We start from the raw sequence: 114874 nt of genomic DNA on the forward strand, positions 1-114874 counted from the left end.
GATCCTGTTGATCCTGTTGATCCTGTTGATCCTGTTGATCCTGTTGATCCTGTTGATCCTGTTGATCCTGTTGATCCTGTTGATCCTGTTGATCCTGTTGATCCTGTTGATCCTGTTGATCCTGTTGATCCTGTTGATCCTGTTGATCCTGTTGACCCGGTCGATCCTGTAGATCCTGTAGATCCTGTAGATCCTGTAGATCCTGTTGATCCGGTCGATCCAGTAGATCCGGTTGATCCAGTTAACCCGGTCGATCCTATTGACCCGGTTGATCCAATTGATCCTGTTGATCCTGTTGATCCTGTTGATCCTGTTGATCCTGTTGATCCTGTTGATCCTGTAGATCCTGTAGATCCTGTTGATCCCGTTGATCCGATTGATCTAAGTTTAGAGATTTGCCTTTCATTAGAAAGTGGGTATCAACAGCGTCCAGTTATTACTGGTCAAACCAATGCCCAAGATGGAAGTGAAATTGTTATTGTTATCAGGGATTCAGCAGATTCAGTACAAATTTTAATAACCACAGCTCAAAACGGTGTGTTTGAAGCACAAGTGCCAGATATTCTTGCAGATGGCCAGTATTGTGTTGAAGCCAGCGTGACAGAAATTGAAAGTGTACGTACTGCCAGTACAAAATCAGCAGCCGAAGTTTATGCTGTAAGTGTAAAGTTGAATCCCTTAGAGGATGACTTTGATCAATATCCGGCTATCAGTGGTACTACTTCATTAGCTGATGGCACCCCAATTACAGTTGTAGTGACAGATGCTGATAAAAATGTGCAAACACTTGAAGCGATAGCAAATAATGGTTGTTTTGCAGTAGTGGTACCGGTTGCATTGGCAGATGGGCAATATAGCGTACAAGTCAGCGTGACTGAACCTAGTAGTAACCGTACTAGTTGCTCATATACAGAAGCCATTGTAGATAACTTAAATGTATGCCTTGAAGAGCCGGAAAAAAGCGCTGAGCAATACCCGATTTTAAGTGGCTATTCAAATGCGTTAGCCGGTAGTGTAGTTACACTTAAAATAAGTGATGGATCTGGAAATATTCAGAGTCTCACCACGTGTGTGGATGAAGCTGGTCATTTCTGTATTCAGGTTCCGCAAGCACTTAATATTGGTCAATATATAGTACTCGCTACAGTGGTAGATCACAAAACTCAGCGTCAGGCGGATACCCTAACATCGGCAACCATTTGGGTATTACCGTTAGCAGAAGTTTCAATTGAGCCTATTGCTTTGCTGAAAGATCCAGAAATTACGACTTCAGTAAAAATTAAAGGAAGTATTTCGGGTTCCGCAGGTAGTGAACCTGTCAAAGTTGAAGTGAAAGTCGCTGGGAAAATCTATGAAGCTGTTATTGATGAGGCAGATAATTCATGGAGTGTGGATGTTACAGCAGGACATTTGCGTATGGATACACAGGTGGAAGTGATTGGTATCGTTAAAGATATTCAGTCTCAATTAGAAAGCCTGCCGTCTTATCCTGTAATTGGAACCATTCCTGTTGAAATTACCTCGGCACAGATTGTGGTTGGTGGTGATGGAGATGATGATATTGTCGGAGGAAGTTCTGAAGATATCCTGGTGGGTGATTTAGGTGGGGTACAAACTTATACTGAAGCCGGTAAAAACTACAATATCGCCATGTTAATTGACCTGTCTGGCAGTATGGCAGATACCATTAGATATAATGGAAAATACATTACCTATGCACAAATGGTGCAAGAAGTGCTCAAACATTTTAGTTCCATTTTAGCCAAGCATGATGGTCTGATTAATTTCAAGATCATGACTTTTAGTTCTACAGATTCTAGGGGGAATAACTATTCAGGCAATCGAAAATCTATCGAAATTTCTGCTCAGAATTTAAAAGATCCGAGCTTATTGCCTAATTTAGAGCTTTGGATAAAGAATCAAATTGTTGCAACGTCAGGGACATTCTTCACTCCATCATCAGGTGGTACAGACTATAATGAAGCGTTCAAGCAGGCAACGGACTGGTTTAATAGCGCAAATATCAAAAATTCAGGCTATGAAAACCAGACTTATTTTATTACGGATGGTGATCCAACAGACAACGTACAAAATAATAAAGCAAACTTTGCAAAGTTAGATCAACTCTCAAAAGTGTTTGCAGCAGGTATTCTTCATCCGAAAGAAGAAACACTTAAGCTATATGACAATACCAATGAACAAGGGGAGAAAGTTGCTATCGGTGAAGGCTCGGTTGCTGTACTGAAAACTCCGCAAGAATTGATGGCTTATATTATTGGAGAGCAACTGGTTACTCAGCTCAATCCGATGGGTCATGACAATATTCATGCAGGTGCCGGTGCTGATGTCATCTTTGCGGACACGATCAATACGGATCACCTAACTTGGGATGAACGTATTTCTCCGCAAGGTTCTGGTTATATTGTGATTGAAGAATACCTGAAATCACAAAAACCTGTAGGTGAGGTATTAACCCAGCAAGAAGTCTATACCTACCTCAAAAAACACTTTAGAGACTTTATCAAGGAAAATGATACCCATGGCGGTAATGATATTATCAAGGCGGGCAGTGGTGATGACATTATTATCGCGGGTGCGGGGAATGACACCATTTATGCTGATCAGGGTAATGACCTGATTTCTTCAGGCTTAGGTGTGGATACTCTGGTCTACGAAGTACTAGATGCAGCGGATGCAACTGCCGGTCATGGTGTAGATACCTGGATCGATTTTAATTTAGCAGGTTCAGGGCAAGACTCTAACTTGCTGGATGTTGATGTTATCCAGTTTGATAAAGAGTTCTTTGATGGTTTGCTGTCTGACCTAAGTAATATCAATGATTATATTACAGTTGAGGATATAGACGGTCATGCAGTGATTCGTGTTGACCGAGATGGATCAGAATCAGAATTTCAGTGCACAGATTTACTGATTCTGGAAAATCAGCAAGGACTCACTTTGCAGCAGCTTTTGTCTGAAAATCAGCTAATTATTGGTTAAGTATTATCATGATTTAAAAAAGCAGTCTTGGGACTGCTTTTTTATTACTTCTTTAAAGGATTAAGGAACTAAAATTTTTAGCTCACGCAGAATATTGCATAGCTGAATCATCGGCATACCCATCAGGGTAGTTTGATCCTGCCCGATCATGGTTTCAAACAGGCTAATCCCAAGACTTTCGCATTTAAAACTACCGGCACAATGCAAGGGCTGTTCGATTTCTACATAACGCTCAATTTCCGCTTGAGACAGTTTGCGAAATTTGACTTTATAATGTTCTACCAGCGTACGTTCAAAACCGGTAGATTTCTGCTGAACGCTGAGCGCCGTACTGAAATACACAATCTTGTCCGAATTGGCCTGCAGCTGGCGAATGGCCTTTTCTATTGTTAAAGGCTTACCCATAAAGATATCTGGTGCGCCTTCACGCCAGGCTACCTGATCAGAACCGATCACAATTGCATCAGGATGTTGCTCAGCGACATGACGAGATTTTTCAAAAGCCAGGCGTTTGGCTAATTCATCCGCATGATTTTCACCTTGGGGTGATTCATCTATGTCCGGGACGACCGATACGTAATCAAGACGTAGACGGTTCATCAGTTCTTTACGGGTCTGGCTTGAAGAAGCCAAGATGATTTTTGCGGTATTCATTAGACAGCGTATTCTTCTAAAATATGGAGAGGAACGTAAGCAAGGACAGCTTTGTGACAGGCTTGCAGCTTGATCGGTGGCGCTTGTCCAGCTTCATAAGCTTCTACCCAGCGTGTAACGCAGATACACCAGAAATCACCAGGTTGCAGTCCAGGAAATCCCAGTTCTGGTAACGGTGTAATCAGGTCATTGCCCACTTTCTGGGAAAAATTCAGAAATTCAGAAGTCATCTGTGCACAGACAGTGTGCTGTCCCAGATCGGTAGGTGCGGTATGGCAAAAGCCATTACGGAAATACCCAGTAATGGGATCAAAACAACAGCTTGCCAAAGGCTCGCCCAGAACATTAAGACGGTTAAGATTAGGATCAGGATGTATCGACATAGGTACTGAATCTGGAAGAAGCTTTTTTCTATCATAACAAAACTTTGGCATTCATAATGTTTTCTGCAAAAGATGCTAACCTTTTTCTGCATAATCATTTAAAATCGCCTCGTTTTTAATATCTATAAAGAGAGCTCTACAATGAACTTTCAGCGTATGACTGACCTTGACCTGACGGGTAAACGTGTTCTGATCCGTGAAGATTTAAATGTACCGGTTAAAAATGGTGTAATCACTAGCGATGCGCGTCTACGTGCTGCATTACCAACAATTAAAGCTGCAGTAGAAAAGGGCGCGGCTGTCATGGTGTATTCACACCTTGGTCGTCCAGTTGAAGGTGAGCCGAAGGCTGAACAGTCTCTTGCGCCTGTAGCAGCTTATCTGACTGAAGCATTGGGTCAGGAAGTAAAACTTTTCACAGACTATCTGGATGGTGTTGAAGTTCAGCCGGGTCAAGTGGTTTTACTGGAAAACTGCCGTTTCAACGTAGGTGAAAAGAAAAACAATCCTGAACTTGCAGCAAAATATGCAGCGCTTTGTGACGTATTCGTGATGGATGCATTTGGTACTGCACACCGTGCAGAAGCATCAACTGAAGGTGTCGCTCGTTTAGCTAAAGTAGCAGCAGCAGGTCCTTTATTGGCAGCTGAGCTAGATGCTCTTGGCCGTGCATTGAAAACGCCTGAAAAACCAATGGTTGCGATCGTTGCGGGTTCTAAAGTTTCTACCAAGCTTGATGTTTTGACTTCATTGTCTGATATCTGTGATCAATTGATCGTCGGTGGTGGTATCGCAAATACGTTCCTTGCAGCTGCTGGTTACAATGTAGGTAAATCACTGTGTGAAAATGACCTGATCGATACAGCGAAAGCAATTGCAGCAAAAGTTTCAGTTCCGCTTCCAACTGATGTTGTGGTTGCTGATGCATCTGAAATCAATTTTGATGACTTCCTGGGTTCATTAGCTGCAGCGAAAGCGACTGTGAAGAAAGTTGAAGATGTTGCAGACAATGACATGATCCTTGACGTGGGTCCAGAAACTGCAAAAGCATTTGCTGAAATCCTGAAAACGTCTAAAACAATCCTTTGGAATGGTCCAGTCGGCGTATTCGAAGTAGATCAGTTCGGTGAAGGTACTAAAGCACTGTCTTTAGCAATTGCTGAATCTGAAGGCTTCTCGATTGCTGGTGGTGGCGATACTTTAGCTGCAATCGACAAATACGAAGTTGCTGACAAAATTGGCTACATCTCGACTGGTGGCGGTGCATTCCTTGAATTCGTTGAAGGCAAAACACTTCCTGCAGTTGCGGTATTGTTAGAACGTGCTTAATCGCATGTCCTAATGTAAAAAGCTGGCTTGATGCCAGCTTTTTTATTTTTATCGCTTATTTATTCCAGATCTGTTCATCACTGATTCATTAAAGTGCAATAAAGCTGTCATAAGATGCAGACAATAGAGTATGAAGATGAGATCTTTTGATGAAACAGCACCTCACTTTAGCTGCATTGCTGGCAGCATCTTTTATTTTTACTGCCTGTACCCAGCAGGAAAATACACCGGCAGAGAACGTAGAAAATACAACAGCTGTAAATGAAGAGAGCATTAGTCCGGAACAGCAAGGCGCAATTGATGCGATTGATAAACCGGTTCTGGATGAAAAAAATACAGATGTTCCGGCTGAAATTGCCAATGCACCTGCAGATGCCGCAACTGTAGATCAATCTGTATCAGGTGCTTCTGAGCCTATGACACCTTAACTCAGACTATGCAAGTAAAAATCCCTGCTTTTGCAGGGATTTTTTATAAAATATTGTATTTTTTGGCTGTATTGCAATAGTTGAACATGTAGAATATGGCCCATTACCTGGGAGGATATTATGGCTCTTATTTCGATGCGCCAGCTCTTGGATCACGCCGGCGAACATGCTTACGGCGTACCAGCGTTTAACGTAAACAACTTAGAACAAATGCGCGCAATCATGCTCGCAGCAGATGCAACGAATTCACCTGTGATCGTGCAGGCATCTGCAGGTGCTCGCAAATATGCAGGTGCACCATTCTTACGTCACCTTATCTTGGCTGCAGTTGAAGAATGGCCACATATTCCAGTGGTAATGCACCAGGATCATGGTACTAGCCCTGACGTATGTCAACGTTCAATCCAGTTAGGCTTTACTTCAGTTATGATGGACGGTTCACTGGGTGAAGATGGTAAAACACCAACTTCATACGAATACAACGTTGATGTGACTCGCCGTACTGTACAAATGGCACATGCATGTGGCGTTTCAGTAGAAGGTGAAATCGGCTGTCTGGGTAGCCTTGAAACAGGTATGGCAGGCGAAGAAGATGGTGTAGGCGCTGAAGGCGTACTTGACCATTCTCAACTGCTAACTTCAGTTGAAGAAGCTCGTCAATTCGTTGCAGATACCAATGTTGACGCATTAGCCATTGCTGTGGGTACTTCTCACGGTGCATACAAGTTTACTCGTCCACCTACAGGCGATATTCTTGCAATTGACCGCATTAAAGAAATTCATGAAGCACTGCCAAATACTCACCTTGTAATGCACGGTTCAAGCTCTGTGCCACAAGAATGGCTGGCTGTGATTAATCAGTATGGCGGCGACATCAAAGAAACTTATGGTGTTCCTGTTGAGCAACTGGTTGAAGCGATCAAACACGGTGTTCGTAAAATCAACATCGATACTGACTTGCGTTTAGCGTCTACAGGTGCAATGCGCCGTATGATGGCTGAAAAACCAAGCGAATTCGATCCGCGTAAATTCTTCAGCGCAACTGTAGATGCAATGAAGCAAATCTGTATCGACCGTTATGAAGCATTTGGTACTGCAGGTAATGCAGACAAGATTCGCCCAATCTCTTTAGAGAAAATGGTTGAGCGTTATAAATAATTCCTTGTGAATAATTTATAAGAAGAGCCCACAGCGAATGTGGGCTTTTTTATATTTAAATAAAGATGAAGAATAAGAGCAGCATATGGAACTGATTTTTATTGCAGCATTATGTAGTGTTGCAGTCTCGATACTCTTAAAAATTGCTAAAAATAGAGGCTTGAGCCCCATCCACATGATTAGCTGGAATTATGTTACAGCCAGCGTATTGTGTTTTTTCTGGTTCAAGCCAGACATCCAGCATATTTCCATGAGTCAGACTCCATGGCTACTGATTCTGGCGCTTGGCGTTTTATTGCCGAGCGTATTTCTATTTCTGGCCAAGTCATTACAGACAGCAGGAATCTTAAAAACTGAAATTGCCCAGCGATTATCGGTTGTACTATCACTGGCCGCTGCTTATTTCATTTTTCAGGAACAATTTAACCAGCTCAAGATGCTGGGTATTGTCTTAGGCATAAGTTCCGTACTGTGCATTCTATTCTCACACCGTCAGGCATCAGAAAGCTCCAGGCAGGGAATGTTTTTTCTGGGTCTGGTGTGGTTTGGTTATGCACTGATTGATGTCTTGTTGAAATATACCACCAGCCTTGGTCTACAATTTGCTGTGGCACTGAACTTGATGTTTATCTGCGCCATGATTCTGTCGATGATCTATCTGCTGCTGCAATATCGTCATCTGGGTTCTGGCAAGGATATTGGTTTCGGTCTGTTATTGGGTGCGTTGAACTTTGCCAATATTGCTTTTTACGTCAAAGCACACATGATGCTCAAAGATACGCCAGCGATTGTATTTGCGGGCATGAATATTCTGGTGGTGATTTTTGGTGTGATTGCAGGATTGTTCATCTTTAAAGAACGACTCAAACCTGCAAGTGTGATCGGGTTGATTCTAGGTGTGATTAGTGTTGTTTGCCTAGCATATGCAATGTCTGTTTAACATAGGAAGATGCAAATTCAAGCGGATAACGTAACAGGTCTTCTTTTTCAGCCCGTCCAAGCAATAAGCCTGCCTGTTTGCAGTCTGGACAATGCGGATAACGATGCTGGGCATTAGCATAGTGATGTAAATAGATCTTATCGCAGTGTTTGCATTCGAATTTTAAAGAGCTGGATGGTAAAACAGACATGGGTACCTCTAATTGTTATTCTAGTTGGATGTTTGGAGAATAAAGCAAAAATTAGGCCCGAATTGACAAGAAAAGGGGCACTAGACCCCTTTTATACCATAAAATGCTTACAGTTTGGTGAAAATATCTTCAGCTTGCAGACGAGATTTAGGCAATTTGGCATTGAAATCATTTTCACTGCGATAACCTAAAGTAAGCAGTACTGATGGAATCAGGCCTTGTTCAGCTAACTGTAATTCCTCACTCAGAATGTCTTCATCAAAACCACCGATCGGTGTGGCATCAATACCTTCACTTCCTGCAGCCAGTAAGATCTGTCCCAATGCAATAAAGGTCTGGTTTTCTGCCCAGCGCTGAATATCGCCTTTTTCATTACGATAATAATGTACATAGCCGGTACGGGTATTCTTTTGACCTTCTTTGGCGCTCTCATCTTTAAAACGACCACTGAGATCATCACGATTTAACAGATTGTCCAGATGTAACTCGTCAATATCGGCTTTGGTACAAAATAAAATGGTATGTGAAGAGTCCAGCACTTTGGGAGCATTGTAGGCATAAGTTCCAACTAGTGCTTTGGCAATACGCTGTTTAGCGGCATCATTGTCGGCAATAAAAAAATGCCAGGGCTGGATATTAATCGAAGATGGCGTCAGGCGTAAGATTTCTAATAAACGTTCAAATTGTTCTGCTGGAACCTTCTTGTTAGGGTCATAAGCTTTAGTGGTATAACGGGTTTGAGCGATCTTGAGTAAATCCATTGATGGACTCCAATCTTTTGATAAGGCGTTTAGAAATATGCTTTAGGCATCTAGATTTTTCTGATCAAAAGATTATTACAATAAAAACATCATCGGCAAAGTTTATATTTATATAATCTTGAGTGAAATTTTATGAAAAACTAAGAGTTAAATCAGATAAAAAGCAAGCTTTTGTATATTGGCAGTTTCTGGTAACAGGAGTTTAATAAGGACTTCAGGCAATAGCATGCAAGATAGGTGGGCCGATGCAATATACCAATTACTTTAAACGTAAATTAAAGACGCAGCAGCAAATTGGCTTGTGGGTCGGACTGGCTGACGCGTATGGAACAGAAATTGCGGCAAATGCAGGCTATGACTGGCTCTTGATTGATGGCGAGCATGCCCCAAGCGATTTAAGAACAACGCTCTCTCAATTACAGAGTATCGCTGCTTATCCATCTCAAGCTGTAGTACGCCCACCAATCGGCAGTGTACAACTGATCAAGCAGTTACTGGATATTGGCGCACAGACCTTATTGATTCCTATGGTAGAAACTGTGGAGCAGGCCGAATTAATGGTCAAAGCAGTCCGTTATCCACCGGAAGGAATTCGTGGTGTGGGTGCTGCGCTGGCACGTGCGACACGCTGGAACAGTATCCCGAATTATTATCAGACTGCTCATGAAAATATCTGTTTGTTAATTCAGATTGAATCGGTGACAGGTCTGGAAAATCTGGATGAAATCCTCAAGATTGAGGGGATTGATGGTGTATTTATTGGGGCGGTAGATCTTTCAGCGACTATGGGTTATCAGGGGAATCCGAACCATCCTGAAGTACAAAAAGCAGTAGTAGACGCTATTCAGCGGATTCGTGCATCAGGTAAGGCTGCTGGGATTTTATCGACGCAGCATGAAGCTACCCAGAAATATTTGGACATTGGAACTGAGTTCGTTGCAGTAGGGGTTGATACCAGTGTTCTGATGAATTCGCTTCGTGAACTTTTGGCGAAATATAAACCTGATGCTGAAGTCATCAAGTCAGAAGGCGGTTATTGATTATAAAAATATCAGAGAGTCGTAAATTGTGGTTTCTCAATATTGATTACTTACATAGAAGATATTTTATAAAAGCTCTGATTTGTCAGAGCTTTTTTATTTACTTTAGCTATAGTAGTTTAAAAAATAAGATGGGTGGGATTGTAAAATGAAACCAGAAGAAATTGATATATTTTTTGAGCAGCAAAAACAGATCCATGAGCAAAAAAACAACAACGTTATCATTTAGGGCAACGTATCTTATTCGTCTTTAATGCTGACTTATACATTGCTTAGTGGATATCTGGCAGTTTTAAACTTTCTTGATTCAGGTGATTTGATCTCTGGCTTTAGTATCATGATGTTGATCGGTTTGTTTTATATGTTGAAATACTTCTTTACTGGACATTCAGATAGGCGAAAAAGCATCTGAAAAATACTACTCTTGACATATGTCATTACAATGTAATTTTGCTATTTGGTCAAAAAAGAGTTATAAGATAATTACTTTAAAGCGAATACTGTTTTCGCTGGTTTATTTTTAGCTGATTGTGATACACGAAAGACAGGTTTTCCTGTTAAAAAAACTCTAGCAAACCCAGAAATAAGATTTATTTTTAGTCTATAGCTCTCCTTGTTTAATCACAAAAAGCTCATATTATGAGTGAATATTTTGAAAAATTTAAATACATGGTCTATCGCGACCGCCATTAATGGTTGTGAAATTCAAGTCAAAGTTGTACCAATGCAACGTCAGCAAAATACCATCAATGGTATGATTATGGTCAATGTGGGCAAGATGATTGAACTTGAAAATGGTGAACAATATCCATTTAATCTGGATGGTAAAAGTTTCTATACTGGTTTTAACCAGTTATACCGTTTAAGTTAAATAAAATATAAAAAGCAACTGCTCGCAGTTGCTTTTTTTATGGGTAATACCAGATTTTTAGCTGAATGTTATGAATATCAATATCCGAGCTGCCCAGCTCTAAAATCTCAGCATAATCAGCTTTCCAATCTCCTAAAACAACTCTTTTTTTACCATTTACATCATGGATTGCAGCGCGGTGAGTATGTCCATGAATCAGCACATCTGCTTCTTTGAGTGCTGCTTCTACCGCAGATGGGTTTACATCCATAACCTCATAGCTTTTCAATTGCTGTGCTTCATGGCTTTTCTTGCGGAAACCGTTGGCGAGTCTGGCTCGAAAGCTAAGAGGCATTTTTCTTAAAAAACCTAACATCCAGGGATGACGGATGATTTTTCTGAAACGTTGATAGGACACATCATCGGTACAGAGTGCATCGCCATGTTCGATCCGGTATCGGATCGAACCGATATTTAAACTGGTCATTTCAGGTAAAAGCTGTCCGGAAAATTGATCCAGAAAATCTTGGCCTAAGGCAAAGTCACGGTTACCGATGAGAAAATAGATCTGATTGCCGGCCTGGTTAAACTGTTTTAAAGCACTGACGATTTCATCCAGCCAGGGAGCAGTGTAGTCATCTCCAATCCAGGCATTGAACCAGTCGCCCAAAATATACAGTTGGGTATTTTTATGCTGATAAGCTGCTAATAAATCTAAAAACCCCCGAACGAGTCGAGGGTGATCAGGTGACAAATGTAAATCTGAGATAAACAGATAGGTCACGAATCTTTTCCTTATTTTTTAATCCCTCCCGACCTCCCTTTCTTGCGTTTCGTTTTAAAAGCAGTGCTTTAAAACTTACTCAGGGAGGAGAAAAACCATCTTTAAAAATGGTGGTTCCCTCCTTTATTAAAGGAGGATTAGGGAGGATTTAAAATTACTCAGAAATGATTTTTGCAGATTCGATCACAACGTTCTCTAGAGGAACGTCAGCGTGGTAGCCACGGTTGCCAGTGCGAACACCTTTGATTGCATCAACAACATCCATGCCTTCAACTACTTTACCAAATACGGCATAACCCCAACCTTGTGCAGTTTTGCCAGTATGGTTAAGGAAAGAGTTGTTTTTCACGTTAATGAAGAATTGAGCAGAAGCAGAGTGAGGTGCTTGAGTACGTGCCATTGCAATGGTGCCTACATCGTTGCTTAAACCGTTGTCAGCTTCGTTTTCAATCGCATCACGTGTTGCTTTTTCTTTGAAGTTTTCATCCATGCCGCCGCCCTGGATCATGAAACCATCAATAACGCGGTGGAAAATTACGCCGTCATAAAAACCGTCACGTACATATTGCAAGAAGTTAGCTACTGTTTTAGGTGCTTTTTCAGCGTTTAATTCAAGAACAATACGACCTTTATTGGTGTTTAATTCGACTTGAGGAAAACTCATTGTGTAATCTCCTAATCATGGACTAATGCCATGGTTTTTTCTGAATGAAGGAAGCATAAGCAAACTACAATCGACAAGGCAAGCAAAAACATAATTTTCTTTGTTAAAAACATAAAAATCGTATCTTATTTATGCATTGATTTACAAAGTCATTTCTTCGAGATCATGCGTCTTCATAAAGCTTGTCTGACCCTAAGAGCATGCACTGATCTGCTGGCTCAGTCAAAAGCGGATATTTTACGATTTGGTAAGCTATTGTATTTTCCAATTTGAAAATGAACGAATTGAAATCAAATACCTAAGTTAACGGTTGAGAGATCATTCACCTATAGTTAAACTAAAGAACCTTTATTTAGTGAATACAGTTAGACCGCGTGAGCTACTGCATATTCATTAATCCCTTTTTAACTTTAGAAGTGAATGATTAATCATGAAGCCAAATGATGTTGTGACGTCTCTGCCCGACAACCCGACCCAAAATAAGAATGCAGTCGATTCAGTGCAGCAGCAGGAACAACAACCAGGCTTAGACTTTGTACGTCAGGTGATTACTGACGATCTAGCAGCTGGTCGTACCCAGCAAGTGGTCACCCGTTTCCCGCCTGAACCAAATGGTTATTTGCATATTGGTCATGTAAAAGCGATCTGCCTGAACTTTGGTATTGCTGAAGAATTTGGTGGCCTGTGCAACCTGCGTTTTGATGATACCAACCCCGATGCAGAAGAGCAGGAATATGTGGATGGTATTGCCAATGATGTGAAATGGCTGGGCTTCCAGTGGAATGGTGAACCACGCTATGCATCAAGCTATTTTGATCAGTTATATGCATGGGCAATTCAACTGATTGAACAGGGCGATGCCTATGTGGATCTGCAAACTCCGGAAGAGATCAAGCTAAACCGCGGTAACTTTGTAGAGCCAGGTAAAAACTCGCCACAACGCGATGCGACTGTGGAAGAAAACCTTGAGCGTTTCGAGAAAATGCGTACTGGTGAATATGCTGAAGGCGAAGCGGTATTGCGTGCCAAGATAGATATGAACTCACCAAATGTGCATATGCGTGATCCAATCCTGTATCGTATTCTGCATTCTGCGCATCACCAAACTGGCGATAAATGGAAAATTTATCCAATGTACGACTATGCGCATCCATTATCAGATGCGATTGAAGGCATTACGCATTCACTTTGTACACTGGAATTCCAGGATCACCGTCCATTCTACGACTGGGTGGTGGAAAAAGTTAAATCGCCATCAGTTCCACGTCAATACGAATCTAGCCGTCTGAATGTTGATTACACCATCACTTCTAAACGTAAGCTGCGTAAGCTGGTTGAAGGCGGTTATGTCAATGGGTGGGATGATCCACGTATGCCGACAGTTGTCGGTATGCGCCGTCGCGGTTTCACGCCTGAAGGTCTACGTGATTTCTGTAAGCGTGTAGGTGTGTCTAAAGTCGATGGCAGTATCGTTGATGTAGCAATGCTTGAATATTGCATCCGTCAATCTTTAGAAAATACTGCAGCTCGCGGTATGGCAGTATTGAATCCACTGAAAGTGACTTTAACCAATTTGCCAGCGGATATGGATCTGACTCATTCACGTCATCCAAACGTAGATATGGGCGAACGTATTATTCCGCTCACTTCAGAAATCTATATCGACCATAAAGACTTTGAAGAAGAGCCACCTAAAGGCTTCAAACGCCTAATCCCGGGTGGTGAAGTGCGTCTTCGTCATGCTTATGTCATCAAATGTGATGAAGTGATTAAAGATGCGAACGGTGAAGTGGTTGAATTGAAATGCTCAATCGATCCTGAAACTTTAGGTAAAAATCCTGAAGGCCGTAAAGTAAAAGGTGTAGTTCACTGGGTATCTGCAACCAAAGGTATTCCTGCCGAAGTTCGCATTTACGATCGTCTGTTCACTGAATCTGATCCAGAAACTGGGGATGACTTCCTGGCGAATCTGAACCCTGAATCATTGAAAGTGGTTCAAGCAGTTATTGAGCCTGCGCTGGCTGAGGCAAAACCGGAAGATCGTTTCCAGTTTGAACGTGAAGGCTATTTCGTAGCGGATCAATATGATCATACCAGCGACAAACCAGTGTTCAACCGTATTCTAGATTTGAAAGACAGCTTTAAACCTGGCAAATAATTTAAGCGAAATCCCTAAAAAGCCCAACTCCGGTTGGGCTTTTTCAATCGTGGCAGGAAAGAATGAATGATTGTTCGTGATAAAAGTAATAGCTTTAGTCTGCTGTTTGCATGGCATGGCACAATTTTGCCTAAAGTTCTGCCTGCCTTGGGGCTGGTAATTTTTCTTTCAGGCTTGCTGGTCTATCTGCGTCAGGCGCATTTTTTTAGCTTTCCTGCAGTGCCGGCCATAGGCTTTACCATCTTCGGGGTGATTCTGTCGATTTTTCTCAGCTTTCGTAACACCGCCTGTTATGACCGTTGGTGGGAAGGGCGCAAGCTGTGGGGAGCGCTGATTGCTACGACACGTCATTTATGCCGTGATAGCTATGTCCTTGATGATCAGTCACGTGAAATCCTGTTGTATCGAATGATGCTGTTTACTCATTTATTACGTGACCGTTTGAGACAGAAGCAGCAAAGTATTCAGCATTACCAGGCCCACACTAATTTTGAAGTTGCTGCATTTGATCAATTGCCCACGCATATCAATGCATCACAATGGGTACTGGAACAAATCCAGAAAGATTTGGTTCTGCTCTATAAACAAGGCAAGATTACAGACATTATTTATAACAATCTGAATCAGCATACAGTGGCTTTAGGCGATATACAGGCGGGTTGTGACCGGATCCTGTCGACGCCATTACCATTTTCCTATTCGGTGCTGTTGCATCGTGCTGTTTATTCTTTCTGTTTTATCCTGCCATTTAGTCTGGAAGCCAGTCTTGGTTTATGGACTCCGATTCTAGTCGGCCTGATTGCCTATATGCTGTTAGGGTTAGATGAACTGAGTGCGGAACTGGAAGAGCCTTTTGGATTTCAGGATAATGATCTGCCTTTAGACTCAATTGTAAGATTGATCGAACGTGAAACCCTGAGTTCTTTAGGACAAGAATTACCTGAAGCGATTAAAGCTAAAAAAGCTTATTTAACTTAGGTTTAAACTGATTTTATTGAAAAGCTAATCATTAAATAAATTAAATGAAAATCATCTTATTTTTAAATTATTTTTGAGTGGCTGGCTTAAAAATTTTAAAAGCAAGAAACTATGACCCTAGCGATGTTTTAAATGATTGCCAAGATCTGGGCTATTGTTTTTAACCTGCTCATGTAGCTCACGATATTGCTCTAAACGTTGTTTGGCCTTGTCACGTAGCTTTTTCTTGATATAGAGAGCTAGAGCGAAACAGGTGGTCGTCAAGGTCAGGAAAAGGCTATTCATAAAGCTCATCATGGAGCTGATATAACCGATCGTCGTCAGGCGATTCATCATCTGAATGACTTGTGGGCTGCTTTCTACACCAGTGATTGCCCAGGTACAGAGATGCTCACAATTATTAATAATCAGGTGATAGTTATTTTCATGCATTCTGGAACGCATACGGCGAACCACTTTACGGCCTTTATATTTTGCTGAAGCATAATACTGGATCTGAATCGGTTTGCCATTGCTGAATTTCTCAATTGAGGTGATTTCAATTGGATGCTTCTTAAATAAATGTGCAAAACCAGAATAGTGGATGACACGACCACGCCCGGCATAAATCCCGTGATGAGTATAACCGAAATGTTTAACCATAAGATGCGCACCTATGGGAAACCGTTTAGTTCGCTGCATGTAAAGATTAAGCCATTTAATAACAAGTGTATTTTAAACAGCAAGTGTACTGTTTTTTTGTGAATTAATCGATGTTTTAGGGTTCAATTCTATCCAGAATTCGTTGTCTAGACAGTCATCTTTAAATTTTTCGAACTTTATAAATGCTGTATGTGAACTGATTGGATAGATCTAAAATTATAATGTTTAAATAGCCTAAGTAAATATGAAAAGTCATTTATCTGCATATTTGAAAAGAAATAAAGATATAGACACTTAGGTTTAGATAGAAGGAGTAGGTTCCACCTGATTAAAAGCAAAGAAGGGTAGGCAAAAATCCAAATGATAGATATAAAAAAAGCATTTGCGTATGCAAATGCTTTTTATCAAGACCTAAGCTGCTTATTGCAGCGGCAGGTGCTGAAGTTCATTGAGTTCTTTACGGCTGTAACCGCGAGAAGCTAGAACTTTTTTGATTCCGATAATGATATCTTCATCAGTTGCTTTAGACAGTGCTTCAAGGAGCTGTTCATTTGTCTTGCAAGAGCAATCATTTTCAACACAAGCAATCTGGTTCTTGTGTTCATTTTGTTGTTCATCTGAAAACAACTTCTGCCAGAAACTCATAGAGCCTTCATACACAACCTAACATAGGGTGAAATATATCCAATTTAATAAATAAAGCAATAGGACCTATGTGATAAAAGCAGCAGTCAGTATTTCAAATTTTCGATTGGAGATAAGATTTTGAACGATATTATTTGATTGAAACAAGATAATTCATGCATAAGTTACTAATTTTATGTATAAAAATGGAGCTAACAAAAGCTCCATTTATGTAACAAAAAAATAAATTGAAACAATATTTTTAGCGTTTTTCCAGCAGTACGCCTGACTCTACATGGTGGGTATAAGGAAACTGATCGAACAAGGCAAACTTGGTAATTTTATGGGTTTGGGACAATTGTTTCAGATTGTCGTGTAATGTGTCCGGATTGCAAGAAATGTAGATGATTCGTTCAAAGCGCTGTAGCAGTTTCAGTGTTTCATCATCGATCCCTGCACGTGGGGGATCGACGAATACCGTATCGAAGTCATAAGTTGACAGGTCAATATTGGCTTCTTGCAGACGGCGGAAAGTACGTTCACCATTAAAAGCTTGCGTAAATTCTTCAGCAGATAGACGTGCTACCTGAATATTGTCGATACCGTTCTGCTCGATATTCCATTCAGCCGCATACACAGATGACTTGGCCAATTCAGTTGCCAATGCACGACGGAAACGGGTAGACAATGGCAGGGTAAAGTTACCATTGCCACAATACAGCTCTAACAGATCTTTGTCAGATTGCTGCGCGGCATTACATGCCCATTCCAGCATTTTCTGGCAGACTTGCGCATTCGGCTGGGTGAAGCTGCTTTCGATCTGTTTGTACTGATATTTACGGTCAAATACAGTGAGTTCTTCTACGACAAACTCATCGCTCAAGACAAATTTCTGGCCACGGCTACGACCAATCAGCTTGATCTTCAATTTTTCAGCCAGTGCTTTAGCTGCAGGTTCCCAGCTTTCATCCAGTTTACGGTGATAGATCAGGGAAACCAGTACTTCACCTTTTAGTGTTGCTAGAAAGTGGACTTCAAATAGGCGGTGGCCTAGAGTTGCATCGGCTTTGAAGGCTTCTAGCAATTGCGGCATTAAGTCATTAATACTGCGGTCAGCCACAGGGAATTCATCAATACGGATCACTTTCTTGTTATTGTTCTGATCACGTTCAAACATGGCATAGAACAGGTCATCTTCAGTATGCCAGATCCGGAATTCAGCACGCATGCGATAGTACTGTTCAGGCGACTCAAATACTTCAAGGGCAGGTGGTTGATATTCGGCAAATTGCACGCTAATGCGTTCAACTTTGACATCCAGTTGTTGCTGATAAGATGAGGTCATATGCAGTAAAAAATCGCAAATATTTTGAAAGCCAAGATGGTAGCAAAAATTTGCTGTTCTGCCTAAGGCTATTCAGGGAAACAGGCTGGAAAAGCTGTTAAAAAAAGGCCAAATCTTCAAAGGGGAGAGATTTGACCATAAGAGGAAAGGGATTAAAATAATTTAAGTACTAAAGCTGTTTATAGGCCTGACATGGTCATGAGACTAGCATTACCACCTGCAGCTGCGGTATTGATACTGATTGCATGTTCAATCACGAAACGCTCCACTGGAATCTCATAATTTCCAGAGCTTAAATGCGTGATACCTACAATAGCTCCTTGTCGTCTTGTAATACGTTGCTGCAAATCCATCAATGCAGTGGTCTCGCCATGATGCAGTACAGCCTCAAAATCACCTGATTCAATATCTTTGATAACTTTAATAGCTTTCACCACACTCGCGGGCATGCTTTGCAGATACTTGAGTATAAAAGTATTGTCTGCGAGTACGGCCGGGCGGCTACCAACCGATAAGATCGCCAAGATTTGCTGAATCTGATCCATATCATTTTCTGCTAGAGAGAGCACACTCTCACGCGGCAAGATCATGTACTGGTTTTCTTCACCCGTTGGACCTTGCAGGCTAAAGCTATGTCCCGTTGCAATCTGAGCAGGAGCTTGCAAAGAAACCCGTGGAAAAGTCTTGCTTACCCAATCCTTAAAATCTTGCGACACCGGATTTTTAAGTAGTGCCTGAGCAGACTGCATCGCATAAGGCTGAGCCAGTTTCTTCTCAGACACCTGATGCATTAAACGGTAGATATAAAGTGGACCACCGGCTTTCGGACCAGTCCCAGACAGACCTTCACCACCAAAGGGCTGTACACCCACCACAGCACCGACAATATTTCGGTTGATATACAAGTTCCCGACATGTGCTTTTGAAATTACAGTCTGCATGGTTTCATCGATCCGGGTATGTAGGCCCATAGTCAGGCCATATCCTTTGCTGTTGATCTGATCTAGTAGTTGTGGCAGCTCGCCGGCTTTATAGCTAATCAGATGTAGTACTGGACCAAAGATTTCACGCTCAAGATCATTTAAATTCGGCAGTTCAATCAAGGTCGGTGGAATAAAAGTCCCTTGAGCCAGATCAGAAGCATCTTGATTAAACATCAGCTGATGAACTTGATGACCTTTACTGCGCATCTGATCAATATGTTTCTGGATATTCTGCTGTGCTTCGGCATCAATCACTGGACCAATATCGGTTTTGAGTAGAACCGGATTGCCGACACGTAGCTGTTGCATGGCTCCTTGTAGCATCTTACGCACAGTATCCAGATTGTCTTCCTGCACACAGAGTACACGCAGGGCAGAACAGCGCTGACCAGCACTATCAAAAGCTGAGTTAACTACATCCAGCACAACCTGTTCGGTGAGCGCTGATGAATCTACGATCATGGCATTCTGACCACCAGTTTCGGCAATTAAAGTGACGCTTTCGCCAAACTGATTCAGTCGTTCTGCTACGGTCTTCTGTAGAATTTTTGCTACTTCAGTAGAACCGGTAAACATGATGCCTTGGATGCGTGAATCTTGGCTGAGTTGAGCTCCAATGGTTTCACCACGACCCGGTAATAATTGCAGTACATCTTGTGGAATACCCGCTTCCCAGAGAATCTGCACAGCTTGAGCGGCAATCAACGGAGTCTGTTCAGCAGGTTTTGCGATGACTGTATTGCCAGCAACCAATGCCGCCGAAATCTGTCCGGTAAAGATCGCTAACGGGAAGTTCCAAGGACTAATGCAGAGTACAGTTCCTAAAGGCTGAATATGTACATCATTAGACAGGTCCAGCATCTGGCCAGCATAATAGCGCAGGAAATCAATTGCTTCACGGACTTCAGAAATTGCATTGGTATAAGTTTTACCGGCTTCACGAGATAGTAGAACCATCAGTGGTAACAGACGTTCCTGCATCAGGTCAGCGGCTTTATTGAGACAGGCAGCACGTTCATTCTTTGGCAAGTTGCTCCAGAAACTTTGTGCATTTACGGCCTGAGTCAGGGCTATTTCAGCCTGTTCAGTCGTTGCTTCATATACAGTACCCACCACATCTTGATGCTGGGCTGGGTTGATAATCTGTACAGGATGACTGTTAATTTCTGAGAAAGCAGTACCCATTGCAGCAGCCTGGAATTGGCTATTCGCCAAGTCAGTTGCAACTTCATTTAAGGCTTGCAGGTCTGCGTCATTGGCCAGATCCAAACCGGACGAATTTGATCGTAAAGTACCATATAAATCTTTTGGGTAAGGGATTTGCGGATGTTTAGCACCTAAGGCATTTTCCTGTTGAGCTGCTTTTAAAATGGTTTGACGCGGATTCTCAATCAGGTCTTCGACTTTTAAATTCTTGTCGGCAATGCGATTCACGAAAGAGGTATTCGCGCCATTTTCCAGTAGTCGACGCACTAGATAAGCTAACAGGGTTTCATGGTTACCGACCGGCGCATAGATCCGGCATGGAACACCGAGTTTTCCAGCAGCTTTGTCACCCACCACATTTTCGTATAGTGGTTCACCCATGCCATGCAGACACTGGAATTCATATTGACCAGCATAATAACGTTCTGGATTAGCGAGCTGATAAATCGTGGCAACGGTCTGCGCATTATGTGTCGCAAATTGCGGGTAAATATAGTCCGGCTCTGCCAGTAGTTTACGTGCGCAGGCAATATAGGATAGGTCAGTATGCACTTTACGGGTAAATACCGGATAATCAGACATACCTTCGATCTGGGCTTTCTTGATCTCGCTATCCCAATACGCACCTTTCACCAGACGAATCATCAGGCGTTTCTGGCTGCGTTTAGCCAGATCAATGATGTAATCCACGACATAGAAGCAGCGTTTCTGGTAGGCCTGAATCACAAAACCAATGCCTTTCCAGTTATTGAGTTCAGGTTCAAAACAAAGACGTTCTAAAAGCTCTAAGGAAATTTCCAGACGCTCAGTTTCTTCGGCATCAATATTCAGGCCGATATTATAGTTTTTCGCCAGAACTGCCAGATTCAGTACCTTGCTATACAGTTCATCATTGACGCGGTCCATTTGCGAGCGCTGATAACGTGGATGCAGTGCAGACAGTTTGATGGAAATACCGGGACCGTTATAAACATCCTTATCTGTTGATGCCTTGCCGATAGCATGAATGGCGTCTTGATAGTCCTGATAATAACGCTCCGCATCTGGATCGGTCAGCGCTGCTTCACCAAGCATGTCATAAGAATATTGGAAACCTTTATCTTCTAGTCGTTCTGCATTTTTCAGGGCTTCATCAATGGTTTCGCCAGTGACAAACTGCTCACCCATCATGCGCATTGCGACGTCCACCGCTTTACGGATGATGCCACGGCCACTACGTGCTAAAAGACCGGTTAATAAACTCGACAGGCTTTTCTGCTGTGGAGTTTCCATCAGCTTTCCAGTGAGCATTAACCCCCAAGCCGCAGCATTCACAAACATCAGCTGGCTTTGACCAAGGTGTTCTTTCCAGTTGCCCTGATTGATTTTGTCGCGGATCAGTAAGTCACGGGTTGCTGTATCTGGAATACGTAGTAAGGCTTCTGCCAGACACATCAAGGCAATCCCTTCCTGAGAAGAGAGCGAAAATTCCTGAAGCAGTCCTTGTACGATACCGGCTTTACCGCCTGAGCCTTTACGCTCGCGCAGGGAATGTGCCAGATCAAAAGCCAGGCACTGAATTTTATCTGTCAGTTCTGAAGAAATTTCACTATGTTCCAGCAGCGTTTCCATGCACTCGGACTCGGCACGTCGCCATGCGGTATTGATGCGCTGTTCATATTGGTTTTTATCCTTAAATTCAGCAATGTAATTCGATTGCTTCACTGCATTCGAGTGCGAATTCGGGCGTATTGTGGTGGACATAGTGACTTCCTGTACTGCGTCAATCGGTTCTTTGAGTTGAATGAGTTTTAATCTATAATCCCAAAATAATTGACGAATATCTCACTATAGTTTGTATCATTTTTAGAGAATAATTCTAATGAATAGCCCATATTTAAGCCTTGACCGAATAGATATTCGCATCCTTGATTTGCTGCAGTCTGAATCGAAAATTTCCAATATTAAACTGGCAGAGATGGTGAATCTTTCACCAACTGCGGTACTGGCGCGTGTACAAAAACTGACTAAGGAGGGATTTATTCTCGGTTATGAAGCGCGACTTAATCCAATTATGCTGAATAACGGTTTTGTGGTCTTTGTCGAAATTCTGCTGGATAAAACCACACCGAATGTGTTGGAAGAATTTTCCGAGGCGGTACAGCATATTCCCGATATCGTGGAATGTCATATGATTAGTGGCGGTTTTGATTTTGTGGTGAAAATCCGCTGTGCCAATATGGATGAATTCCGAAAAATCTCCGGTGATATTTTGTGGCAATTACCGGGGGTAAAAGAAACCCGTAGTTATCCAGTAATGGAAGTGATCAAGGAAACCCAGCAGATCAAGCTGAAAATGCCGGCTAAAGCTAAGGTATAAATTCAGACAAAACAAAAGGGACACGAAGTCCCTTTTTAATTTGAAATAGAAAGATTATTTATTCATTTCAGCCATTTCTTTCTGATATTCGGCTTTTGCCAGTTCAAAACGATTGACGACATCGTGGTTTGGCGCTTTATCCAATAGGCTCACAATCACGATACTTAGCGCTGCCAGAATAAAGCCCGGGATGATCTCGTACAGACTAGTATCACCCATATAATTTTTCCAGGCAATTACAGTCACGGCGCCCATCACCATTCCGACAATCGCGCCGTTGAGGGTCATACGTTTCCAGAACAGTGAGAAAATGATCAAAGGACCAAAGGCAGCGCCAAAGCCAGCCCAGGCATAAGCCACCAGACCCAGAACTTTACTGTTTGGATTGATGGCCAATGAAATTGCAATCAAGGCAATCACAATCACCATGCCACGACCGACCCAGATCAGTTCTTTTTGCGAAGCATTTTTACGTAGGAAACCCTTATATAAATCTTCAGTCAGGGTAGTCGAGCAGACCAGTAACTGGCAGCTCAATGTACTCATAATCGCAGCCAGAATTGCCGCTAATATGATGCCTGCAATCCAAGGGTTAAACAGGATTTTGGTCAATTCCATAAACACGGTTTCAGGATTCTGGTTGACGATTGCAGCAGCAGGAAGGTCAGGATTTGCTGCAAAATAAGCAATCCCGATATAGCCCGCCGACATTGCACCCACCAGACACAGAATCATCCAGGTCATGCCGATCCGGCGTGCAGTAGGAATAGTTTTGACCGAATCTGCCGCCATAAAGCGCACCAGAATATGTGGCTGACCAAAATAGCCTAAGCCCCAAGCCAAGCTAGAAATAATCGCGACAAAACTTAGGCCTTCCAGCATATTGGATGCATGTGGACGGGCAGTTTCCAGTAGGGTGCCCACCTGTTGAGCGTTATCACCCAATGCCAGATAGGTAATGATGGGTGTAATAAGCAACGCAAAGATCATTAAGCCAGCCTGAAAGGTATCGGTCCAACTGATTGCCAGGAAGCCGCCAATACACACATACAGAATCGTGGCCACTGCACCGAGCCAAAGTGCTGTCGTGTAATCCCAGCCAAACAGGCTTTCGAACAGACGCGCACCTGCGACCATACCGGAAGCACAGTAAATTGCAAAGAACACCAGAATCACAATGGCTGATAGTAAGCGTAAGATTCGTTTCTTATCCGCAAAACGGCTGGTGAAATAATCAGGCAGGGTCAGAGCATTGTTCTGAAATTCAGTATGGGCACGCAGACGGCCAGCTACCAGTAACCAGTTCAGCCAGGCGCCAATAATCAGGCCAATCGCAATCCAGACTTCTGACAGACCGGAAAAATAGATGGCTCCGGGTAAGCCCATCAGCAGCCAGCCACTCATGTCGGATGCACCTGCGGAAAGCGCAGTCACTATACTGCCCAGACTTCGCCCACCCAGAATATATTCATCAAAATTGGACGTCGCACGATAGGCATATAAACCGATCCCAATCATGGCGACGATATAAAACATAAAAGTAATCAGTGTTGGGTTAAGCGAGCTCATAGGCAGAGTATCCTTAAATTTTAAACATCATCATCCGGGATGATTTTTGAACTGCATTCACAGGGCAGTGATTCAAACATGGTTTAAAAATTACACTCTGTAACAGTTGAGCAGCTTTTGTGTATATTTTATGTAAATTAAGAATTTTCTCATATAAATGAAGAATTAGTAGAGGGTTATAAAATACAAAGTTACACATGGTTTTGAAGAAAAATAAATAATTTTAATAAACAGTTAAATTCATTGAACTTTTGTATTTTAATTACACAATTTTACAAAAATAACAACAATCTCGAATTAGACATATTTTGTTTCAAATCCTGCTTAAATCACTTCTATTTGTTTTTAGGGCCTCTCTTCATAGTGAATGAATGCCATTCTGAATGGTGCATCATTGCTAAGAGTAATATGACATGGACAATATGTTGCAAATAGAATCAAGTCGAATTGAACAGGATTTATTGGGGAAAAAACAAATTCCCCAGCACAGCTATTATGGTATTCATACTTTGCGTGCGATTGAGAATTTTCAGATCTCAGGTCTGGCAGTAGGTCAGCAAGCACACTTTATTCGCGCATTGGCGCAAGTTAAAAAAGCAGCAGCACAAACGAATTTACATTTTCAGAAAATATCAGAACAACAAAGTAGTGCTATTCAACAAGCCTGTGATGAATTAATTCATCAACCTCAGGACTGGCAGGAGGCATTTCCGCTTGATCCTTATCAGGGTGGAGCTGGTACTTCTATCAATATGAATGCGAATGAGGTTATTGCAAATCGGGCGCTAGAATTGCTCGGGCATCGTAAAGGCGATTACCATATCCTGCATCCAAATGATCATGTGAATACTTCACAATCAACCAATGATGTCTATCCCACGGCACTACGTCTAGCGACTTATACACGTCTGGATGAACTGCTTCATGTACAAAAATCGTTGATTGATACTTTATATAGCAAGTCATCAGAGTTTCAATATGTGATCAAGATGGGGCGTACCCAGTTACAGGATGCAGTCCCAATGACTCTGGAACAGGAATTCCGTGCTTTCGCAACCTTATTAAAAGAAGACCTGAAGCTGATTGAGCAAATGCGTCAGTTATTGCTGGAAGTAAATTTGGGTGCAACCGCCATTGGAACCGGCGTGAATACTCCAGATGGTTATGCCAAACATGCAGTACAAACTTTAACGAAAATTACTGGCCTACCTTTAAAAGGCGCGGAAGATTATGTCGAAGCGACCAGCGATTGTGGCGTGTTTATTATTCTGTCCAGTAGTCTGAAACGTCTGGCTGTTAAGTTGTCCAAAATCTGTAATGACTTGCGTCTTTTAAGTTCTGGCCCGCGTACCGGTCTAGCGGAAATCCGTTTGCCAGAATTACAGGCGGGTTCTTCTATCATGCCAGCTAAGGTCAATCCGGTTATTCCAGAAGTAGTCAATCAGATTGCGTTTCGTGTGATTGGTAATGACCTGACTGTGACAATGGCAGCAGAAGCAGGGCAATTACAGCTCAATGTCATGGAGCCGGTCATTGCAGTATCTCTGAATGAATCCATCCAATTATTAACTCAAGGTATGCAGACCCTACAACAAAAATGTATCGCTGGAATTCAGGCCAATGAACAGAACTGTTTAAATGCAGTGATGCGCAGTATCGGGATTATCACCTTACTGGAACCACTTTTAGGTCATGCCACTTGTGATGAAATTGGCAAGCAATGTATTCGTGAAAATAAAACTGTACCCGAAGTGGTGTTGGAGCTGGGTTTATTGAGTGAAATTCAGCTGGATGAAATCTTTGCCTTTGAAAATCTGGTTTCAGAAGTCCCAATGATGAACCAATGGGAACAGGTATCCTGAAAGTTTAAGGATGAGTCCAATATAGACTCGTACTGATTTTAACCATTTGCCTCAAATCCCGTCTGTGGGTTTGGGGTATTTTCATCTAGACTATATCGATGACACAATGAATTGAGTGCATAGCATGTTTGATAAAATCAGCAACTTATTTAAATCAAATAAACCTGATCCGGCTCAGATTTTTCTGGAAGAGAATCATATCCAATATGTAGAAGGGATCGGCTATATTGTGGATGGGATTAATTTAAATGAGGAGCTGGGCGAGCGGCTGGAATATTTGTCTAACCGACGCATGAAAACTTTTGATGATTTAAAAGCGCTATATTCAACTGCAATGATCATTAATGAAAAAATTGATCTGGAAATTGCCAATCAGCGTTTTAATGCAAAATTAGGAAATACTGAAGAAAACCTGCTGCAATTTAAAATGATTGTGAAAAAGTTAAATGACTATTATCGTAACTTTTTACGCGACAAAAAATAACGGAATCATAGGCTGATTTTATCCTGTGCAGTCAATCTGTAACGACTGCATAAAAATAACGAAATAGCACCAGATCATCGTGATAGTATAAGCTTCATGTTGTTTAGACTTTAAAGCTATATACATGTTCCAACAAGAAATTTCCCAACTTAATTTAACAAAGCTCAAGGCAGGCGAGAAACGCTGGTTAGGCAATCTGCAAGGCTCGTCTACTGCATTATTGCTGAAAGAAATTATCAAGCAGCAACGATCGCGTCTATTTGTTATTGTTGCGCGTAATAACCAGCATTTGGGTCAACTGGAAAGTGAACTGGAATTTTATGGGATTAAACCGACCATATTTCCAGACTGGGAAATTTTGCCTTATGACCGTCTGTCACCGCATCAGGATATCGTCTCTGAACGTCTGGCAATTTTATCTAATATGCCCCAAAGCGGCGTATTGTTGCTGGCAGCTTCTACATTGGCACAGCGTGTTGCACCTACTTCATGGGTGCTGGGTGAACACTTCGATATTCGAGTCGGGCAAAAGCTGGATCTGGAACAGCAAAAGAAAAAACTGATTCAGGCTGGTTATCATCTGGTCGACACCGTTTATGACCATGGTGAATTTGCAGTTCGCGGTAGCATTATCGATATATATGCTTCAGGTCAGGATGCACCAATCCGGATTGACCTGTTCGATGATGAAATTGAAACCCTGAAATTTTTTGATCCGGAAACGCAACGTACTACGCAAACTCTAGAACAATTTACCGTATTACCTGCACAAGAATTTCCACTGAAGGAGGGTCGTGCTACTTTCCGTGACCGTTATGCAGAATTTTTCCCCACAGCTAATCCAAAGAAAAATCCAATTTATCAGGATGTAATGGATGGCATTGCTTCACCGGGAATTGAGTTCTACCTGCCTTTATTCTTTAGTCATGAAGCGATGCAAGGGCAAAGTACCTTAATTTCATACTTACCAAAGAATGGCATTGTCATTACAGATAAGGCGTTGGAGCAGAGTTTAGAACAGTTCTGGCAGGACGTAACTCGCCGTTATGAAGATCGCCGCCATAATATTGATCAGCCGATTCTGCCGCCTGAAGCACTGTTCTGTCCGACCAATCAGCTTTTAGAACAGCTAAATCAGTTTAGTCGCATCATTGCGGCACAAGAAGCTTTTGATGAGAAAGCCGGCGTGATTAATCTGGATACCCAGTTACCACCACGCTTGCCTGTTGATCCAAAACGTGAAAAGCCCTTTACCGAAGTCAAAAAATATATTGATGCGGCCGATCATCCGGTTTTACTGGTTGCTGAAAGTGCCGGTCGTCGTGAAACCTTAAAAGATGCGCTGCGCCCAAGTCTGGGCGATATTCCGACCGTAGAAAACTTTGATGCTTTTGTCGATTCTCTGCATGCGATTGCGATTACCAGTGCACCATTGGAACGTGGTCTTGTTCTGACAAATCGGATCAGTGTGATCTCGGAAAATCAGCTTTACGAACATCGTGTGGTCCAACGTCGTCGCAAGCGTCAGCAGGAAGTATCAGAAGAATTCCTGATCCGCAGTCTGACCGAGCTAAGCATTGGTGCACCAGTGGTACACATTGATTATGGTGTAGGACGTTATGCAGGCTTAATTACTTTAAGTATCGATGATCAGGACCATGAATTTCTGCAACTGGACTATGCTGAAGGCGCTAAAGTCTATGTGCCGGTGACTAACCTGCATCTGATCAGCCGCTATAGTGGTGGCGATCCAGATCTGGCACCTTTACATAAACTGGGTACAGATGCTTGGAATAAAGCCAAACGTAAGGCTTTGGAACAGATTCATGATGTCGCAGCCGAGTTATTACATATTCAGGCACGTCGTTCTTCTAAGCCGGGCATCAGTTTTGAGGTTGATCAAAGTCTGTATATGCAGTTTGCTAGCGGCTTTGCCTATGAAGAAACACCAGATCAGGCCAATGCGATTGAAGCCACGCTATATGATATGCAACTGGCCAAACCAATGGACCGACTGGTCTGTGGTGATGTTGGCTTTGGTAAGACTGAAGTCGCCATGCGTGCAGCCTTTGTCGCGGTACAAAATAATCGCCAGGTTGCGGTATTAGTACCCACTACTTTGCTGGCACAGCAGCATTATGAATCTTTTAAAGACCGTTTTGCGGATTGGCCAGTACGCATTGAAGTGCTTTCCCGTTTCGGTTCTTCTAAAGCGCATACCAAAACGATTGAAGACCTAGCAGATGGCAAAGTCGATATTGTCATCGGCACCCATAAGCTTTTACAGGAAAATGTCCAGTTCCATAATCTGGGGCTGATGATTGTTGATGAAGAACATCGTTTCGGGGTGCGTGATAAAGAACGTATTAAGGCCTTGCGTGCCGATGTGGATATGCTGACTCTTACCGCAACACCAATTCCACGTACCTTGAATATGGCCTTTAGCGGAATGCGTGATCTGTCGATTATCGCGACTCCACCAGCACGCCGTCTGGCTGTAAAAACTTTTGTGCAGGAACATACCAGCGACACCATTCGAGAGGCGATTCTGCGTGAATTACTGCGTGGTGGTCAGGTCTATTTCCTGCATAATGAAGTCGATACCATTGACCGTGCTGCAGAAAATATCCGGAATCTGGTGCCTGAAGCGCGTGTCATTGTGGCACATGGTCAGATGCGAGAACGTGAGCTTGAGCAGGTGATGCAGCAGTTCTATCACAAGGAATACAATGTTTTGGTGTGCTCGACTATTATCGAGACCGGGATTGATGTGCCGAATGCCAATACCATTATTATTGAGCGTGCAGACAAGCTCGGTCTTGCACAGTTACACCAGTTGCGTGGCCGGGTTGGGCGTTCGCATCACCAGGCCTATGCCTATCTGTTAGTGCCATCCTTAAAAGCCTTGAAAGGCGATGCAGAAAAACGGCTGGAAGCGATTCAGCGTGCCTCTACGCTGGGCGCAGGCTTTATGCTCGCCACTGAAGATCTGGAAATTCGCGGTGCAGGTGAACTTTTAGGCGAGCAGCAAAGTGGTTCGATGCAGGCGATCGGTTATAGCCTGTATATGGAAATGCTGGAAAAGGCGACTAAAGCGATTCAAAAAGGTAAAACGCCGAATTTTGATGCGCCATTGTCTTTAACTGCGGAAATCAACCTGCATATGCCAGCCTTGATTCCGGACGATTATCTGGGTGATGTACATCAGCGCTTGCTGTTCTATAAACGCATCAGTAATACCGATACTCAGGAAAAACTCGATAATATCCGTATGGAACTGATTGACCGTTTTGGCATTCCGCCGCAACCGGTGAAACAGTTATTTGCTGTGCATCAGCTACGTCTTAAAGCTGAGCAGCTGGGCATTACCAAAATTGACATTGGTGGGCAGGGTGGCCATATCGAATTTGCACCAGATACGCCAGTTCAGGCTATGAGTATTATCCAGATGATGCAGAAACATCCGACATATTTCAGGATGGAAGGCGGCCAGCGATTAAAAGTGATGGTGATGCTGGAAGATTATCAAAAACGAATCCAGTTCATCAGCGATTTACTGGATAGCCTATTAAAAGAGCTAAATTAATATTTTTAGATTTCATGGAATATGAATATTCACGCTATATTTCATTTTTATAAATATAGTGTGAATATCAGCTTGTTTTCATATGAAATTATTTAAGCTAATAGTTTGCCGTTTTGTCCTTCACAATTCATACAAAATTGCCCTAAAGCGCCCGCTTACAATACTCAGTCGCAATTGTATATGGTAGTATTAGCCATCATTCTAATTTTGCATCATTTATAAAGATATGTTTAGTTTGCATCCACAACTTGCTCAAGATACGTTTTTTGTAGGCGACTTTCCTTTATCAACATGTCGTTTGATGAATGATATGCAATTTCCGTGGTTGATTCTGGTTCCGCGTGTACCAGGCATTACCGAATTATATGAATTGAGCCAAGCTGACCAAGAGCAGTTCTTACGTGAATCAAGCTGGTTATCGAGCCAGTTAGCGCGTGTATTCCGTGCCGACAAAATGAATGTCGCAGCTTTGGGCAATATGGTGCCGCAACTGCATTTTCATCATGTGGTTCGTTATCAAAATGATGTGGCATGGCCTAAGCCGGTATGGGGCACTCCAGCAGTTCCTTATAGCAGTGAAGTATTGGCACATATGCGTCAAACCTTGATGCTGGCTTTACGCGGTCAAGGGGATATGCCATTTGACTGGCGTATGGACTAAGCGTTGACATACATTTTATGGTCCATTCAGGATTTTGGACTTTAAGAGAGTAATTGAGTGCAATTAGACGACTGGATTCATCAGGAACCAAAACAGTTTGAATATTTCCATCGGATGATGGGATATATCATGCTGTCTCTGGTTCTGATCGTCTATCACTACACGGAACCGGACACCAATTACCAGATTTTTGTTCCGTTATTTCTGGCACTGGTTTTGGTGATCACACCGAAATTATCCCGGTGGATGATTTATAAATACGACTATAATTTAAAACGTAATTTCTTCTTTGTTCTAGATGTGATTATCGTATCGGTTGTACTTGCAGCTGTGCATCTGGATCTGGTGTTGTCTCTACTGGCAGTGGTCACATTGCTATATACCGCCATTAATAACAAGATTTCGTTCATGATGGTGTCACTGGCTGGCCTGATTGGCACCATGATCTTTTATCTGTCTACCATTGGCATTTTTGGGTTTACCAGCTATTTCAGTCCCACCAGTACGGAACTCACCGTACTAGGTTTCATCTGTTTGATTACTTATTTTGGTGTCGGAAATTTCTATCAAAGCGGTCGTATGCAATATATGACCCAAAAGAAAAATCATTATTTTGACCAGATGAACCGTTATATGGAATTTGCTAACCAGCTCAGCCGTTATGCGCCAGTGCAGTTATGGCAATCCATCATGAAAGGCGAGTCTGAAGCTAAGATCGAATACAAACGTAAAAAACTCACGATTTTCTTTTCGGATATTCAGGGATTTACAGAGCTTTCTGAAACTCTGATTCCGGATGATTTGGCTTTCCTGTTGAATGACTATTTAAGCCATATGACTGAAATCGCCAAGAAATATGAAGCAACGGTCGATAAGTTCATGGGGGATGCCATCCTGATCTTCTTTGGTGATCCGCATTCAGATGGTGTAGAGCAGGATGCTAAAAATTGTCTGGAAATGGCGATTTCAATGCGTCAGCAAATGAAATTACTACGCGAACGCTGGATTAAAATGGGTTATCCGCCATTACATATCCGTATGGGGATTTCGACCGGTTATTGTCACGTGGGGAACTATGGTGCCAATCACCGTATGGCCTATACCATTGTTGGTCGTGATGCTAATTTGGCTGCACGCTTACAAAGTGCTGCGGAAGTTGATGAAATCCTGATTTCTGAAGATACCCATAACCTGATCAAAAATGACTATCTATGTGCACCTAAAAAGCCAATTTTCCTGAAAGGGATTAAGGCACCGGTTCGCACTTGGCAAGTGATGGAAAAATATGCCTTCCAGAAAGTTGAATATCAGCGCTGGTTTGATTATGAGTATAAAGGCTTTCATTTACTGCTAAATCTGGATGAAGTACAAAACTATGATTATCCAGAGTTGTTGCATGTGCTAGAAAAAATGATTAAACGCATTCAAACCCAGCAGCAACTGACCAACTCTCAAGGAATTGTGAAATTAAAACTTGAAGATGAAGTCATTGAACCTTTATCTGCTGAAGAAGCATTTCGAGCAGCTGAACGATCAAAAGTCATCTAATTTTTATGATTTAAATAAATGATAAAGACCATAAAAAACCACGCTTAAGCGTGGTTTTTTGATTTCAGAATCTTAGTGATTTTCTGAAGCATGATTAATGGTATATTTTGGAATTTCAACTTCCAGATCTTCATCCACAATCTTCACTTGGCAAGACAGACGGGAATCAGGCTCTAAACCCCAAGCACGATCGAGCAGATCAGCTTCGACATCATTCATTTCTTCAAGGCTGTCGAAACCGCGACGAACAATTACGTGGCAAGTGGTACATGCACATGACATATCACACGCATGTTCAATCTTGATTCCGTTTTTCAGCATGCTTTCACATAGATTGGCATCTTGTTCAACTTCAAACTCAGCGCCTTCAGGGCAAATTTGCGCATGTGGAAGAACTTTAATACGTGGCATAGTCTTTACCTTAAATTAGTTTGAGTTTGACCAATCGTCGAGTTTAGTGCCTTTAAGGGCAGCATCAATATGTTGATTCATACGCAGAGCAGCAAATGCATCACTATGTATTTTAAGCTGTTCTACTGCATATTCAATGGCTTTGATATCTGTACCTTGTAGCTCGGACTCAAGTCGTGCTTGCGCAGCAGTCAGTTCTGCCAATTGCTGTTCATTCATCAATTGAGCATCTACTTTCAGTGCCTGAATCAGTGCTTCAAGTTCACGTTGTGCTTCCACCTTGGTTTCCTGCAGATGACGAAGATTTTTATCTTCTTCAGCAAACTGATAACCTTCTAACAGCAGACGCTCAGTATCTTCACTCGACAAGCCATAAGATGGTTTGATATCGATTTGTGCAGTCACACCTGAAGTCATTTCTTTGGCAGAAACGGTTAATAAGCCATCCGCATCCACTTGGAAAGTCACTTCAATACGTGCCTGACCTGCGGTCATTGGTGGAATACCATGCAGGACAAAACGGCCTAAGCTACGGCAATGTTCTACCAGATCACGTTCACCTTGTACCACATGAATCAGCATAGCGGTTTGGCCATCCTGATACGTTGTAAATTCCTGGCGACGTGCAACTGGAATTGCGGTATTGCGTGAAATCAGACGTTCAACCAGACCGCCCATGGTTTCCAGACCAAGAGAAAGTGGAGTCACATCTAATAATAATGATCCATCTTTGCTGTTACCAATGAGCTGATTCGCTGTAATTGAAGCACCAATCGCAACCACTTCATCCGGGTTAATGGTGCATAGAGGCTCTTGGTTAAACACATCACGTACTGCTTTTTGCACGGCGTACGAGCGGGTAGAACCACCTACAAGCACCACATTCTGAATATCATCAAGTTCCAGCTTGGCATCACGCATGACACGCTTACAAACGCTGATGGTTTTATCCAAAGCAACCTTGATGATTTCTTCAAAAGTCGGGCGATCTAAAGTCAGGCTTTGATCAAGCAGCTTTAATTCAACTGAGTCTGCATCAGATAATGCTTCTTTAGCTTTACGCGCAGCAGTAATGAAATGCGCATATTCAGCATCATCTAGGGTTTCGATATTAAGCTGTTTTTTAGCCCATTTTAAAATCAGACGATCCAGATCGTCACCACCTAGAGCAGTATGGCCACCAGTCGCTAATACTTCGAACACACCTTGAGAGAAACGCAGAATGGATACGTCAAAGGTACCGCCGCCCAAGTCATAAATCACATAGTTGCGATCTGTGCTCAAGTTGGTTTCCTGATCCAATCCATAAGCCACCGCAGCAGCTGTTGGTTCATTCAATAAACGCAGAACGTTTAAACCGGCCAGTTGCGCGGCATCACGTGTTGCCTGGCGTTGTGCTTCATCAAAGTATGCAGGAACCGTAATCACGGCACCATTAATCTCATTTTTTAAGCTGGCTTCAGCACGTTCTTTAAGCTGCTTTAAAATTTCCGCAGAAATCTCAACTGGCGTTTTACGTCCTTGCGCAGTTTCAAATGCCGGCATTTCATTCGCTTCGCCCACCAAGGCATAAGGATGCTGGAATTTAATATCTGCTTGGGAGCGACCCATAAAACGTTTTACGGATACAATCGTATTTTTAGGATCGGTGGTAATAAAAGGTTTGGCATCATCGCCATATTCAGTGCTTTGTGCTGCATAATGAACGATAGAAGGAAGTAACACACGACCTTGTTCATCTTTGAGTACTTTGGCTTGACCTGAAAGAACCGTGGCAACCAAAGAGTGGGTGGTGCCTAAATCGATACCAATCGCAATGCGGTGTTCATGTGGTGCACTTGATTGACCTGGTTCTGCAATCTGCAAGAGAGCCATAGTGTTACATCCTTTGCACGTTAAAATTAAATAGAAAAATTAAAATTCATCATCAAGATCAAAGCTGTCATCATCCAGGAAACGGTCTTCCGCTTTGTCGATGTCTGCCATGACTTTAACAAAGAAACGCAGTTTACGCACGGTATCGCGAGCTTCACTCCAGTCTTCATCTTCATAGTCGATTTTGAACTCACGAACCAGACCATCAATCCATTGCTGAACTTCAACTTTCAGAGAAGAAAGATCTTCAGCCGATGAGGCTTCATCTAATTGTTCGCGAATTTCCAGCGCATCCTGAAGAAATTCAAAATCGCTAATAGACTGATCCAGATGATAGTCTTGTTTTTTTAAAGACAGTAAATAAGCTGCACGGCTATCAACCGCTGACAAAGCCTTGAATGCCTGGTTGATCTCGCTTGATTTAATCAAAGCCTGATCTTTATCTTCAGCTTTATCGGGGTGATATTGTTGCTGCAACTTTAAAAACTCTGCTTTTAAAGTGGCTAAATCAATATCGAGTGCTACAGGAAGATTGAACAACTCAAAATGATTCATGGGAGATAGAGTCCGCGATTAATATGCAAAAATGATTAAACTTGATGACAATTAAAATAACTGCCTAAATGCAATTAAAACAGTGTATTTCACACTGTTTTAATGCTGAAAAAAGAGAATTATTGCTGCAATCAGACAGTGAATGACTCACCACAACCACATTCGCCTTTTTTATTTGGATTATTAAATTCGAAGCCTTCGTTCAAGCCGTTTTTCACGTAGTCCATTTCTAGACCTTCGAGATACACCAGACTTTTTGGGTCTACGAAAACTTTAACACCAAACTGTTCAAAGACCTGGTCATGAGTATCGACTTCGTCGACAAACTCAAGAACATAAGCAAGACCAGAACAGCCTGAAGTTTTCACACCAACACGAATGCCTTCACCCTTACCGCGACTTTTGAGGTAATTGCTGATATGAGTTGCTGCATTTTCAGTTAAGTGGATCATGAAAACTCCGTGAATCTTTCTTCAAAAAACGAATGATTAAACTTTAGACTTCTTGTTACGGTAGTCTTCAACAGCCGCTTTAATTGCATCTTCAGCCAGTACAGAGCAGTGTACTTTTACTGGTGGAAGAGCTAATTCATTTGCGATATCAATGTTTTTGATCGCTTGTGCTTGGTCTAAAGTTTTACCTTTTAACCATTCAGTCACTAATGAACTTGATGCAATTGCAGAACCGCAACCATAAGTTTTAAAACGTGCTTCTTCAATCACACCTTCATCATTTACCTGGATCTGTAAACGCATTACGTCACCACAAGCAGGCGCACCGACCATACCAGTACCAACGTTTTCTGCATTTTTGTCTAAAACACCAACGTTACGTGGGTTTTCGTAATGATCAATTACTTTTTCGCTATAAGCCATGTTGCTTCTCCAAAACTCGGGGTCAGCCTTAATATAAATATGGGGATTAAAAATTTTTTATCAATGAGATAGCGGTATAAATACAGCTATCTCAGAGTCAAAAATTAGTGCTCAGCCCATTCAACTGTAGAAAGGTCGATACCTTCTTTGTACATATCCCAAAGCGGAGAAAGTTCACGTAATTTCTCAACAGCAGCTTTAGTGATATTTAAAACGTGATCGATATCTTCTTCAGTGGTGTACTTACCAAAGCTGAAGCGGATCGAACTGTGTGCAAGCTCATCAGAAAGACCTAATGCACGAAGTACATAAGATGGTTCAAGTGTTGCAGATGTACATGCTGAACCTGAAGATACGGCTGCATCTTTCAGTGCCATCATCAATGATTCACCTTCAACAAAGTTGAAACTTACGTTTAGGTAGTTTGCAACGTTTTGAGTTGGGTGACCGTTCAGGAATACTTGTTCAAGACCTTGTAAGCCATTCCAAAGCTTGTCACGAAGAACACGTAAACGAGCTTGTTCAGACTGTAAATTTTTACCTGCAAGTTCAAATGCTTCACCCATACCAACGATCTGATGAGTCGCAAGAGTACCAGAACGCATACCACGTTCATGACCGCCACCATGCATTTGTGCTTTTAGACGGACACGTGGTGAACGACGTACGAACAGGGCACCAATACCTTTAGGACCATAGATTTTATGTGCAGAGAAGCTCATCAAATCGACTTTTAATTGAGAAAGATCGATTTCAACTTTACCCGCAGCCTGTGCAGCATCAACGTGGAAGAAAATCTTTTTCGCACGGGTGATTTCACCAATCGCAGCAACATCAGTTGTCGTACCGATTTCGTTGTTTACCATCATCAGGGAAACAAGAATGGTATCTGGACGGATTGCTGCTTCAACCATTTCTGGAGTAATTAAGCCAGTTTTTGGTTGCGGCTCAAGATAAGTAATCTCAAAACCTTCAGACTCAAGCTCACGACATGTATCCAAAATTGCTTTATGTTCAATTTTAGAAGTAATGATGTGTTTGCCTTTAGATGCATAGAATTGAGCTACACCTTTTAATGCAAGGTTGTCAGATTCTGTTGCACCCGAAGTCCATACGATTTCACGCGGATCAGCTTTTACTAAATTCGCCACTTGTTCACGGGCGTATTCAACTTTTTCTTCCGCTTGCCAGCCATAAGCATGTGAACGAGATGCTGCATTACCGAAGGTGCCTTCGAAAGTTAAGCATTCTATCATACGTTCTGCAACTTGAGGATCTACCGGAGTTGTTGCTGCATAGTCAAGATAAATCGGACGTTTCATGTCAAATACCTGTAACCGATAAAAGGGCTGAATCAATGTTTGCTGAATTTTGGCGTAATGACACGGTTTGAACGTTGTCACGGGCTACAAGGTCAGCAAGGGTGATTTTTGCGAGATAATCGGCAATGTGGTGGGAGAGTTCTTGCCATAAATCATGAGTCAAGCACATCGCGCCATTTTGGCAGTTGCCTTTATGGTCACAGCGAGTCGCATCAACTGTTTCGTTTACAGCTTCAATAATTGCTAACACAGTAATTTCATCTGCGCTGCGTGCTAAATGATATCCACCATTGGCACCGCGAACACTCGAAACTAGACCATAACGTTTTAGTTTCGCAAATAACTGCTCGAGATAGGCAACAGAAATAGTTTGACGTGCTGCAATTTCAGCAAGCGTGATCGTTTGTTCAGATGGCTGCAAAGCTAAATCAAGTAGAGCAGTCACTGCGTAGCGACCGCGAGTGGTTAGGCGCATGATTCGATACACATGGTTAGACTAGATGTGTAGATTTTATGAATCCCGACTAAATTAGTCAAGTTATTTTTGTGAATGGCGAGCGTATTTAATTTTCTGAAAATGAAAGAATTACGCGCTGATCCAATTATACACTAATAACGCAATCAAAAGTACTGTGATTATACTAAAGACCATATTGATCCGCTTTTGACGGCGTTCCATACGTTTAATGCGGTTGCGATACTGTTTAACTTCAACTTGCAGGCTATTAATTTTAGAACGCTGATCTTCAATTTTCTTTAATAAAGGCGCAATACGTTTTCTTGATGAAACAATATCGGTCTCATCTGCCGGTGGTTCAGATAACCAGTGTTTCCAGTCGGACAATACTTTAGGTAAGGCAAATAAAGTCAGTAAATCACGGAACTCGTCTTTTAAAACCTGATTCCCATCAATACGCATCGCACGAATGCTTCTGCGATTGCCAAAGATAAAGATCTTAATCAGATCCATTAAAGTAGTGCGAACATCCAGATCAATAACTCTGCCTGGTGCTTTATAGTCAAATAACAGCCCATCTTTGGTAAACTGAACATAGAAATCAAAATATGGAATATAACTATTGATTTTTATTGTAATATTCTCATCTACAAACTTCTTCGCCTGAAGAGCAACAACACGGTCATGTTTGAGAATGAACGTGAATATTGTTTCTAAAACGATTAAAGTCATCGTAAGCAACAAATGTGGTTGATTTTGACTTTGTTGCGATTCACTCATATATAAAACCAATCCTTACCTGAAAATTAAAATGAAAAAGCATCCTGCTGAGTAAAAGATTTCAGGGTTAAATCAAATTAGACTTGAAATAAAGTGCTTTGTAGAACAGTTTAGCAAATCTATCAAGCCCTTAATTTGCTATTATGCGGTGATTTTGTAGATAATTTTATGATATTTGCATAGAAAATAAGCAGGAGTCGTGTACATGGATAAAACAAAAACGACACAAGATACAGATCAGGAATTGATTGAAAAACCAGTGAAGAGTAAGTCAAAGTCTGCTTCAGAGCGACGTTCAATGCTGGACTTTCGTAAATATACCAAGCAGATCTGGTTGGCTGGCCTTGGGGCATTTTCCCGGGCAGAGGAAGAAGGCAATAAACTGTTTGACTCGCTGGTCAAGGTCGGAGAAGAGCTAGAATCCAAAACAGTCGATATTGCAGATCAAACTGTGGAAAAAGTCTCCGAAAAAGCACGCGAATCTGTGACAGATACCAAAGATAAGGTTGAAAAACTGATCGACAACTCTGTTCATCATTCCTTGAATCGTATAGGATTAGTCACACTGAAGGATGTACAACATCTGGAGCGTTTAATTCTTCAGTTGCATGCCAAGGTTGATGAATTGACCTTGCAGCAAGAAAAAATACAGAAAGAATTATCGAAAAAAATACACACAAAATGATTTTCTTCATAATTCAATGTTTTTTTCGCATATATTTTGAAAAAAAAGAGGTTTATAAGTATTGCGTTTATACCTAAAGCATTGCTATAAAGGCGTTATGGTAGTTTAAACAAATTCTTGGACCTTAAATAAACGATATTAAGAGGACGTAGTTTTCATGAATAAATCAGAATTAATTGATGCAATTGCAGAGAAAGGGGGATTATCTAAGGCTGACGCAGGTAAAGCTTTAGATGCTACAATTGCTTCTGTTACTGAAGCTTTAAAAGCGGGTGATACAGTAACTCTAGTTGGTTTCGGTACTTTCGGCGTTAAAGAGCGTGCTGCACGTACTGGCCGTAATCCACAAACTGGTGCTACTCTTGAAATTAAAGCAAGCAAAGTACCTAGCTTCAAAGCAGGTAAAGGCTTAAAAGACGCTGTTGCTTAAGCTGCTTCAATCCTAAAACGCGCCTTCTTTGGCGCGTTTTTTATTGATAGATTTAATTGTTTTGATTAACACATTCATTCAATGGGTTTTTTCGGTTAAAATCCTCTGCAAATAAAATATTGGAATACTTATGGAATCTTTTCGTAAAGTTATTAAGGGTTGGTTGGGCAAGGTCTTGCTCGTTCTGTTTTTAACCCCTTTAGCACTTGTAGGTATTGAAGGATATTTTAGCGGCGGGAATTCTGATGCAGCAAAATCAGTCAATGGAACTGATATCTCTAAACAAGAATTAGAGTCACTGACAAAATCATTCAAACAACAATACTTAAGTTATGCCAATGGTGATGAAACCTTATTAAATCAAAGCTTCATCGATCAAAAAGCGATGGATACCCTGGTTGCGCGTACCTTGCTTTTGCAACAGGCTGAAAAACTGGGGATTAGCCTGAGTGACCAGCAAATTGCACAAATGATTTCTCAGCAGCCTTCTTTCCAGGAGAATGGCAAATTTTCTAATGCTTTATATGAAAATTACCTGAAATCAATTGGCATGACCAACAATGCTTTAGTAGAAAGTTTACGTAAAGACCATGCACTGAAAATGCTGTCTTCTACTTTTATGGATTATCCACTGGTCAGTCCGGTTGAGATGCAGCAAATTGCAGATCTGCAAACTGAACAGCGTCATATTCATATCGCTAGCGTGAATCTGGACAGCTATAAAAAAGCAGTAAAAGTATCAGAAGCTGATATTGCAGCATATTATGAAAAGCACAAATCCCAGTTCAAGCAACCGACTAGCGTTGATGTGGATTATGTGGTGATCAAGCCGAGCAATATTGATACTGCCAATGTAGCGGTCACTGATGCAGAATTGCAGGAAGCTTATAATAAATTTGTGGCTGACCAGAAGCAGAATGTGGAACCAGAGGTTAAACATATTCTGGTAACTGCAGATAGCCGTAGCGATGCTGAAGCCAAAAAACTGGCAAACGAAATTGCAGCTAAAATCAAAGCTGGTACCACTTTTGCACAAGCAGCAGCTCAATACTCTGAAGATCCTGAATCTAAATCTAAAGGTGGTGCTATCGCTGTCTATGAAAAAGGCGTGTTCGGTACTACCTTTGATCAGACTGTTGCATCTTTAAAATCTGGTCAAGTTTCAGCGCCTGTTAAAACGGATTATGGCTACCATATTATTTCAGTCCAATTGCCTGATGTAGCAGTTCCATCGTTTGAATCTCAAAAAGCACGTTTATCTGAAGAAGTATTGGCAGCGAAAAAATCTAATACATTCTCTGATACGGTAAACAGTCTGAATGACATGGTCGTAAGTGTGGACTCGCTGGATGTTGTTGCTCAGGAAGTGAAGGGTGTTCAGGTTCAGAAAGCAAATGGTGTGACCCTTGCGACACGTGATCCATTGCTAAGTAATGCAGCTGTCAAAGTTAAACTTTTTAATGATGACGTGAAAAATGGCGACCGTAATGCATCTTCAAGCATTCAGTTAGCCAATGGTGATGTGGCTTGGGTAAAAGTTCGCAATTATCATGCAGCGGGTGAGCAGACACTGGCAGAAGCTAAACCAGCAGTAAAAGCTAAACTGATTCAAGATAAGGCATTTGCTGCGGCTAAAGCTGAAGTTCAAACTGCATTGAATGAGTTTAAAACCAAGCCTGCAGCATCAGTTACGAAAGGTAAACTGGTATTTGAAGATGCAGGCATCTATACACGCGCAGAAGGTCTGCTTAAGCGTGATGTACAACGTGCAGCATTTAGCGTACCAGCGCCTAAAGCAGGTCACTGGTCAGTAACGACAGCAAATATGCCAAATGAATTGGTGGTTGTGGCAGTTTCTGAAGTGAAGAAAAATCCGATCGATGTTTTAAGTGCAGAGCAACGTAGTGAACTAGTGAAATTGTATCAACAGCTTCGTGGTCAACAAGAATTTGATGACTATACGCGTTACTTAAAATCTCACGCAAAAATCAAATAAGATTTGATTGTAAAAAAACCAGCCTGAGGGCTGGTTTTTTATTTTCTTAAGTAAGAAATAATATCCAAAATAAGAAGAGAGCATATAACTCTCTTCTGAAATCCGGTCATTTTATTCCGCTCTAAAAATTAGCTCATAACCTGTATATTTACGGATATTAATCACACCAGTATCCAGAATCAGATATTGGCCTTTAATCCCTTGTAGTTTGCCTCGGATCACTGGAGTTTTATCTAAATTGTGAGATTTGATTTTTTCTGGATATTGCTCTATCGGATAGATGAACTCACGTGGTAATTCCTTATCCAAAACTTCAATATTCTCATTAAACTGCAAATTCTGATTAAACTCTTCACGGATAGTTTGGATTTTCGGTGCAAATTCTTCAATCAGCTGATCGCGAACCTCAATCAGATTTAAAGGTTCCGCTTCACCTTTGAGTAATTTACGCCAGTCGGTTTTATCTGCGACCTGAGTACCAAACATCACTTCCAGTTTACCGGAAAGACGGCGAGAACCCACTTTCATGATAGGAAGGGCTTGAGTTGCACCTTGATCCAGCCAACGAGTCGGCATTTGATTAATACGGGTGATTCCGACTTTCAATGCACTAGAATTGGCCAGATAAACAATATGTGGCTGGAAGCAGACATTCTGTGCAAACTCATCTTCCCGGCAAGTACCTAAATGATAATGGCAGGTTTCTGGTTTCATGATGCACATATCACATGACGCTTTAGTTTTAAAACATTTAAAACAGTGGCCTTGTGAGAATGATTTAGAAGTTTTTTTGCCGCAAGAAACACAATAGATATTTCCAGTCCATTCAATCTCGATTTCCTGACCTAACTGGAATGGAAGGTTAATTTCTGATCCATCTAATATTAATTTATATTCAACATTTGCCCGCTGGGTATTTTGATCAGTTACACTAAGGTCTGTAAGACCGACGTGCATTTTATGGCAAATGCCCTGAAGTTCCATAAAAAATTACTCAATTAAATCATAAGGATGTAGTCATGGCTGAACAAAATGTCATCACTTCAATGCTAGACGATTTCGCCAAGGAACAGCCAATTCATACTGCTATTTGTATCGGGCAGGATTTGACCCAATCTCAGTTTCAGCAATCTATTCAATGGCACTATTTTAACGTATCTGAGGTTTTAAATCTGCCTTTTCAACAGCGTTATGACCTGGCAGTAGTGATGCTGGATACTCCTGAAACCTTAGCATTACCAGAACAGCAGAAGAGTCAAATTCTGGTTAAAATGCGTGATTTATTTGCAAAACGTCTGGTGGTGGTGAGTCGCTTGCAGGATGAAAAACTGCTCAGGTCTTTAGGTCTGACCCAGTTGATTGACAAGACAGTTCATGAGGCAGATTTTGCACTCTGGCAATTCAATATTTTGACTTATAAACATGTGCCAGACTGGTTTAACTCTAAATTCTGGGCTAACCCTGAAAACTGGGATAAATATCGCTGGTAAAATTGGAAAGCTAGGAAGGACTTATATCAGTATTGCAAATATTAACAAAATCCTGCATGGAAAATATAAGCCCAGACTCTATTCTGTAGAGAAGGCGTATACAGGAATGAGTTATGACCAATCTTAGTAGTATTGTGGAAATGCTGGCCAAGCAAGCTTTAGGAAATAACCAAGCCCAATCCCAGCAGCGTTCATCCCAGCAAGGGGGATTGGCAGATATTCTTGGATCAGTATTGGGTCATATCAATAATGCCAATCAGCAAAACCAGAACCCAAATCAGCAGCATCAAAACTCACAACAGCAAAACAAGCAAAATGGCCTAGGTGCAATTTTAGGTTCTGTACTCAGCCAGCTCGGCGGTGGGAGCCAATCTTCCGCTCGACCAAGTTCTGGACTGGGTGGCAGTTCAACAACAAAGACTTTATTGATTGCTGTCTTGCCTCTGGTCTTGGCCTGGATTCAGAAACAGGGCGGTTTGCAAGGAGCATTGGATAAACTCAAAGGACAAGGTTTAAATAGCCAGGTTGATGACTGGGTCTCTACTGGCCCGGGTGAAAATGCCAATGTCGATCCGCAGCAGGTACAAAACCTGTTTGATGACCAGGAAGTAGAACAGGTCGCAGAACAGACCCATGTGCCTAAACAGGATGTCTATAGCGCCATTTCTCAGGTCTTGCCGCAGATTATTGATTCACTGACACCACAAGGTGAGCAAACCAGCAAGCAGGAAGCCAATAATGATATTCAGAATGTATTGAATATGGTCTCAGGCTTGTTTAAAAAATAAATCTATCTATCCAATAAAAAATCCCGACTTTTAGCCGGGATTTTTTCTATTGAATTCTTTAAGCTTCTTCCAGATTCAAGCTAAAGAGTCGGTTGGATTTACAGATCTTCTTGGCCACATAATGCGATTTTCTAAGACGGATTAAAATAATCTGAGACTGAAATTCCAGTTCGCCAAATTCAGGTTCAACCTGAACATAGTGTAACTGACCATACTCATCCCGAACTCGCGCTTGGGCAGAAAAGCCAGGACGGGCATTACCGCTTGAAATTGTAGCTAAACGGCCTAATAGGTTTACATCATTCTTTTTATATTTAGGTGGAATAACCTGATCCAGACAATGAATCATAAATACGGTAAAGAAAATCGCAATGATCAATGCCGGTAGAATGATGTAATAGGCAGGTAAGAAATGATATTCCTGTGAATAGATCAGAAACTGAAGAAAATAGCCGGAAAAGCTAAAATTCATCAGGAAGAAAAAAACAATCAGGGTTTTGGAAAATTTGACATTTAGCCATTCAACATTCTGAAAGTCATATGGAGAAATGCGTTCCAGGAGTTGACTGGGTTTAAGCTTAAAATAGAAGGCAACTGTTTTTGCCACGCCAAGCAGAATGATGAACAATAAACTGAGATGAAATGGCATCAGGTTATAGTCAAGTAAAAACTCAGGCATGGCAAAATCCGTTTTAGCTATTATTCTGAAAGATAAATTCCGCCATCAGAATGCACGGTAATATCAACTTTTTCAAGTGATTGGCCTTGACAAGGTCCAGAAATACATTCACCGCTTTCGACTACGAACAGCGCGCCATGAGTAGAGCATTCAATAAACTCCTGATCACGGTCTAGAAACTGGTTTTCCAAAAATTCCAGTTCTACCTGTAAATGTGGACAAATATTCTGGTAAGCATAAAACGAACCATCACGCTGGGTGATAAAAATTGTATCCCCATTCGGAAGTTCAAAAGAGCGCGCTTCACGCTCTGGAATATCGTCAGTCATGCAAATTTTAAACATTAAGCACATTCCTTAAGAACATCTTTTAATAATGCTGCGTATTCTGAAACCGCCAGACGTGGACCAAATTGCGCTACCACTTGGCTAGACACTAAAATTGCCAGTTCTGCTGCTGTTTTTAAACCAAGACCCGCATTAAGTGCATATAAAAAAGCACCCGCGAAAGCATCGCCAGCACCATTCGCATCCAAGGCAGTTACAGCACGACCCGGTACAGTGAAGGTTTCACCATTATTGGAAATAAGCGCACCCTCAGCTGACATTGTAATGACAACGTATTGACTTAATTCTTTAAGTTTAGCCAGAGCTGCTTCGATTGTATCTGTTCCGGTATACATTAATGCTTCTTGCTGGTTGCAGAACAAGAGATCTACACCATCTGCAATCATTTCATCCAGACCGGCACGGGCATATTGCACCATCGCAGGGTCAGAAAGAGTGAATGCGATTTTAACCCTATTGGCTCTGGCAATTTCACGCGCCTGTTTTACGGCCTGACGTGCTGTTTCGGAAGTGGATAGATAACCTTCGATATAGAGCCATTTAGCAGTTGTTAAAGGCTGGAAGTCAATCTGTTCATCTGTGAGTTCAGCAGTAATACCTAAATAGGTATGCATGGTACGTTCAGAATCTGGGCTGACCAGAACCATACAGGTACCTGTTACGCCTTCACTAATCGATTGGGTTGTAGTTTTAATGCCAGCTTCATTTAAGCCATGCAGATAGATATGACCCAAATCATCATTACCGACACGACAGGCATAGAATGCAGAGCCGCCCAAAGCTGCAAATGCAACTGTAGTATTGGCTGCTGAACCGCCTGAAGCCTGACCTTTATAAGTTTGAGTTGCTTTTAAGTTTTGATACAGAGTAGCCTGAGCTTCACCATCCGCAAGTTGCATGGTGCCTTTTTGCAAGTGATGTGCAGTTAAAAACTCATCAGAAACTTTAAATTCCTGGTCAATCAGCGCATTGCCAATCGCAAAAAGGTCAACAGTAGACATATCCAAATATCACATTAAAAATGAAAGTGCTAAGTTTACACGATTGCTCGGGTTTGCTGTAGTTCACTGAAAAATTTTCAGAATACTTTAAAAAATACTGTAACTTATTCAGCTTGAATCTTTGGTCTAAGAATTGATTTATTTTTAAACGGTAGCGAGTGCAGCCATTGATTTAAAGGTTGGATTTTATTTATAAGATTAGAGTACCAAGCAGTTATACTGGTGCGACATTTGAACAATCATCTAAAACAGTGTGGGTATATGGATATTAAGATTGTAACAGCCGAGCAGCTCCCTGATCAGATTGACACTTTAGCGACACTGGCGCGTAAAGAAGGTTATGACCTGATTGATAAGTTAATTGAAGAATACCGCACTGGAAAAAACTGTTTCAGTCAAAATAATGAATTTCTGGCCTGTGCCTATGATGGCAATAAACTGATTGCCTGTGGCGGCTTAAACCAGCAATGGGGCGATAACGGCATTGAAGAAAGAATTGGCCGGGTACGTCGCTTCTATGTGCATCCAAAATATCGTCAACATGGTGTAGGTAAGCAGCTTCTAGCTTATCTGGAGCAGTTGGCACGACCATTTTATTCAGCACTTTGTTTACAGACCGATACTAAACTGGCCGCCAGTTTCTATCAAAAACAGAACTATGTCTTTGTTGAAAACCACCCGAGTTATAACTATTTCAAGTATATGATCTAGAGATCATTGCCAAACCTGATCATTTAAAAATCAGATGATCAGGTTTACTTAATTCGATCAAAATCCTCGGTTTTCTGCGTGAATAATTCAAACAACTACAGCTATAATGCGAATAATAATTTTTTAATTTAAGCATTAGGAGATCGCATGACTGTAGATGTCACTGAAACCATTTCTCAAACTGTACATCCTGCGTTTCAGTTGGTACGTCAACAACATGTTGAAGCTTTAGACATTTTAGTGTCTGAATATAAGCATAAAGTGACTGGCGCCACCCATTATCATCTGGCGACCAATCATGATGAAAATGTTTTTCTTGTTGCGTTTCGCACTCAGCCAATGGATTCGAAAGGTGAAGCGCACATTCTGGAACATACTGCACTGTGCGGCTCAGAAAAATTCCCGGTACGTGATCCGTTCTTCCTGATGATTCGCCGTTCGCTTAATACTTTTATGAATGCCTTTACAGCGGCAGACTGGACGGCTTATCCATTCGCAACTCAAAATGATAAAGACTTCCAGAACTTATTAGAAGTGTATATGGATGCGGCTTTCGCTGCGAACCTGAATCCGTTGGATTTTGCTCAGGAAGGCATCCGTATTGAACTGGAAAATGGCGAACCGGTATATAAAGGTGTGGTATTTAATGAAATGAAAGGGGCAATGAGCTCACCTTCAGATCAGCTTTATCATACTTTGGCGCATCACTTATTCCCGGACACTACCTATCACTACAACTCAGGCGGCGATCCTAAAGATATTCCAGACCTGACTTATGAAGAGTTGGTGAATTTCTATAAAACGCATTATCACCCAAGTAATGCAGTATTTATGACCTTTGGTAATAAATCTGCTGCTGAGTTACAGGAACAGTTTGAAAATCTGGCGCTGTCTAAATTTGGAAAAGGTGAAACACTTTATTCAACGCCAGAAACCCGTTTAACTGCGCCACTCAATGTAACAGAAACCTATGCAGTTGATGGGGAAGATCTGAAGGACAAGACTTATCACGTATTGTCATGGTTATTGCCAGAAGCGAGTGATATCAAGTTACGTTTAGGCTTGCGTCTGGTAGAAGGGATTTTGCTGGAAGATTCAGCATCTCCCTTACGTCATTACTTGGAAACCTGTGGTTATGCACAGTCAACTGGCCCATTCATGGGCGTAGATGATTCCAACTTTGAAATGACCTTCTACTGCGCGGTTCAAGGTTCAAACCCGGAACATGCTGAAGAATTCAAAAACGGAGTTTTCAAAGTTCTGGAAGATGTTGCCTCTAAACCTGTTGATCAACAGGCAGTAGATGCGATCCTGCATCAGATCGAATTGCATCAGCGTGAAATCAATGGTGATGGTACACCTTATGGCCTAAGCCTGATCTTGAGCGGTTTAAGCAGTGCAATTCACCATCGTGATCCGGTTGAAGTCTGGGATGTGGATTCTGCGATTGCTTCAGTAAAAGAAGAGTTGCAAGATCCAATGTGGCTGTCGAATCTGATTAAAGAGCATCTACTGGATAATCCGCACCGTGTTCAACTGACTTTAGTTCCAGATGCAACTAAATCTGCCAAAGAAGCGGAAGAAGAAAAAGCACGTCTGGCTGAAATTGGTAAAGCTTTAACTGAAGAGCAAAAAGCAGAGATCAATGCTCAAACTGAAGCGTTAAATATCCGCCAAGATACTCCAGATGATTTGAATCTGTTACCTAAGGTGGGTCTGGAAGATGTGCCTGCGGAATTGCAGATTGTTCAAGGCCAGTTGCGTGAGATTATCTGTAACCGCGTAGATACGCCGTTGAATCTTTATCATGCAGGTACCAATGGGATTTATTACCAACAGGTGTTGGTGAAAATTCCAGATGAAGTGGTGCAATCACCGTATTTCAACCTGTTGTCTATTTTAATGGGTGAAGTTGGTGCGGGTGAATATGATTACCTGCAATTCCAGCAACTGCAAACAGCAGTCAGTGGTGGTCTGGGCATGGGCGCTTCATTGCGTTCTAAAGTGGATGACAAAAACAAGATCAGTGCGTGGTTAACTTTAACGACTAAATCTTTGGCTAGCCATCTGGATGCGATCCGTCTGTTAAAGATCGGTTTTGAGCAGCTACGCTTTGATGAAAAAGGCCGTATTATTGAGTTATTACAACAGCGTAAAACTCGCTGGCAATCACGTATTTCCGGTTCGGGTCATAGCTATGCGATGCAAGTGGCATCACGTCAGCATAGCGCTCTAGCCTTGCGTGATTATCATAATACCGGTCTGGGTGCTTTGAACTGGCTGATTAACTTGGTCAATCAGGCTGAAAAAGATACAGCAGCTTATGATGCTATGATTGATGAATTAAAACGCATTCATACAGTCTTGCTACAAGCGCCAAAACAATTCCTGTTAGTGTGTGAAGAACAGCAGTCTGAGCGTTTGATTGAAGAAATTCAAAACGTGTGGGACAAACTGGAAGTGAATATTGCACCTGCAGAATTGACTCAGGTTGAAAAAGTTAATCATAGCAATGATGAAGCCTGGTTGATTCAGACTAATGTGCAGTTCTGTGCAGCGGCTTATCCTGCGGTAGAAGTTTCACATCCTGATGCTGCTGCCTTGATGGTATTGGCAGGCTACTTGCGTAATGGTTATCTGCATAGCGCAATCCGTGAAAAAGGCGGTGCTTATGGTGGTGGCGCAAGCTATGACGGAAATGCATGTTCTTTCCGCTTCTATAGTTATCGCGATCCACGCTTAGCAGAGACTTTCCAGGACTTTGATGCAAGTATCCAATGGTTGCTTAACGCACCTCAACAACCGCATCAGCTGGAAGAAGCCATCTTGGGTTTAATTGCCAGTATGGACAAACCGGGGTCACCAGCAGGTGAAGCGATTACTGCCTGTTATGCCTACCTGCATCAACGTACGCCAGCATTCCGTAAACAGCTTCGGGAACGTTTGTTGCATGTCACTTTAGATGATTTGAAACGTGTCGCACAGACTTATCTGGTTGAACAGCAAGCTTCAAAAGCGGTGGTTGCGCCATTTGCCAAACGAGAAACTTTAGAACAACTCGGCTTTACAATTCAGCAAGTTCAATAAATAAAAACAATGAGGATAGAGGATGGCGCTTAATTCTATTAAGCGCTCAACTTTGCAGCTGGGCGTTTTGCTTGGCTGTGTAGTTGGGACGCAAGTTAATGCGGAAGATAAAACTGTAGCAAGTAGTCCGATGCCGGCAACGGCGGAGGCTTGCTCTGCGGTTGAAACCAATTCAGAACGCTTGGCCTGTTATGATGCGGTATTTAAAATACCGGCCGATAGTAAGCCAGATATTGTTTCTGAACGGCGTGCAGCCATAGAAATTGCGCCCGAACCTGATAACCTCAAAGCAAAAATTGAACAGACCGTTTCCAATATCTATGCTTCAGAAGGATCAAAGCTGACTCCGACTTTATCCTTGCTGGATAGTCGTTGGGAATTGTCGCCGGAAAGTAAACTGGGTACCTGGAATATCCGTTCCTATCAGCCGATTTATCTGATGCCAGGATTCTGGACTTCCAAGAAAAACGAGTTTCCGCAAAGCGAAAACCCAAATAACACGGTTGAAGAAGACCAGAATTTGACCTCGATTGAGGGGAAATTCCAGTTATCTTTAAAAACCAAGGCGGTTGAAAATATTCTGGGTGATAACGGGGATCTTTGGCTGGGTTATACCCAGTCTTCACGCTGGCAGGTATATAACTCGGAAGAGTCCAGACCATTTCGTGAAACCAATTATGAGCCTGAAGCCAGCCTGATCTTCCGTACCAATTATGATCTGTTTGGTTTGAACTGGCGTATGCTGGGACTAACCCTGAATCATCAATCTAATGGCCGTTCCGATCCATTATCTCGTAGCTGGAACCGGGTAATGCTGAATCTCGGTTTTGAAAAAGACAACTTCGCCATGATGCTGCGCCCTTGGTATCGTATTGAAGAAGACCGGGCTGATGACAATAATCCCGAGATTAAAAACTATATCGGGCGTGGGGATTTAACTGCGTTTTATCGTCATAATGCCCACGATTTTTCCCTGATGTTGCGTCATACGCTAAAAGGTGGTGATGATAACCGTGGTGCAGTACAGTTTGACTGGTCATTTCCGATCAGTGGGCGTCTACGCGGTCAATTCCAGCTCTTTGATGGTTATGGTGAAAGTCTGATTGATTATAATCACCGTGCGACTTATGTGGGCTTGGGTGTATCCTTAATGAATTGGTACTAATCTGTTTCATGTAAAAAACCACGCTTAGGCGTGGTTTTTTGCTTATACCTATTCATTTAAATCTTAACCAATCTGAATTTCTGAAGGCGGATGTTTAAGACGGCTTTTCTTCGGTGTTGCAATTAAATAGGCAAGGGTCAAAGGTCCTAGACGACCCGCATACATCATCAGCATCAGAATGATTAAACTCGCTGGTTGTAATTCTCCAGTGACACCACGTGTTAATCCAACTGTACAGGCGGCAGAAACTGCTTCAAACAGCAAATCTAAAAAATCATGATCGGGTTCTAGAATGAGTAAACTCATAAAACCGGTCATGACCAGACCTGCAGTAATACACACAACCGCTAAGGCTTTAAAAGTAGTTTTCTCAGAAATAGAATGGTTGAACAAGCGAATTTCATCTTCACGGCGTAAAAAACTGATTACGCTAATGACCACAATAATAAACGTGCCAACTTTAATTCCACCCGCCGTACTTAAGGAACCGCCACCAATAAACATTAAAAAAATGGTGACTAGACTTGAGGCATCGCTCATCTGGTCCATGGGCAGACTATAAAAACCCGAAGAGCGGGGAACAGTGGCATGGAACCAGGCATTGAGTGCCTGATCACCTACACTCATCAGCGCTAAAGTCTGTGGATTAGAGGCTTCGAGTAACCAGAGCACAATAAAAGCACTCAGGTTCAGGCCCATAATCGTCGTTAGAATCAGCTTGCTATTCGGACTGAGCTTGCGCCAGCTTTTATTCTGTTTTACATCCATCAGAACCAGAAATCCGATCCCGCCAATGATATATAGCATGCTGATCGTGAAGGTCACGAAATACTGGCCGGAAAAGCTCATCAAGCTATTCGGGAAAAGAGAAAACCCGCCATTATTAAACGCAGAAACACTATAGAAAGCCGCATAAAACAGCGCTTCACCAAAAGGATAATCTTCCAGCCACGCCAAGGTTAAAATCAGGGTGCCAATTGCTTCAAAAAACAGGGAATATAGGAATACCGCTTTAATGGTAAAACTGACTTTCTTCAAACTGGTCTGGCCAATAGATTCCTGTGCCATCACTTGCTGTCTTAAACCAAGTTTAGGTGACAGGCTCATGAAGGCGAGTATGGCAAAGGTCATAAAGCCGAGGCCACCACATTGCAGCAGGAACATAATCACGACCTGCCCAAAGGGTGTATAAGCTTCACCAACATTGACCACAGATAGCCCGGTAATCGTCACTGCAGAAGTAGCTGTAAAAATCGCCTCTAACCAGCTAATTTCAGTTTGATGGGCAAAGGGCAGCATCAGTAATAAAGAACCAATAAAAATCAGCCCGAGAAAACCTAAGGCCAGCAGACTCGGTGGACTGAGATTGACAATCCTGTTCTGGTTTAAATTTGAGCTTTTCATATGGCCTTAAAATGCTTGGACAAACGGCGTAGAGGGTCCAGCAATCCTTCGACCACCAGAATGTCACCTTCCTTAAGTAATAGTTCAAGATCTACGATATGTTGTATTTCAGTGCCACGTTTATGCAAAAGAACTTTAATTTCGGGAACCTGACTCATTAACTGGTGTAAAGGAGTATCATGATGATCGGCATGAATCTCGATTTTGACAATATAATGATCATCTTCAAGTGACATATAACGGCTAACCATCGGGTAGCTGAGTGATTGTGCCACACGGACGCCCATATCTTCTTCAGGGTGAATAATTTTTTCGACGTTCAGATGAGTCAAAATCATATGGTGGGCTTTAGATTTGGCTTTGGCCCAGATTTTCTTTACACCCATATTTTTTAGATGCAGTACACACAGAATGCTGGCTTCAATATCTTCACCAATCGCGACTACGACTGCTTCACAGCGCTGGATATCCAGTTCATCCAGGACATGCTCATCGGTTGCATCGGCAATCACCGCATGGGTAAGCTGATCGGAAATATTTTCCACATATTTTTTGTCGAGATCGATTCCAATCACATCATGTTTCAGGCTGATCAGTTGAGTCGCCACTGTTGCACCGAAGCTGCCCAGCCCAATGACTGCAAATAATGCCATGCATATTTCCCTAAATCTTTTTTATTTCAAATCAGTTCATGTCTAAGTACGTATCTTAAAGATTTTTATAGTTTTCAGCTATCTGGCCTTACATAAATACTTCATACATTTTTTTAGCTGGACATAAAAAAACCGCCTCGAAAGGCGGTTTATATCAAACTGATTATTTCAAGAAACGCTGATAACCCAGGTTGTTGGTGATTTCTTCATATGGATAAGTAATGCTTTCCAATGTCTCAATCAAACCATCTGGATTTTGCTGTGCATCTTCTGCTTCCAGGCCGACCAGTACGCGACCTTCTGCAGCGCCGTGGTTACGGTAATGGAACAGGGTGATGTTATGCGTTGGGCCAAGACGTTCCAGGAACATTAGCAGGGCACCTGGACGTTCCGGGAATTCCACACGGAACAGACGCTCATTTTCAATATCAGCATGACCGCCAATCAGGTAACGGATATGTAGTTTTGCGACTTCGTCATCAGACAGATCATCAACATCGTAGTCGAATTTCAGGTTTTCATAGATTTCCTGACGTTCTTTTTCACCATTTTTCAGGCTGATACCGACAAAGACCTGAGCTGCAGAAGCATCACTTGAACGGTAGTTAAACTCTGTGATATTACGGCCTTGTAGTGCACGGCAGAATTTCAGGAATGAACCTTTTTCTTCTGGAATAGTTACGGCAAAGATAGCTTCTTTGCGTTCGCCGAGTTCTGTACGTTCGGCAATATAGCGCAGACGGTCGAAGTTCATGTTCGCACCGCAAACAATCGATACGATGTTTTTGCCTTGAATGCCGTGTTCAGCGACATATTTTTTAATCCCTGCCAACGCCATTGCACCTGACGGTTCTACGATGCTACGGCATTCATCATAAGTATCTTTAATTGCTGCACAGACTTCATCGGTATTGACCAGTACCACATCAGGTTCAACAATTGGGCCAGAATTATCTGATTTTTGCAGACGGATCACATCAAATGGTTTTTCACCAATTTGTGCCACCGCAGTACCATCGGCAAATAAACCGACAGATGGAAGAATCACACGTTCATTGGCTTCTAAGGCCGCTTTTAAGCACGCGGATTCATCATATTCCACAGGAATAACTTTGACATGCGGAGCAACATCTCCCAAGTACGCTGCAACACCGGCAATCAGGCCACCACCACCAACAGCAACGAAGACATATTCTACATCGCGCCATTGACGCAGGATTTCATTGGCAATCGTACCTTGACCGGCCATCACCAGTTCATCGTCATAAGGTGGAATAAAGGTCATGCCATCTTCTTCGGCACGTTGAATCGCATATTTATTGGCAACATCAAATGAATCACCGTGCAATACGACTTCGCCACCTAAGCGTTTTACCGCTTGAACCTTGATATCAGGCGTAGTTTTTGGCATCACGATAATCGCGCGAATCCCCAGCTTTTTCCCTGACAGCGCCACGCCTTGGGCATGGTTGCCTGCTGAAGCTGTGATAACGCCACGTTCGAGTTGTGATTTCGGTAATTGACTAATACGGTTATAGGCACCGCGTAGTTTGAATGAAAAAACCGGTTGTAAATCTTCACGTTTAAAGCGAATGTTATTATTTAAGCGTTCGCTAATTCGTGGCGCTGCTTCGAGTGGGGTTTCGATTGCAACATCGTATACAGTTGCTTGTAAAATTTGTCGAACCAAACGAGACAGCATGTTAATTTTCCATCTAACAGTTTAAAATAAGCACTTATTGTAACAAACCACGCGGCTTTGCGGTTTAAAAATACTGCGAAAGTCCAAAATAGTTGAGTGATGTCATGAGTCTATATGCAACCCAAGATGAGAAAAAGCAAGCTGCAGCAAAAGCTGCGTTAAAGCACTTACCAAAAGGGGGCATTTTAGGCGTCGGTACTGGAAGTACTGTCAACTTCTTAATCGAACTTTTGCCTGAGCTTCAATTGGAAGCAGTAGTTGCAAGTTCTGAGGCCACTGCACAACGTCTTAAAAAATTAGGCATTGAAGTTGTCGATATGAATAGCGTAGGCGGTCTGGATGCCTATGTAGATGGTGCGGATGAAATCGACCGCCATATGCACATGATCAAAGGTGGCGGTGCTGCGCTGACACGTGAAAAAATCGTGGCGTCGATTGCGAAAAAATTCGTATGTATCGTCGATGATTCGAAATGGGTAGAGCAGTTGGGTCGTGATTTCCCATTACCTGTTGAAGTGATTCCAATGGCACGTTCAGCAGTCGCACGTAAGTTGGTGGCGTTAGGTGGTGATCCTGCTTACCGTGAAGGTGTCGTGACTGATAATGGAAATGTTATTTTGGATGTGCATAACCTGAATATTCTGAATGCGCTTGAGCTGGAAAAAACGATTAATGACATTCCAGGCGTCGTATGTAACGGTATTTTCGCGATCAATAAAGCGGATATTGCGATTGTTGCGACCAATAATGGTATTGAAGAGCGTACAGCGATTTAAGAAATCCTCCCTGACCCTCCTTTTTCAAAGGAGGGAAAAGTCTTTAATTTGATAAAGCTCCTCGAAACTTCTATAAGTTTGAACTTCCCCCTTTATTAAAGGGGGATCGAGGGGGATTAGTAAAATAACGATTAAATATAAAAAATGACCCTAAACGACCTGCCCGAAATCCAAATCACCCGAAATGTTCGCTCAACACGTCTCAGACTGCGTGTAGAGGGTGATCAAATCCGTTTAACCGCACCTGTATTTTGTAGCAAAAAACAGATTCAGAATTTTATTGACCAAGCGGAAAGCTGGCTACTCAAAACCTGGAAATTGCAGCAGGAAAAAAATCAAAGTATTGATAGATCCTTACCAGCAGAATTGCAGCTTTTCAATCAGGCTCAGCCAATCCAGATCGTGTATCAAAGTCAGAAGCAGAACTTCCTTTTTGATGCTGAAATATTACAGTTGTCGATTAGTGATCGAAATCCTGAAGGATATTTAAAAGCTTTTATTATTTCTTATGCCAAAGAGCAGCTGCCTGTTTATCTGAACAAAGTAAGTCAAGAAACAAGATTATCATTTAACATTTGTAATGTTCGCCAGCCGAAAACACGATGGGGCAGTTGTTCGGCCAAACATGACATTATGCTAAATAGCGGCATCATTTTATTTTCTGAAAAAATCGTGCGTTATTTATGTGTGCATGAACTGGCCCATACCCGGCATTTTGACCATAGTCCTCGTTTTTGGGCGGAAGTGGCCAAGCATGACCCAAATTATTTAATTCACCGTAAAATTCTGAAAAATACTGTCATGCCATATTGGTGGGCAGCTTAAGAATATCTTTAAAGGAACGAGGATAGTATTTATTTACTTCCAAATAGCCTAAGCAATAGGTATCATCCTCTCAAATTTTTTAAAAACACTCAAAATAAAAGGGTAAATAAAAAACCATCAATCCCTAGTGAAACAGTTTAGAAAACCTCAAGTTCCTGTCATACTACAGCCCATAAAGGAAACATCTAGTTTGAGGTAATCATCGTGATTTCAGTGGGTATTGTGGGTGGTACAGGTTATACAGGCGTTGAACTTTTACGTCTATTACTGCGACATCCGAATGTAGAGGTTAAAGCACTGACATCACGTACTGAAGCAGGCCGCCGTGTCGATGACATGTTCCCGAGTCTGCGTGGACATACGGATCTTCAGTTTTCTGACCTCAGCCTTGATCTTTTAAAAGCATGTGATGTGGTATTTTTCGCGACACCACATGGGGTTGCCATGAAACATGCTGAAGAACTTGTCGCAGCCAATACCAAGGTAATTGACCTTGCAGCGGATTTCCGTTTGCAAAATCTGGCACAGTTCGAAAAATGGTATGGCATGGAACATGCTTGCCCAGAAGTGTTAAAAGATTCTGTTTATGGTCTGTCTGAACTTAACCGTGACCAGATCAAACAGGCGAGTGTGATTGGTAATCCGGGCTGTTATCCAACGACGGTTCAGCTTGGTCTGGCACCAGTATTAAAATCAAGTGAGGCCTTGGTAAAACCAGAAAGTATTATTATCGATGCAAAATCAGGTGTATCAGGTGCAGGTCGTAAAGCCAGCCTGGGCATGATCTATTCTGAAAATGCTGATAACTTTAAGGCTTATGGCGTTGCGGGCCACCGTCACCATCCTGAAATCGTAGAAGCACTAGAAAATATTTCAGGTCAAAAAGGCGTGTTTGACCATATCCTGTTTGTGCCACATCTGGTGCCGATGATTCGTGGGATGTTATCAACGATTTATATCGATTTAACTGAAGCAGGTCAGGCAGCTGACTTGCAGTCACTGTACGAGCAGTTCTATGCCAATGAACAGTTTGTTGATGTGATGCCAGCAGGCAGTTCGCCAGAAACCCGTTCGGTGCGTGGTGCCAACCAGTTGCGTATCGCACTGTATAAGCCACAACCAGCCAAACTGGTGATTCTGGTGGCTCAGGACAATCTGGTCAAAGGTGCAGCTGGTCAGGCAGTACAGAACATGAACCTGATGTTCGGCTTTGCAGAAAATGCAGGCTTGAATAATATTGGTTTATTACCATAAAAAACGTATTAGAACTTCACACACATTTAGATTTGGATTTAAATGTGTGTCTTGAACAAAGTATACAGAGATCAAAATGCCGAATAATGAGTCAAACATGACGATCCAGGAACCCTCTACAAAGAAACCATTGATGAAAGGCAATACACCTTTGGTAATCGGTGCTGCTGTGTTGATTCTGGGTAGTGGCTTGCTGGGCTATACGGTCGGGCATCGGCAAGGTTTGACTGCGGTGGGCTTTGAGGCGGATGCAGAACAATTGGTTGAAGTAGTACAAAAACAGAAAACCAGTCTGGAAACACTGAATAAATCTCTGAATACAGCGGTACAGGAACGTGATCTGGCCGTTAGCAATGCTAATGATCTTTATCTGGCTGCAAATAAGGCGCGTGATGCTCAAGAGCAGGCTGAAAGCGTTGGTACGATCTATCGTGAGATTTTGCGTCAACGCGGTGGTCTGGCGCTGACAGTTCAACATCTGGGGATTAAAGCCTTGCCTGATAATGCCTTCGAATACCAGATTGATCTGATTCAGGTCAGCCCGGGCAAAAATCGCGCCTCTGGTACAGTGGAGCTACGTTTGATTAAGGGTACTGAAATTCTGGTCGTGCCGCTTGAAGATAAAAACTTTAATTTCGACAATTATGAACGTTTGACTGGTCGCTGGACCATGCCTAAAGGCTTCAAACCAGAATTTATTGAAGTGCGTCTCTCAGGGGCTAAGCCTGTGATTCGCCGTTTTAGCTGGGATCAGGGGAAAGCTGTTGAAAGCCAGTCAACAGTCCTGTCAGAGATTCCAAAAACTGAAGCAAATGCAAATTAAGTGTGAAATAGAAATCGTATGCCAAGCAATAAACGTCCAAAATGTTTAAGTGAGATCAAAAATTCTTTTTACGAGTCCGGCATGGTTGATTGGCATATTAGCCCGCGTTTAACAGACGAGCCTTTTCACGATGATGACGCTGACCTTGCAGTCCAGACTGCACCTCCTGAACTGAAGCGTCCACCGATGTATGCAGTGGTATTATTGAATGACGACTACACTCCAATGGAGTTTGTAATTGAAATTTTACAACAATACTTTGCAATGAATCTTGACCAAGCTACACAAGTAATGCTAACTGTACATTATGAAGGAAAAGGTGTAGCTGGGGTCTATCCTCGAGACATTGCGGAAACCAAAGCGAACCAAGTCAATAATTACGCTCGATCTCAAGGTCATCCTTTACTTTGCCAGATTGAGCCGAAAGATTAAGGGGGTTGCATGCTCAGTCGTCAATTAGAAGTATCACTACGTTTGGCTGTCAGCATGGCTCGTCAAAAGAGACATGAGTTCCTGACCGTAGAACATTTATTATTAGCTTTACTCGACAATGATTCTGCCGTGAATGCCTTAAAAGCATGTGGTGCAGATATTATCGTTTTGCGTAAAGAATTAGAAGAGTACGTAGAACAACATACCCCTAAACTCGGTGAAAATAGTGATCAGGCACCTCATCCTACAGAAAGTTTTGACCGGATTTTGCAACGTGCAATTTTCCATGTTCAATCCAGTGGCGGTGATCGTACTGTAGAAGGTGCCGATATTCTGGTTGCGATGTATTCTGAGCGTGATTCTTTTGCGGTTTATCTGCTTAAACGTCATCAGATTAACCGTCTGACTTTAACCCAGTATCTTTCTCATGGTACACGTAAAGACGAAGTGCAGTCTGAAGAAGAAATTGAAGAGCTAGATGGTGAATCGGCTTCTTCCAATAATTCTGGTCCACTAGAGTTATATACGACAAACCTGAATCAGGAAGCTCAACGCGGCAAGACAGATCCATTGATTGGCCGTGAAAAAGAAATTGAGCGTGCAGCACAAATTCTTTGCCGCCGTCGTAAAAATAATCCCTTACTTGTCGGTGATCCAGGTGTAGGTAAAACTTCAATTGCTGAAGGTCTGGCTTGGTTAATTGTCAATGGCAAGGCACCTAAGCCACTGGAAAATGCTGAAATCTATAGCCTAGACATCGGCGCACTGGTGGCGGGAACTAAATACCGTGGTGATTTCGAAAAGCGTTTAAAACAACTATTAAATGCCTTGAAGAAAAAACCAGATGCAGTACTGTTCATTGATGAAATTCATATGATCATCGGTGCAGGTTCAAGCATGGGCAGCACCATGGATGCATCGAATCTGATTAAGCCTGCATTGGCAAATGGTTCGTTGCGTTGCATCGGTTCAACCACATTCCAGGAATACCGTCAGGTCTTTGAAAAAGATCATGCCTTATCACGTCGGTTCCAAAAAATAGATGTGAATGAGCCTTCGATTACAGAAACAATTGATATCTTGCGTGGCCTGAAATCTAAATTTGAAGATTTCCACCATGTGCAGTATGACGATCAGGCACTGGTTTCTGCGGTTGAACTGTCAGCGAAATTTATTAATGACCGTTTCTTGCCAGATAAAGCGATTGACGTGATTGATGAGGCCGGTGCACAACGCCGTTTGAAAGCTGAGCAAGATGACAGCCTGATTACAGTTGAAAACATCGAAGACATTGTGTCCAAGATTGCCCGTATTCCACCGAAAACGGTTTCTAAAGATGACAAGTCTGTACTGGAGAACCTTGAGCGTGATCTGAAACGTGTGGTCTTCGGCCAAGATGAAGCAATTGAAGCTTTAGCTTCTGCGATCAAACTGTCTCGTGCAGGTTTGAAATCGCCTGATAAGCCAGTCGGTAGTTTTGTCTTCGCAGGTCCAACGGGTGTAGGTAAAACTGAAGTCACCAAGCAATTGGCGAAAATTTTGGGTGTAGAGCTGGTACGTTTTGACATGTCCGAATACATGGAACGTCATGCAGTCTCTCGTCTGATCGGTGCGCCTCCAGGTTATGTTGGTTTTGACCAAGGTGGTTTGCTGACCGATGCGATTCACAAAAATCCGCATTGTGTATTACTTCTAGATGAGATTGAAAAAGCGCATCCAGATGTATTCAACTTGCTATTACAAATCATGGATCATGGTTCCTTAACGGATAATAATGGTCGTAAGTCCGATTTCCGTAATGTGGTACTGGTTCTAACGACTAATATTGGTGCGGAAAGTATTTCCCGCGTCAGCATTGGTTTCATGGAACAGGATAACAGTAATGACAACCAGGAAGCGATGAAGAAAGCGTTCTCGCCAGAATTCCGTAACCGTCTGGACGGCGTGATTCAATTCAAGGCATTGCCGAATACCATTATTGAAAATGTCGTGGATAAATTCCTGACTGAACTTCAGGCACAATTGGATGAGAAGAAAGTGGTGCTGGAGGTGGATCAAAGCGCACGTGAGTGGATGGCTGAAAATGGCTATGATCGCTTGATGGGTGCTCGACCAATGCAGCGTCTGATTCAGGAACATCTGAAAAAACCACTGGCTGAAATGATCCTGTTTGGTGAACTGGCTGAAAATGGTGGTAACGTTTCAGTTTCTGTGAAGAAAGAAAATGGTAAGTCTGTCGGTCTGAAACTTGAAGTCTTCGAAGATCAGACTGCTGAACCAGCTTAATCATTGAATAGATCATTATCAGACCCGTGTTCGCACGGGTTTTGTTGTTTTATTTACCCTTAATTTATGTACTCTTGGTTTAAAGAATTTCTGATTTAGCGAAATATATGGATATTCAGATTAGCAAACTTTTAACTACGTTTTTTCTATTTTTATTGACGGCATTGATGGAAATTTTGGGCTGTTATTTTCCCTACCTGATTTTAAATCAGGCTAAGAGTCAGTGGTTATGGATTCCAACCGCATTAGCTTTAGCTGCTTTTGTCTGGCTTTTGACTTTGCATCCGGCGGCTTCTGGACGTATTTATGCTGCCTATGGGGGCATCTATATTTTCTCAGCATTGATGTGGCTGAGATTCGTTGATCAGGTCAGCCTTTCACGTTGGGACCTGCTTGGGGGAATCGTGGTCATTCTAGGTGCATTAATTATTATTTTACAGCCGCAAGGTTTGATCCGTTGACCGTCTGTTTATATTTACCAAAATAGAATTTATCAAAATATAAAAGGCAGCCAAAGCTGCCTTTATTGATTCTAGACAAGATTATTTTACATTACAGTCTTTCTGGGAGAGGTCAACATTATAAGTGTGTGTTTGGGAGCTGAGACTAAGTTCGATTTTATAAGGATTGACGATCTGATAGCGATGTTCAAAAAAGATCTGGCAGTTATTTAGAAGATTATTACGAATCACTTTAAGAACTTCTTTACGGCCTAAGTCTTTCTCAAACTGGCTAAAGTCGGGTGTCGTGATCATGCCTTTAAGCGTGGTTTTATTGGCTGTAAGTTGTAACTGCTCTATGATTGTATTCTGATCGATCTGTAGCGGTAAAGTCTTGGAATCTTCCGCACTTAGCACGGTAAGCAGCTCGTTCAGCTCAGCTTTTTTCTCAATTTTAAACTTGCTGTCCAGAATGCCTTTTCCTTGGAGATACTGGTCGAATTCAGAAGCATACACCGGTAAAGCAGCACTACTAAAACCTGCCAGGAGTGCCAAAGTCCAATATTTTTTTTGCATTGTATCGCATCACTTTTTATGTCATTTCAATTCTGATTATAAGAGCTGAAACAAAAAAAGCACCAGAGATTGGTGCTTAATTTGTGAAGATTTTTTGAAGGAATCAGTCTTTTTTCAGGTTTTCATTCAACAGGAATTCAACCAGTGCTTTTTGTGCATGAAGGCGGTTTTCTGCTTCATCCCAAACCACAGCATTTTTGTGGTCCAGCATGTTTTCAGAAATTTCTTCACCACGATGCGCAGGTAAGCAATGCATGAACAGGCAGTCTGGGTGTGCAAGATCCATTAGGCGTTCATTCACCTGATAATCTGCAAAAGCTTTTTCACGGATTTTCTGTTCTTCTTCCTGGCCCATACTTGCCCAAACGTCAGTGACGATCAGGTCGGCATTGACTGCTGCATCTTCAGCAGTATCGACCAGTTCTACACAGTGTGCGAATTCAGACAGGAACTGTTCTTGAGGCTCATAGCCTTTCGGTGCTGCAACTTTTAGCTTGAAGCCCCACATGTGCGCTGCTTCGATATAAGAGTTACACATATTATTGCCATCGCCGATCCAGGCAACAGTTTTACCTTCGATCGAACCGCGATGTTCCAGATAAGTCTGCATGTCAGCAAGTAACTGGCAAGGGTGATGATTATCAGTCAAAGCGTTGATCACTGGAACTTTTGAATAAGAAGCAAAACGTTCTACGATATCGTGACCGAAAGTGCGGATCATCACAATATCCAGCATGCTGGAAATCACACGTGCAGAATCTTCAATTGGCTCACCGCGACCCAGTTGGGTATCGCGTGAAGACAGGAAAATTGCGCTACCACCAAATTGGCTCATGCCAGCTTCAAACGAAACACGCGTACGGGTACTCGATTTTTCAAAAATCATGCCCATCACTTTACCAACAAATGGTTGGAACACTTCATTGTTATGCTGTTTGCGCTTAAGCTCAATTGCGCGTTGCAAAATCTGGTTAAGTTCTAAAGTTGATAAATCGCGTAAGGTGAGAAAGTGACGGAGAGCCATTCGTTACTCCACAATAATTGCCGAAAAACTCGATCAACAATCAGTTGTTGGTTAGTTTAAGAAAAAATACGGAATCGGCTAATATACTATAAGCAATGAAAAATGCAAAAAAAACTAGACTTTTTGATGACCGTCTAAAAATCGATCCACACAATAACTGATGTATTTGTCGATTTCCTGATCATCTTCCTGTACCGGAATTCCCATCAGAATCCGCCATTCCAGATTACGCAAGATGCCAAAATATAACTGGGCCGAATATTGCGGATTCTCGCAATGCAATAAACCTTGCGCATCTGCTTGTTCTAAAGCCGTGGCAATCGCACTTTGTACATGTACTGGGCCTCGTTCATGAATATGCTGCGCGAGTTCCGGATTACGCTGACTCTGTTCCAGCACCAGACGCATAAAGGCTGAATTTTCCGGTTGCATGATCTGATGATAAAAATTAAGCAGCGTATGTACCAGATAACTACGAAAATCCAGAGCCATCAGCTCGATCGGAATACTGATATCTTCAAAAAACTTGATACGACGATAATCGCAAATGGCCTTAAACAAGCCTTCTTTGTTGCCAAAGTACTTGTAAATAGAAGCCTTGGAACCGCCTGCATGCTGGACGATATCATCCAGAGAGACAGCATCATAACCGCGTTCCAGAAACAGCTCGGTTGCACTGATCAGCAGTGCAATACAGCGCTCATGACCACGTTTGGTCTGCGGCAGATCTTTGGCGAGCGGTTCTAGGGCGAGGTCTTGCATAGGAGATAATACATCTACAAGTCAATAATGATTGAAATCGCATCATAGCAAATATATGCGCATATTTCATAATCGCACCGAAAAAGTGCAGTATTTGCCCCATTAGCTAAAGCAAAACTTAAAAATTTGACTAAAGTTTTAGAGTATTTGTTCTATCGGGTTATGGAATGAGCAAGCCAAATGAGTATACTCGAATTTCAATAATTATAGCCAAGACTGTGGAAAAGGAAGATGACAGAACAAATGTCTGCAGGTTTAAGATTTAGACAAGCGCTTGAAGTCGAGAAACCATTGCAAATTATGGGCACGGTAAATGCCTATGCTGCCATGATGGCCAAACAAGTCGGTTATAAAGCCATTTATTTATCAGGTGCGGGTGTCGCGAATTATTCTTACGGTTTGCCTGATCTGGGCATGACCAGTCTGGATAATGTTCTGGAAGATGTACGCCGCATTACTGAACGTGTAGATACACCCTTACTGGTTGATATTGATACAGGCTGGGGCGGTGCATTTAACATCGCACGTAGCATCAAGCAGATGATTGCTGCTGGCGCTGCAGCTGTGCATATCGAAGACCAGGTTGCGCAAAAGCGTTGTGGTCATCGTCCGAATAAGGAAATTGTGACCCAACAGGAAATGGTTGACCGGATCAAGGCGGCAGTCGATGCTAAAACCGATTCAAACTTTGTGGTGATGGCACGTACCGATGCATTACAGAAAGAAGGTCTGCAGGCAGTGATTGACCGTGCTTGTGCCTGTGTCGAAGCAGGTGCAGATGCCATTTTTGCTGAGGCAATGACGGATATTACGATGTATCGCACCGTATGTGATGCAGTTGGTGTCCCAGTATTGGCCAATATTACCGAATTTGGTGATACCCCATATTACACCACTGAAGAACTGGCTGAGCAGGGTATTCGCATGGTACTTTACCCGCTATCAGCCACCCGTGCGATGCAAAAAGCGGCACTGGAAGTGATGCGCTCAGTGCGTGAAAATGGTACACAGGTGCATGTTCTGGATAAAATGCAACCGCGTAAAGAATTATACGAATTTTTAGATTATCACAGCTTCGAAAACACATTAGATAAACTGTTCAAGCAGGAGAATTAAAACAATGGCTGAAGGAAAAGTACTCACTGGCGCAGGATTGCGCGGACAAGTCGCAGGCAAAACTGCACTTTCAACAGTAGGCAAAAGTGGTGCAGGCCTGACCTATCGCGGCTATGACGTACAGGATCTGGCAGAAAACTGTCAGTTTGAAGAAGTCGCTTACCTGATTTTCTTTGGTGAATTACCAACTTCAGAACAGTTGGCAGCCTATAAAGCAAAACTGAAATCTTTGCGTGTACTGCCACAAGCATTGAAAGAAGTACTTGAGCGCATTCCAGCGGACTCACATCCAATGGATGTGATGCGTACTGGCGTATCGATGCTGGGCAACCTTGAAACTGAACAGTCTTTTGATCAGCAACAGGATGTTGCAGACCGTATTCTGGCGACGCTACCAGCAATTATCTGCTATTGGTATCGCTATAGCCATGACGGCGTACGCATTGATGAAAATACCGATGATGATTCAATCGGTGCTCAGTTCCTTCATTTGCTACATGGCAAGAAGCCAAATCAGCTGCATGAACAGGTGATGAATGTATCCCTGATTCTGTATGCAGAGCATGAATTTAATGCTTCAACCTTCACAGCGCGTGTTTGTGCATCAACTTTGTCTGACCTGCATTCATGTATTACCGGCGCAATTGGTTCACTACGGGGTCCATTACACGGCGGTGCCAACGAAGCGGCAATGGACATGATTGAAAACTGGAAATCTCCAGAAGAAGCCGAGCGCGAAATGCTGGGCATGCTGGAGCGTAAAGAAAAAATCATGGGCTTTGGTCATGCGATCTATAAAGACAATGATCCGCGTAATGGCATTATCAAGCAGTGGTCTGAAAAACTGGCAAAAGATGTGGGTGATACTGTGCTCTATCCAGTATCAGTACGTTGTGAAGAAGTGATGTGGCGCGAGAAAAAACTGTTCTGTAACGCAGACTTTTTCCATGCTTCTGCTTATCACTTTATGGGTATTCCAACCAAACTGTTTACGCCAATCTTTGTGATGTCACGCGTCACAGGTTGGGCGGCGCATGTGATGGAACAACGTGCAGATAACCGGATTATCCGTCCGAGCGCGGATTATACCGGTCCAGAATTACGTAAAGTGGTTCCAATTGCTGAACGCACTTCTGCTGCGTAAGCCAGAGATATTCTAAATATAAAAAATAAGGTCTCCACGAGACCTTATTTTTTTTCTGATTATTTATTGACGTTGGTTTAACGACTTAATAATGCTGGATCTTCAATATGATAACCGGTTTCGAATGGGAGGCCTAAGTATTTTACCGTCACCAGTATTTTATTCTGTTTCGGTACTTTATAAGTCTGGTTTAATCTTAAATCTGCTTTATAGCTGACTGCTTGTTGAACAGGACTTTTATACTGGCCAGATTGCACTCGATATTGATAAGTCCATTTTGGGACTTTCTGTTTAGGGTCATGCCATGCAGGGGCGGTACTTTTGCTGGTCTTTAATAGCTTGAGCTGGATGGCTTGCTTTCTCAGTGGTACCAGCGGAATTAGTCGCTTTTTAATTTTGGCAATTTCCTGGTTAAACTTACGGCTGTCCTGATCGTAGTCAATCTGCTTGGTTTTTGGATTGATATACAGGGAGTTCACCTGAATTAACTGATTCGGTGTTTTAGATTTAAAATTATAATAATACAGTTGAGGCAAGCGTCCGCGACCATCGAGATAATGCCGCAACAGATAAAGTTTCTGGTCTTTGACTTCATAACCCAAAACTTCAATATTCTGTGGGCCACCAACAGTGGCGAAAGCGGATACAGGAATACCAAGGGCGAGCAAAAGGGCTGCAATTCTTATTTTCATCACTGATCAGGCCTCATTAAAAACGTGCTTTTATGGAAGTAATTTAACTATAAATACAGTAGAAATAATGAAGTTTGATCAGCACTCAATATAAACAGTTTTAGCTTTGGGTGTTGAGTAGATTAATCATGTCATGTGCGATGACGGCTGCCAGTTTATTGAGACGTTCCTGTGGAGTACCTTTAATATAATACTGGAACTGGTGAGTCTGAAGACCATCATAAACAGCGGCAAAGAAAGTACCTTCCGGCTTATCTGGGGTCGCGCTACCGCCTGGTTTAAGCAAGCCTGTACAAGCAATAATCCAGTCAGCTTCCTGAAACATTTTTTTGCCTGCCTCAGCCAGAGCAACCGTTACAGGCATGGATTCAGCTGAATGGGTACTAATCAGATTCGGAGAAATTCCCAAGACATTAATCTTCACAGACGGATCGTAGCACACTAGACCACCCAGCAAGATTTCAGCACCTTCATTTTTGCAAATTGAAAACTGACTGGTTAAATAGCCAGAACTTGCACTTTCAATAAAAGCAATCTTGATGTTTCTTTGTTCCAGCAGGCCACAACATGTTTTAATCATAATGTCTATTTTGTCTTAGAAGGTAATCTTTATTCCAATGTAGTCCCATTTTGCTTTTGTATCAACTGTGAGATTATTTCTTTATTATGATGAAAGGTAAAATATTTTTGTAATTTTAGTATTCCAAACGTAAGTTTGGCAGTTATTGAATTGATTGCTTAATGCTTGGACAATATTTGAAATTAATGGTTTTAACTTGCTCTAATCAGTGGTAAAAATAAAAATAAAGTGCGTAAGGAAAGTAGGTTGTAAGAATGAAAACCACAGTAAAGTATTCCGTATTAAAAAGTCTAGATTATCAACTGGGTACTCCTTTATTTCAGGAAGAAATTGAGGCAGATGGTCAATATTTTGATCAGATCCCAAGCATCATTCACTACCAGAATTTAAAGTTTAAAGTTAAAAGCAAAGAATTAAAGCGTTTATATCTAGCCGAAGAGCAAGAAGAAAGCCAAACCATTATTGTAAAAGTGGTCGCAATCTAAAAATAACTTATTAAAAATAAGCCTCTTAAAATAAGAGGCTTATTTATTGGATAAAGGTCGTTAAAATAAAATTTGATTAGATTTAATAAAAAAATCTAATAATAATTTTAAAAATATAAAGTCAAGGTAAATTGGCAACTGAAAAGGCCTTATTTGTGATTCTATGTAATATATTCTGCTATTTAAAAATGGTTTTTTTCGTTATTATATTTAATGATCTAATTTTTAGAAAATTAAGTTAAACATGTATAAGAAATTATAATTTTAAATAATTAATAAAATTCAATATCTTATAAATATAATCATATTTTATATAAGTAGCAAAATGTATTTCTAAATTTTATTTTAAATTTAAGTTTATATACAATTTTTTGATTAAGTTATGACTTTAATTGAAAAATAAAATTTATAAAAGATAGAAAGCTTTTAATATGTGTTTATTCTATTATTAAAAGTAATTTATGTTTCTTATAAATCCAGACTTCAATTACTTAACTTACCTTTTTTTACATTGAATTAATATGTAACAGGTAATAACTTGGCGAATTTTTAAAAATAGGTAGAGTAAATATTAAGTCGAAACCTAATCATCGGCGATTTAAAGCAAATAGTAAGGAGTTACACCATGGCTAATAATCAACAGCAAAATCAGCAAGACCAACAGAACCAACAACAACAGCAACAGCAAGACCAACAACGTCAGCAAAACCAGAATCAAAATCAGCAACAGCCGAACCAGCAGCAACAACAGCCGCAGGGACAGCAAAACCAACAGCGTCAGCAGGGCCAACAGGACCAGCAACGCAATCAGCAACAACAGCAACAGCCACAACAAGATAACCAGCAGCAAAATTTGCGTAATCAATAAGATTAGTCAAAGCTGCAGCGTTCATATCTAAGCTGTGTAATCTCTACAAAAAACCGCCTTCTTTAAGGCGGTTTTTTTATTGTTCAGAATAAATCAGCATTGAATATTGGATTTTACTTTATAAAAGTCGAGCGCATTTTTCAGATCTTTCAGTAATTCCTGCTCCTCATATTCTTGTGGCATTAGTTTTATTAGGGCCGGCATATAATGAGTTTTATATTCTTTAGGATAATCCTCACATAAAATATGTGTTCTTTCCTCAAGGCTAATAGTAGAAGAATCTAATTTATCTAAATAAGCACTCAATCGGGCATCTGATTGTTCAAACTGAGCTTTCACTGCTGGATCAGGTTCAGCTGATACATCTGCCTGTTGTTTCTGGCAGCCTGTGATCGCCAATGCCAATAGGGTAATTATGAATAGTGATATTTTCATGGCAACAATATATTGTTATCAGTCGTTGGAAAAATTATAAAGAGAAATGAGTGAAAGAGCACCTGCCTTTAAACTCATTGACAGCTGAGAAAATAAAAAATGAAAAGGACTTTGATAAAATAAATAAAATATCTACCAATATGTATAAGTTGCATCTCTGCTTTTATGACTCACTTGATTGAATGAAAATCACATGAACCAAAGTTTTTTGTATTTAATTGCATCTAAGTTGATGAAAAATAGCCAGTAAAATATAAAACATAACCTATATTCAACATTTAGTAAAAAAGCCTCTATATTTCATATACATATTAGATGCATGACAAGTGGTACTTTATCACCACTACAACAACTCAGATAAAATAATTTAAAATCAGCAAGTTAAAAAGCCCTGTTTAATCCAGACAGTTAAGCAGGGCCCATTTTTTAGATCATAAATATGTCTAAAACAGATGATTCTCCGATATTTATCCTTCACATAAGTTTTCATATACAACATAAAACCTGAAAATACGTTCAAGTGTGAAACATGAATAGATGTTATTTATATATCTCTTTTCATGAAAAGACAGGGTAGAGCTATGATGAGATGTATCTGTGCATTTGGTATGGGTGTCATGGTGGGATGTTGCTTTAAATCTTGCAAAGAAAAAATGTGCCGGATGATGAGCAAGGATCAGGGTACCAAAGACCAAGCGCCAAAACATGAAGAGAGTGTGCAAATTTAGAGGCTATAGCTTGCCTGTACGATCGCAGTACAGGTGAGTGATTCAATCGTTTCAAGGTAAATAAATCGTGGAGCTGTAAGCCATTATCTTTAAAGCAACTAAGCTCGATCCATGATCGAGCTGTTCACAGTCAGGAGAAACACATGTTCCAATTTATATGTTGTTTATTTGGTCTTCATGGTGCGACTGAAATTGATTACACAGTCGATGATTTCGAAGTCAAAAAGTGTCGTGATTGCTTGAAAGATTTAAATTAACTCTCTAGACCTTCGCGGTATAGATGGATGTTGAACCCCCGTTTGATATAGCTCGACGGGGTTTTCATTTTTTATTATTGATATTTGAAAATAGAACCAACATATCAGCGCTATATTTTTATAAATTATTGACAGTTAATTAATAAAGATTATTAAAAATAAGAATTTACTCATTTTTAGCTTATTATTTGATCCTACTAATATCCATCTCAACTAAATTCATGCTTTAAGTGTTATTGCAATATGCGATATTTAGATTATACTTTGAATATAGCAAAATGCGATAAATAATTATGCATGTGATCACTCACGCTCGGATTCTGGAAGCAATACAAAAGTGGCCACACGCTGAAACTGCATTAGATGGTTGGTATCGAATTATCAAGGCCAATGATCCTAAGGATTTTGCCGACATGAAGCGATTATTTCCCGCAGTCGATAAAGTCGGGAAATTTCATGTCTTTGATATTGGTGGCAACAAGATCAGGTTGATCGCAGTTGTGATGTATCAGGCAAAACGTGTCTATATTCGCCATGTCTTATCCCATCAGGAATATGACAAAGGTCATTGGAAGGAGGCTTAATATGAATGCAATGATTAAACAGGCCGTTGATCACTGGCGTTATGTTGCACCTTTGCTCAGCAAGCCAGAAACTGAAGAAGACTTTAATACCCTTACTGAAGCTTTAGATGAACTTCTGGATATTGTAGGTGATGATGAGTCGCATCCCTTAATGGGACTGATTCTTCAACTGGGTGATTTAGTCTCAGCTTATGAACATGAACATTTGCCGATGCCAGAAGGCGATGGTCGTACTGCACTCGCTTTCCTGATGGAACAGCATGGCCTCAGCCAATCAGACCTATCTGATATAGCTACCCAGTCGGTCATTTCTGAAATCCTGAATGGTAAACGTCAGCTCAATATCCGCCATATTAAAGCTTTGTCTGAACGTTTTAACGTTTCTGCAGATACTTTCTTTTAAGTAATAAGAAACCAAATTTTAAATTGATCTATGAGCTGTGCTTTCTGGAAGCAGGTTGCACAGCCAGACAGATTTTGATTAGAACAAGAAGTCTATATAAGCTCTGATTAGAAGAATATATGTTTATTAAAATGTATGGAAAACATAAATATTATTGATGTTTAACCTTATATGTCCTAATAATTTTCTAAGCATCTAGAGGAAAGGGAATATATATGACAACTCATGCAGAACACCAAACAGAGCAAGAAGATAATCCGCAAAAAGAATCTAATGATGATAAAGGCAATCAAGCAACCTATAAGGGTGTAAAGCCTGAGAAAAAGCCTAATGCCGAGCCTGAGCATCCGCTGAGGGAGCAAAAGTAAGATATTGATATCAGAAAGCCCTAATTGAATTTAGGGCTTTTTAGATTTTGATTTAAGTTTCGGAAAATTTCTGCTTCACTTTACTGGGAAGATGAAATTACCGATCAATCTTTAACAGTCCATCCCAACTAAAATAATTCTGGCTTAGATACTGTTGAGACATGGCCCAGCTCCGGTCAGGAATTTTAGCTGCTCCAATTGCCAGCTTTTGATCCCCAAATCTTTCTTTTACTTTTTCTAGCGCTTGTTGAAGCTTCTCATTTTTCTCGATCTGAGCATGATCAGAGAGCAAGTCATAGACATAGGCCGATTTAGGTTCAAGCGCCGTTAAAATAACCCCGCATTTTTTAAACTCTACACCTTCTAAAAACAGTTCATGCATCTGTTGCATCAATGCCCGGTTCATGACAACAGCGGAATCAGTGGGTTCAGGAAAAGCGATATTGATAGATTGATGATAAAAGGGTCTGTTCTTGTCAAAAGGATTGGATTGAGCGAAAGCAATGATACAGCCACATAAGGATTGATCCTCTCTTAGGCGTTTGACGGCATTTTGCAGGTAATCACTCATAGCTTCCGTTAAAACTTCAAGATCTGTTACTCGGGAACCAAATGAGCGTGAAGAAATAATCTGCTTCTTGGGCTGGCAAGTCTGTTCCAGTTCAATACAGGAAATTCCCTGTAATTCCATCACAGTTCTTTGCATAACAATTGAAAATAATTTTCCGATTCGATGGCAATCAGCCTGAGCTAAATCAAGAACGGTATGTATGCCTAAGTTCTTTAACTTTTTACTCTGCTGGCGCCCAACTCCCCAGACTTCAGCAACATCAATCAAGCTCCAGAAGTAATCTCTATGTTGTGGATGCATAGAAGAAAGATCGCAAACCCCATTAAAGCGTTTGGCTTTCTTGGCCATATAGTTGGCTAATTTGGCCTCGGTTTTGGAACGACCAATACCGACACAGACGGGTAGGCCAATCCATTGCAAAATACGCCGTCGCATATCCTGACCATATTCTGTTAAATCATGATCTTTTGCATAAGCTGTAATTTTCAGAAAGCATTCATCTATGGAATAAACTTCCTGTTCATCAGGGGCTACATATTCAGACAGAATAGAATGAAAACGTTTGGACATTTCTGCATATAGGGCATAGTTGCTGGATAGCACTTGAACTTGATGCTGTTCGACAATATTGCGTATCTGGAAGAATGGAACAGCCATTTTAATGCCGAGATCTTTTGCTTCCTGCGAACGTGAAACTACACAGCCATCGTTATTTGACAGCACGATCACAGGTACCTGATTCAGTTTCGGATTGAATAGGCGCTCACAACTGACATAGCAGTTATTGACATCAATCAGCGCATAGATTTCCTGCTGATATTTCATCTGAATTTTTTAATGACGTTGGTGACCACACCCCAGATTTCAAATTGCTGACCTTCTACAGGATGAATATCGGGATAGTCGTCATTCTCGGCTTTTAGCCAGCAACCCTTTACATCGATAATCAGCCGTTTGACAGTAAATTCGTTATCTACACAGGCAATCACAATATCTCGATGTTGCGCTTCAATGCTACGATCCACAATCAGGGCGTCATTGATATCAATACCTGCATTCAACATTGACAGCGAATTGGCTCGAACAATAAAAGTAGCATTAGCGTTATTAATCAGGAATTCATTCAGGTCGAGTTTTTTATCAATATAATCTTGTGCAGGTGAGGGAAAACCAGCCTGAACGCGTTCAGTAACTAAAGGAATTTCCATTTGGGTAACAGGATCAAACTGGCGAATATCACTGATTTCATTTTCTTTTTTAAGTGATTTTAAGTATGCTTTGATATCCAGGACTTTGGATTCAGGTACACGAATTACTTTGGTTTCTTCGGCCTTTTTTCTGCCTGCACCAATTCTAAAGCCCCCATGCGAATTTGTCATAAACCTGCTACTTCTTGATTGTTGTTACATTAATCAAGATTGTAATGATTGCTTTATTTTTATACAAATAAATTAAATGCTTTAAAATCAGATACTAATAATTAAATTGCTTTTATATTTCAGTTTTCCGACAAACGGGAATCTCGTAGCTTTGCAATAAATTCATCCCGCATTTCGAAGAAAAACTCACTTGCTTCCTCATGATTGCAGTGCAGCCAGTCCTGTCTTGACTCTTTCGGTATCACAATAATCGAGCGTTTTTCATCATTCGGATTATGAAACTGTTTCATAAAGGGATGCTGATTTGCATTAATCGTGAGCATTGAAAAAGATCGAACTTTTTCACCTTCAATGATTGCATCATCATAAATGGCTGCAACAGTAACAGGGTCACCGTCTTCGCGAGAAATAGCATACCAATGAGATTTGCCATCAATGTATTTGGGTTCATAGAACGTATCTACAGGCACCAAGGCAAACTGATTATTTTTCCAGGCATGCCGAAAACTTGCTTTTGAGGCGACTGTTTCAGTTCGGGCATTATAAGTATGCCGGCCAAATTTTAATTCTTTGGCCCAGGAAGGGATAAGTCCGAAACGTGCGATATCCAGTTCAAACTCGTCAGCACCGCGCATAATGATGGGAGCGGGAGCTAAAGGATATACATGTGTTTTCATATCCAGTTCAAGCTGTTCTTCATGAATATCTAATAAAGAGAGACGGCTTTTTGAGGGGAATTCATAGTTTGAACACATGGGCGAACGCTCTCATGATGATCTATCATGAGAATTAAAATATAAGAGAGATAAGTGCAAAACAATTTGAATATCGTAAGTTGGATTTTGACCAGCAAGCAGGATTTTTATTTTATAAGTATATATTTAGAGCCTAAAAATATTTAACTCAATAATATTTTAAATAAATTTAATATTATGAAAAGATTAAGATTTTATTTAATCTATACAGATATACATAATTTAACTTTTTATTTAAAAAAACACTCCAAATGGCTTTGGAAAGCTACAAATATAGATGTTAGTTATATAGGCTTGCATTTATGAGCATGAGGTGAAAAATGAAATTATTAACATTAATTGGTGCAGGTGTACTTGCGGGTTATTGTTATAAGAAAATGAAATACAAAAAGGATGGTTCAAATCATCCTGCTCCTCAGAATGAACAGGTAGATAGTCAAGCAGCAAATCCTGTTCAATAATCTCTTTAAAGGACCTCACTACTAGCAAGAGAAGGTTGTGGGGTCTCTGATTTTCTCAGTAGAGTCATCTCTGACAAGTCCTATATAATTTTCAGAACTTTGCTATTTTCAGAGAAACAGCAAGCTCTTTTTAGCTATTATTCCTTTTCATCTGTTCTAAATTTTCCTGATTAAATTTATTGATAAAGTTGAATGGTTTACAAAACTATTCATTTTAATAATAGCCATACTTTAAAAATAATGTGATCCTCTTTCTCAGGAGGACAGCTTATGAAAAAACTAATTATCTTGCCTCTTGTAGCTTTAATATTTCTGGGGTGTAGTCAACCAAATACACAGCAAGAAGCTGACTCTAAGATCCTACAGGATGAGGATTTAAAAAAAATTAGGGAGATGGTAAGGAATGCTTTACCGAATTCAGACCTGGTTCAATTTCATCAACAAGAGGGAGAATGTGGTGAGGTTAGTTTCAGAGATAAATCTACGAATGAAATGAAGCATCGAAGGTTTATTGTAGTGAATAAAAATATTGTGCTGATTGAAAGACGGCAGGTAGATCAGGAATATTTTGACCTTTCATGGAGGAATGCATGTCGAGATTATTTCGGGTAAAGAAAGAATATTTATTAAAATTCTTATTTGAAAATAGTGACCGCTATAATTGAATATCAATAAAAAAATTTGATCATTGAGCCACTCTTTAGGGTGGCTTTTTAATGTCTGGATTTCTTAATTTTGCTCGAAATATGGGTACAGAGTAGCTCCGTATTTTATATACTAGATTCGTACCAATAAAATAGAATATTGATCAACTTATATTGATAATAAATATAAAAATTATTTAAAAAAGGAACAAAAATTGCTTCTTGAAAGCATAGCTTTTGCTTTAGGTTCTGGATATGTATCTCTTTAAAATATGCGGCATTATTTTCCTTGTCATCCTTGCTGTTTCTCTCATGGTTTTAGGTCTTATTTATCAGGATCCTTTATTTGCTTTGATAGGGCTCTTGTTTGCTGTTTGCGCAGTATTATTATTTTCCATGATGAAGGAAAGTCTTGCTGACTTTTAGATCACTCATTTCGTTTAAAAGCTTAAAGATTTGGACTAGAGATCAAGGTGAATAGCAGGATGATAGTCATCAATATTATGCACCGAGATGGAATCAACAATTTAGAAAAATAATTGTGTTGAAAAGTCTTTGGATTAATCAGTGTAATAAGGAAGACTTATACGGGCAACCAGTCATGTGGATTAGATTGATAAGATGATCTGATAATACACTCATTGCTGGGTGCTATTTTGCAGAAGTTCATCGAAAGATGGGCTTTTTTGTTACCTAAAATAAAGCTTTATCAAGTTCATACTAGAAATTATTGACTCCAAAGATCACAATTTAGACTTTTTATATATGGATAGATATTTAATTTCTATATATATTTATATTTGTCATGAATTGGCTATTGTTTGACCGTTGTACATTTCGTCAACAATCCTGAATCAGCGCAAAATGATAAAGGGGAAGAGCCCACAGCAATGTGGGCTTTTTTATTGCCTAAAGAAAAGTTTGGCTTAATTTCTTACTAGGTATCTGGCTTGAATAGCTTAGCTAAGTAATAGATCTGGTCAAAGAGACTGAGATTAACTAGAAATTTGAATAAGTGACTTATTTCTATTTTATCGGTCAATATGATTGTTAATCATCGACTTAATATCTAAGTGTGATTGACTGCATACAATATTTTCATTATATTTTACCATATGTTCAAAAATCTCCACATTTTGAATTTAGAGTTCTGCGCACATCGTCCCCAATGATGTGGGTTTTTTTTGAGTAAAATTAAGAATGCCTGTTCAAATTAATAAGAATATACAAGTTAATTTCATAGAATAGGTAAGAATGTTACATTGATAGATGTTATAACAGTTAAAGCATAGGTTTAATAAGACTTATAATCTTACAGTGTTAAGCTGTCTAAATATTAGAATCTCAAATAAGCTAAATTAATGCTCAATTAAGTCTATGGATATTGATAATATCATGAGGATTAAGCTTAAAGAGTCATAGCCTGAATAGGTACTGAAAGATATAGTCAAAGGATGCAGATATGTATCTGAATTATGGAAAGGTGGCATTGAGTAGTCAGATAAGTTTATTTACTTCAAACTGATTTAGCAAATTAATAATTATTAAAATAGAAAACCTATGACTATAATGTATTTAAAATTAAGGGAATATAAAGAATGCAAAAAGTATTATTTGCTCGTATTGGAAATATGGGTTATTACCAAGGAGCAGCTGATGAAAGACCTGTTGGTGGAGGAAAATATAATGAAGATAATATTGGTTTTGAAGCATGTAATTTTTTGAGTGTTGAAAACTATATTTATGGTTACTTTCAGCCTGGAGGATATAAACCAGATGGAGTGAATTTTGGAAGTATTAACTTACAACGTATTGATCCCAAAATAGGAAAGTCTGAAACTAAAGTAGATAATGTACTCGTGATATTTTTTACAACTGACCCTGAGTTAGAGGTTAATGCTAGAGGCCCAGTAACGCGTGCAGTGATAGTTGGTTGGTATAAAAATGCAACGGTATATAGAGAAAGACAATATATTTCAAGACCAGGTATTAATTCAGAACTTAATGGATATTTCTTAAAAGTTAAAGCTAGTGATGCTTTTCTTTTACCTAAAAAAAATAGAGCTTATCGTATAGGGCATTCAATTTATGGGGAGAGAAAAGGAAATCCTGGCCAATCTAATAGTTTTTATTTGTATGAACAAGACAAAACTTTAAAGAACTTCAATACAGTTATTTATGAATGGATACCAAAAGCAATTGAATATGTAAATATGTATGAAGGAATAGTTCTTCAAAGTAATACTGATATTATTATGGAAAAAGAGAATACAAAAAATCAGAAGATTGAAGGATTAGGGTTTGAGGAAAATGAAAAGATAAGAAAATCTATTGAAAAGTACTCTACTGTAGTAACTATAAAATATTTAGAAAATGAAGGATTTAAGGTAAAAGAATATAACGAGCAAAAGCAAAAAGTCTGCGCATATAAACCCTATGACCTCCTAGCATATAAAAATGGTAAAGAATTTTATGTAGAAGTAAAAGGTACTCGGTCATTAGGTGCTCAAGTAATTTTTACTAAAAATGAAGTCGAACTTTATCAAGGAAACAGTAACATTATTTTAAGTGTTGTCCATTCAATTCAAGTATCAGACGACTTAACAATTGTAGAGAATTCCGGAGAGATATCTGTATATAATCCTTGGAATATAGATCAAAATAAACTTACACCAATTTCATATTTTTATAAGTTTTAATTTTCTTCACAGCTTTCTATACCGCTTTCATGCATGACCCATAAGCCTTGTAAAACAGCTATAGGCTCTTTAATTCTTTTAATGAAACTGTCTATGCCTAGGTATTTCTATGATTCAAGTCAAGTAACCTAGTATTTATTTCGAAGATTTAAGAGCCTTTTAAAATTCCATGAATATAAATCTATAGTTAATTTAAATATGACCGAGACCCAATCAATGCAACTCAGCGCGACTTATATTTATTTTAAGTTATCAGAAATGAAAGAGTATCTAGTTTGATGCAATCTCTAGCTATTCATTACAGACTCAGTTTTTTCTACTTTTTTTATTATGCGATTGTGGGCGCATTCATGCCTTTCTGGAGTCTGTATCTAGAGGATCAAGGCTTTAATTATCAGGAAATTGGGATTTTATCTTCGATTGCGATTGTCACCCGATTTTTTGCGCCATTTATTTGGGGATGGATTGCAGACAAATCCGGGAAACGCATGTTGCTGGTGCGTATAGCTACTTGGATGGAAGCCTGTATCTGGTTCATGATATTTATCATTCCAAATAGTTTTCAGTCAGTTGCTTTGCTCATGCTGATTTTCAGTTTCTTTCAAAATGCAATTTTGGCTCAGTTTGAAGGCGTAACTTTATTCTGGTTAGGTGAGAAAAGGGCAGAGCTCTATGGCAAAGTCCGTAAGTGGGGATCTATTGGATTTATTATTGGCGTATTTGGTTTAGGTGCAATTTTTGAAATTATCAGCATCAGTATGCTACCAGTCTTATTGCTCTGTATTTCATTTCTGGCTTTTCTCTGGTCGTTCACGATTAAAGAACCCTCAGCAGCACCGACAGCTCAGAAAAAACTCGAAGCTTTATGGCCGATCTTCAAGCGTCCAGTGGTATACAGTTTTTTTCTGATTGAGCTGATTATGCTGTTTTCACATGCGCCATTTTATAGTTTTTATAGTAACTATCTCAGCCAGAATGGATTCAGTACCAGTCAGATCGGATTGCTTTGGTCGGTTGGGGTCATAGCTGAAATCCTTATGTTTGCCTACGCTACATTCTTTCTGACACGCTGGTCATGGCGTCATCTGGCAATGCTATGCCTGTTAATGACTGGTTTAAGATGGCTGACTGTCGGCCTATTTCCATCGTCATTTCTGGCACAGTTTTTTGCCCAGACCATTCATGCCCTGAGTTTTGGCTTATTCCATATGATTGCCATGCGGGTTATTTTCCAGAACTTCTCGGCTGGACAGCAAGGCCGTGGACAGGCACTGTATAGCACCATGTGGGGCTTAGGCGTGGCGAGTGGGAGTATTCTTGCCGGTCGTTATTGGGATCAGGTCGGTGGAACATCAATCTTTATTGCTGCTGCGCTGTCGACCTTGCTGGGCCTATTGCTGGTATTTGGCTTACCCAACAAGGTCGAATTACAAAAGCAGATTTAAAATACCATCGAACAATTAAACGCGGATTTTGGAATATTGATTAAACCAGGGCTGAGCCTGTTCTAATTGAGCGGCCAGTTGTAACAGCAAATCTTCACGGGCAAATGGTGCAATAAACTGTGAGCCCAAAGGCAGGTTATCTTCATTCCAGTATAGCGGTACGGACATTGCTGGAAGGCCGGTAATATTGGCTAACTGGGTGAATGGCACCCATTTTAGGTTTTCTTTCACAATCTGGTCGACCAGCTTACCTTGTGCCAATAAATGTGCCTTATTCATTTTTAATAAAGCTTTAAGAATCGGCTTCTGCCAGTTTGGTGTCTTGACTTCGCCATTTTTGGGTGCAACAGTGGCCGTGGCTGGTGTCAGGTAGAGATCATAATCATCAAAGAAATGATTCATCTGGGTCACATATTGTCCCCAGTTGGTCAGATTTTGGATATATTCAATCGCCGTTGTTTTGGCACCAAAAGCGGCTAGCGCCAGAGAATCCAGTTCAAAATCGCCTGATCTGGATGGATAGCCTTTCTGGATTTCGTCCAGCATATAAGAAAACTGGCTAAACCACGTCGTAATAAAATCTTTAGCCAGTTGCATGCCATCAATCTGCGGTTGATCCTCAACGACTTCATGACCTAAAGATTCCAGTAAACGGGCAGTTTGTTCTACCGCTTTAATAGCATCTTGAGAAACAGGCGTATCAATGCTGGAACGCGTATTAAATGCGATTTTTAATTTTTTTGGTGGTTGCTGAATCACTTCCAGATAATGTGTATGCGGACGTTGGATCGTAAACAGCGAACTGCGATCTTCACCGTGGGTGGCATCCAGCATTGCCGCACTATCCCGAACAGTTTTGGTGAGTACATGTTGAATGGCAGCACCGTGCATTGCCTCACTCATTTGCGGTCCCCACGGCGTACGTCCACGGCTTGGTTTTAAACCAAACAGACCACAGTAGGAAGCCGGAATACGAATTGAGCCACCACCATCACCTGCACCGGCAATTGGCACAATGCCGGCTGCCACAGCAGAAGCAGAACCGCCTGACGAGCCACCACTGTTATGTCTTAAATTCCACGGGTTTTTACAGCTTCCCCAGGCATCTGGCTCTGTAATGCCTTTAATTCCGAATTCAGGGGTGTTGGTACGGCCAAAGGTCACAATACCTGCCTGTTCCCAACGGTTAACAATCTCGGCATTGGTTTCAGCTATATACCCAATGCGCTTTAAACCCTGACATCCATAAGACGTCGGATAACCTGCATATTCCTGAAACAGGTCTTTGACTAGAAATGGAACACCGGCAAAGGGACCAGACAGTTCTTGCTGGGTACGCTGCAAAGCATGCTCATGCATGGGAATAATAATGGCATTGATTTCAGGATTAATATTTGCACTGCGTTCTAAAGCAACTGATAAAAGTTCACTTGAATGCACCTGTTTATTTTTAACCAGTTCAGCCAGTCCTAATCCATCGTATTGTAAGTATTCTTCAAATTTCATCTGCATTCCCTAGCGTTGATATTGTTATAAGGTTGTAGAGGCTTTCAGTTCAGGATGCAAGCACCACCTGATTACGTCCCAAGTGTTTGGCTTGATATAAGGCCTGATCCGCGGTATTGATCAGTTGCTGTAAATCCTGAGAAAGTGGGGCGTGTTGATGCGTAATCCCGAGACTCACAGTAATCGATAAAGGTGATCCATCAGGTTGATACATTGGCGTTTTAGCTACCAGTTCACGAATACGCTCGGCAATAAACTGGGCTTTGGACGGTTTAGTATCCCAAAGCAAAATCACAAATTCCTCACCACCAATACGTGCAAACAGATCCTGAGAACGTAAATTGGAACGGATGATTTCAGCAAAGTGTTGCAGTACTTTATCGCCCACATGATGGCCAAAATGATCATTTAAACGTTTGAAATGGTCGATATCCAGCATAATCAGGGAAAACTGCACGCTTTTGGAATGTTGCAGTAAATATTCGCCTTTCTGAAAGAAAAAATGCCGGTTCATGGTCCGCGTCAGACTGTCATGGTTAGCTAAATACAATACCCGTTTAAACAGATCATTGCGGTTCTGACTGATGATACACAGGATCAGCGGTGACAATGCCAGCATAAACAGTCCGATCCTTAATGAGATATAAATGGTCGAGTCTGCCAGCGTATCATGTGTAGTGGCATAGAACTGGGTCAGGCTGTAATACATCAAAATGATTACAAAGGCATTAATAATTGCAATTGTAAAGATGCGATAGGTCAGTGCTGCCCAGATTAAAGCTGCCAAAGGATAAAGCAGGGCACCTGGACCGACAAAAATATTACTCAGGATAATACACAGGATTACCGTACCTGCTGGCAGCAGATAACTAAAAGAGTTCTGCTTCTTTCTGCGGTTTTTAAATAAATACTTGAGATCTTTGGTTCTAGGAAAGGCCAGGAAAAGAGGCAGGACAATAATGTAATTTACCATTTCGCCTGTCCACCACAGCCCAAAATCTATCCATAAATTTTCCTTGGTCATAAAGGAATGGGGAAGATTGGGTAAGGTCGCAACGGCAAACACTGCACTGGCCAGGCATCCTGCGAATGCACAGATGCCGAACATATGCACGAAAGTGAAACCAGTATTGTAGTACTTATAGTTGATCTGGAAATATCGGATAAAAAACAGCGATACAATCGTACTAATCAGGTTGGCAAGTGTTAGAAACAGGCTTTGTAATAGATTATTACCTGTTGCCAAATCGGCAAACATGAACGCACAGAAAGCACCTAGCCACCCGCCCATATTGTTTAAATGGGGGAAGCGTAAAAACATGGCCAGTAAGGCAGCATTGGCAGGCCAGAGTATGGCTAAGTAATCCTGTGTTCTGGTCATAATGCCAATCAAACAAGTCACTAAAATAATGAAAAGAATGACCAAGTAGGCATATGTTTCAGGATTCAAGTTCTGGTCTGTGATTCGAGGTATTCGCAAATCTAAGTCCTGTATCTAATTTTTATTTGTGAAATATCACTTTGTTTGGGAAATGCTTTTTACCCAAAAGTACAACTTTATTCTTGGAATAATCTGTTTTTACTTACGTTATCAATATACGTTTGTATACGAAATATATACAAAAAAATTAAAAAAGGAAATCCATGTTTTTAAACTATAATGATAAAAATTTGTTTTATTTCGGTATTTAAACTGATGCAGAGCAGAATATGATCCCGAAAAATATGATAAGTTAAAATTAATTATTAGGATTGAAACGAAGCCTGTGAATATGAAAAAAACCTGTCTTAGCCTTGTCTTGCTCATGAGCTCATCTTGGCTAATGGCAACAGAAAACAATAATCAAACTGCAAATAGTATTGCGAAACCTATCGAAGTTCCGAATACCTTTACCATTAATACCCGTCCTGAAATTGTCGGGCTATGGGGAATGGAAATTCCAGATAATAAGAAATGTGTTGAATACTATAATTTTAAAGGCAATAACAACGTCGTGATTAAAAGCGGTTCAGAATGGACCACAGGGCTGTATGACTATCAGCCTTCACAAGATCCTGCTGCACAGATTCCAGCGCTGATTATGCAGGTTAAATACGACAATAATGAAAAAGACTGTTCCGGTAATCAGGTGGATCAGTCAGGCGAGATTTCGCAGTATTTTGTGAAGTGGCAGAACTCAAATACCATTAATTTCTGTGCCAATGAAAAAGCAGAGCAATGTTTTGCTGTACTTCGACGCATTTTGCCTTGATTGAAGGCTAGATATAAAAACCGCTGAATTCAGCGGTTTTTTTATTAGATCAAGTCTCGGATCAAGCTTTTTCTTTGTCTTCAGCACCTTCAAGCTGCTTCAACAAATGTTTTTCCAGATAGTGAATATCCATTGCCTGTTCACAGAAATTTTCATCCTGAAGAATCAGATCTTTGTGTAATGGGATATTGGTCTTCACACCTGTCAGAATCATTTCATCCAAGGCCTGCTTCATGCGTGCTATTGCAGTTTTACGGTCTTTACCATGGGCAATTAGCTTGGCAATCATAGAATCATAATATGGCGGGATGCTGTAACCTGGATAGATATGAGAGTCTAAACGGATACCTGCACCACCTGGCGCATAGAAGGTCTCGATTTTGCCTGGAGATGGCATAAAGTTCGATGGATCTTCTGCGTTGATACGACATTCGATCGCATGACCTTGTACGCGTACATCTTCTTGCTGGATATCCAGACCTAAGCCAGCCGCAATACGTAACTGCTGCTCAATGATGTCGATACCGGTGACCATTTCAGTCACAGGATGTTCTACCTGAACACGGGTATTCATTTCAATAAAGAAGAATTCACCTTCTTCAAACAGAAACTCGAATGTACCGGCACCACGATATTGCATCAATTTACAAGCATTGACACAGGCTTCAAGAATGTCAGCACGAGCCTGTTCTGGCAGGTTAGGCGCTGGCGCTTCTTCAAGCACTTTCTGGTGACGACGCTGTAAAGAACAGTCACGGTCATATAAATGGATCGCATGACCATTACCGTCGCCTAGAACCTGTACTTCGACGTGACGCGGTTTTTGCAGGAAACGTTCCATATAAACCGTGTCATCGCCAAACCACATTTCTGCATCACGCTGTGCGGCTTGTACTGATTCAAGCAGGGTATCTACACGTTCTACAATACGCATACCACGACCACCACCACCGGAAGCCGCTTTCACGATGAGCGGGAAACCAATTTCTTTGGCTTCAGCAAGCGCATTGTGAATCGTCACGGCATGATCGCAGCCAGGTACAGTTGGTACACCCGCTTTTTTCATGGCAATAATCGCAGAAACCTTATTCCCCATTAGGCGAATATGTTCCGGACGTGGACCAATGAAGATAAAACCAGAACTTTCTACGATTTCAGCAAATTCAGCATTTTCAGATAAAAAGCCATAACCAGGGTGGATGGCATCTGCACTGGTGATTTCAGCGGCTGTAATCAGGGCTGGAATATTCAGGTAACTGTCGCTGCTCGCGCCAGGACCAATACACACGGCTTCGTCACAGAAGCGTAAGTGCATCAGGTCTTTGTCAGCGTCTGAATAGACACCGACTGTTTTAATTCCTAAAGTTTTGCAAGCTCGGGCGATGCGCAGGGCAATCTCACCTCGGTTTGCAATTAAAACTTTTTGCAACATTATGAATCCCCGAAGTGATTAGGCGCGGTAACGGAAAAGTGGCTGACCAAACTGAATCACTTCACCATTTTTCACCAGAATTTCTTCAATCACGCCGCTTTGAGTTGCTTCAATCGGGTTCATGATTTTCATTGCTTCAATGATACCCAGTGTTTCGCCAGCAGAAACAGTTTGACCAATTTTTACAAAAGGTGCTTCGCCTGGACTTGGAGCTGCATAGAACACGCCAACCATTGGAGATTTTTCAACTGCACCACGAGGAGATTTAGCTGCAGGGACGTCAGCTGCAGGTGCAGGCATTGCAGGAACAGCTGCTGCAACTACTGGATTACGACGAGTCAGAGCGATCGACTGATCACCTTCCTTAACTTCAATCGCCTGTAAGTCAGATTCAATCATCAAATCGATGAGCTTCTTGATTTTACGGATATCCATGAGACAGTATTCCTAATTAAGATTGTTTAGAAGATTGTATTTTTTCAATGACATAGTCGAGTGCGGCAGCATAGCCTTTCGCACCTAGACCACAGATCACGCCAATAGCTTTATCGGATAAATATGAATGATGTCGGAATGCCTCACGTGCATGTACGTTAGACAGGTGGACTTCAATAAACGGGATTGCCACGCCAAGAAGTGCATCCCGAACTGCAACTGAGGTATGTGTCAGGGCAGCAGGATTAATAATGATATATTGCACGCCGTCTTGTTGGGCTTGATGAATTCGGTCAACAATTGCGCCTTCCCAGTTGCTCTGGAAAGTGTCAAGTTGTAAAGTAGCTTTTTCAGCCTGAGCAGTGAGCTGCTGATTAATATCTTCTAGAGTTAAATAACCATAAACTTCGGGTTCGCGCTTTCCTAGCAAATTTAAATTCGGTCCATGAATAACCAAAATGGTCGAAGTCATCTATGGTGCTCCAGTTAAAAAGTTTCAGGATAGGTTTGCAAGATGTCTACAAACTTCGCCTATTATGGCATGAATTCCTACATTATTTTTATAATTTCTTTGAATTGATATAGAAAAGCATGTACCACGTAGTGGCCATATAATGAAAACTTTGCAAGCATTTAGCAATGTTCAAAACTACCAAATCTTCGTCTTTTACATCATTTTTATATTTTAGATGAATTGGCTGAATTGTTACATTTATGCTGTGTAAGTTAGACCTCAATGTTTATTCATAATTCTTTTAAATTGGGTGTTTATTCGGCAATGGCTTGTCAAAAATAAAAATTATTAGTCGAAGTCTCTGCTCATATCAAAAATTATGGTTATCAGTAAAAGACCGGGTTTTCATTATATTTTTGGATGAATCAAAATTTTATTCTATTCATTATTATGCAAACTAAAATATCAAACTTGGAATAAAAATCAAAAAGTTATTTGATAAATGGTATGAAGTGAAGTTTAGTATTAAATGGATTTTATGTCGCTAGTAAAGCAAATAACACATTATTTTTCTGCAAAAAAAGATAGGCTCATTGCTATTAAACATTGGCTAAATGATACTGATCACAAACGTAAAATTAAAAACTTATGATTCTTCATTAATCTTTTATTGGCCTCGTCTAATATTGACGAATGTGCTCAATTTTCTAAGTATTCCCTTTATTTTTTATTGTTTATGTTCGCTCAATAACATTGGCAAAATGGCACTTCATGTATAGGCGTTGTTATTCATCTGAATGTTGCCTATGTTTTTAAATGATGAATTTTTAAGCTTAAGAACAAGATGGTATGCGGAATTACAATGATAAATGGGATAGCTAAGTTCAGTTAAAGTGCAATATGAATAGATATTCTGGATTAAAAGCTAATGGTATCTGATTGTATTTTGAACACATATTGATTATATAAGCTATTCAGAATCACAGAATAAAACCCAAGCAGACTTGATAAGCTATAATGAAGATCCCGTCAAAATACTATCGAAGCTGTTATGACACCTGCATGCAAATTATTAAAATCTCAAAAAATTGAATATAGCATTCACGAATATGAACATGATGCCAATGCCAAAAGCTTTGGTTTGGAAGCAGCAGAAAAGTTAGGGCTGGCAGTAGAAGAAGTATTTAAAACCTTATTGGTCACGGATGAGAAGCAGTATTTTGTAGCAGTTCTTCCAGTCAACCATCAGTTAAACCTGAAAAAAGTAGCATCAGCCTTTGGTTGTAAAAAGCTACAAATGGCTGATCCCAAACAGGCAGAACGTCTAACCGGTTATCTTGTCGGTGGGATTAGTCCGGTTGGGCAGAAAAAACGCCTGAAAACTGTCATTGATGCATCTGCAGAACAGCTGAATAAAATCTATGTCAGTGGGGGTAAACGCGGTCTGGATATTGGTTTAAAACCTGCGGACCTAGCTAAGGTTCTAGATGCTCAATTCGTTGATGTATTGGATGTCTAAAGTTCTAAGCATTTTTCAATAAAACTATCTTACTGAGAAGCGTTCATATCAATGGACGCTTCAACTTTTCTGGATTCTTATCTTTCTATTCTGTCGGAAAATTCAGCATGGTTTTTTCTTCATTGTATAGTGGATGATTGAGATCCACGGCCTGACTGTGGATTGAACAAAGATAAAAACAATAAAATAGAAAATATGGAGAATACCGCTTGGAAATCCAGAAAAAACGATTATCACGGTTCTGTATGAGCTTGTCCGCGATGGCCATGCTCTCAGTCTTTTCAACTGCACAGGCAGATTCGTCTACCTTGCCTCAACCGCCCAATTCCCAGCAAGTTTTCTTTGTGGGTAATAACTGGGATGGAACAGTTACAGTGATTCGATCTTCAGGTGACTTTGGCAAGGTTGGTGTGATCAACATGATTCCTGATCGTAAGGAGCGTCTGAAAGAGATTCACCTCAATCCCATTAAACTGATTGCCTATACCTATATTCAAGCTACTGCGGGTGAAGGTAATGATCAGCTGGTCGACGATATGTACTCCACGCCAGATGGACAGTCTGTTGTCGCATCCCGTCCAAGTTTTGCCGATGTGGTCTCTATCAACATCAAGACAGGCAAAATTAACTGGCGTACTCCAGTTGAAGGCTTCCGCGCGGATCATATGGCAGTTTCACCAGATGGCCAGCGTGTCGCGGTTTCCGCATCTTCCGGAAATGTGGTGCATGTACTGGATATTCATACTGGTAAGGAACTTGGTCGATTTGCGACGGGTGATAAACCGCATGAAAATATCTACTTTGATAATGGCAGAAAAATTCTGAACTCGGCCATTGGTAATGTAGAAACCTCTCTTGATGCGCAGTGGCAGGATTTCACCAAAGGTAAACGCTATATCACCATTGCAGATGCCAATACCCATCAGGTGCTTAAGAAAATTGACTTTAGACCGGCATTGGATGCGTTTGGTCGAAAAGATTTATCTAATTCAGTGCGGCCGATGGTCTTTAGCAAGGATGAAAGTAAACTCTATGCTCAGGTATCATTTTTTAATGGTTTGATTGAGTATGACTTAAACCAGAATAAAGTGACCCGTATTGGGCAGTTGCCAGGTAGCGATAGCATTCCCAAAGATCGTACCAAATGGGTGAATGATTCCCGCCATCATGGCCTGTCGATCAGTGCAGATGGTGAGAAGCTCTGTGTTGCGGGCACGATGGATAATTACGCCACTATTGTTGATCGTCAGAGTCTGACTGCCGGAAAATTGATTCCTGCAGGTAAACCATACTGGGCTACCCGAAGTCCGGATGGCCGTAGCTGCATTATTTCAGAAAGTGAAACGGATGTGGTGACCGTAATTGATTTCGCGACAGGCAATAAAGTGACCAGTGTGCCTGTAGGCAATCATCCACAGCGTGTCCGGATCGGTTATGCCCCAGCAGACTGGTCTACGCCGTAGCAAATAATGGCTCTTAAAAAGAGCAATGTGTTATGAACGTTGCTCTAAGCATTGTAGGTGGCATATATGAGGAATAAAACACTTACTTTATATCTGCTGGCGGGAATGTTATTAACCGGTATTCTGGTTGGGATTGCTTATCAGGTTCATAAGGATATCTATAAGGCAGAGTTCAATATACTGAAACCTGATGATCAGATGACTTTTCCAGCAAAGTCACTGATTACTTCCAGTTTAATTTCTAAACCACCTGTACCGGCAAGAACGGCTGGACACCCGGAAGTGGATTCTGAACAGCAGGTCTTATTACAACAGAGAGAGCAGCTTTATCTGGATTTTACCCAAATGATGAATGGTTTAAGTCAAGGCGAGAAGCCAGATGAACGCCAGCTGGATCGTTTGCTGGTACAGCAGCAGAATCTGGTAAATGCTCAGGTCGTTGCTCCGGAAGAAGCGAGAGCTCAAATAGAATTTTTACAGAAAGTTTTGCCTGAAATCTCTTCACAGCTTGATCAAGCTTTAAATGCTTTAGATCAGAATGGTTTTTAACCTTCCTTAGTTAAAAGTTTTATTTAGCCGTGAATACAGATCATAGATAAGCTTAATAAGAAAAAGCCCGTTAAAACGGGCTTTTTCTTCATTCATATTTTAGATTAAAACTTATAAGCAGTTCGCCGGTTTCGGGATACCAGCCAGTCGGCTTAAATGACGTGCCACTAAACCCGTATTAAACTTTTCCTGCAATAAGGCATTGTTAATTTCCGGGCTGACTGTCTTCATCAAAAACTTAATTAGCGGGCGGGTTGCAGGAGAATGCCCAAACTGCTGATAAAATTGACGGACTGCCTGTAGCACTTCAAAATGCCAAGGAGTAAGTTGAAGTTCCAGTGTATCTGCCAGTACTTGGGCAACGTCTTCATTCCAGATGGTGTAATCGACTAAATGACCATCTTGGTCCAGTTCTAGATTCATATGTGACTCATGGATTATTTCATTGAGATGCAACGACTAAATTTCAGACATAGATCTGCAAATTCGGAGTAGTCGAGTAAAGCAACATTTTCCGATAAAGGTGAGATCAGAATTTCTGCATCATTTTTTAGGATATAAACTTGCGGTAGTTGCTGTACGAAGGCATGGTCCAGATACAGCACAGATTCTCCCATCAGGACCACCTGATCATCTGAAGCATGGAGCTGTGCTAACTGATCAAGGACTGACGCCGTCGCTGCATAATCTGACTGGATCAGGTAAAGGGTTTGATCTGACATTTATTTATCCTTTGTCCTTACCAATACAATACGTGATCAAATTTTTGAACGAATTCTGAATTGAGTTCAATCAACTCAATCTCCTGCTCGCTTTGCTTTACAAAAGGAGAGTCCTGATTTTTCTGTTCAACCAGAATTGGGGTCAGGTCATAAAATTCGAAACTATCCACCAGATTTGAAGCCAGTTTAAAGGCATATTTAAGCTGGTCAAACTGAAGCTCAGAACGTAAAAGACTCAAGGCTGCGCCTTGGAGTAATACTTTAACTTCAGCGCCAAAGGTCGCCAGTACCATCGTGGCAGACAGACTTTCATGCACCTGCAAGCTGTTCAGGTTGGCTTGAGTTAATATAACAAGTACAGATTTCACACAAGATTCCTTTTAAAAGCAACACATCCTGAAAAATGAAGCATCTAGAATTGAATTAGACGTTGTGAGGACTGAACAGCATCAGCAAGCTCGCCTAGACCGACCAATTCAAAACCATCAGCAAGATTATGTTGCTGAATATTGTGACGTTGAGCATTTTCCTGATCTGTAATCCCACGCGCTAAGGCTGCACTGACACAAACAGGTAAGCGGATATTCAGATCCTGCCAGGAACGTGTGAGATGACGCTGGTCGTCGGGCACCCATTGCAATGCATTTGCGACCGACACGCCATCTTGATAGAAAAATACACGGAAAGCTTCCTGTTTATGTTGTAAAGCTTGGGCGAGTCCAAGCGCATGCCAGGCATAAATAGAAGTCGGTGCGGAGGTAACAAGAATTAAGGTGCTCATCGAAATTCACTACAGGCTTGATCAACGCGGGATGATGATCTTGGCTACAAAGAAAGTAGGTAGTATACAATGATTTTAGATGATCTTTTCTGATAAAAAGACAAAAAATAAAATATAATCAGATTTAATTCTAATAAAAACAATAATTTAAAACAATATGTTAATCCTATCCCGTCACTAAACCATACCCAAAACTGCACAAAATCCCTTCTATATCCTTTCATTTTTTTACTTTACCGATAAAATGCAAAGTAATCTGCACCAAATCTGCACCAATAAAATGAAAATACCCAAACCCATCCAGCGAGGATCCAGCTGGCGCATCATTGTCACTTTCGACAAGCAAAGATATTCAGCCACCCGAGACACAGCGAAGGAATGTGAACAGTGGGCCTATAATAAATTGCTTGAACTTCGATCTGGTAAAAAGGCAATAGAACAAGGTGAAAAGCCGAATTATCCATTTAGGGAACTTTGTGCTAGATACTATCAAGAGCATGGTCGTCACATGCGATCTGCACGGACTATCAATTTTAAAATTAAAAACCTTGACCGGATTGCACCAAATTTAGCTGACAAGTCTATTTATGATTTCAAGCCTGCTGACATTGCAGAATGGCGAAATAACCGTAAAAAAGAAGTGAAGATAGCAACACTCAGGAATGAACACGCCATTTATTCAGCCGTGTTTACCTATGCCATGAAAGAACTGTTTTTGATTGATTCTAACGTCTGGCATGCGGTCACCATGCCGAGCAAGGAAAAATCCAGAAGCCAGCGTATTACAGAAGAAGATCAAGAATTGTTGCTAAAGGCGTTAAGTTGGGATGGATCCACAACACCAGAAACATCACGCCACTATGTAGCATGGGCATTTCGATTTGCTCTGGAGACCGCCATGCGTCAGGGTGAAATACTGGCAATGCGTAGGAAGGATATTAAAGAAGGCTTTGTGCATTTACCGATGACAAAAAATGGTGAATCCAGAAACGTGCCTTTATCTGGTGAAGCCAAAAGACTGCTTTCTTTATTACCTAAAGGAACAGATAAACTTCTGCCCATTGATAAGCAGATATGCTGTGCTACATGGATGAGAGCAAAAAAAAGAGCAGGGCTTACACATATTAATTTCCATGATTCACGACATGAAGCCATCACCAGAATGGTGAAGGTGAGAAAATTACCGGTTGAAGTGTTAGCCAAAATTACAGGCCACAAAACTATCTCAATGCTGGTGAATACTTATTACAATCCAGATGCTCAGGATTTGGTAGAAATGTTTAACGACAGTGAGAGCTAATTAGCTCTCGGTCTGCCTACTTTAACTTTGGTTGTCAGCAGGTCATGGGCCAACTTTGGATTGTATAGCGCCTTGCCTTGTGTGCCTTGATTAATCGAAACTAATTTTTCTCGAATCGTGGTCACTGACAGATTGTATTTTTGAGCCAGATAAGAAGCTGAAACCAGTTCGACTTCAACCTCTTTAAGCTCCTTCACCGTTGCACCACCGATAGTCTGACCCAGCATAATTTGAGGCGGTCTTTCGGCTTCAACGGTGATGGTGTATCGAGCCATTAAGTTACCTCTTTTAAACTTTGTTGTACTGATTCCGGTAAACCAAACACATCCTTAAAAGCCTGATCAAAACCACCGTCAGCAATAAATCTATCAATAACGTTTTCTTCCTGACCTTTGGATACAGCAATGTTTTCTTGAACTTCAGTCACTGTTTTTCTCCTGCAGTTTTAAATATTCAAATTTCGCATCAGCCCAGTTTTTAGCATCGTATGGGCTTAAACCTTTTTCTTCACACCATTTGGTGCACCAGAGAAACTGAGCATCGTCATAGGGAGTTGGCTTAACTACTTGATTAGTACTATCCATCACGCCACCTTCATAATCTGATTAGCCACAATCTTTGTTAAGTTTTCGCTGGTTTCATTCGAAACATTCGGGCAGCGCAGATGCATTTCATATTCATCAAATAGCATCTGGCATGCTGCATTACCTGTTAAATCATTCTTTAAAAACACATAGCTCAGTGATTTGCGTGTACCTTTGCCTGAGAAAGTAGAGCTACCATCTGCAAGTTCTTTCTTGGAATAACCCAGCTTTTCGAGCCACAGCTTAAAACCAGCTTCATGTTTCTTTTTAATTTTGAAAATCATCTCAATCCCCAACATTTTTTTTGATTCTGGAGCCGTGCTGAATTTGCACGACTCGGGTTTTAGAGGTATTTAGGTGGCTCACTGAGCTTCACTAGTTGCAGGAATCTGATCCAGCTGGATGCGACGCTGCTCAATAAGTTCCATTAATCTTGGCTGAATAACTTCATCACATGCTGATACATCGATTTCTAAAGCATCCAGTTCAGTCAGGTCTTCAGCTTTCTGGATACGTACAGCTAATGAAGGCTGTGCATCTGCCTTATTCAGTTCGACCAGACGCTTATGAATTGCATCAATTAATGGTTTGCGCTGTTCTTCAGACCAAGCCTTTGTATAGCCCACTAAGGCATTTGCTTCGGCTGGGGTATTTGCTTTGCTTGCACGGTCCAATAGATCAGTAAGAAGGCTTTGATATTCTTCATCTTGAGCTTTGTTCTGTACTAGCTTTTCAGCCTCATGCTGCAATCTTTGAAGCTCAGTGACACTTAGGTTTTCAGATGGCTGTTCAACATTAGGTTTGGTCTGGTTTAATTGATTAGCTGTTTCATTGATCTGGTTGCACAACTGTTCTTGCAGATCAATATTTAGATTGTCATCTGCAATAATTGCGCTGCTTAAATCAGCCAGCTCATTTGTTGTGGTGCATGCCTTAATTTGATCAATGTAGGCAGTACATGCTTCACTTTGCATTGCAAACTTTTTTAGAGAATCTACTGTTACCGGTTTTTTTGAAGCAAGAAGAAGTTCACGTTTTTCTGCAATACGATTTTTGAGTTCTCTGTATTCAGTTTCAGTTAGTTTGTGCTGATTGCTATCCAGATTACGTTCAACGCCTTTTAACTCATAATCTGAACCACATTTTTCAATAGCTTCGATAACTTTCAGAATAGCTGGATCTGTTTCATCAAGTTCAGTAGGTTGATCCCCTGGAACTTCAGTAATAATAGATGGATCTTGTACTGCAACTTCGATAGGTTGAACTACTTCTGGCTCAGGCTGTTTTTCAATATTTGCAATAGTGGTATTAGAGTCAGCCGGAGTATTTAACTGATCAGCATCATTCTTGGCTTTGGTTGAGCGTTTCTTTTTAGGTTTTTCCTCATCACCAAGACGTACAACAAGACAATCACCAGTTAGCTCACGGCCTAGCACTTTAGATATTGCTTGTAATTGAAGCTTTGCATTTTCAGCATCATGCTGGGCAAATCCGTTATTAATAGATTCTATTAATGCTGTACAAGTCATCTTGCCAAATTCAACAACATAGATAGATGAGCTATAAGAGTTGATGACATATAAATCTTGACCTTCACGAACCTCTTCAAGCTTGAGAGGCTTAGCAAATGTAATGCCAGCCAACTCCATGGTCTCAACCTTGATGCAGAACTCATAGCCTGGCATAGCAAAAATAGTGGCAGGGAATTGAGACAGATCATCAAAATCCATTAATTCACCAACAGCGCGGCACATGATATTTCGGCCAGCCATCATTGCTTCAAAAGCTTCTTTGCTATTTAAAATATTCATGCTGACCATCCTTCCATATCTGATTTCGCCTGACAGGCATTTAAAATTTGTTGTTCGTACTTTGTGCCTTTGAAGTAATCCGCAGGCCGATTTAGATCATTAACGTGACTAGCATTCTGAATATCCTTCAGTGCAGCTTGATAATCATTTTCTAGACGTGCTTCATTTTCAGCATGTAGTTGCTGTTCGTTAGCCTGTTGTGCTTGTTGATTGCGCTGAATGATGGAATGAATACCAGCGCATGTTTCGTCAAACTTCTGCTGTTGGACATCATGAAGACTATTTAATCCTCGCTTAGCACAGTACTTTTCAATATCAATTCCAGCTTGTTGCATAAGTGCTTCAAGTTCTAAGAACTGATTGCCGTTGATGCATGCGTTAGCGGATCCAGAGTTCAACCACTGTTTAAGCAATACTCCAGCTTGCTCAGAAAGAAGCATGGGTTCATTAAAAATTCGGGTGCGGTCTTTTGTTCTAACTGCATAGTTGTCGTGAGTTAGATCTAGAACAGTGGTGAACTCATATTCGATACCATCACGCTGTTCAGCTTTCATTCCGACTTTTTCAACTTTCTTTTTACCATTACCTGCATCAACCTGAACGGTATCCATCTTGCTGCGCATGGTCACAATAATGTTGATGCTGGATTGAAGCATTGCATCGATAAATTTGCGGTGCCTTGGGGTAACTTGGCTCCATGCGCCCCAGCTATTACCCTTGAAAGTTGTACTGGCGAGCTTGTCGACAATTTCCAAACAACCACCAACGCCAGACCACTCATGAGTAATACTGTCCAGAATCAAAGTATCAAAACCAGCTTTCTCTGCAGCCTGAATAGCATCAATAAACTTTTCAGGAGTGTAGGGAGGCTGAATATTTGCATGTTCAAACTCAACAACATCTTCATATAGCTCAGCACTACTGTTCTCGGTATCAGCAACAGCAATCTTTCCACCAATTCCCTTAGCCAAAAGAAGTGCACCTAAGGTTTTACCTGAACCAGTAGGGCCAGCCAGAGCAAGGCGTAATTTCGCGTTTTTACGTTCCGCTTTCTTAAAAAATACAGTTGACATTACACAGCTCCTGGATGACGATTTTTGCGTTTAAAGTTCTTATAGTCCTCAGACCCAAAGAAGCCAGTGCTTTCTAATACCTGGTTATATTCAGCTCTACGTTTTACAGATCGAGCACGTTCAATCCCGTTTTTAATCGAAGCGTGTAACGTCAATTTATCTACGCTTTGCAAAACACCGCTGGTATTGCCGATACGGAAAATATCCAGATTGGCAAAGTAGTCACGTGTAGAAGGGCGGTTACCATTAACCCGGACAGCGTAGTAGCTGAATCGGTTTTCCTTACCAACACGGTAGACTTCAAAACCATGCAGGTGATGGACAAACTCAACAAAGTATCGAGCCTGTTTTGCATAGACTTCAGATTCAATCGGCAGTTTGAAGATAGGCAGTTCTTCAGTTTTAAATTGCAGAAAGCCTGAGTACAGATCTGCAAAATTAACTTGTGCCTGGCTGTTTAGAGGTGACCAGTTTTCACTTCCATCTTCACACCACATAACCGGCTGACCTTTGCTTAGTGCAGCAAAGATTTGTTCAGGGGAATTTAAGATCATGACTGCACCTCCACCAGACGATGCTTCATGATGTGGCCAGCGATCATTGCGTTGATTTCACGGTGATCCTGATAATCAGTAAAGTCGTTATAAGAATTACCATTGGCATCGAATACCTTGATTTCACCTAGTTCTATTACTTCTACATTGGTGAACTCGGAACCCGGTACACCGTAGTCATCCGGATGAGCTGCAACTTCAAACGAAGTGATTTCCAAACGAAAGCCATCAAGGTTAAGGATCGCTTCACCGCGTACGTCATCAAGCATCTTTAAAGATACGATGCCGTATTCAGATTGAATGTTTTGAGCTGGAGCTGCTTGGCTAGTACCAAAGTCAGCACGCCAACCAAACGCTAATGCGCTTACAGTTAAGGCAGTAGCAACAAGAGTCACCTTGAAGCTATTGTGTGGAGTTAATTTTGCATTCATAATTTCTTTACTCACTGAGAGAGAGTGGGTCATGCTCCAGGTTGCTCGAACAACGCTGGAGTTTTTTAATATCTGTGAGATAAAATATACCTGCGAGGTAAAATAAAGTAAATACCTTGTAGGTAAAAATAGTAAAATTATTTTTACTCTTCAGGTGAAATAAGTTTTAATAGGCAAAAGAAAACCCACATAAGGTGGGTTGTTTGGAGTTTGTTATGGATAAGCTAAATTACTTGACAGTAGAAAGCCTGCAGCATGATCCGCGTGCTCATATGGTTAATCGTTTAATTTTTAATGGCGTTACAGACGCAGAGGTGCTGATTAGTGTTACTGATAAGCTCTTAAATTTTATCGGAGAAAGTGGATTGTTTGATAAAGCCACACAGGATGAGAGGGCTTTATCAAACTGGCGCAAGGATATGGTTGATCGCTTAATGCTTCAAGGTCTTACAGACGCTGAGGTTATAATAAATACCGTAAATAAACTTTATGTTTTTTTGGTTAAGCAATGAATTAAGTGTGATTGATATTTAACTTATTTAAGGTAGGTGAAAATAGTCGGATCTTTTTCAAAGTATAAGATGCTGTACTTGTTACCACGTGATTGTAAATAATTCTGAATATCTGCCAATAAATTAGAGGACTCACTTAAATTAAAAATAAATGAATTTAAGCTAATGCGCTCAAAACCAGAAATTTCTCTCCTGTTGAAACTTTTAATTTCCTCATCAGAGATATTGAGACCATTAATTATAAGCAAGGCTTTCATTCTTTTCTCCACCCGATCCAAGAGCCGCTCGGGTATGCGGCTTTTTATCAATCATTATTAATAGATTTAATTAAGATTTTATCTTGATACATTTTTCTATCAGCTTCTATGATGGCGGTGGATAATCCATATGTTGGATTTCGCATTGCAAGACCAATTGCCGCACTAACTTCAGCTTTCGCAAAAGCATTTTGAATTCTTGTTACAAGCTTCTCAGCATTCTGCAGATTAGTTTCGATACTGAGTACGGCAAATTCATCACCACCTAGGCGAGCAATAATATCATTGCTACGTACTATGCCTTTTAAAGCTACAGCCATTCTTTTGATCAGCTCATCACCAGCAGCATGTCCTAGATTGTCATTAGTGATTTTTAGATCATTTAGGTCAATCATAAGCACAGCAGTAGGGTGACCATATCGCTTACACCGTTCTTCTTCTAACTCAACTAATCGATCCCAAGCACGACGGTTATAAAGTCCAGTCATTGGATCAGACAATGCTTCCATTTCAAAGCGTTCAGCTTTACGTATGTGTTCGGTTGCTCTTAATTCAGCTTGAATCGTGTAACTAAGCACCTTTCCTATAAGATCAAACAATGGAGCATCCTCAACAAGGACTTTAGACTGAGGTTCGGGATCAATTGCACAAAGAGTGCCAAACAAGGAACCATCTTCTTTTAAAAGAGGTTGACCGATATAGGCTTTAATAGTGACAAGTTTATTTATTGGTGCATCTGTATAAACTTGAACATCGGGCGAGTAAGGGGCAATGCGGGGCGCATTATTTTGTACCATGTGTGAGCAGAACGAATCTGCCCATCGAAATACTTGTCCTGGCTTAACGTTATAGCCATTATCTTCACTTAGTAACACAATCCAGTCATCACCTTCAGTACGGGTAATCATCCATAACTTAAATCCAAATCGTTGAGATAAGAATTTTAAAATAGCTTGGCCAGCCTCTTCGAAATTCTTAAAGTTAATATTATTCATTAAGTTAGTCCGTATTTGTACTAAGAGAGATATGGAAAAACAATTTTTAGACTACAGCGTCATATATTATAATTTTAAACTGATTAGCTCACTAATTATTCAAAAACTTAATTCACTTTACTTAAAATTTCTAGAAATTCCATCGGTTAATAAATAGGAATATTACTTCATATAATAAAAAGACAACCCACCAATGGGGTGGGTTGTCCTAGAGCAATAATCTTATTTTTTGTATTCAGTAATACTGATAGGTTTGTCTTTCATAAACTCTACAATACCTTCACCAGCTTTGAAGTGAATTGAAACGCCGTCATCATTGGCCAAACGCATACCACTTCCTGAAATAGCTCGTTTAAGATGATAAACCTTGCCAGAATTATCTGTCATTTCTGCAGTTTCAAAATTATCTGAAGATTTCAATTCAACTGTAAGATCCATTGGACCAGTAAAGTTAATTACCTGAGTTTCAGCTGGAGTATTGCTCACAACTTTTTCTTGCACCACTTCGTTTTTTGGATTTGAAGTACAGCCAGTAATTGCTAATCCTAACAATGCTGCGCCTAACAGATATTTCATTGAGACTTACCTTTCTATTTATGAATCATAGGTATCTTTATACTAATTGTTATAATGTAGCGTTTAAAGACAAGGTTACACTTACCTTACATAAAGAAAAAACCACCGCTGGGGTGGGTTGTTTGGAGTTTGTTAGGGGGGTTTAAAAATCAAATTCTTCTTGCTTGGTGGTCTTGTGTTCAATAACCTCTACCACCTCAAACTCTGTCTTAAGCTTGGTGTGAGCTAGGAACTGAATAGTCTTTAACTTAACCTTAAGCAGATCACCCTTACCAAAACGAAGCAATCCAGAATCAATTTTTTGAAGAAACGCTTCATCAGAAATAGAAGCATTAATTGTTGACCCCCCATTATTGAATCGCCACTTATTTTTCTCTTTAAAAGATATTGATTCAATCTGTAAGAAAGTCTCTGTAATGCTTTCACTTAAATGATCATCAATGTCTTGAAATTTAAAATACTCAACTTCTTCTTTATCAATAAAAAGCTCAACATTTTCGTCAAGCATTTCCCTTACAACATAAAATGAATCAATCCCATCCTTGCTTAATGGCTCTAGCATTTTTTCAATATCAGATGCAATAACCTTGCTTCGATAGAGGCGCAATGCTCTTTTATCAACTTCCAAATATTCTGTTTCGGAATAAAAAACTTTTGCATTATCAGTCGTTTCTTCTATTCTAACAGGAGGCTTACCTTTGAGTTTTTTATAAATTTGGATTACACCAACAGTAGCTCCGCCAAAAAAACCCACTAAACCTAAGATCCCGCTTGCGTTCGCCAAGGCTGTTGCAGTAGGGCCAGCCAGCATATCCTTAATCTGATTCACCCAAGATAGGTGCTCAACAAATTCTATTCCGAAGCAACCTGTTTTAAAGTTTGCTTTGACATTTAGTTGAATTTCAAGCTTATCCCCATTGATCTCTTTGTTTGCATGAGTCAGGAGGTCGCTTATAGCCATCATGGCAGGCGCAAGATCACGAACATCCATAAGGTGCTCCTCTAGTGCCTTGCCATCATAAACTACATGGAATTTCTCGCTCATAGCATCATCATCAATCAAGTCTGCGTTGGTTATTGTCATAGTTTAACAGTCTGTATTTTTAGTTTCATTATGAGTTTGACGGCAGTTGTCGCGCTCTTTCACTTAATCTATTTAAAGCCCTGCGTCAGGTTCGCAATTAATACCCAAGCCGCATATAGCGGCTTTAAGTCACTGGTGACTTACTATTTTAAATTTCCGATACAGTCCCATAAATTTTAAAAGACTGCATCGGGTTCGCAGTTTTAATAACCCAAAACTACCGATATTATTGCTATTAGAGCAGGAACGGCTTGTATGAATATGATTTTTCGACTTGCTGTGATTGAACCGTACACACCAGCAACCAAAACACAGCCAAGAAAAAAATAGGCTAAACTCTGATGAAGTTCGGCCGGAGCAATAGCAGCCCACAATAGGCCAGCAGCTAAAAAACCATTATAGAGACCCATATTTTGTGCAAGTGGTTTAGTTATTTGAGCCTTTTCCGGCGTATTACCAAAGGCTTTCAATCCTTTGGGTGTCTGCCATAAAAACATTTCCAAAATCAAAATGTAAACATGTAGTAGTGCAATCAAAAGAATTAGTATTTTTGAAATCATTGCTTGTCATCCACTTTGTAATACTGCTTATATAAACAACTATGTTCAGGTTATTGCTACTTATCCAAGAAGCTGAATTCGTTTAAATTTCTTGTTCGTTTCAATATGGCTTTTATAAAATTTGTCTTTGTCTGCTGAATCAACAAAACCCCTGAAGGTACTTGCCTCCAAAAGCTTGTAAATAAACCGTTCACCAGTCCTAAGTACTACCGTTAATAAGAAGTGCTGATAAAACACATGGCTAATATTGCGGGAATTGACTTCAATTTTTTGCATGTCGCGCCTCACTCTTCGAAGGATCACAGCACATTAACTTTCAAATAACCCCAAGCCGCATATAGTGGCTTTTATTTCCACAAAGTCACCGGTGACTTACTTTCTTATTAATACTTAAAGTCTTTATGGTGCTGAACCACGACACCAATGATTGAAATTTCAATTTGAGACGAGTTGTAAGTAGGGAAGTCTGGGTTTAGTGGAACTAACTCAATAATATCAACTCCATGCTCATTGACCCCAACAACACGGTATTTTTTAAATGTAGTCATTGCTACACCATGCTGAATTTCCTGAGCAACGACTAATGAACCAGGCTTTGGATCTAAGGCTGCATCTACAACAATTTCATCACCTGGCATAAATTCAGGCGCCATACTCAAGCCATCAATCTCTAATGAGAAAACAGCATTAGGATCCTTTCCTTCGTAGGTTGTATAAGTCTCATCTTTCGGATGAACTCCATCGTATACAACCTCTCTCCACATGCCAGCTTGTACAAAATCTAACACCGGAATCTTCCTTAATTTCCTTCTTGATGGTCTTACATTAGAAACTGGCATCATCTCAGTCAGTTTTTCACTCTGACTAGCCTCATCTAAAGATATATTTACAGCACTTGCTTGATCCAAAAAGCCTTTTGGTTTGCCAAATGCTTCTTCTATTTTGAGTGCTGTTTCATCACCAATATTTTTAGTTGGATTCTTCCCAATGTATTGACTAAGTAGATTGTAAGAAAGGCCAACTTTTTCAGCAAAATCAGTACGACTCAAACCAGATTTTTTCATTAAATCTCGAGTGTTTTTAAGTCGTATTTCGTGAATCTGCATCAAGCTGGACATGCTAAACCCCATTATTAATTCCATTGTTAAATTTACCTATTAGGTAGAAAAAATAAATACCCTGATAGGTTGAATAAATTTTACCTAGAAGGTATATTTAATATTAATTTACCTATCAGGTGTATTTTCATGCGAAACCTATACGAATACTGGAAATCCTTAAGCGAGGATGAGAGACATATTTTTTGTTCTCGCGCAGGAGTGTCTTACGGCTACATGGAATCACATTTAATTCATGGTCGAAAAAAGCCCCGTATGGAAACCATCCAAGCAATTGTTGATGCCAGCAATAACAAACTATCCCACAAGAAATTGTTTGATTTTTTCTTAAAGAAAGCGCCTGACGCCGCCTAAACCAATTATCAATAATTTAACGTTTTTAATAAACGTGAACTTAATCAAGGTGTTCACATGGATATATCCAAGGAAAGTAAAACCGCACTACACAAGATGATTCACCAATCAAATGGGATTACACCCAAAGAGATTGCAGATGTTGTTGGTGTGTCTCACAACACGATTTTGAACTATGCCAATCCAAATATGGAAAACCATTTGCCGAGCCTAAAGGCATTTGAAGCAATGCTGACCTATACACAAAACCCAGCTTCTTTAAAAGTATGGGCGCATAAATTGGGTTTTGCATTAGTTCCAGTGGATCAAGCGGAAGGAAAGGATCATCAGCTAGGTGTTCTTGAATCATTGCTTGGTATGAATGTTGGGAATGGTGCAGCAAATAAGCAAGTTTTATCTGCTCTGGAAGATGGTGTGGTGACACCTACTGAAATGGATGAGACAGATCGCATCCTGGAAGAAATTGAACACAAAATTCAATCTTTGCGTAAAGCCATGAAAGGCGAGTGTGCAAAGTATTTGTCAGCACTACAAACAGAAAAAGCCTGACGTGGAAGGTCAGGCTCTTAGATTCATTAATTATCGGAACCAATGAATATGAAATCAAATTTAGCACATGAACCACCGCTACCTCAAGGGCAAGTAGTTCATTTTCCAAAAAATGAGCGCAAAGCTATGTCGCATAAAGAAGAGCGCTACACCAAGATGCCTAACACGTTAATTGATAGCCAGATTATGGCTCAACTGAACGATAAGGCATTTAAGTGTTTAATGTTTGTCATGCGTCAAACTATTGGATTTGACCGTGCATCCCATCCAATTGCTATCACTCAATTTCAAAAATATTGCGGTATCAAAAAACGCGATACAGTTATGGCATGTATTCGTGATCTGGAAGAGCTGGGTTTAATCAAAGTTGAGAGAACAACAGGTTGCCTAAACGAATATCAATTTACTCCTGACCAGTACCGCGAAAGGGGACTAGTACCGAATGATGGTAGTACCCTTAAAGGTGATGGGACTAGTACCACCAAACGGGACGGGACTAGTACCGCGAAAGGTGATGGGACCAGTACCGTTGAACGGGGCACTATTAAAGAAACACTTAAAGAAACATTTAAAGAAAACTTTAAAGAGAAAAACGCGCAAGAAAATTCAGTTGATCAGGTATTGAATCTCTGGACACCAGATTTACATTCTCTGAATTCCTGGTTACAACGATCAGGTGAAACTCCGATGACTCAAGAGCTGGTGAATCAGATTTTGCTTGAAGTGAATGCTCACTACGAACCACGTTTGAACGCAGGCTTGATTACAGACACCCAGATGTATTCAAACTTTGTGAAGTGGATCAAACGTAAATACACTCAAAAAACATATCAATCCTCTGAAAAACAAAATTCTAATCTGGATGTGAACACTGCCTGGAACAATCAACCGGTAAAGCAACATGCACCAGTGAATTCACCAGTACATATCCCGGAGGACTTCGTATGAACGCAATGTCGATGCTGAATCAGGGATTGAAACAAACACAAGAGATCTGCTCGAAACACAAAACCCCTATGGTACAAGCTGGGCCATTCCAGAAGTGCCCACAATGCGCCGTAGAGTTCCTGGAAGAACAAAAGCGAAATGCACAGGCCGAAATTGATCGTACCGTACGTGAAAAACACTTTGCTGGTGCAATGCTTCCAGAACGTCATGCTGAGTCAGGTTTTAAGAATTATATCGTTCAGCATGCTGGTCAACAGAATGCATTGAATCTGGTTGTTTCCTTTGCCAAAAACATGATCAGTGGCCACAAAAATAACTTTGTGATGGTAGGACCTACTGGTACAGGAAAAACTCATCTCAGCTGCGCAACAGCTCGGACATTGCTCAACAAGGGAAAATATGCACGTTACATCACCAGTGAGGACATGGCACAGAGAATCATGAATGCCTGGGAGCAGCCGGACGCTACAGAGAAGTCTGTGATTTATGACTTCACTCAGTATGACTTGTTAATCCTGGATGAATATGGGCTGCATGACCGTGATAAGCGTAGAGAGCTGGTGCACAAGGTTTTGTATGCACGCTATGACCGCATGAAGCCGACCATGCTGATTTCGAACCTGACATTGGCTGAGCTTCAAAAGGATTTAGGTGATCGTCTTTGGTCTCGATTTCAGCAAGGTGGTTTAACCGTAATGGAGTGCAATTGGGCGGATCAGCGTGTAGGAGGTGAGGTGTGAACATACCAAGCATCCAACGATTCGAAGAAATCAAGGACATCCTAGTGTATGTGGCCTTTTCTAAACATGAGGTCACATCAGCAGAGCTTGAAGAGCATGTATGTGACAAAACTAGATCTTCTTTAAATCAAAAATTGCGCGGTCTGGTTCAAGCGGGATACCTGGCTTTTAGATGTAATCACTGCACAAGGTTGTATGTGGCTACAGAAAAGACCAGACAGCTATTTGGAGTGCGTGCTGTGGGGGATACATGACCAGCTACTCAATCGCTGAATACAAAAAAATGGTGAAAGCTACTAAATCGAAAGGGCGCTCTAAGCGTCCTAAGGTGAAAGGCGAAAAAGTACCGAATGAGTTTGAAGCGAAGCTGGCTAGAGAATTAAAGGCATTAAAAATTAAGTTTGAGCAGGAGTTTTATTTTCATCCTGATCGCAAGTGGAGAGCAGATTTTCACTTAATAGATAAAAAGATTTTGGTAGAGGTTGAAGGCGGGATCTGGAGCGGAGGAAGGCACACAAGGGGTAAAGGCTACCTTGGGGATATGGAAAAGTATAACGCAGCAACAATGATGGGTTTTCAGGTAATACGGTTTAGTACAGATCAAGTGAAGTCAGGTCACGCGATCCAGCAGATAGAGAAGATGGTAGGGGAAATACGATGAATTCAGCAGTAACGATTATGCAGGCAATGGATTGGACTAAGTTTAGTGCTGAGGATTGGTTTCGTCAGTTTGGGGCTTGGATGAATGGGGATACTGAAACCATGGTGGTCATGGTGAAAACTATGCCTACTCGACGAATTACCCAGGAACAGCGTGAACGTCTTCTAGCAATGTACATGAGTGATAAAACGCTTAAGGATCGCTTATGCACTCAGCGCCGTGGCATTCGCTGTCAGATTGATGACAATGAAGCGCGTGCAATTCAGCGAGTAATTATTGAATTAAAAACTATTGAAGATGAAATTGTTCAGGAATGGGTATCAACATTATGGTCTCATTATGTAATGGGTAATTCATTGCGTGATATCGCTGAAAGCAACGATACCTCTGTACTCCAGATCCGCCAAGACCTGAAGTGTGGACTGGCATTTGTGAAGTGTCGCTATCCTCACTTAACTTTTGATATGTTTAAAAAAACCGTTTGACTGTGCGCACGGGGTATGCGATATTCGTGTTATAGTGATCGAAGTGTACGTTAAAGCACTAGATTGATTTAAAAGCTCGCCAAATGGTGGGCTTTTTTGCATTATGGCGGTTCCTATTAATTTCTAGTGGTTTTTAAATTAATGCCGCCACCCAGATTTACATACATCAAAGCTCGCCAAATGGTGGGCTTTTTAAGAATTCAAAGTTCATATACCCGCATTCCATGACTTGCGGGTATTTTTTTGTTTTGTGTAATGTGGATCAAGGACTTTGAGTGTTGAATGTTGAGATTTGGTATTGTATATTTTACCAAATGTTTAAAATTGGTATATCAGTATGTGGAATTTTGTAAAAAGTTTTAATAATTCTAATACTTATTTAATAATTTCCTTTGTTTTGTTGTTAGTGCTTTCTATGTATTTTTACGTGATAGATCCTATGTAAGAAAATTAAGTTTAAAAAGCTCGCCAAATGGTGGGCTTTTTTATTGCCCTGAGAAATATTAGTGTAATCATACCAAATTAGAATGCTTAATTAACCAGGAAGGAATCTTGCTTAGTTCGACAAAGTTAATGACATTATTTCAGCAATGAATATTATAAATTTATGTTTTATAAGTGAAAATAACTGACATTTCTTGCGACATGATTGCTTGATTGTCCAGGAGTAAAATTATGCTTAGATTACTGATGTGTTTATTCGGCTTCCACGGTGCGACTAAGATTGACTACACAATTGATGATGAAGAAATCAAGGTGTGCCGGGATTGTTTGAAAGAAGTTAAATAACAATCACTCAAGAAAAGAGCTGTTTCATAAAGCTGTAATACTTAAGCAATATAGTTGCTCTGCAAAAGAAGAAAGACGTTGTAACGCAAGTCAAGTCCGTTTAATTGGAGAGAGTTAAGCGGGCTTTTTTATTTCAAAATCGCCGAACGTATTACGGCAAACAAAGCCCCTCGCATTCTAGATGTTGAGGGGTTTTTATTTTTTAGAAATATAATAAATAGAATCCCGTATATCTTCCCCAAAAGACATACGGGATTGAAAAAAAACCTATGAAACCACCAAGTAGAGTCATAGGCTTGCTGTAAAATTTTTTATCAAGAGTTTTTTGTTGTGAAACAATCATAACTGTTAATAAAAACTAGTCAAATAAACTATTGTTTATTAAAAATAAATCATACCTTTTTAGTGCGAATTTAAGTTGCTAAAATGTAAAAGAATATTAAAAATATATCAATTAAGCTTATTCATTAGTTTGTCTAGTATTAGATAATCCCATAATAAAAGTAGGGAATTATGGAAATTAATACATATAAAGCTCTTGTCTGTAAAAAGCCGATTAAAACAAAACCTCGTAACAGACCATTACCTAAGCCTAGTGAGAAATACTTAGAAGCATTCGATCGACTGAAAGAGATTCTTGATCGGGTGGAAATCAAATATGAAGAATATTTTCATTTTAAAACCACTAAGCACTGGCGTTTCGATTTGCACCTGGTTGGCTATCTCACATTGATTGAAATAGCGGGTGGTCCGTGGTCTGGTGGCCGTAAGGGTAAGCTGGCTACTAAAGCATGGAGCATTGATCGTTATGACCATGCTGAAGAAATGGGATATCGGTATATACGCTTTGAAGTATCTGATATCTCATCATCCAACAGGGCTATACAGTGGCTTAGAAATTTAAAGGCATCTTATGGAACAGTTCAGACCATTCCCACCGACAGATCTGATTGATCAGGCCGAAGAAGAGGAAGCTATTCGCTTGGCACCTGCACCAGAGCTTAAAGAATGGGTCGTAAAGAATTGGCTTACTTTAGGTGGTGAATTGCACAACCCAGATCATGATCATATTGCTGAACTACTTCACGACAATGATGAGTTCCTTGCATTCGCCTGGGCTTCATCTGCCGCTCTAGCGAAAAAACGTATGGTATTAGGCCAGTGTGAAAAGGTTATGTTTAACGTGGGTGGCTGGAAGAAAGCACGCCAAGAACAACAGATGCGAGACTGGTTTAGTTTCGTACCTCAATATCTGATTACCGTTGACGCTACTTATTGTGAACAAGCTACAGATCGAGACTTCTGCCGGTTGATTGAGCATGAGCTTTATCACATCGGTGTAGAGCGTGATGAAGATGGCGAAATCATTTATAGCGATATGACTGGGCTGCCTAAGCATTACTTGGCTGGCCACGATGTCGAAGTGTTCTTTGGTGAGACTAAACGGTGGGGAGCTGATGACTCAGTGAAACGTCTCGTTGAAATTGCCAAAAATGCGCCGTTTGTATCTGAAACAAGTATTGCTGCGTGTTGTGGGAACTGTGTCATCGGTTAAATTTTTTTGCCTACTTTGCATGACGTAGCATGACAAAAGGGGGATTTATGGCAGCACTTAAAGAGCCTGTAAAAATATTTATTGTTCAAGCTCTTGCATGCCGTGATACCCCTCAAGAAGTTGCGGAGTTGGTCAAGCAAGAGTTCAACATCGAAATCGATCGTCGTCAGTGTGAAAACTATGACCCGACTAAATATGCAGGTCGCAATCTCGGGAAAAAGCTTGCAGATCTATTCAATCAGACTCGTAAGAAATTTGATGAAGGTTTAATAGATATTCCAATTGCCAGTAAGTATTACCGGCTTAAGCAATATCAGAAGCAACTTGAAAAAACCAAGAATGCAAAATTAGCACTCAAGATTCTTGAACAGGCTGCTAAAGATGTAGGTGGTCAATTCACTAACAGACAAGAAATTACGGGTAAGGACGGTGAAGCATTACAGACTACAGTTGTCCATGCTACTCAAGAACAGGTTGAAGCTGCGGTGAAGAAGGCCCAAGAGGAATATTAAATGGATCTGCAAACACAGGTTGAAAAGAAGCTGTGTGAGGATGAGCATTTATATTTCACTCGGCGATTCTTTAAGCCCCGCATGGGCTTTAAATTTACGGTGAATTGGCACCATGTTTATATCTCTTGGATTATTGATCAGGTCATTGCAGGTGAGATTGCAAATGTCGTCATCAATGTTCCACCAGGCGCGGGTAAAACTGAACTGACAACTAATTTAATCCCGCGAGGCTTGGCTCTAAATGCACGTTCTCGATTTCTGTATTTATCTTTTTCTCAATCACTGGTTGAGGGCGTATCAGACACGGCACGTGACATTGTGAAGTCGAAAGACTATCGATTGATGTGGGATTTAACGGTCTCCAATAGTACTGACTCCAAGAAAGAATGGAAGATTACGGTTGAGGACTATGATGTTGGCCATGTGTATGTTGCCTCCATGGGTGGACAGGTAACAGGACGGCGCGCAGGAACACTGGCTGATGATGGCTTTACAGGTTGTATCATCATCGATGACCCGTTAAAGCCTGAAGATGCTTTCAGTAAGATCAAACGAGATGCTGCCAATCGTAAGTTACTTAATACGGTGAACTCACGTAAAGCCAAGTCTGATACACCCATCATCATGATCATGCAGCGCCTGCATACTGAGGATCCAACCAACTTTGTCATGACAGGTAATTTACCTGGTGAATGGACTCAAATATCTATTCCGGCATTAATTGATGATAAGTACATTGCAACCTTGCCAAAGCATATTCAAAAGCTGGTACCGCGAGATGCTGAGCGTGATGAGCAAGGCCGCCAAAGTTACTGGCCAAAGAAAGAATCGCTTCAATCCTTATTACAACTTGAAAAGGGTGGCAAGGATAAAGAAGGTGCCACGGTATCCCGTTATACATTCTCTAGTCAGTACATGCAGCAGCCTAAGAAATTAGGCGGTGACCTGATTAAATCTGAATGGTTCGGATTCTATAAAGATATTCCAGAGCTTCAGTGGCGCGCCGTCCTTGTTGATACCGCTCAAAAGACTAAAGAGCACAATGACTATTCCGTATTCCTGCTGGTAGGCATGGGCATAGATGGAAAGTTGTACTTGCTAGATCTCTTGCGCGGTAAATGGGAAGCACCAGAACTGAATCGTCAGGCTAAAGCCTTTCTGGATAAGCACAAGGAATACACCTGGCATACCAAACCAATCCGCTACATGAAAGTAGAAGATAAGGCATCTGGTACCCAATTGATCCAAACACTCGGTACTTACTCGGGCGTTGCTGTAATTCCAGTCCAGCGCAATACAGACAAGCTATCCCGTTTCATGGATGTGCAAGTCCATCTTGAAGCGAACTATAAGGATAAACCGGAAGATCGTTTTGTGATGGTTCCTAAAGATGCACATTGGGTTGGCGAATTCTTTGAAGAATGTGAAGCATTCAATGCGGCATTTACTCATGATCATGATGATCAGGTAGATACGCTGATTGATGCAATTGAAGATGCAGTAATTGCGATTAATTACAGCCCTCCGGCTGCATAAGGTTGAGTTATGTCTAAGAAAAGGAAAAAGCCTGAGAATGCAAAACCTGAAGCTGGTGCACTGTATTCTCATGAGGCTGAACAGGCTTTAATCAGTTATCTGACCAAAATGCCAGACGGCGATGAAGTACTTCGAAAGGCTGGGGTCACACGTCCACGATTGAAAGTCATGATGTATGACGATGAGATTTATCAGGCCATTGAAAAGCGCCAAGATAAACTTGAAAGTGCATCATGGCGTGTAGAACCGATGGACCGACCGGAATCAAAAATCATCATGGAGCATTTACGTGAGTGGTGGTCTGAGATTCTTCTGGGTGCGCAGAATGCTCGCTGGTACGGATATTCTGTATTAGAGGCAATCTATACCAAGCCTGAGGAACCGAGCCTACATATTGACGGCGATACTATTACGCCGTTTATTGGTTTTAAGTGGATTGGTGAAAAGCCAATGCAATGGTATGAGCCTAAGAATGATGGTCGTCTGATGCTGCTGGCTAACTACAACACGACTCGACAGGATCAGGAAGTAGACCAGCGCTTCAAACACTTTTTGACACGTTGCAAATCTACTTATGAGAATCCATTAGGTGAGGCTCTTTTAAGTCGACTGTACTGGGTCTGGTTCTTCAAAACGTCTGGCTTTAAGTTCTGGGCCAAGTTCGTTGAAAAGTTTGGCTTACCAATGCTGGTTGGTAAAACTGCCGGCAAGACGACAGATATGCGTGATGCACTACTTAGAGCGCATGCCAGTTCGGTAATTGCTTTAAGCGGTACAGATTCGGTAGAGATCCAGACAGCCAATACCAATGGCAACGCATCACAGACATTCGAAACTTTTGACAAGAACCTTGAGCGCCGTATTCAAAAGGTGATTCTGGGTCAGACTTTAACCAGTGGTACAGATGGTGCGGGCTCTCGTGCTTTGGGTGATGTGCATCTTGAAGTGCAAAACTCAAAGTATAAAGCCGATGTCCGGATGATCATGCCAACGATACAAGCCATTATTAACGCGCTATGTGATATCAATGGCTGGGAACGCCACCGGGTCATCATTGGTGAAGAGAAATCACTGGAAGAGCCTAAAGCGGATCGTGATGTGAAGTTAAAGAATGCCGGTGCAGTCTTAACGCCACAATACTTTAAGCGTGAATATGGTTTGGAAGATGGTGATGTGATTGAGCAGCCTCAAACTGCCTTCAATCAATTCACCGCTTTACCGCGTCAGGCATTCAACTTTAAGGCAACAGCAAACAAGCTCTCACCAGAACAGCAGGAAGTTGAAGAACTGACTGATGGTCAGGATGAATTGCAGCTACTGAAACCAGATCAGGTCAAGGAATTGGTATTCAAGTCTGATAGCCCTGAAAGTCTGGCTTATAACCTGATGCAATTAATACCTGGCGCAACTCAGACACAGTTCACAGCTAATTTAGATCAGGCTTTGTATGCTGCAGATGTATTGGGGTATGTGACGGCTCAAAACGGGAAGTAAGCTATGCAACCAGTCACGTTTCTTGAGGCGCTTCAGTACGCTCACAGTAAAAAGATCGTGCTACCTGATGAGTTTTATTCAATGGATCTAAAGACCCGGCAGATGGCAACCACGGTAAGCTTTCTGTCTAGTCTTGAGCAGATTGAAACTATCATTAAAGCGGTGAATAAATCGATTGCCGACGGCGGTACCTTTAAGGATTTTCAGAAGCTAATTGAAGAATCTGAAATCATTCTGCCAAAGCACTACCTGGACAATGTGTTCCGTACCAATATCCAAAGTGCTTATGGACATGGACGATGGCAACAGCAGCAACGAAATAAGGCTAAACGACAATACCTGATGTACTCAGCTATCGATGATAGTCGGGTGCGTCCTAGTCATTTAGCTTTGAATCGTATCGTACTGCCGATTGATCATCCATTCTGGCTAACACATTATCCTCCCACAGGTTTCCGCTGTAGATGCACGTGCGTAGCTTTAACAGAGAAGCAGGCATTGAAATACGGCATTACACCTGATGATCAGTTGCCTGAAATTGCCGAGGCTTTGGATTGGAGTTCTCACCCATTGCAGTTTGGTGAACTTGAATCACTGGTGGATAAGAAAATCAGTGCTTCAAATCTGGATAAGGAGTATCTCCTCGAGCAGAAGGAAGTCATCAGGGCAGAATGGACGGCGAGTAAAAAGCTCACCAGTCTGTTTGCTCCGATGAATGATAAGACTCGGGACTTATTCGATACGGTGGCCAATACGGTTATTCCACTTGATCCAAACATTCGTCCAAGTGCGATTCGTACTTTCTTGGATTATGTGCAGGGCAATGATGCCGCACTGACTGGCTATTTAAACTCTGCTACAGGCTCACTAGCTGATGATGTACTTAAGCGCTGGCTGAGTGCAGACATGGCAGCGATTCAAACTGTGGCAAGCAATACGGCTTCTACCGTAGTAGGTGCTGCAACTCTTAATCAAGTAGCGGCTTATCAAGTCGGGCAAACAGTTCAATTTAATGCGCCGTTACTGATGGCTGACACAGCTTCAGATATCGTGATTAAGATCGAGAATGCTAAAGGCTTGGGTATTGATCTGGATATGCTGAATGCTGGTAACGGTGTTCTCATGCCGATAGGGTTATCTTTTGAGGTTGTTTCGATTGAGACGGTTGAAGGGCAAATGGTTTATACTTTGAAACTATTATAATTGATAAAATTAAACAGATTCTAAGTATGGTTAATATGAATAAAACTGAGGCTTTCAAGAAGTTAGGTGCTACCCAGAAGAATACAGTTTGGTCTGTTTCTGCTTTTAATGAAGACAAACAACTAGTTTTGAGTTTGTGGCAAGACTTCTTTAGAACAGAAAATAGAAAAGCAATTTATAGTGATTCAATTTCTAGATGGCATGGGCATGGAAATAAAGAATTTAGAGAAAATCTCTTGATTGCACATGAACAGAAAATGCCTATTAGAGCCGTGATAGCACGTACAAATAATATTGAAGGTGTTAAACGTGGCGAAGATGCGAGTAAATTCCAAAATACATTTTCACCAAAACTAGATTGGATTGGAGAAATTACTTTCTGGGATGGGGATAATTTTGAAATCACATTCTTACAAATCGCTAAGTAATTAATTCTTAGAAAACAAAACCGCCTTAATTGGCGGTTTTTTTATGGAGCATGAAAAATGCCAGATCCAAATGAAGAACGGCTGAAGTATTTATTTAATGCCTCTGCGATTGAGGTACCCAAAGCCCAGGAAGGGCAGAAACGGAAATTTAAAGGCACTGCTTATGCCGGTGGGCGTGTAGATGGTCACTGGTATTGGGGACGCTCTGGCGTGGTCTTTGATCTTGATGGTATCGAGATTGATAAGCCGACAGCCTTATTAGAAGAACACTTTGGCTCAAGTCGAATCGGTGTTGTTCAAACGGTAGATACCAACGGAAAGATTGATGTATCTGGTGATTTCCTCACTAATGCCAAAGCACAGGAAATTGTCCAGGACTCTGATGATGGTTTCCCGTTCCAGATGTCGATGATGATTGATCCGGGATCGATTGAAGAAGTGTCTCAAGGCAAAACGGTCACTGTAAATGGTCAGTCATTTGAAGGCCCAATCACCATCTTCCGTCAAAACCGTATTCGTGAATTTACGATCTGCTCGACTGGTGCTGATCGCAACACATCAATTAAAGCCTTCTCGGGCAAAGCCAATCCAAACCCAACCAAAGAGGACACCAACGTGACCGAATTAGAAAAAGCACAACAGGCCAAAGAGCAGGCAGAGCGTGAGCGTGATGATGCCCTAGCTGAACTTAAACAGTTCAAAGCACAGAAACGTGCTGATGAAATTACAGCTTTAGAAACTGAACTTAAAACGCAATTCAGTGCAGAGGATAAAACCGCTTATACCAATATGGATGATTCGGTTTTTACCTTCGCGGCTAAGCAACTTCGCCAATTCTCGGCAGGTAATCAGCAACCACCAGCTGGACAACAGCAACAACCTGCACCAAATGTAAATCCGGCATTTGCTCACCTGTTTAGCCATCAAGCTAATCCGGGGCAAGGTGGCCAGTCGAATAATACCGACACTCACAAATTCACTTCTGGTGCACAAGCATTCGCAGAACAAAACAAGGGGAAATAATTCATGAGCCAGGTTATTCCAAAAATTACGGTCCAGTCTAAAAAGCTGGTCCTAGACAATGAAAAGTTACGACGTGCCAATGCCAAAGTAACTACCGCTACAGCCTATAAAAAAGGTGACTTACTTACACTTTCAGATGCGAATGTACTCACACACGCTACTGATGAAAAAACATGGGATGTGATTTGTGGCCAAGACGTTACGGCTGCAGAAGCCACAATCAAGGCCGCTGATGGAATCGAAATTCCGGTCTACTACGGCGGGGTTTTCAGTATTGAAGCTGTATCGCTTAATGGGACTTTGCTTGCTGCTGAAGAATATGATGCAGCGCGTGCACAGGCAACTAAAAACAAAATCGAACTTTCTAAGGTGTAAACAACATGCCACAGTCTTTTAATATTGAAGGTGCTCCACTTGAACTTCTTGATGTGGGTGAGCTGGCACTGATCCACTCGAATTACCGTCCAATGGACACATGGCTTTTAGATAAGCTTTTCCCTAATCGCCCGTTATTCACGCGTGATGATGTGCCACTGGCTGAATTATCAGCTGAACATGATCTGGCACCACTGGTATCACCGCAACAGCCTGGTAAGCCATTTGATACTACTCAATCTGGTGAAGTACGCCACGTTAAACCGGCTTACTACAAGCCAAAGAATCAGGTCACTCCAGCAGAAACTTTTGAAATTGCCTTGCTTGAGCGTTTACGTACTGCAGGTATCATCTCAACTGGTAACCAGCGACTATCTGAGCAAGAGCAAATGATCATTGCTCAAATCTCAGTGATGAAGCGCAACCATGATGCGATTGATAACTCAGTCATGATGATGGCTATCGATTTACTGAAAAATGGTAAATACACGCTTCACTCAGATGATTATGAGCTCAACCTGGTGGATTACCGTCGTGATGCGTCTTTGACATATACGCCGTTGGTCAAATGGAATGAAGCGGGTGCCAAGCCAGTAACGGATATTCGCACCATGCTTGAACGTCAATTGGCTGCTGATGGTGGTGAAGCTAAGCTGTCTGTTATGTCTGGCTTGGTTTGGGCGGCTCTCTGGAACAATGAAGAATTCAAAAAAGAATTCATCACGCCATATGCGGGTATTTCTGTTCCAGTGAATCCAAGCTTTGGTGTAAAAGAATCAGCAACCTTCAAAGGAACCTTTGATGGAATCGAATTCTGGGTATATGACGCAACTTACCGTAACA

Annotated in this window: 123 protein-coding genes (1 of these 123 cut by a window edge); 64 read left to right on the forward strand and 59 right to left on the reverse strand. The window is 41.0% G+C overall.

Features of this window, described 5'->3' with window-relative positions; all coding sequences use genetic code 11:
• Positions 1-3000, forward strand: a 3000-nt coding sequence (locus FTU46_RS03000) for a DUF4573 domain-containing protein (protein ID WP_180104313.1), incomplete at its 5' end; no start/stop codon positions are given.
• A gap of 60 nt (positions 3001-3060) precedes the next feature.
• Here the strand turns inward: FTU46_RS03000 and FTU46_RS03005 are convergent.
• Both FTU46_RS03005 and FTU46_RS03010 read right to left on the reverse strand, forming a co-directional pair.
• Positions 3061-3654, reverse strand: coding sequence for a nucleoside triphosphate pyrophosphatase (locus FTU46_RS03005; RefSeq protein ID WP_180017681.1), 594 nt, complete (start codon positions 3652-3654; stop codon positions 3061-3063).
• Positions 3654-4037 carry a DUF2237 family protein gene (locus FTU46_RS03010; protein WP_034170328.1) on the reverse strand — a complete coding sequence of 128 codons (384 nt, stop codon included), beginning with the start codon at positions 4035-4037 and terminating at the stop codon, positions 3654-3656. The genes FTU46_RS03005 and FTU46_RS03010 overlap by 1 nt, the downstream gene beginning before the upstream one ends.
• A 141-nt stretch (positions 4038-4178) precedes the next feature.
• Between FTU46_RS03010 and FTU46_RS03015 the strand changes: the two genes are divergently transcribed.
• From FTU46_RS03015 to FTU46_RS03030, 4 genes are all read left to right on the forward strand, one after another.
• Entirely contained in the window at positions 4179-5366 is a 1188-nt protein-coding gene (locus FTU46_RS03015; protein ID WP_034702596.1) for a phosphoglycerate kinase, read from the forward strand.
• Between the two features lie 149 nt (positions 5367-5515).
• Positions 5516-5794 carry a hypothetical protein gene (locus FTU46_RS03020; RefSeq protein WP_180104314.1) on the forward strand — a complete coding sequence of 93 codons (279 nt, stop codon included), beginning with the start codon at positions 5516-5518 and terminating at the stop codon, positions 5792-5794.
• Between the two features lie 120 nt (positions 5795-5914).
• Entirely contained in the window at positions 5915-6952 is a 1038-nt protein-coding gene (gene fba, locus FTU46_RS03025) for a class II fructose-bisphosphate aldolase (RefSeq protein ID WP_104426189.1), read from the forward strand.
• Between the two features lie 85 nt (positions 6953-7037).
• Positions 7038-7892, forward strand: a complete 855-nt coding sequence (locus tag FTU46_RS03030; RefSeq protein WP_179992319.1) for a DMT family transporter — start codon at positions 7038-7040, stop codon at positions 7890-7892.
• Here the strand turns inward: FTU46_RS03030 and FTU46_RS03035 are convergent.
• Positions 7855-8082: a hypothetical protein gene (locus tag FTU46_RS03035; RefSeq protein WP_004786112.1), complete on the reverse strand. Its 228-nt coding sequence runs from the start codon at positions 8080-8082 to the stop codon at positions 7855-7857. The genes FTU46_RS03030 and FTU46_RS03035 overlap by 38 nt on opposite strands.
• A 107-nt stretch (positions 8083-8189) precedes the next feature.
• Positions 8190-8843, reverse strand: coding sequence for an oxygen-insensitive NAD(P)H nitroreductase (gene nfsB, locus FTU46_RS03040; protein WP_166136614.1), 654 nt, complete (start codon positions 8841-8843; stop codon positions 8190-8192).
• Between the two features lie 245 nt (positions 8844-9088).
• On the opposite strand from nfsB, the gene hpaI reads away from it, so the two are divergent.
• Positions 9089-9883, forward strand: coding sequence for a 4-hydroxy-2-oxoheptanedioate aldolase (hpaI, locus tag FTU46_RS03045; RefSeq protein ID WP_180025439.1), 795 nt, complete (start codon positions 9089-9091; stop codon positions 9881-9883).
• Between the two features lie 652 nt (positions 9884-10535).
• The gene (locus tag FTU46_RS03050) at positions 10536-10754 is read left to right on the forward strand and encodes a hypothetical protein (protein WP_004786100.1); all 219 of its coding nucleotides are present in this window, start codon (positions 10536-10538) and stop codon (positions 10752-10754) included.
• 37 nt (positions 10755-10791) lie between these two features.
• On the opposite strand, the gene FTU46_RS03055 is transcribed toward FTU46_RS03050, so the two are convergent.
• Complete coding sequence (locus FTU46_RS03055; RefSeq protein WP_179992321.1) at positions 10792-11517, reverse strand: UDP-2,3-diacylglucosamine diphosphatase; 726 nt, start codon at positions 11515-11517, stop codon at positions 10792-10794.
• 154 nt (positions 11518-11671) lie between these two features.
• The gene (locus tag FTU46_RS03060; protein ID WP_004786097.1) at positions 11672-12181 is read right to left on the reverse strand and encodes a peptidylprolyl isomerase; all 510 of its coding nucleotides are present in this window, start codon (positions 12179-12181) and stop codon (positions 11672-11674) included.
• Positions 12182-12611: 430 nt separating this feature from the next.
• Here FTU46_RS03060 and FTU46_RS03065 point away from each other — a divergent pair, with 430 nt between their 5' ends.
• Positions 12612-14339 carry a glutamine--tRNA ligase/YqeY domain fusion protein gene (locus tag FTU46_RS03065; RefSeq protein ID WP_179992322.1) on the forward strand — a complete coding sequence of 576 codons (1728 nt, stop codon included), beginning with the start codon at positions 12612-12614 and terminating at the stop codon, positions 14337-14339.
• Positions 14340-14405: 66 nt separating this feature from the next.
• On the forward strand, positions 14406-15317 hold the full coding sequence (locus tag FTU46_RS03070; protein ID WP_166136623.1) for a bestrophin family protein: 912 nt from the start codon (positions 14406-14408) through the stop codon (positions 15315-15317).
• A 117-nt stretch (positions 15318-15434) separates the two neighbouring features.
• Here the strand turns inward: FTU46_RS03070 and FTU46_RS03075 are convergent, their stop codons facing one another.
• The 4 genes from FTU46_RS03075 to putA form a co-directional block, all read right to left on the reverse strand.
• Entirely contained in the window at positions 15435-15998 is a 564-nt protein-coding gene (locus FTU46_RS03075) for a lecithin retinol acyltransferase family protein (protein WP_125278319.1), read from the reverse strand.
• Positions 15999-16379: 381 nt separating this feature from the next.
• Positions 16380-16604: a hypothetical protein gene (locus FTU46_RS03080; RefSeq protein WP_004786091.1), complete on the reverse strand. Its 225-nt coding sequence runs from the start codon at positions 16602-16604 to the stop codon at positions 16380-16382.
• A 241-nt stretch (positions 16605-16845) separates the two neighbouring features.
• Complete coding sequence (gene trmA / locus FTU46_RS03085; protein WP_179992323.1) at positions 16846-17928, reverse strand: tRNA (uridine(54)-C5)-methyltransferase TrmA; 1083 nt, start codon at positions 17926-17928, stop codon at positions 16846-16848.
• A 179-nt stretch (positions 17929-18107) separates the two neighbouring features.
• Positions 18108-21860, reverse strand: a complete 3753-nt coding sequence (gene putA, locus FTU46_RS03090; RefSeq protein WP_180104315.1) for a trifunctional transcriptional regulator/proline dehydrogenase/L-glutamate gamma-semialdehyde dehydrogenase — start codon at positions 21858-21860, stop codon at positions 18108-18110.
• Between the two features lie 118 nt (positions 21861-21978).
• Here putA and FTU46_RS03095 point away from each other — a divergent pair, with 118 nt between their 5' ends.
• Positions 21979-22476: an Lrp/AsnC ligand binding domain-containing protein gene (locus FTU46_RS03095; protein ID WP_004786082.1), complete on the forward strand. Its 498-nt coding sequence runs from the start codon at positions 21979-21981 to the stop codon at positions 22474-22476.
• 54 nt (positions 22477-22530) lie between these two features.
• Here the strand turns inward: FTU46_RS03095 and putP are convergent, their stop codons facing one another.
• The gene (gene putP, locus FTU46_RS03100; RefSeq protein ID WP_180104316.1) at positions 22531-24045 is read right to left on the reverse strand and encodes a sodium/proline symporter PutP; all 1515 of its coding nucleotides are present in this window, start codon (positions 24043-24045) and stop codon (positions 22531-22533) included.
• 413 nt (positions 24046-24458) lie between these two features.
• On the opposite strand from putP, the gene aspA reads away from it, so the two are divergent.
• The 5 genes from aspA (at position 24459) to FTU46_RS03125 (ending at position 32186) form a co-directional block, all read left to right on the forward strand.
• Complete coding sequence (gene aspA, locus FTU46_RS03105; RefSeq protein WP_180104317.1) at positions 24459-25907, forward strand: aspartate ammonia-lyase; 1449 nt, start codon at positions 24459-24461, stop codon at positions 25905-25907.
• 124 nt (positions 25908-26031) lie between these two features.
• A complete protein-coding gene (locus tag FTU46_RS03110) occupies positions 26032-26391 on the forward strand; it encodes a hypothetical protein (protein ID WP_180104318.1) in 360 nt (119 codons plus the stop codon).
• A 124-nt stretch (positions 26392-26515) separates the two neighbouring features.
• Entirely contained in the window at positions 26516-29977 is a 3462-nt protein-coding gene (mfd, locus tag FTU46_RS03115) for a transcription-repair coupling factor (RefSeq protein WP_180104319.1), read from the forward strand.
• 226 nt (positions 29978-30203) lie between these two features.
• Entirely contained in the window at positions 30204-30638 is a 435-nt protein-coding gene (locus FTU46_RS03120; protein ID WP_004786072.1) for an HIT domain-containing protein, read from the forward strand.
• 57 nt (positions 30639-30695) lie between these two features.
• Positions 30696-32186, forward strand: a complete 1491-nt coding sequence (locus tag FTU46_RS03125) for an adenylate/guanylate cyclase domain-containing protein (RefSeq protein ID WP_159122747.1) — start codon at positions 30696-30698, stop codon at positions 32184-32186.
• A gap of 72 nt (positions 32187-32258) precedes the next feature.
• Here the strand turns inward: FTU46_RS03125 and fdx are convergent, their stop codons facing one another.
• The 8 genes from fdx to FTU46_RS03165 all read right to left on the reverse strand — a co-directional run bounded on the left by fdx (position 32259) and on the right by FTU46_RS03165 (position 38461).
• A complete protein-coding gene (fdx, locus tag FTU46_RS03130) occupies positions 32259-32597 on the reverse strand; it encodes an ISC system 2Fe-2S type ferredoxin (protein ID WP_034702567.1) in 339 nt (112 codons plus the stop codon).
• Between the two features lie 15 nt (positions 32598-32612).
• Entirely contained in the window at positions 32613-34472 is a 1860-nt protein-coding gene (hscA, locus tag FTU46_RS03135) for a Fe-S protein assembly chaperone HscA (RefSeq protein WP_180068533.1), read from the reverse strand.
• 39 nt (positions 34473-34511) lie between these two features.
• Positions 34512-35027: a Fe-S protein assembly co-chaperone HscB gene (gene hscB, locus FTU46_RS03140; protein WP_104426170.1), complete on the reverse strand. Its 516-nt coding sequence runs from the start codon at positions 35025-35027 to the stop codon at positions 34512-34514.
• A gap of 131 nt (positions 35028-35158) precedes the next feature.
• Positions 35159-35479: an iron-sulfur cluster assembly protein IscA gene (gene iscA, locus FTU46_RS03145; protein WP_004786063.1), complete on the reverse strand. Its 321-nt coding sequence runs from the start codon at positions 35477-35479 to the stop codon at positions 35159-35161.
• Between the two features lie 36 nt (positions 35480-35515).
• On the reverse strand, positions 35516-35902 hold the full coding sequence (gene iscU, locus FTU46_RS03150) for a Fe-S cluster assembly scaffold IscU (RefSeq protein WP_180068535.1): 387 nt from the start codon (positions 35900-35902) through the stop codon (positions 35516-35518).
• A 104-nt stretch (positions 35903-36006) separates the two neighbouring features.
• Complete coding sequence (locus FTU46_RS03155) at positions 36007-37224, reverse strand: IscS subfamily cysteine desulfurase (protein ID WP_180104320.1); 1218 nt, start codon at positions 37222-37224, stop codon at positions 36007-36009.
• A gap of 1 nt (position 37225) precedes the next feature.
• On the reverse strand, positions 37226-37699 hold the full coding sequence (locus FTU46_RS03160; RefSeq protein ID WP_179992330.1) for an Rrf2 family transcriptional regulator: 474 nt from the start codon (positions 37697-37699) through the stop codon (positions 37226-37228).
• 111 nt (positions 37700-37810) lie between these two features.
• Positions 37811-38461, reverse strand: a complete 651-nt coding sequence (locus tag FTU46_RS03165; RefSeq protein WP_104426168.1) for a hypothetical protein — start codon at positions 38459-38461, stop codon at positions 37811-37813.
• A gap of 205 nt (positions 38462-38666) precedes the next feature.
• Here FTU46_RS03165 and FTU46_RS03170 point away from each other — a divergent pair, with 205 nt between their 5' ends.
• The 3 genes from FTU46_RS03170 to FTU46_RS03180 all read left to right on the forward strand — a co-directional run bounded on the left by FTU46_RS03170 (position 38667) and on the right by FTU46_RS03180 (position 41572).
• Positions 38667-39146, forward strand: coding sequence for a phasin family protein (locus tag FTU46_RS03170; RefSeq protein ID WP_179992331.1), 480 nt, complete (start codon positions 38667-38669; stop codon positions 39144-39146).
• Between the two features lie 157 nt (positions 39147-39303).
• Positions 39304-39576 carry an HU family DNA-binding protein gene (locus FTU46_RS03175; protein WP_004786051.1) on the forward strand — a complete coding sequence of 91 codons (273 nt, stop codon included), beginning with the start codon at positions 39304-39306 and terminating at the stop codon, positions 39574-39576.
• A 130-nt stretch (positions 39577-39706) separates the two neighbouring features.
• Complete coding sequence (locus tag FTU46_RS03180; protein ID WP_180104321.1) at positions 39707-41572, forward strand: SurA N-terminal domain-containing protein; 1866 nt, start codon at positions 39707-39709, stop codon at positions 41570-41572.
• A 111-nt stretch (positions 41573-41683) separates the two neighbouring features.
• On the opposite strand, the gene FTU46_RS03185 is transcribed toward FTU46_RS03180, so the two are convergent.
• Positions 41684-42556, reverse strand: a complete 873-nt coding sequence (locus FTU46_RS03185; protein WP_125278306.1) for a DUF2797 domain-containing protein — start codon at positions 42554-42556, stop codon at positions 41684-41686.
• A gap of 35 nt (positions 42557-42591) precedes the next feature.
• Here FTU46_RS03185 and FTU46_RS03190 point away from each other — a divergent pair, with 35 nt between their 5' ends.
• Entirely contained in the window at positions 42592-43062 is a 471-nt protein-coding gene (locus FTU46_RS03190; protein ID WP_180104322.1) for a DUF6231 family protein, read from the forward strand.
• Between the two features lie 113 nt (positions 43063-43175).
• Positions 43176-43850: a YidB family protein gene (locus FTU46_RS03195; RefSeq protein ID WP_180003218.1), complete on the forward strand. Its 675-nt coding sequence runs from the start codon at positions 43176-43178 to the stop codon at positions 43848-43850.
• Positions 43851-43908: 58 nt separating this feature from the next.
• Here FTU46_RS03195 and FTU46_RS03200 read toward each other — a convergent pair whose 3' ends face one another.
• Genes FTU46_RS03200 through FTU46_RS03210 form a run of 3 tightly spaced genes read right to left on the reverse strand, consistent with a single transcriptional unit; the run spans position 43909 to position 45877 of the window.
• Entirely contained in the window at positions 43909-44529 is a 621-nt protein-coding gene (locus FTU46_RS03200) for an OB-fold-containig protein (RefSeq protein ID WP_034702547.1), read from the reverse strand.
• A gap of 20 nt (positions 44530-44549) precedes the next feature.
• Positions 44550-44858, reverse strand: a complete 309-nt coding sequence (locus tag FTU46_RS03205; protein ID WP_373684488.1) for a Rieske (2Fe-2S) protein — start codon at positions 44856-44858, stop codon at positions 44550-44552.
• Between the two features lie 14 nt (positions 44859-44872).
• Entirely contained in the window at positions 44873-45877 is a 1005-nt protein-coding gene (locus FTU46_RS03210; RefSeq protein ID WP_180104323.1) for an adenosine kinase, read from the reverse strand.
• Between the two features lie 261 nt (positions 45878-46138).
• Here FTU46_RS03210 and FTU46_RS03215 point away from each other — a divergent pair, with 261 nt between their 5' ends.
• From FTU46_RS03215 to FTU46_RS03225, 3 genes are all read left to right on the forward strand, one after another.
• Positions 46139-46588: a GNAT family N-acetyltransferase gene (locus tag FTU46_RS03215; RefSeq protein WP_034170350.1), complete on the forward strand. Its 450-nt coding sequence runs from the start codon at positions 46139-46141 to the stop codon at positions 46586-46588.
• A gap of 147 nt (positions 46589-46735) precedes the next feature.
• Entirely contained in the window at positions 46736-49675 is a 2940-nt protein-coding gene (locus tag FTU46_RS03220) for an insulinase family protein (protein WP_180104324.1), read from the forward strand.
• 22 nt (positions 49676-49697) lie between these two features.
• Positions 49698-50840: a phospholipase A gene (locus tag FTU46_RS03225; RefSeq protein WP_159122738.1), complete on the forward strand. Its 1143-nt coding sequence runs from the start codon at positions 49698-49700 to the stop codon at positions 50838-50840.
• Positions 50841-50903: 63 nt separating this feature from the next.
• Here FTU46_RS03225 and FTU46_RS03230 read toward each other — a convergent pair whose 3' ends face one another.
• From FTU46_RS03230 to ilvA, 3 genes are all read right to left on the reverse strand, one after another.
• Positions 50904-52244: a TrkH family potassium uptake protein gene (locus FTU46_RS03230; protein WP_004786026.1), complete on the reverse strand. Its 1341-nt coding sequence runs from the start codon at positions 52242-52244 to the stop codon at positions 50904-50906.
• Positions 52241-52897, reverse strand: a complete 657-nt coding sequence (locus tag FTU46_RS03235) for a TrkA family potassium uptake protein (RefSeq protein ID WP_180017729.1) — start codon at positions 52895-52897, stop codon at positions 52241-52243. The genes FTU46_RS03230 and FTU46_RS03235 overlap by 4 nt, the downstream gene beginning before the upstream one ends.
• A gap of 163 nt (positions 52898-53060) precedes the next feature.
• Entirely contained in the window at positions 53061-54599 is a 1539-nt protein-coding gene (gene ilvA, locus FTU46_RS03240) for a threonine ammonia-lyase, biosynthetic (RefSeq protein ID WP_179992338.1), read from the reverse strand.
• Positions 54600-54703: 104 nt separating this feature from the next.
• Between ilvA and rpiA the strand changes: the two genes are divergently transcribed.
• The 7 genes from rpiA to FTU46_RS03275 all read left to right on the forward strand — a co-directional run bounded on the left by rpiA (position 54704) and on the right by FTU46_RS03275 (position 61456).
• Positions 54704-55375 carry a ribose-5-phosphate isomerase RpiA gene (gene rpiA, locus FTU46_RS03245; protein WP_180104325.1) on the forward strand — a complete coding sequence of 224 codons (672 nt, stop codon included), beginning with the start codon at positions 54704-54706 and terminating at the stop codon, positions 55373-55375.
• A gap of 144 nt (positions 55376-55519) precedes the next feature.
• Positions 55520-56200 carry a M48 family metallopeptidase gene (locus tag FTU46_RS03250; RefSeq protein WP_180104326.1) on the forward strand — a complete coding sequence of 227 codons (681 nt, stop codon included), beginning with the start codon at positions 55520-55522 and terminating at the stop codon, positions 56198-56200.
• Between the two features lie 198 nt (positions 56201-56398).
• Positions 56399-57454, forward strand: a complete 1056-nt coding sequence (gene argC / locus FTU46_RS03255) for an N-acetyl-gamma-glutamyl-phosphate reductase (RefSeq protein WP_180104380.1) — start codon at positions 56399-56401, stop codon at positions 57452-57454.
• Positions 57455-57530: 76 nt separating this feature from the next.
• Positions 57531-58277 (forward strand): DUF6776 family protein, encoded by a 747-nt coding sequence (locus FTU46_RS03260; protein ID WP_175967514.1) that lies wholly within the window; start codon positions 57531-57533, stop codon positions 58275-58277.
• A gap of 18 nt (positions 58278-58295) precedes the next feature.
• On the forward strand, positions 58296-58709 hold the full coding sequence (gene clpS, locus FTU46_RS03265; RefSeq protein ID WP_034170359.1) for an ATP-dependent Clp protease adapter ClpS: 414 nt from the start codon (positions 58296-58298) through the stop codon (positions 58707-58709).
• A 9-nt stretch (positions 58710-58718) separates the two neighbouring features.
• Positions 58719-60995 (forward strand): ATP-dependent Clp protease ATP-binding subunit ClpA, encoded by a 2277-nt coding sequence (clpA, locus tag FTU46_RS03270; protein WP_034702512.1) that lies wholly within the window; start codon positions 58719-58721, stop codon positions 60993-60995.
• Positions 60996-61102: 107 nt separating this feature from the next.
• Complete coding sequence (locus tag FTU46_RS03275; protein ID WP_180104327.1) at positions 61103-61456, forward strand: YnfA family protein; 354 nt, start codon at positions 61103-61105, stop codon at positions 61454-61456.
• Between the two features lie 81 nt (positions 61457-61537).
• Here FTU46_RS03275 and FTU46_RS03280 read toward each other — a convergent pair whose 3' ends face one another.
• The 3 genes from FTU46_RS03280 to FTU46_RS03290 form a co-directional block, all read right to left on the reverse strand.
• The gene (locus FTU46_RS03280; protein ID WP_179992341.1) at positions 61538-62011 is read right to left on the reverse strand and encodes a hypothetical protein; all 474 of its coding nucleotides are present in this window, start codon (positions 62009-62011) and stop codon (positions 61538-61540) included.
• A 103-nt stretch (positions 62012-62114) separates the two neighbouring features.
• Positions 62115-63035: an ornithine carbamoyltransferase gene (argF, locus tag FTU46_RS03285; RefSeq protein WP_180104328.1), complete on the reverse strand. Its 921-nt coding sequence runs from the start codon at positions 63033-63035 to the stop codon at positions 62115-62117.
• Positions 63036-63149: 114 nt separating this feature from the next.
• Entirely contained in the window at positions 63150-63797 is a 648-nt protein-coding gene (locus FTU46_RS03290; protein WP_004646788.1) for a TetR/AcrR family transcriptional regulator, read from the reverse strand.
• A 231-nt stretch (positions 63798-64028) separates the two neighbouring features.
• Here FTU46_RS03290 and prpB point away from each other — a divergent pair, with 231 nt between their 5' ends.
• Both prpB and prpC read left to right on the forward strand, forming a co-directional pair.
• Positions 64029-64913, forward strand: coding sequence for a methylisocitrate lyase (gene prpB / locus FTU46_RS03295; RefSeq protein WP_180017735.1), 885 nt, complete (start codon positions 64029-64031; stop codon positions 64911-64913).
• A gap of 4 nt (positions 64914-64917) precedes the next feature.
• The gene (prpC, locus tag FTU46_RS03300; RefSeq protein WP_005235399.1) at positions 64918-66057 is read left to right on the forward strand and encodes a 2-methylcitrate synthase; all 1140 of its coding nucleotides are present in this window, start codon (positions 64918-64920) and stop codon (positions 66055-66057) included.
• Positions 66058-66134: 77 nt separating this feature from the next.
• On the opposite strand, the gene FTU46_RS03305 is transcribed toward prpC, so the two are convergent.
• Both FTU46_RS03305 and FTU46_RS03310 read right to left on the reverse strand, forming a co-directional pair.
• Positions 66135-66749: an aminotransferase gene (locus tag FTU46_RS03305; protein ID WP_180104329.1), complete on the reverse strand. Its 615-nt coding sequence runs from the start codon at positions 66747-66749 to the stop codon at positions 66135-66137.
• A gap of 100 nt (positions 66750-66849) precedes the next feature.
• Positions 66850-67329 (reverse strand): CinA family protein, encoded by a 480-nt coding sequence (locus tag FTU46_RS03310; protein WP_180104330.1) that lies wholly within the window; start codon positions 67327-67329, stop codon positions 66850-66852.
• Positions 67330-67583: 254 nt separating this feature from the next.
• On the opposite strand from FTU46_RS03310, the gene FTU46_RS03315 reads away from it, so the two are divergent.
• The gene (locus tag FTU46_RS03315) at positions 67584-67814 is read left to right on the forward strand and encodes a hypothetical protein (protein ID WP_034702487.1); all 231 of its coding nucleotides are present in this window, start codon (positions 67584-67586) and stop codon (positions 67812-67814) included.
• 625 nt (positions 67815-68439) lie between these two features.
• The gene (locus FTU46_RS03320) at positions 68440-68682 is read left to right on the forward strand and encodes a hypothetical protein (protein ID WP_034705379.1); all 243 of its coding nucleotides are present in this window, start codon (positions 68440-68442) and stop codon (positions 68680-68682) included.
• A gap of 93 nt (positions 68683-68775) precedes the next feature.
• Here FTU46_RS03320 and FTU46_RS03325 read toward each other — a convergent pair whose 3' ends face one another.
• Positions 68776-69117 (reverse strand): hypothetical protein, encoded by a 342-nt coding sequence (locus tag FTU46_RS03325; protein WP_175967532.1) that lies wholly within the window; start codon positions 69115-69117, stop codon positions 68776-68778.
• A 581-nt stretch (positions 69118-69698) separates the two neighbouring features.
• Here FTU46_RS03325 and FTU46_RS03330 point away from each other — a divergent pair.
• The 4 genes from FTU46_RS03330 to FTU46_RS03345 all read left to right on the forward strand — a co-directional run bounded on the left by FTU46_RS03330 (position 69699) and on the right by FTU46_RS03345 (position 71457).
• The gene (locus FTU46_RS03330; protein WP_179992345.1) at positions 69699-69845 is read left to right on the forward strand and encodes a hypothetical protein; all 147 of its coding nucleotides are present in this window, start codon (positions 69699-69701) and stop codon (positions 69843-69845) included.
• 550 nt (positions 69846-70395) lie between these two features.
• On the forward strand, positions 70396-70686 hold the full coding sequence (locus tag FTU46_RS03335; RefSeq protein ID WP_125279810.1) for a type II toxin-antitoxin system HigB family toxin: 291 nt from the start codon (positions 70396-70398) through the stop codon (positions 70684-70686).
• A gap of 1 nt (position 70687) precedes the next feature.
• Complete coding sequence (locus FTU46_RS03340) at positions 70688-71089, forward strand: type II toxin-antitoxin system HigA family antitoxin (RefSeq protein ID WP_004785978.1); 402 nt, start codon at positions 70688-70690, stop codon at positions 71087-71089.
• Between the two features lie 215 nt (positions 71090-71304).
• Positions 71305-71457: a hypothetical protein gene (locus FTU46_RS03345; protein ID WP_171431294.1), complete on the forward strand. Its 153-nt coding sequence runs from the start codon at positions 71305-71307 to the stop codon at positions 71455-71457.
• Positions 71458-71554: 97 nt separating this feature from the next.
• Here the strand turns inward: FTU46_RS03345 and FTU46_RS03350 are convergent, their stop codons facing one another.
• From FTU46_RS03350 to FTU46_RS03360, 3 genes are all read right to left on the reverse strand, one after another.
• Positions 71555-72853, reverse strand: coding sequence for a Y-family DNA polymerase (locus FTU46_RS03350; RefSeq protein WP_180104331.1), 1299 nt, complete (start codon positions 72851-72853; stop codon positions 71555-71557).
• Positions 72850-73407: a LexA family transcriptional regulator gene (locus tag FTU46_RS03355; RefSeq protein ID WP_034170368.1), complete on the reverse strand. Its 558-nt coding sequence runs from the start codon at positions 73405-73407 to the stop codon at positions 72850-72852. Before FTU46_RS03355 ends, FTU46_RS03350 begins: the two co-directional genes overlap by 4 nt.
• A 119-nt stretch (positions 73408-73526) precedes the next feature.
• Positions 73527-74162, reverse strand: coding sequence for an SOS response-associated peptidase (locus FTU46_RS03360; RefSeq protein ID WP_180104332.1), 636 nt, complete (start codon positions 74160-74162; stop codon positions 73527-73529).
• 320 nt (positions 74163-74482) lie between these two features.
• Here FTU46_RS03360 and FTU46_RS03365 point away from each other — a divergent pair, with 320 nt between their 5' ends.
• From FTU46_RS03365 to FTU46_RS03380, 4 genes are all read left to right on the forward strand, one after another.
• A complete protein-coding gene (locus FTU46_RS03365; protein ID WP_180104333.1) occupies positions 74483-74623 on the forward strand; it encodes a hypothetical protein in 141 nt (46 codons plus the stop codon).
• A gap of 270 nt (positions 74624-74893) precedes the next feature.
• Positions 74894-75235 carry a hypothetical protein gene (locus FTU46_RS03370; protein ID WP_180104334.1) on the forward strand — a complete coding sequence of 114 codons (342 nt, stop codon included), beginning with the start codon at positions 74894-74896 and terminating at the stop codon, positions 75233-75235.
• 1630 nt (positions 75236-76865) lie between these two features.
• Positions 76866-77966 (forward strand): protein NO VEIN domain-containing protein, encoded by a 1101-nt coding sequence (locus FTU46_RS03375; RefSeq protein ID WP_180104335.1) that lies wholly within the window; start codon positions 76866-76868, stop codon positions 77964-77966.
• Positions 77967-78244: 278 nt separating this feature from the next.
• On the forward strand, positions 78245-79411 hold the full coding sequence (locus tag FTU46_RS03380; protein ID WP_180104336.1) for an MFS transporter: 1167 nt from the start codon (positions 78245-78247) through the stop codon (positions 79409-79411).
• Between the two features lie 15 nt (positions 79412-79426).
• On the opposite strand, the gene FTU46_RS03385 is transcribed toward FTU46_RS03380, so the two are convergent.
• Complete coding sequence (locus FTU46_RS03385; protein WP_180104337.1) at positions 79427-80917, reverse strand: amidase; 1491 nt, start codon at positions 80915-80917, stop codon at positions 79427-79429.
• A gap of 49 nt (positions 80918-80966) precedes the next feature.
• Positions 80967-82397: a diguanylate cyclase gene (locus FTU46_RS03390; RefSeq protein WP_179992476.1), complete on the reverse strand. Its 1431-nt coding sequence runs from the start codon at positions 82395-82397 to the stop codon at positions 80967-80969.
• Between the two features lie 325 nt (positions 82398-82722).
• Between FTU46_RS03390 and FTU46_RS03395 the strand changes: the two genes are divergently transcribed.
• Positions 82723-83169, forward strand: coding sequence for a hypothetical protein (locus FTU46_RS03395; protein ID WP_034171190.1), 447 nt, complete (start codon positions 82723-82725; stop codon positions 83167-83169).
• 61 nt (positions 83170-83230) lie between these two features.
• Here the strand turns inward: FTU46_RS03395 and accC are convergent, their stop codons facing one another.
• From accC to aroQ, 3 genes are read right to left on the reverse strand one after another with little or no spacing between them, the layout of a single operon-like run.
• Positions 83231-84601 (reverse strand): acetyl-CoA carboxylase biotin carboxylase subunit, encoded by a 1371-nt coding sequence (gene accC, locus FTU46_RS03400; protein WP_175967543.1) that lies wholly within the window; start codon positions 84599-84601, stop codon positions 83231-83233.
• An 18-nt stretch (positions 84602-84619) separates the two neighbouring features.
• On the reverse strand, positions 84620-85036 hold the full coding sequence (accB, locus tag FTU46_RS03405; protein ID WP_004785952.1) for an acetyl-CoA carboxylase biotin carboxyl carrier protein: 417 nt from the start codon (positions 85034-85036) through the stop codon (positions 84620-84622).
• Positions 85037-85052: 16 nt separating this feature from the next.
• On the reverse strand, positions 85053-85508 hold the full coding sequence (gene aroQ / locus FTU46_RS03410; protein ID WP_004785950.1) for a type II 3-dehydroquinate dehydratase: 456 nt from the start codon (positions 85506-85508) through the stop codon (positions 85053-85055).
• Positions 85509-86541: 1033 nt separating this feature from the next.
• Here aroQ and ybaK point away from each other — a divergent pair.
• The 3 genes from ybaK to FTU46_RS03425 all read left to right on the forward strand — a co-directional run bounded on the left by ybaK (position 86542) and on the right by FTU46_RS03425 (position 89021).
• Positions 86542-87009, forward strand: coding sequence for a Cys-tRNA(Pro) deacylase (gene ybaK, locus FTU46_RS03415; protein ID WP_159122961.1), 468 nt, complete (start codon positions 86542-86544; stop codon positions 87007-87009).
• Between the two features lie 260 nt (positions 87010-87269).
• Positions 87270-88472 (forward strand): YncE family protein, encoded by a 1203-nt coding sequence (locus tag FTU46_RS03420; protein ID WP_373684968.1) that lies wholly within the window; start codon positions 87270-87272, stop codon positions 88470-88472.
• A 66-nt stretch (positions 88473-88538) separates the two neighbouring features.
• Positions 88539-89021 carry a hypothetical protein gene (locus tag FTU46_RS03425; RefSeq protein ID WP_180104338.1) on the forward strand — a complete coding sequence of 161 codons (483 nt, stop codon included), beginning with the start codon at positions 88539-88541 and terminating at the stop codon, positions 89019-89021.
• Between the two features lie 111 nt (positions 89022-89132).
• Here FTU46_RS03425 and FTU46_RS03430 read toward each other — a convergent pair whose 3' ends face one another.
• The 4 genes from FTU46_RS03430 to tusD are packed head-to-tail and all read right to left on the reverse strand — an operon-like array spanning position 89133 to position 90524.
• On the reverse strand, positions 89133-89444 hold the full coding sequence (locus FTU46_RS03430; protein WP_005235445.1) for a TusE/DsrC/DsvC family sulfur relay protein: 312 nt from the start codon (positions 89442-89444) through the stop codon (positions 89133-89135).
• A 14-nt stretch (positions 89445-89458) separates the two neighbouring features.
• Entirely contained in the window at positions 89459-89743 is a 285-nt protein-coding gene (locus tag FTU46_RS03435; RefSeq protein ID WP_180104339.1) for a DsrH/TusB family sulfur metabolism protein, read from the reverse strand.
• A gap of 17 nt (positions 89744-89760) precedes the next feature.
• Entirely contained in the window at positions 89761-90111 is a 351-nt protein-coding gene (locus FTU46_RS03440; protein ID WP_180104340.1) for a hypothetical protein, read from the reverse strand.
• A 44-nt stretch (positions 90112-90155) separates the two neighbouring features.
• Positions 90156-90524, reverse strand: a complete 369-nt coding sequence (tusD, locus tag FTU46_RS03445; protein WP_004785936.1) for a sulfurtransferase complex subunit TusD — start codon at positions 90522-90524, stop codon at positions 90156-90158.
• Between the two features lie 280 nt (positions 90525-90804).
• On the opposite strand from tusD, the gene FTU46_RS03450 reads away from it, so the two are divergent.
• Positions 90805-91824 (forward strand): site-specific integrase, encoded by a 1020-nt coding sequence (locus FTU46_RS03450; protein WP_034171182.1) that lies wholly within the window; start codon positions 90805-90807, stop codon positions 91822-91824.
• Here FTU46_RS03450 and FTU46_RS03455 read toward each other — a convergent pair.
• From FTU46_RS03455 to FTU46_RS03490, 8 genes are all read right to left on the reverse strand, one after another.
• On the reverse strand, positions 91821-92099 hold the full coding sequence (locus FTU46_RS03455; protein ID WP_034171181.1) for a hypothetical protein: 279 nt from the start codon (positions 92097-92099) through the stop codon (positions 91821-91823). The genes FTU46_RS03450 and FTU46_RS03455 overlap by 4 nt on opposite strands.
• The gene (locus FTU46_RS03460; RefSeq protein WP_179992479.1) at positions 92099-92251 is read right to left on the reverse strand and encodes a hypothetical protein; all 153 of its coding nucleotides are present in this window, start codon (positions 92249-92251) and stop codon (positions 92099-92101) included. Before FTU46_RS03460 ends, FTU46_RS03455 begins: the two co-directional genes overlap by 1 nt.
• The gene (locus FTU46_RS03465) at positions 92244-92408 is read right to left on the reverse strand and encodes a hypothetical protein (RefSeq protein WP_180003601.1); all 165 of its coding nucleotides are present in this window, start codon (positions 92406-92408) and stop codon (positions 92244-92246) included. The genes FTU46_RS03460 and FTU46_RS03465 overlap by 8 nt, the downstream gene beginning before the upstream one ends.
• Positions 92408-92692, reverse strand: a complete 285-nt coding sequence (locus tag FTU46_RS03470) for a hypothetical protein (protein WP_257224591.1) — start codon at positions 92690-92692, stop codon at positions 92408-92410. Before FTU46_RS03470 ends, FTU46_RS03465 begins: the two co-directional genes overlap by 1 nt.
• Positions 92693-92770: 78 nt before the next feature.
• Positions 92771-94219 carry a hypothetical protein gene (locus FTU46_RS03475; RefSeq protein WP_180104341.1) on the reverse strand — a complete coding sequence of 483 codons (1449 nt, stop codon included), beginning with the start codon at positions 94217-94219 and terminating at the stop codon, positions 92771-92773.
• The gene (locus FTU46_RS03480; protein ID WP_034171179.1) at positions 94216-95292 is read right to left on the reverse strand and encodes an ATP-binding protein; all 1077 of its coding nucleotides are present in this window, start codon (positions 95290-95292) and stop codon (positions 94216-94218) included. The genes FTU46_RS03475 and FTU46_RS03480 overlap by 4 nt, the downstream gene beginning before the upstream one ends.
• Positions 95292-95846, reverse strand: coding sequence for a hypothetical protein (locus FTU46_RS03485; protein WP_180104342.1), 555 nt, complete (start codon positions 95844-95846; stop codon positions 95292-95294). The genes FTU46_RS03480 and FTU46_RS03485 overlap by 1 nt, the downstream gene beginning before the upstream one ends.
• Positions 95843-96310 (reverse strand): hypothetical protein, encoded by a 468-nt coding sequence (locus FTU46_RS03490; protein ID WP_257224592.1) that lies wholly within the window; start codon positions 96308-96310, stop codon positions 95843-95845. Before FTU46_RS03490 ends, FTU46_RS03485 begins: the two co-directional genes overlap by 4 nt.
• 182 nt (positions 96311-96492) lie before the next feature.
• Between FTU46_RS03490 and FTU46_RS03495 the strand changes: the two genes are divergently transcribed.
• Positions 96493-96789, forward strand: coding sequence for a hypothetical protein (locus tag FTU46_RS03495; RefSeq protein WP_180031395.1), 297 nt, complete (start codon positions 96493-96495; stop codon positions 96787-96789).
• Positions 96790-96812: 23 nt separating this feature from the next.
• On the opposite strand, the gene FTU46_RS03500 is transcribed toward FTU46_RS03495, so the two are convergent.
• The 7 genes from FTU46_RS03500 to FTU46_RS03530 all read right to left on the reverse strand — a co-directional run bounded on the left by FTU46_RS03500 (position 96813) and on the right by FTU46_RS03530 (position 101379).
• Positions 96813-97046: a hypothetical protein gene (locus tag FTU46_RS03500; protein WP_180011278.1), complete on the reverse strand. Its 234-nt coding sequence runs from the start codon at positions 97044-97046 to the stop codon at positions 96813-96815.
• Between the two features lie 47 nt (positions 97047-97093).
• Positions 97094-98041 carry a sensor domain-containing diguanylate cyclase gene (locus FTU46_RS03505; protein ID WP_180053635.1) on the reverse strand — a complete coding sequence of 316 codons (948 nt, stop codon included), beginning with the start codon at positions 98039-98041 and terminating at the stop codon, positions 97094-97096.
• 222 nt (positions 98042-98263) lie between these two features.
• Positions 98264-98617, reverse strand: coding sequence for a hypothetical protein (locus tag FTU46_RS03510; RefSeq protein ID WP_005104451.1), 354 nt, complete (start codon positions 98615-98617; stop codon positions 98264-98266).
• Between the two features lie 142 nt (positions 98618-98759).
• On the reverse strand, positions 98760-99701 hold the full coding sequence (locus tag FTU46_RS03515; protein WP_180047670.1) for a hypothetical protein: 942 nt from the start codon (positions 99699-99701) through the stop codon (positions 98760-98762).
• Between the two features lie 203 nt (positions 99702-99904).
• On the reverse strand, positions 99905-100261 hold the full coding sequence (locus tag FTU46_RS03520; protein WP_010117449.1) for a DUF1304 domain-containing protein: 357 nt from the start codon (positions 100259-100261) through the stop codon (positions 99905-99907).
• Positions 100262-100321: 60 nt separating this feature from the next.
• Complete coding sequence (locus tag FTU46_RS03525; RefSeq protein ID WP_180104343.1) at positions 100322-100537, reverse strand: KTSC domain-containing protein; 216 nt, start codon at positions 100535-100537, stop codon at positions 100322-100324.
• 107 nt (positions 100538-100644) lie between these two features.
• Positions 100645-101379: a LexA family protein gene (locus FTU46_RS03530; RefSeq protein WP_373686578.1), complete on the reverse strand. Its 735-nt coding sequence runs from the start codon at positions 101377-101379 to the stop codon at positions 100645-100647.
• Between the two features lie 129 nt (positions 101380-101508).
• Between FTU46_RS03530 and FTU46_RS03535 the strand changes: the two genes are divergently transcribed.
• The 16 genes from FTU46_RS03535 to FTU46_RS03610 form a co-directional block, all read left to right on the forward strand.
• Positions 101509-101733 (forward strand): XRE family transcriptional regulator, encoded by a 225-nt coding sequence (locus tag FTU46_RS03535; RefSeq protein WP_180047666.1) that lies wholly within the window; start codon positions 101509-101511, stop codon positions 101731-101733.
• A 57-nt stretch (positions 101734-101790) separates the two neighbouring features.
• Positions 101791-102282, forward strand: a complete 492-nt coding sequence (locus tag FTU46_RS03540; protein ID WP_180047664.1) for a phage regulatory CII family protein — start codon at positions 101791-101793, stop codon at positions 102280-102282.
• 48 nt (positions 102283-102330) lie between these two features.
• Positions 102331-103230, forward strand: a complete 900-nt coding sequence (locus FTU46_RS03545; RefSeq protein WP_180104344.1) for a replication protein — start codon at positions 102331-102333, stop codon at positions 103228-103230.
• Entirely contained in the window at positions 103227-103970 is a 744-nt protein-coding gene (locus tag FTU46_RS03550; RefSeq protein WP_180104345.1) for an ATP-binding protein, read from the forward strand. The genes FTU46_RS03545 and FTU46_RS03550 overlap by 4 nt, the downstream gene beginning before the upstream one ends.
• A 250-nt stretch (positions 103971-104220) precedes the next feature.
• On the forward strand, positions 104221-104631 hold the full coding sequence (locus tag FTU46_RS03555; protein WP_180104346.1) for a DUF559 domain-containing protein: 411 nt from the start codon (positions 104221-104223) through the stop codon (positions 104629-104631).
• Positions 104628-105116 (forward strand): antiterminator Q family protein, encoded by a 489-nt coding sequence (locus tag FTU46_RS03560; RefSeq protein WP_180104347.1) that lies wholly within the window; start codon positions 104628-104630, stop codon positions 105114-105116. The genes FTU46_RS03555 and FTU46_RS03560 overlap by 4 nt, the downstream gene beginning before the upstream one ends.
• Positions 105117-106418: 1302 nt before the next feature.
• A complete protein-coding gene (locus FTU46_RS03565; protein WP_180104348.1) occupies positions 106419-106859 on the forward strand; it encodes a hypothetical protein in 441 nt (146 codons plus the stop codon).
• Complete coding sequence (locus tag FTU46_RS03570) at positions 106819-107460, forward strand: putative metallopeptidase (RefSeq protein ID WP_180104349.1); 642 nt, start codon at positions 106819-106821, stop codon at positions 107458-107460. The genes FTU46_RS03565 and FTU46_RS03570 overlap by 41 nt, the downstream gene beginning before the upstream one ends.
• Before the next feature lie 47 nt (positions 107461-107507).
• The gene (locus FTU46_RS03575) at positions 107508-107972 is read left to right on the forward strand and encodes a DUF2280 domain-containing protein (RefSeq protein WP_005236588.1); all 465 of its coding nucleotides are present in this window, start codon (positions 107508-107510) and stop codon (positions 107970-107972) included.
• Positions 107973-109508 carry a phage terminase large subunit gene (terL, locus tag FTU46_RS03580; protein WP_179992503.1) on the forward strand — a complete coding sequence of 512 codons (1536 nt, stop codon included), beginning with the start codon at positions 107973-107975 and terminating at the stop codon, positions 109506-109508.
• Between the two features lie 9 nt (positions 109509-109517).
• A complete protein-coding gene (locus FTU46_RS03585; protein ID WP_180104350.1) occupies positions 109518-111002 on the forward strand; it encodes a DUF935 family protein in 1485 nt (494 codons plus the stop codon).
• Positions 111003-111005: 3 nt separating this feature from the next.
• A complete protein-coding gene (locus FTU46_RS03590; RefSeq protein ID WP_180104351.1) occupies positions 111006-112205 on the forward strand; it encodes a phage minor head protein in 1200 nt (399 codons plus the stop codon).
• 35 nt (positions 112206-112240) lie between these two features.
• Positions 112241-112633 carry a hypothetical protein gene (locus FTU46_RS03595; protein ID WP_180033888.1) on the forward strand — a complete coding sequence of 131 codons (393 nt, stop codon included), beginning with the start codon at positions 112241-112243 and terminating at the stop codon, positions 112631-112633.
• Positions 112634-112690: 57 nt separating this feature from the next.
• Complete coding sequence (locus FTU46_RS03600; RefSeq protein ID WP_180104352.1) at positions 112691-113656, forward strand: hypothetical protein; 966 nt, start codon at positions 112691-112693, stop codon at positions 113654-113656.
• 3 nt (positions 113657-113659) lie between these two features.
• Complete coding sequence (locus FTU46_RS03605) at positions 113660-114031, forward strand: hypothetical protein (RefSeq protein WP_034171155.1); 372 nt, start codon at positions 113660-113662, stop codon at positions 114029-114031.
• A gap of 5 nt (positions 114032-114036) precedes the next feature.
• Positions 114037-114874: the 5' portion of a major capsid protein gene (locus tag FTU46_RS03610; protein WP_180104353.1), read on the forward strand. It continues 242 nt past the right edge of the window; only the first 838 of its 1080 coding nucleotides appear in the window; the start codon lies at positions 114037-114039; its stop codon lies off the right edge, out of view.

The sequence above is a fragment of the Acinetobacter sp. YH12108 genome (assembly GCF_013419055.1).
Classification (GTDB): domain Bacteria; phylum Pseudomonadota; class Gammaproteobacteria; order Pseudomonadales; family Moraxellaceae; genus Acinetobacter.

Bases quoted from the DNA above. Each gene is read 5' to 3' on its own strand.
- FTU46_RS03005 (WP_180017681.1), bottom strand. From the start codon at position 3,654: ATGAATACCGCAAAAATCATCTTGGCTTCTTCAAGCCAGACCCGTAAA.
- FTU46_RS03010 (WP_034170328.1), bottom strand. From the start codon at position 4,037: ATGTCGATACATCCTGATCCTAATCTTAACCGTCTTAATGTTCTGGGC.
- FTU46_RS03015 (WP_034702596.1), top strand. From the start codon at position 4,179: ATGAACTTTCAGCGTATGACTGACCTTGACCTGACGGGTAAACGTGTT.
- FTU46_RS03020 (WP_180104314.1), top strand. From the start codon at position 5,516: ATGAAACAGCACCTCACTTTAGCTGCATTGCTGGCAGCATCTTTTATT.
- fba (WP_104426189.1), top strand. From the start codon at position 5,915: ATGGCTCTTATTTCGATGCGCCAGCTCTTGGATCACGCCGGCGAACAT.
- FTU46_RS03030 (WP_179992319.1), top strand. From the start codon at position 7,038: ATGGAACTGATTTTTATTGCAGCATTATGTAGTGTTGCAGTCTCGATA.
- FTU46_RS03035 (WP_004786112.1), bottom strand. From the start codon at position 8,082: ATGTCTGTTTTACCATCCAGCTCTTTAAAATTCGAATGCAAACACTGC.
- nfsB (WP_166136614.1), bottom strand. From the start codon at position 8,843: ATGGATTTACTCAAGATCGCTCAAACCCGTTATACCACTAAAGCTTAT.
- hpaI (WP_180025439.1), top strand. From the start codon at position 9,089: ATGCAATATACCAATTACTTTAAACGTAAATTAAAGACGCAGCAGCAA.
- FTU46_RS03060 (WP_004786097.1), bottom strand. From the start codon at position 12,181: ATGAGTTTTCCTCAAGTCGAATTAAACACCAATAAAGGTCGTATTGTT.
- FTU46_RS03065 (WP_179992322.1), top strand. From the start codon at position 12,612: ATGAAGCCAAATGATGTTGTGACGTCTCTGCCCGACAACCCGACCCAA.
- FTU46_RS03070 (WP_166136623.1), top strand. From the start codon at position 14,406: ATGATTGTTCGTGATAAAAGTAATAGCTTTAGTCTGCTGTTTGCATGG.
- FTU46_RS03075 (WP_125278319.1), bottom strand. From the start codon at position 15,998: ATGCAGCGAACTAAACGGTTTCCCATAGGTGCGCATCTTATGGTTAAA.
- FTU46_RS03080 (WP_004786091.1), bottom strand. From the start codon at position 16,604: ATGAGTTTCTGGCAGAAGTTGTTTTCAGATGAACAACAAAATGAACAC.
- trmA (WP_179992323.1), bottom strand. From the start codon at position 17,928: ATGACCTCATCTTATCAGCAACAACTGGATGTCAAAGTTGAACGCATT.
- putA (WP_180104315.1), bottom strand. From the start codon at position 21,860: ATGTCCACCACAATACGCCCGAATTCGCACTCGAATGCAGTGAAGCAA.
- FTU46_RS03095 (WP_004786082.1), top strand. From the start codon at position 21,979: ATGAATAGCCCATATTTAAGCCTTGACCGAATAGATATTCGCATCCTT.
- putP (WP_180104316.1), bottom strand. From the start codon at position 24,045: ATGAGCTCGCTTAACCCAACACTGATTACTTTTATGTTTTATATCGTC.
- aspA (WP_180104317.1), top strand. From the start codon at position 24,459: ATGGACAATATGTTGCAAATAGAATCAAGTCGAATTGAACAGGATTTA.
- FTU46_RS03110 (WP_180104318.1), top strand. From the start codon at position 26,032: ATGTTTGATAAAATCAGCAACTTATTTAAATCAAATAAACCTGATCCG.
- mfd (WP_180104319.1), top strand. From the start codon at position 26,516: ATGTTCCAACAAGAAATTTCCCAACTTAATTTAACAAAGCTCAAGGCA.
- FTU46_RS03120 (WP_004786072.1), top strand. From the start codon at position 30,204: ATGTTTAGTTTGCATCCACAACTTGCTCAAGATACGTTTTTTGTAGGC.
- fdx (WP_034702567.1), bottom strand. From the start codon at position 32,597: ATGCCACGTATTAAAGTTCTTCCACATGCGCAAATTTGCCCTGAAGGC.
- hscA (WP_180068533.1), bottom strand. From the start codon at position 34,472: ATGGCTCTCTTGCAGATTGCAGAACCAGGTCAATCAAGTGCACCACAT.
- hscB (WP_104426170.1), bottom strand. From the start codon at position 35,027: ATGAATCATTTTGAGTTGTTCAATCTTCCTGTAGCACTCGATATTGAT.
- iscA (WP_004786063.1), bottom strand. From the start codon at position 35,479: ATGATCCACTTAACTGAAAATGCAGCAACTCATATCAGCAATTACCTC.
- iscU (WP_180068535.1), bottom strand. From the start codon at position 35,902: ATGGCTTATAGCGAAAAAGTAATTGATCATTACGAAAACCCACGTAAC.
- FTU46_RS03155 (WP_180104320.1), bottom strand. From the start codon at position 37,224: ATGAAACGTCCGATTTATCTTGACTATGCAGCAACAACTCCGGTAGAT.
- FTU46_RS03160 (WP_179992330.1), bottom strand. From the start codon at position 37,699: ATGCGCCTAACCACTCGCGGTCGCTACGCAGTGACTGCTCTACTTGAT.
- FTU46_RS03165 (WP_104426168.1), bottom strand. From the start codon at position 38,461: ATGAGTGAATCGCAACAAAGTCAAAATCAACCACATTTGTTGCTTACG.
- FTU46_RS03170 (WP_179992331.1), top strand. From the start codon at position 38,667: ATGGATAAAACAAAAACGACACAAGATACAGATCAGGAATTGATTGAA.
- FTU46_RS03175 (WP_004786051.1), top strand. From the start codon at position 39,304: ATGAATAAATCAGAATTAATTGATGCAATTGCAGAGAAAGGGGGATTA.
- FTU46_RS03180 (WP_180104321.1), top strand. From the start codon at position 39,707: ATGGAATCTTTTCGTAAAGTTATTAAGGGTTGGTTGGGCAAGGTCTTG.
- FTU46_RS03185 (WP_125278306.1), bottom strand. From the start codon at position 42,556: ATGGAACTTCAGGGCATTTGCCATAAAATGCACGTCGGTCTTACAGAC.
- FTU46_RS03190 (WP_180104322.1), top strand. From the start codon at position 42,592: ATGGCTGAACAAAATGTCATCACTTCAATGCTAGACGATTTCGCCAAG.
- FTU46_RS03195 (WP_180003218.1), top strand. From the start codon at position 43,176: ATGACCAATCTTAGTAGTATTGTGGAAATGCTGGCCAAGCAAGCTTTA.
- FTU46_RS03200 (WP_034702547.1), bottom strand. From the start codon at position 44,529: ATGCCTGAGTTTTTACTTGACTATAACCTGATGCCATTTCATCTCAGT.
- FTU46_RS03205 (WP_373684488.1), bottom strand. From the start codon at position 44,858: ATGACTGACGATATTCCAGAGCGTGAAGCGCGCTCTTTTGAACTTCCG.
- FTU46_RS03210 (WP_180104323.1), bottom strand. From the start codon at position 45,877: ATGTCTACTGTTGACCTTTTTGCGATTGGCAATGCGCTGATTGACCAG.
- FTU46_RS03215 (WP_034170350.1), top strand. From the start codon at position 46,139: ATGGATATTAAGATTGTAACAGCCGAGCAGCTCCCTGATCAGATTGAC.
- FTU46_RS03220 (WP_180104324.1), top strand. From the start codon at position 46,736: ATGACTGTAGATGTCACTGAAACCATTTCTCAAACTGTACATCCTGCG.
- FTU46_RS03225 (WP_159122738.1), top strand. From the start codon at position 49,698: ATGGCGCTTAATTCTATTAAGCGCTCAACTTTGCAGCTGGGCGTTTTG.
- FTU46_RS03230 (WP_004786026.1), bottom strand. From the start codon at position 52,244: ATGAAAAGCTCAAATTTAAACCAGAACAGGATTGTCAATCTCAGTCCA.
- FTU46_RS03235 (WP_180017729.1), bottom strand. From the start codon at position 52,897: ATGGCATTATTTGCAGTCATTGGGCTGGGCAGCTTCGGTGCAACAGTG.
- ilvA (WP_179992338.1), bottom strand. From the start codon at position 54,599: ATGCTGTCTCGTTTGGTTCGACAAATTTTACAAGCAACTGTATACGAT.
- rpiA (WP_180104325.1), top strand. From the start codon at position 54,704: ATGAGTCTATATGCAACCCAAGATGAGAAAAAGCAAGCTGCAGCAAAA.
- FTU46_RS03250 (WP_180104326.1), top strand. From the start codon at position 55,520: ATGACCCTAAACGACCTGCCCGAAATCCAAATCACCCGAAATGTTCGC.
- FTU46_RS03260 (WP_175967514.1), top strand. From the start codon at position 57,531: ATGCCGAATAATGAGTCAAACATGACGATCCAGGAACCCTCTACAAAG.
- clpS (WP_034170359.1), top strand. From the start codon at position 58,296: ATGCCAAGCAATAAACGTCCAAAATGTTTAAGTGAGATCAAAAATTCT.
- clpA (WP_034702512.1), top strand. From the start codon at position 58,719: ATGCTCAGTCGTCAATTAGAAGTATCACTACGTTTGGCTGTCAGCATG.
- FTU46_RS03275 (WP_180104327.1), top strand. From the start codon at position 61,103: ATGGATATTCAGATTAGCAAACTTTTAACTACGTTTTTTCTATTTTTA.
- FTU46_RS03280 (WP_179992341.1), bottom strand. From the start codon at position 62,011: ATGCAAAAAAAATATTGGACTTTGGCACTCCTGGCAGGTTTTAGTAGT.
- argF (WP_180104328.1), bottom strand. From the start codon at position 63,035: ATGGCTCTCCGTCACTTTCTCACCTTACGCGATTTATCAACTTTAGAA.
- FTU46_RS03290 (WP_004646788.1), bottom strand. From the start codon at position 63,797: ATGCAAGACCTCGCCCTAGAACCGCTCGCCAAAGATCTGCCGCAGACC.
- prpB (WP_180017735.1), top strand. From the start codon at position 64,029: ATGACAGAACAAATGTCTGCAGGTTTAAGATTTAGACAAGCGCTTGAA.
- prpC (WP_005235399.1), top strand. From the start codon at position 64,918: ATGGCTGAAGGAAAAGTACTCACTGGCGCAGGATTGCGCGGACAAGTC.
- FTU46_RS03305 (WP_180104329.1), bottom strand. From the start codon at position 66,749: ATGAAAATAAGAATTGCAGCCCTTTTGCTCGCCCTTGGTATTCCTGTA.
- FTU46_RS03310 (WP_180104330.1), bottom strand. From the start codon at position 67,329: ATGATTAAAACATGTTGTGGCCTGCTGGAACAAAGAAACATCAAGATT.
- FTU46_RS03315 (WP_034702487.1), top strand. From the start codon at position 67,584: ATGAAAACCACAGTAAAGTATTCCGTATTAAAAAGTCTAGATTATCAA.
- FTU46_RS03320 (WP_034705379.1), top strand. From the start codon at position 68,440: ATGGCTAATAATCAACAGCAAAATCAGCAAGACCAACAGAACCAACAA.
- FTU46_RS03325 (WP_175967532.1), bottom strand. From the start codon at position 69,117: ATGAAAATATCACTATTCATAATTACCCTATTGGCATTGGCGATCACA.
- FTU46_RS03330 (WP_179992345.1), top strand. From the start codon at position 69,699: ATGATGAGATGTATCTGTGCATTTGGTATGGGTGTCATGGTGGGATGT.
- FTU46_RS03335 (WP_125279810.1), top strand. From the start codon at position 70,396: ATGCATGTGATCACTCACGCTCGGATTCTGGAAGCAATACAAAAGTGG.
- FTU46_RS03340 (WP_004785978.1), top strand. From the start codon at position 70,688: ATGAATGCAATGATTAAACAGGCCGTTGATCACTGGCGTTATGTTGCA.
- FTU46_RS03345 (WP_171431294.1), top strand. From the start codon at position 71,305: ATGACAACTCATGCAGAACACCAAACAGAGCAAGAAGATAATCCGCAA.
- FTU46_RS03350 (WP_180104331.1), bottom strand. From the start codon at position 72,853: ATGAAATATCAGCAGGAAATCTATGCGCTGATTGATGTCAATAACTGC.
- FTU46_RS03355 (WP_034170368.1), bottom strand. From the start codon at position 73,407: ATGACAAATTCGCATGGGGGCTTTAGAATTGGTGCAGGCAGAAAAAAG.
- FTU46_RS03360 (WP_180104332.1), bottom strand. From the start codon at position 74,162: ATGTGTTCAAACTATGAATTCCCCTCAAAAAGCCGTCTCTCTTTATTA.
- FTU46_RS03365 (WP_180104333.1), top strand. From the start codon at position 74,483: ATGAAATTATTAACATTAATTGGTGCAGGTGTACTTGCGGGTTATTGT.
- FTU46_RS03370 (WP_180104334.1), top strand. From the start codon at position 74,894: ATGAAAAAACTAATTATCTTGCCTCTTGTAGCTTTAATATTTCTGGGG.
- FTU46_RS03375 (WP_180104335.1), top strand. From the start codon at position 76,866: ATGCAAAAAGTATTATTTGCTCGTATTGGAAATATGGGTTATTACCAA.
- FTU46_RS03380 (WP_180104336.1), top strand. From the start codon at position 78,245: ATGCAATCTCTAGCTATTCATTACAGACTCAGTTTTTTCTACTTTTTT.
- FTU46_RS03385 (WP_180104337.1), bottom strand. From the start codon at position 80,917: ATGAAATTTGAAGAATACTTACAATACGATGGATTAGGACTGGCTGAA.
- FTU46_RS03395 (WP_034171190.1), top strand. From the start codon at position 82,723: ATGAGCTCATCTTGGCTAATGGCAACAGAAAACAATAATCAAACTGCA.
- accC (WP_175967543.1), bottom strand. From the start codon at position 84,601: ATGTTGCAAAAAGTTTTAATTGCAAACCGAGGTGAGATTGCCCTGCGC.
- accB (WP_004785952.1), bottom strand. From the start codon at position 85,036: ATGGATATCCGTAAAATCAAGAAGCTCATCGATTTGATGATTGAATCT.
- aroQ (WP_004785950.1), bottom strand. From the start codon at position 85,508: ATGACTTCGACCATTTTGGTTATTCATGGACCGAATTTAAATTTGCTA.
- ybaK (WP_159122961.1), top strand. From the start codon at position 86,542: ATGACACCTGCATGCAAATTATTAAAATCTCAAAAAATTGAATATAGC.
- FTU46_RS03420 (WP_373684968.1), top strand. From the start codon at position 87,270: ATGGCCATGCTCTCAGTCTTTTCAACTGCACAGGCAGATTCGTCTACC.
- FTU46_RS03425 (WP_180104338.1), top strand. From the start codon at position 88,539: ATGAGGAATAAAACACTTACTTTATATCTGCTGGCGGGAATGTTATTA.
- FTU46_RS03430 (WP_005235445.1), bottom strand. From the start codon at position 89,444: ATGAATCTAGAACTGGACCAAGATGGTCATTTAGTCGATTACACCATC.
- FTU46_RS03435 (WP_180104339.1), bottom strand. From the start codon at position 89,743: ATGTCAGATCAAACCCTTTACCTGATCCAGTCAGATTATGCAGCGACG.
- tusD (WP_004785936.1), bottom strand. From the start codon at position 90,524: ATGAGCACCTTAATTCTTGTTACCTCCGCACCGACTTCTATTTATGCC.
- FTU46_RS03450 (WP_034171182.1), top strand. From the start codon at position 90,805: ATGAAAATACCCAAACCCATCCAGCGAGGATCCAGCTGGCGCATCATT.
- FTU46_RS03455 (WP_034171181.1), bottom strand. From the start codon at position 92,099: ATGGCTCGATACACCATCACCGTTGAAGCCGAAAGACCGCCTCAAATT.
- FTU46_RS03465 (WP_180003601.1), bottom strand. From the start codon at position 92,408: ATGGATAGTACTAATCAAGTAGTTAAGCCAACTCCCTATGACGATGCT.
- FTU46_RS03470 (WP_257224591.1), bottom strand. From the start codon at position 92,692: ATGATTTTCAAAATTAAAAAGAAACATGAAGCTGGTTTTAAGCTGTGG.
- FTU46_RS03475 (WP_180104341.1), bottom strand. From the start codon at position 94,219: ATGAATATTTTAAATAGCAAAGAAGCTTTTGAAGCAATGATGGCTGGC.
- FTU46_RS03480 (WP_034171179.1), bottom strand. From the start codon at position 95,292: ATGTCAACTGTATTTTTTAAGAAAGCGGAACGTAAAAACGCGAAATTA.
- FTU46_RS03485 (WP_180104342.1), bottom strand. From the start codon at position 95,846: ATGATCTTAAATTCCCCTGAACAAATCTTTGCTGCACTAAGCAAAGGT.
- FTU46_RS03490 (WP_257224592.1), bottom strand. From the start codon at position 96,310: ATGACCCACTCTCTCTCAGTGAGTAAAGAAATTATGAATGCAAAATTA.
- FTU46_RS03495 (WP_180031395.1), top strand. From the start codon at position 96,493: ATGGATAAGCTAAATTACTTGACAGTAGAAAGCCTGCAGCATGATCCG.
- FTU46_RS03500 (WP_180011278.1), bottom strand. From the start codon at position 97,046: ATGAAAGCCTTGCTTATAATTAATGGTCTCAATATCTCTGATGAGGAA.
- FTU46_RS03505 (WP_180053635.1), bottom strand. From the start codon at position 98,041: ATGAATAATATTAACTTTAAGAATTTCGAAGAGGCTGGCCAAGCTATT.
- FTU46_RS03510 (WP_005104451.1), bottom strand. From the start codon at position 98,617: ATGAAATATCTGTTAGGCGCAGCATTGTTAGGATTAGCAATTACTGGC.
- FTU46_RS03515 (WP_180047670.1), bottom strand. From the start codon at position 99,701: ATGACAATAACCAACGCAGACTTGATTGATGATGATGCTATGAGCGAG.
- FTU46_RS03520 (WP_010117449.1), bottom strand. From the start codon at position 100,261: ATGATTTCAAAAATACTAATTCTTTTGATTGCACTACTACATGTTTAC.
- FTU46_RS03525 (WP_180104343.1), bottom strand. From the start codon at position 100,537: ATGCAAAAAATTGAAGTCAATTCCCGCAATATTAGCCATGTGTTTTAT.
- FTU46_RS03530 (WP_373686578.1), bottom strand. From the start codon at position 101,379: ATGTCCAGCTTGATGCAGATTCACGAAATACGACTTAAAAACACTCGA.
- FTU46_RS03535 (WP_180047666.1), top strand. From the start codon at position 101,509: ATGCGAAACCTATACGAATACTGGAAATCCTTAAGCGAGGATGAGAGA.
- FTU46_RS03540 (WP_180047664.1), top strand. From the start codon at position 101,791: ATGGATATATCCAAGGAAAGTAAAACCGCACTACACAAGATGATTCAC.
- FTU46_RS03545 (WP_180104344.1), top strand. From the start codon at position 102,331: ATGAAATCAAATTTAGCACATGAACCACCGCTACCTCAAGGGCAAGTA.
- FTU46_RS03550 (WP_180104345.1), top strand. From the start codon at position 103,227: ATGAACGCAATGTCGATGCTGAATCAGGGATTGAAACAAACACAAGAG.
- FTU46_RS03555 (WP_180104346.1), top strand. From the start codon at position 104,221: ATGACCAGCTACTCAATCGCTGAATACAAAAAAATGGTGAAAGCTACT.
- FTU46_RS03560 (WP_180104347.1), top strand. From the start codon at position 104,628: ATGAATTCAGCAGTAACGATTATGCAGGCAATGGATTGGACTAAGTTT.
- FTU46_RS03565 (WP_180104348.1), top strand. From the start codon at position 106,419: ATGGAAATTAATACATATAAAGCTCTTGTCTGTAAAAAGCCGATTAAA.
- FTU46_RS03570 (WP_180104349.1), top strand. From the start codon at position 106,819: ATGGAACAGTTCAGACCATTCCCACCGACAGATCTGATTGATCAGGCC.
- FTU46_RS03575 (WP_005236588.1), top strand. From the start codon at position 107,508: ATGGCAGCACTTAAAGAGCCTGTAAAAATATTTATTGTTCAAGCTCTT.
- terL (WP_179992503.1), top strand. From the start codon at position 107,973: ATGGATCTGCAAACACAGGTTGAAAAGAAGCTGTGTGAGGATGAGCAT.
- FTU46_RS03585 (WP_180104350.1), top strand. From the start codon at position 109,518: ATGTCTAAGAAAAGGAAAAAGCCTGAGAATGCAAAACCTGAAGCTGGT.
- FTU46_RS03590 (WP_180104351.1), top strand. From the start codon at position 111,006: ATGCAACCAGTCACGTTTCTTGAGGCGCTTCAGTACGCTCACAGTAAA.
- FTU46_RS03595 (WP_180033888.1), top strand. From the start codon at position 112,241: ATGAATAAAACTGAGGCTTTCAAGAAGTTAGGTGCTACCCAGAAGAAT.
- FTU46_RS03600 (WP_180104352.1), top strand. From the start codon at position 112,691: ATGCCAGATCCAAATGAAGAACGGCTGAAGTATTTATTTAATGCCTCT.
- FTU46_RS03605 (WP_034171155.1), top strand. From the start codon at position 113,660: ATGAGCCAGGTTATTCCAAAAATTACGGTCCAGTCTAAAAAGCTGGTC.